94 protein-coding genes and 1 pseudogene (2 of these 95 only partly in view) are annotated in these 115,343 nt (G+C 62.0%); 59 read left to right on the top strand and 36 right to left on the bottom strand.

Features of this window, described 5'->3' with window-relative positions:
* The 5 genes from fusA to H8S62_RS05755 all read left to right on the top strand — a co-directional run.
* Positions 1-15: the 3' portion of an elongation factor G gene (gene fusA / locus H8S62_RS05775; RefSeq protein ID WP_155148218.1), read on the top strand. The gene continues 2,094 nt to the left of window position 1, outside the view; 15 of the gene's 2,109 nt are visible here — the last part of the coding sequence; the start codon falls outside the window, past its left edge; it ends in the stop codon at positions 13-15.
* Between the two features lie 229 nt (positions 16-244).
* Positions 245-1,447, top strand: coding sequence for an elongation factor Tu (tuf, locus tag H8S62_RS05770; protein ID WP_155148216.1), 1,203 nt, complete (start codon positions 245-247; stop codon positions 1,445-1,447).
* 203 nt (positions 1,448-1,650) lie between these two features.
* Positions 1,651-2,487, top strand: coding sequence for a mechanosensitive ion channel family protein (locus H8S62_RS05765; protein WP_243141783.1), 837 nt, complete (start codon positions 1,651-1,653; stop codon positions 2,485-2,487).
* Positions 2,488-2,557: 70 nt separating this feature from the next.
* Positions 2,558-3,121 (top strand): hypothetical protein, encoded by a 564-nt coding sequence (locus H8S62_RS05760; protein WP_155148212.1) that lies wholly within the window; start codon positions 2,558-2,560, stop codon positions 3,119-3,121.
* A 32-nt stretch (positions 3,122-3,153) separates the two neighbouring features.
* Positions 3,154-3,741 carry a hypothetical protein gene (locus H8S62_RS05755; protein WP_186918752.1) on the top strand — a complete coding sequence of 196 codons (588 nt, stop codon included), beginning with the start codon at positions 3,154-3,156 and terminating at the stop codon, positions 3,739-3,741.
* Between the two features lie 318 nt (positions 3,742-4,059).
* Here the strand turns inward: H8S62_RS05755 and H8S62_RS05750 are convergent, their stop codons facing one another.
* Positions 4,060-4,536, bottom strand: coding sequence for a DUF4830 domain-containing protein (locus H8S62_RS05750; RefSeq protein WP_341481021.1), 477 nt, complete (start codon positions 4,534-4,536; stop codon positions 4,060-4,062).
* 198 nt (positions 4,537-4,734) lie between these two features.
* Between H8S62_RS05750 and H8S62_RS05745 the strand changes: the two genes are divergently transcribed.
* From H8S62_RS05745 to H8S62_RS05720, 6 genes are all read left to right on the top strand, one after another.
* The gene (locus tag H8S62_RS05745) at positions 4,735-5,469 is read left to right on the top strand and encodes a pseudouridine synthase (protein ID WP_186918751.1); all 735 of its coding nucleotides are present in this window, start codon (positions 4,735-4,737) and stop codon (positions 5,467-5,469) included.
* A gap of 194 nt (positions 5,470-5,663) precedes the next feature.
* Positions 5,664-6,755, top strand: a complete 1,092-nt coding sequence (locus tag H8S62_RS05740) for a PucR family transcriptional regulator (protein ID WP_186918750.1) — start codon at positions 5,664-5,666, stop codon at positions 6,753-6,755.
* Positions 6,756-6,920: 165 nt separating this feature from the next.
* Positions 6,921-7,613 (top strand): cell division ATP-binding protein FtsE, encoded by a 693-nt coding sequence (gene ftsE, locus H8S62_RS05735; RefSeq protein WP_155148206.1) that lies wholly within the window; start codon positions 6,921-6,923, stop codon positions 7,611-7,613.
* Positions 7,597-8,496 (top strand): permease-like cell division protein FtsX, encoded by a 900-nt coding sequence (ftsX, locus tag H8S62_RS05730; RefSeq protein ID WP_155148204.1) that lies wholly within the window; start codon positions 7,597-7,599, stop codon positions 8,494-8,496. The genes ftsE and ftsX overlap by 17 nt, the downstream gene beginning before the upstream one ends.
* A gap of 16 nt (positions 8,497-8,512) precedes the next feature.
* Complete coding sequence (locus H8S62_RS05725; RefSeq protein WP_155148202.1) at positions 8,513-9,790, top strand: murein hydrolase activator EnvC family protein; 1,278 nt, start codon at positions 8,513-8,515, stop codon at positions 9,788-9,790.
* Between the two features lie 111 nt (positions 9,791-9,901).
* On the top strand, positions 9,902-11,083 hold the full coding sequence (locus H8S62_RS05720) for a S41 family peptidase (protein WP_186918749.1): 1,182 nt from the start codon (positions 9,902-9,904) through the stop codon (positions 11,081-11,083).
* Between the two features lie 410 nt (positions 11,084-11,493).
* Here the strand turns inward: H8S62_RS05720 and H8S62_RS05715 are convergent, their stop codons facing one another.
* Complete coding sequence (locus tag H8S62_RS05715) at positions 11,494-12,651, bottom strand: YibE/F family protein (protein ID WP_155148197.1); 1,158 nt, start codon at positions 12,649-12,651, stop codon at positions 11,494-11,496.
* Between the two features lie 151 nt (positions 12,652-12,802).
* Entirely contained in the window at positions 12,803-14,356 is a 1,554-nt protein-coding gene (locus H8S62_RS05710; protein ID WP_186918748.1) for an alkaline phosphatase, read from the bottom strand.
* A gap of 284 nt (positions 14,357-14,640) precedes the next feature.
* Between H8S62_RS05710 and H8S62_RS05705 the strand changes: the two genes are divergently transcribed.
* The 20 genes from H8S62_RS05705 (at position 14,641) to rsfS (ending at position 39,059) form a co-directional block, all read left to right on the top strand.
* On the top strand, positions 14,641-15,351 hold the full coding sequence (locus H8S62_RS05705; RefSeq protein WP_155148193.1) for a hypothetical protein: 711 nt from the start codon (positions 14,641-14,643) through the stop codon (positions 15,349-15,351).
* A gap of 312 nt (positions 15,352-15,663) precedes the next feature.
* A complete protein-coding gene (greA, locus tag H8S62_RS05700; protein WP_155148192.1) occupies positions 15,664-16,137 on the top strand; it encodes a transcription elongation factor GreA in 474 nt (157 codons plus the stop codon).
* Between the two features lie 118 nt (positions 16,138-16,255).
* Positions 16,256-17,758 (top strand): lysine--tRNA ligase, encoded by a 1,503-nt coding sequence (gene lysS / locus H8S62_RS05695; RefSeq protein ID WP_155148190.1) that lies wholly within the window; start codon positions 16,256-16,258, stop codon positions 17,756-17,758.
* 237 nt (positions 17,759-17,995) lie between these two features.
* Positions 17,996-19,378, top strand: a complete 1,383-nt coding sequence (locus H8S62_RS05690) for a potassium transporter TrkG (protein ID WP_173023809.1) — start codon at positions 17,996-17,998, stop codon at positions 19,376-19,378.
* Positions 19,379-19,441: 63 nt separating this feature from the next.
* Positions 19,442-20,095, top strand: coding sequence for a potassium channel family protein (locus tag H8S62_RS05685; RefSeq protein WP_155148188.1), 654 nt, complete (start codon positions 19,442-19,444; stop codon positions 20,093-20,095).
* A gap of 117 nt (positions 20,096-20,212) precedes the next feature.
* Complete coding sequence (locus H8S62_RS05680) at positions 20,213-20,974, top strand: TrmH family RNA methyltransferase (RefSeq protein WP_155148186.1); 762 nt, start codon at positions 20,213-20,215, stop codon at positions 20,972-20,974.
* 98 nt (positions 20,975-21,072) lie between these two features.
* A complete protein-coding gene (gene dprA, locus H8S62_RS05675) occupies positions 21,073-22,305 on the top strand; it encodes a DNA-processing protein DprA (RefSeq protein WP_155148184.1) in 1,233 nt (410 codons plus the stop codon).
* A gap of 93 nt (positions 22,306-22,398) precedes the next feature.
* On the top strand, positions 22,399-24,753 hold the full coding sequence (gene topA / locus H8S62_RS05670) for a type I DNA topoisomerase (protein ID WP_186918747.1): 2,355 nt from the start codon (positions 22,399-22,401) through the stop codon (positions 24,751-24,753).
* A 51-nt stretch (positions 24,754-24,804) separates the two neighbouring features.
* Positions 24,805-26,109 (top strand): methylenetetrahydrofolate--tRNA-(uracil(54)-C(5))-methyltransferase (FADH(2)-oxidizing) TrmFO, encoded by a 1,305-nt coding sequence (gene trmFO / locus H8S62_RS05665; RefSeq protein WP_155148179.1) that lies wholly within the window; start codon positions 24,805-24,807, stop codon positions 26,107-26,109.
* 149 nt (positions 26,110-26,258) lie between these two features.
* Positions 26,259-27,302 (top strand): phosphate acyltransferase PlsX, encoded by a 1,044-nt coding sequence (gene plsX / locus H8S62_RS05660; RefSeq protein WP_155148177.1) that lies wholly within the window; start codon positions 26,259-26,261, stop codon positions 27,300-27,302.
* 149 nt (positions 27,303-27,451) lie between these two features.
* On the top strand, positions 27,452-27,688 hold the full coding sequence (gene acpP, locus H8S62_RS05655) for an acyl carrier protein (RefSeq protein ID WP_155148175.1): 237 nt from the start codon (positions 27,452-27,454) through the stop codon (positions 27,686-27,688).
* 174 nt (positions 27,689-27,862) lie between these two features.
* Entirely contained in the window at positions 27,863-28,534 is a 672-nt protein-coding gene (gene rnc / locus H8S62_RS05650) for a ribonuclease III (protein ID WP_155148173.1), read from the top strand.
* Between the two features lie 463 nt (positions 28,535-28,997).
* Entirely contained in the window at positions 28,998-32,567 is a 3,570-nt protein-coding gene (gene smc / locus H8S62_RS05645) for a chromosome segregation protein SMC (RefSeq protein WP_207723465.1), read from the top strand.
* A gap of 393 nt (positions 32,568-32,960) precedes the next feature.
* Positions 32,961-33,860: a signal recognition particle-docking protein FtsY gene (gene ftsY / locus H8S62_RS05640; RefSeq protein WP_155148169.1), complete on the top strand. Its 900-nt coding sequence runs from the start codon at positions 32,961-32,963 to the stop codon at positions 33,858-33,860.
* A gap of 77 nt (positions 33,861-33,937) precedes the next feature.
* Entirely contained in the window at positions 33,938-34,654 is a 717-nt protein-coding gene (gene rph / locus H8S62_RS05635) for a ribonuclease PH (RefSeq protein ID WP_341481024.1), read from the top strand.
* A gap of 4 nt (positions 34,655-34,658) precedes the next feature.
* Complete coding sequence (gene rdgB, locus H8S62_RS05630; protein WP_173023806.1) at positions 34,659-35,252, top strand: RdgB/HAM1 family non-canonical purine NTP pyrophosphatase; 594 nt, start codon at positions 34,659-34,661, stop codon at positions 35,250-35,252.
* A 54-nt stretch (positions 35,253-35,306) separates the two neighbouring features.
* Complete coding sequence (yhbY, locus tag H8S62_RS05625; RefSeq protein WP_155148165.1) at positions 35,307-35,615, top strand: ribosome assembly RNA-binding protein YhbY; 309 nt, start codon at positions 35,307-35,309, stop codon at positions 35,613-35,615.
* Positions 35,616-35,723: 108 nt separating this feature from the next.
* Positions 35,724-36,932: a nicotinate (nicotinamide) nucleotide adenylyltransferase gene (gene nadD / locus H8S62_RS05620; protein ID WP_155148163.1), complete on the top strand. Its 1,209-nt coding sequence runs from the start codon at positions 35,724-35,726 to the stop codon at positions 36,930-36,932.
* 84 nt (positions 36,933-37,016) lie between these two features.
* Positions 37,017-38,663, top strand: coding sequence for an LCP family glycopolymer transferase (locus H8S62_RS05615; RefSeq protein WP_186918745.1), 1,647 nt, complete (start codon positions 37,017-37,019; stop codon positions 38,661-38,663).
* Between the two features lie 36 nt (positions 38,664-38,699).
* Entirely contained in the window at positions 38,700-39,059 is a 360-nt protein-coding gene (gene rsfS / locus H8S62_RS05610) for a ribosome silencing factor (RefSeq protein ID WP_155148159.1), read from the top strand.
* A gap of 137 nt (positions 39,060-39,196) precedes the next feature.
* Here the strand turns inward: rsfS and H8S62_RS05605 are convergent, their stop codons facing one another.
* The gene (locus tag H8S62_RS05605) at positions 39,197-39,808 is read right to left on the bottom strand and encodes a TetR/AcrR family transcriptional regulator (RefSeq protein ID WP_186918744.1); all 612 of its coding nucleotides are present in this window, start codon (positions 39,806-39,808) and stop codon (positions 39,197-39,199) included.
* A 96-nt stretch (positions 39,809-39,904) separates the two neighbouring features.
* Between H8S62_RS05605 and H8S62_RS05600 the strand changes: the two genes are divergently transcribed.
* From H8S62_RS05600 to rpsU, 6 genes are all read left to right on the top strand, one after another.
* Positions 39,905-40,396: a GNAT family N-acetyltransferase gene (locus H8S62_RS05600; protein ID WP_155148154.1), complete on the top strand. Its 492-nt coding sequence runs from the start codon at positions 39,905-39,907 to the stop codon at positions 40,394-40,396.
* Between the two features lie 128 nt (positions 40,397-40,524).
* A complete protein-coding gene (locus H8S62_RS05595; protein ID WP_155148152.1) occupies positions 40,525-41,007 on the top strand; it encodes an RNA polymerase sigma factor in 483 nt (160 codons plus the stop codon).
* Positions 41,000-42,421 (top strand): DUF4179 domain-containing protein, encoded by a 1,422-nt coding sequence (locus H8S62_RS05590; RefSeq protein WP_186918743.1) that lies wholly within the window; start codon positions 41,000-41,002, stop codon positions 42,419-42,421. The genes H8S62_RS05595 and H8S62_RS05590 overlap by 8 nt, the downstream gene beginning before the upstream one ends.
* A 252-nt stretch (positions 42,422-42,673) precedes the next feature.
* The gene (gene leuS, locus H8S62_RS05585; RefSeq protein WP_186918742.1) at positions 42,674-45,106 is read left to right on the top strand and encodes a leucine--tRNA ligase; all 2,433 of its coding nucleotides are present in this window, start codon (positions 42,674-42,676) and stop codon (positions 45,104-45,106) included.
* A gap of 4 nt (positions 45,107-45,110) precedes the next feature.
* Entirely contained in the window at positions 45,111-45,491 is a 381-nt protein-coding gene (locus H8S62_RS05580) for a VOC family protein (protein ID WP_186918741.1), read from the top strand.
* Between the two features lie 154 nt (positions 45,492-45,645).
* Positions 45,646-45,828 carry a 30S ribosomal protein S21 gene (gene rpsU / locus H8S62_RS05575; protein ID WP_155148144.1) on the top strand — a complete coding sequence of 61 codons (183 nt, stop codon included), beginning with the start codon at positions 45,646-45,648 and terminating at the stop codon, positions 45,826-45,828.
* A gap of 100 nt (positions 45,829-45,928) precedes the next feature.
* Here rpsU and H8S62_RS05570 read toward each other — a convergent pair whose 3' ends face one another.
* Entirely contained in the window at positions 45,929-46,705 is a 777-nt protein-coding gene (locus H8S62_RS05570; protein ID WP_243141709.1) for a glycoside hydrolase family 18 protein, read from the bottom strand.
* 105 nt (positions 46,706-46,810) lie between these two features.
* Between H8S62_RS05570 and H8S62_RS05565 the strand changes: the two genes are divergently transcribed.
* The 8 genes from H8S62_RS05565 (at position 46,811) to H8S62_RS05530 (ending at position 54,219) form a co-directional block, all read left to right on the top strand.
* Positions 46,811-47,323, top strand: coding sequence for a YqeG family HAD IIIA-type phosphatase (locus H8S62_RS05565; protein ID WP_186918740.1), 513 nt, complete (start codon positions 46,811-46,813; stop codon positions 47,321-47,323).
* Positions 47,320-48,168 (top strand): TIM barrel protein, encoded by an 849-nt coding sequence (locus H8S62_RS05560; protein WP_155148137.1) that lies wholly within the window; start codon positions 47,320-47,322, stop codon positions 48,166-48,168. The genes H8S62_RS05565 and H8S62_RS05560 overlap by 4 nt, the downstream gene beginning before the upstream one ends.
* Entirely contained in the window at positions 48,165-49,007 is an 843-nt protein-coding gene (locus tag H8S62_RS05555; RefSeq protein WP_186918739.1) for an RsiV family protein, read from the top strand. Before H8S62_RS05560 ends, H8S62_RS05555 begins: the two co-directional genes overlap by 4 nt.
* A gap of 27 nt (positions 49,008-49,034) precedes the next feature.
* Positions 49,035-50,099, top strand: a complete 1,065-nt coding sequence (locus tag H8S62_RS05550; RefSeq protein WP_186918738.1) for a M24 family metallopeptidase — start codon at positions 49,035-49,037, stop codon at positions 50,097-50,099.
* A 102-nt stretch (positions 50,100-50,201) separates the two neighbouring features.
* Positions 50,202-50,771, top strand: a complete 570-nt coding sequence (efp, locus tag H8S62_RS05545; RefSeq protein ID WP_155148131.1) for an elongation factor P — start codon at positions 50,202-50,204, stop codon at positions 50,769-50,771.
* Positions 50,772-50,863: 92 nt separating this feature from the next.
* Positions 50,864-51,328: a CD1247 N-terminal domain-containing protein gene (locus H8S62_RS05540; protein ID WP_155148129.1), complete on the top strand. Its 465-nt coding sequence runs from the start codon at positions 50,864-50,866 to the stop codon at positions 51,326-51,328.
* Between the two features lie 222 nt (positions 51,329-51,550).
* A complete protein-coding gene (feoB, locus tag H8S62_RS05535) occupies positions 51,551-54,004 on the top strand; it encodes a ferrous iron transport protein B (protein WP_186918737.1) in 2,454 nt (817 codons plus the stop codon).
* A 41-nt stretch (positions 54,005-54,045) separates the two neighbouring features.
* Complete coding sequence (locus tag H8S62_RS05530; protein ID WP_155148126.1) at positions 54,046-54,219, top strand: FeoB-associated Cys-rich membrane protein; 174 nt, start codon at positions 54,046-54,048, stop codon at positions 54,217-54,219.
* Between the two features lie 46 nt (positions 54,220-54,265).
* On the opposite strand, the gene H8S62_RS05525 is transcribed toward H8S62_RS05530, so the two are convergent.
* Complete coding sequence (locus tag H8S62_RS05525; protein ID WP_155148124.1) at positions 54,266-55,066, bottom strand: TetR/AcrR family transcriptional regulator; 801 nt, start codon at positions 55,064-55,066, stop codon at positions 54,266-54,268.
* Between the two features lie 163 nt (positions 55,067-55,229).
* On the opposite strand from H8S62_RS05525, the gene H8S62_RS05520 reads away from it, so the two are divergent.
* From H8S62_RS05520 to H8S62_RS05495, 6 genes are all read left to right on the top strand, one after another.
* Positions 55,230-55,964 (top strand): NAD-dependent protein deacylase, encoded by a 735-nt coding sequence (locus H8S62_RS05520; RefSeq protein ID WP_186918736.1) that lies wholly within the window; start codon positions 55,230-55,232, stop codon positions 55,962-55,964.
* A gap of 174 nt (positions 55,965-56,138) precedes the next feature.
* The gene (locus tag H8S62_RS05515) at positions 56,139-56,690 is read left to right on the top strand and encodes a DUF2975 domain-containing protein (RefSeq protein WP_186918735.1); all 552 of its coding nucleotides are present in this window, start codon (positions 56,139-56,141) and stop codon (positions 56,688-56,690) included.
* 12 nt (positions 56,691-56,702) lie between these two features.
* Positions 56,703-56,936 (top strand): helix-turn-helix domain-containing protein, encoded by a 234-nt coding sequence (locus tag H8S62_RS05510; RefSeq protein ID WP_186918734.1) that lies wholly within the window; start codon positions 56,703-56,705, stop codon positions 56,934-56,936.
* Between the two features lie 98 nt (positions 56,937-57,034).
* Positions 57,035-58,588: a DUF4153 domain-containing protein gene (locus H8S62_RS05505; RefSeq protein WP_186918733.1), complete on the top strand. Its 1,554-nt coding sequence runs from the start codon at positions 57,035-57,037 to the stop codon at positions 58,586-58,588.
* A gap of 8 nt (positions 58,589-58,596) precedes the next feature.
* On the top strand, positions 58,597-59,130 hold the full coding sequence (locus H8S62_RS05500) for a hypothetical protein (protein ID WP_186918732.1): 534 nt from the start codon (positions 58,597-58,599) through the stop codon (positions 59,128-59,130).
* Positions 59,131-59,145: 15 nt separating this feature from the next.
* Positions 59,146-59,514 carry a hypothetical protein gene (locus H8S62_RS05495; RefSeq protein ID WP_155148112.1) on the top strand — a complete coding sequence of 123 codons (369 nt, stop codon included), beginning with the start codon at positions 59,146-59,148 and terminating at the stop codon, positions 59,512-59,514.
* A gap of 52 nt (positions 59,515-59,566) precedes the next feature.
* Here the strand turns inward: H8S62_RS05495 and H8S62_RS05490 are convergent, their stop codons facing one another.
* Positions 59,567-60,142, bottom strand: a complete 576-nt coding sequence (locus tag H8S62_RS05490) for a xanthine phosphoribosyltransferase (RefSeq protein ID WP_155148110.1) — start codon at positions 60,140-60,142, stop codon at positions 59,567-59,569.
* Positions 60,143-60,390: 248 nt separating this feature from the next.
* Between H8S62_RS05490 and H8S62_RS05485 the strand changes: the two genes are divergently transcribed.
* Positions 60,391-62,082: a bifunctional diguanylate cyclase/phosphodiesterase gene (locus H8S62_RS05485; protein ID WP_186918731.1), complete on the top strand. Its 1,692-nt coding sequence runs from the start codon at positions 60,391-60,393 to the stop codon at positions 62,080-62,082.
* A gap of 300 nt (positions 62,083-62,382) precedes the next feature.
* On the top strand, positions 62,383-64,257 hold the full coding sequence (locus H8S62_RS05480) for a DUF4914 family protein (RefSeq protein WP_155148106.1): 1,875 nt from the start codon (positions 62,383-62,385) through the stop codon (positions 64,255-64,257).
* Positions 64,258-64,390: 133 nt separating this feature from the next.
* On the opposite strand, the gene H8S62_RS05475 is transcribed toward H8S62_RS05480, so the two are convergent.
* Together H8S62_RS05475 and H8S62_RS05470 are read right to left on the bottom strand one after the other, a co-directional pair.
* The gene (locus tag H8S62_RS05475; protein ID WP_155148105.1) at positions 64,391-66,037 is read right to left on the bottom strand and encodes a Na/Pi cotransporter family protein; all 1,647 of its coding nucleotides are present in this window, start codon (positions 66,035-66,037) and stop codon (positions 64,391-64,393) included.
* Between the two features lie 558 nt (positions 66,038-66,595).
* Complete coding sequence (locus tag H8S62_RS05470) at positions 66,596-66,787, bottom strand: ferredoxin (RefSeq protein WP_155148103.1); 192 nt, start codon at positions 66,785-66,787, stop codon at positions 66,596-66,598.
* Positions 66,788-66,919: 132 nt separating this feature from the next.
* Here H8S62_RS05470 and H8S62_RS05465 point away from each other — a divergent pair, with 132 nt between their 5' ends.
* Positions 66,920-68,728, top strand: a complete 1,809-nt coding sequence (locus tag H8S62_RS05465) for an FtsW/RodA/SpoVE family cell cycle protein (protein ID WP_341481020.1) — start codon at positions 66,920-66,922, stop codon at positions 68,726-68,728.
* Entirely contained in the window at positions 68,715-70,088 is a 1,374-nt protein-coding gene (locus H8S62_RS05460) for a penicillin-binding transpeptidase domain-containing protein (protein ID WP_155148102.1), read from the top strand. Before H8S62_RS05465 ends, H8S62_RS05460 begins: the two co-directional genes overlap by 14 nt.
* Before the next feature lie 105 nt (positions 70,089-70,193).
* Here the strand turns inward: H8S62_RS05460 and H8S62_RS05455 are convergent, their stop codons facing one another.
* The 15 genes from H8S62_RS05455 to pepD all read right to left on the bottom strand — a co-directional run bounded on the left by H8S62_RS05455 (position 70,194) and on the right by pepD (position 87,907).
* Positions 70,194-71,192 (bottom strand): ornithine cyclodeaminase family protein, encoded by a 999-nt coding sequence (locus tag H8S62_RS05455; RefSeq protein ID WP_155148100.1) that lies wholly within the window; start codon positions 71,190-71,192, stop codon positions 70,194-70,196.
* 111 nt (positions 71,193-71,303) lie between these two features.
* Positions 71,304-71,807 (bottom strand): 4Fe-4S dicluster domain-containing protein, encoded by a 504-nt coding sequence (locus H8S62_RS05450; protein ID WP_155148098.1) that lies wholly within the window; start codon positions 71,805-71,807, stop codon positions 71,304-71,306.
* Entirely contained in the window at positions 71,804-73,942 is a 2,139-nt protein-coding gene (locus H8S62_RS05445; protein WP_155148096.1) for a molybdopterin-containing oxidoreductase family protein, read from the bottom strand. Before H8S62_RS05445 ends, H8S62_RS05450 begins: the two co-directional genes overlap by 4 nt.
* Positions 73,939-75,210, bottom strand: coding sequence for an NAD(P)/FAD-dependent oxidoreductase (locus H8S62_RS05440; RefSeq protein WP_155148094.1), 1,272 nt, complete (start codon positions 75,208-75,210; stop codon positions 73,939-73,941). The genes H8S62_RS05445 and H8S62_RS05440 overlap by 4 nt, the downstream gene beginning before the upstream one ends.
* 55 nt (positions 75,211-75,265) lie before the next feature.
* Positions 75,266-76,612 carry a sigma 54-interacting transcriptional regulator gene (locus H8S62_RS05435; protein WP_186918730.1) on the bottom strand — a complete coding sequence of 449 codons (1,347 nt, stop codon included), beginning with the start codon at positions 76,610-76,612 and terminating at the stop codon, positions 75,266-75,268.
* A 50-nt stretch (positions 76,613-76,662) separates the two neighbouring features.
* Complete coding sequence (locus H8S62_RS05430; RefSeq protein WP_155148090.1) at positions 76,663-77,373, bottom strand: maleate cis-trans isomerase family protein; 711 nt, start codon at positions 77,371-77,373, stop codon at positions 76,663-76,665.
* 10 nt (positions 77,374-77,383) lie between these two features.
* Complete coding sequence (locus H8S62_RS05425) at positions 77,384-78,100, bottom strand: aspartate racemase/maleate isomerase family protein (RefSeq protein ID WP_155148088.1); 717 nt, start codon at positions 78,098-78,100, stop codon at positions 77,384-77,386.
* Positions 78,101-78,217: 117 nt separating this feature from the next.
* A complete protein-coding gene (locus tag H8S62_RS05420) occupies positions 78,218-79,492 on the bottom strand; it encodes a TRAP transporter large permease (protein ID WP_186918729.1) in 1,275 nt (424 codons plus the stop codon).
* Positions 79,492-80,016: a TRAP transporter small permease gene (locus tag H8S62_RS05415; RefSeq protein WP_155148084.1), complete on the bottom strand. Its 525-nt coding sequence runs from the start codon at positions 80,014-80,016 to the stop codon at positions 79,492-79,494. Before H8S62_RS05415 ends, H8S62_RS05420 begins: the two co-directional genes overlap by 1 nt.
* Before the next feature lie 57 nt (positions 80,017-80,073).
* On the bottom strand, positions 80,074-81,138 hold the full coding sequence (locus tag H8S62_RS05410) for a TRAP transporter substrate-binding protein (protein WP_186918728.1): 1,065 nt from the start codon (positions 81,136-81,138) through the stop codon (positions 80,074-80,076).
* Positions 81,139-81,188: 50 nt separating this feature from the next.
* The gene (locus H8S62_RS05405) at positions 81,189-82,268 is read right to left on the bottom strand and encodes an NAD/NADP octopine/nopaline dehydrogenase family protein (RefSeq protein WP_186918727.1); all 1,080 of its coding nucleotides are present in this window, start codon (positions 82,266-82,268) and stop codon (positions 81,189-81,191) included.
* 175 nt (positions 82,269-82,443) lie between these two features.
* A complete protein-coding gene (locus H8S62_RS05400; protein ID WP_186918726.1) occupies positions 82,444-83,823 on the bottom strand; it encodes an MmgE/PrpD family protein in 1,380 nt (459 codons plus the stop codon).
* A 154-nt stretch (positions 83,824-83,977) separates the two neighbouring features.
* On the bottom strand, positions 83,978-85,051 hold the full coding sequence (locus H8S62_RS05395) for a M24 family metallopeptidase (RefSeq protein ID WP_186918725.1): 1,074 nt from the start codon (positions 85,049-85,051) through the stop codon (positions 83,978-83,980).
* 105 nt (positions 85,052-85,156) lie between these two features.
* Positions 85,157-86,311, bottom strand: coding sequence for a DUF819 family protein (locus H8S62_RS05390; protein ID WP_173023555.1), 1,155 nt, complete (start codon positions 86,309-86,311; stop codon positions 85,157-85,159).
* 156 nt (positions 86,312-86,467) lie between these two features.
* Entirely contained in the window at positions 86,468-87,907 is a 1,440-nt protein-coding gene (pepD, locus tag H8S62_RS05385) for a beta-Ala-His dipeptidase (RefSeq protein ID WP_186918724.1), read from the bottom strand.
* 466 nt (positions 87,908-88,373) lie between these two features.
* Here pepD and H8S62_RS05380 point away from each other — a divergent pair, with 466 nt between their 5' ends.
* The 4 genes and pseudogenes from H8S62_RS05380 (at position 88,374) to H8S62_RS05370 (ending at position 99,859) form a co-directional block, all read left to right on the top strand.
* A complete protein-coding gene (locus tag H8S62_RS05380; protein ID WP_186918723.1) occupies positions 88,374-89,840 on the top strand; it encodes an SLC13 family permease in 1,467 nt (488 codons plus the stop codon).
* 102 nt (positions 89,841-89,942) lie between these two features.
* Positions 89,943-92,024, top strand: a complete 2,082-nt coding sequence (locus H8S62_RS05375; protein WP_186918722.1) for an NAD(P)/FAD-dependent oxidoreductase — start codon at positions 89,943-89,945, stop codon at positions 92,022-92,024.
* 317 nt (positions 92,025-92,341) lie between these two features.
* Positions 92,342-93,175: pseudogene (locus H8S62_RS18660) on the top strand (hypothetical protein); the annotation flags it as partial.
* Between the two features lie 66 nt (positions 93,176-93,241).
* Entirely contained in the window at positions 93,242-99,859 is a 6,618-nt protein-coding gene (locus H8S62_RS05370; RefSeq protein ID WP_341481019.1) for an endo-alpha-N-acetylgalactosaminidase family protein, read from the top strand.
* Between the two features lie 80 nt (positions 99,860-99,939).
* Here H8S62_RS05370 and H8S62_RS05365 read toward each other — a convergent pair whose 3' ends face one another.
* The 12 genes from H8S62_RS05365 to H8S62_RS05310 all read right to left on the bottom strand — a co-directional run.
* A complete protein-coding gene (locus tag H8S62_RS05365; protein WP_186918720.1) occupies positions 99,940-100,851 on the bottom strand; it encodes a LysR family transcriptional regulator in 912 nt (303 codons plus the stop codon).
* A gap of 140 nt (positions 100,852-100,991) precedes the next feature.
* Positions 100,992-102,182, bottom strand: a complete 1,191-nt coding sequence (locus tag H8S62_RS05360; RefSeq protein WP_186918719.1) for a GGDEF domain-containing protein — start codon at positions 102,180-102,182, stop codon at positions 100,992-100,994.
* A 169-nt stretch (positions 102,183-102,351) separates the two neighbouring features.
* The gene (locus tag H8S62_RS05355) at positions 102,352-103,500 is read right to left on the bottom strand and encodes an iron-containing alcohol dehydrogenase (protein ID WP_173023554.1); all 1,149 of its coding nucleotides are present in this window, start codon (positions 103,498-103,500) and stop codon (positions 102,352-102,354) included.
* 321 nt (positions 103,501-103,821) lie between these two features.
* Positions 103,822-104,964 carry an iron-containing alcohol dehydrogenase gene (locus H8S62_RS05350; protein WP_155148060.1) on the bottom strand — a complete coding sequence of 381 codons (1,143 nt, stop codon included), beginning with the start codon at positions 104,962-104,964 and terminating at the stop codon, positions 103,822-103,824.
* Between the two features lie 76 nt (positions 104,965-105,040).
* Entirely contained in the window at positions 105,041-106,264 is a 1,224-nt protein-coding gene (locus H8S62_RS05345) for an MFS transporter (protein WP_155148058.1), read from the bottom strand.
* Positions 106,265-106,418: 154 nt separating this feature from the next.
* Positions 106,419-107,369, bottom strand: coding sequence for an amidohydrolase family protein (locus H8S62_RS05340; RefSeq protein WP_173023553.1), 951 nt, complete (start codon positions 107,367-107,369; stop codon positions 106,419-106,421).
* Positions 107,370-107,469: 100 nt separating this feature from the next.
* Entirely contained in the window at positions 107,470-108,456 is a 987-nt protein-coding gene (locus tag H8S62_RS05335) for an amidohydrolase family protein (protein WP_155148053.1), read from the bottom strand.
* A 44-nt stretch (positions 108,457-108,500) separates the two neighbouring features.
* Positions 108,501-109,721, bottom strand: coding sequence for an MFS transporter (locus H8S62_RS05330; RefSeq protein WP_155148051.1), 1,221 nt, complete (start codon positions 109,719-109,721; stop codon positions 108,501-108,503).
* Entirely contained in the window at positions 109,721-110,800 is a 1,080-nt protein-coding gene (buk, locus tag H8S62_RS05325) for a butyrate kinase (protein WP_186918718.1), read from the bottom strand. Before buk ends, H8S62_RS05330 begins: the two co-directional genes overlap by 1 nt.
* Before the next feature lie 16 nt (positions 110,801-110,816).
* On the bottom strand, positions 110,817-111,725 hold the full coding sequence (locus tag H8S62_RS05320) for a bifunctional enoyl-CoA hydratase/phosphate acetyltransferase (protein WP_186918717.1): 909 nt from the start codon (positions 111,723-111,725) through the stop codon (positions 110,817-110,819).
* A gap of 159 nt (positions 111,726-111,884) precedes the next feature.
* Positions 111,885-113,567, bottom strand: a complete 1,683-nt coding sequence (locus H8S62_RS05315) for an amidohydrolase (RefSeq protein WP_155148045.1) — start codon at positions 113,565-113,567, stop codon at positions 111,885-111,887.
* A 100-nt stretch (positions 113,568-113,667) separates the two neighbouring features.
* A protein-coding gene (locus tag H8S62_RS05310) for an amidohydrolase (protein WP_173023552.1) crosses the window boundary here: on the bottom strand, positions 113,668-115,343 show its 3' portion. The gene runs 13 nt beyond the window's last position; 1,676 of the gene's 1,689 nt are visible here — the last part of the coding sequence; the start codon falls outside the window, past its right edge; its stop codon occupies positions 113,668-113,670.

Raw genomic sequence — 115,343 nt, 5'->3', positions numbered from 1 at the left:
AACACCGCGGATTAATATTCGGCGGGTATCCGATACCGACGGGTGCCTGCCCGTACCGGCGGCGCGCCCCGCGGTCATTTCCGGGGAATGAAATTCCACGGAGGACGGCTTTGATTCCACAGGCTGCGACCGATGGAATCAATCGGGTATTGCAATTTCCACCGCAATGCGATAAAATATTTTCGCATTTCCCAATATGACAGATTAAACATTGTTAAAATGTATTTAAGGAGGATATCCAAACATGGCTAAGCAGAAGTTTGAGCGTACGAAGCCCCACGTGAACATCGGCACCATCGGCCACGTCGACCACGGCAAGACCACCCTGACCGCCGCCATCACCAAGTATCTGGCCCTGCAGGGCAAGGCTCAGTACGAGGACTACTCCAGCATCGATAAGGCTCCCGAGGAGCGCGAGCGCGGCATCACCATCAACACCGCCCACGTCGAGTACGAGACCGACGCCCGTCACTATGCCCACGTTGACTGCCCGGGCCACGCCGACTATATCAAGAACATGATCACCGGCGCTGCTCAGATGGACGGCGCTATCCTGGTTATCGCCGCCACCGACGGCCCCATGGCCCAGACCAAGGAGCACATCCTGCTGGCCCGTCAGGTGGGCGTGCCCGCCATCGTGGTCTTCCTGAACAAGTGCGATCAGGTCGACGACGAGGAACTGCTGGAGCTGGTCGAGATGGAGGTCCGCGAGACCCTCAGCAAGTACGAGTTCCCCGGCGACGACATCCCCGTCATCAAGGGCTCCGCGCTGAACGCTCTGACCTGCGAGGGCGGCGTGGACGATCCCGACTACGCCTGCATCAAGGAGCTGATGGACGCTGTCGACAGCTATATCCCCACTCCTGAGCGTAAGGCTGACCTGCCCTTCCTGATGCCCGTCGAGGACGTGTTCACCATCACCGGCCGCGGCACCGTTGCCACCGGCCGTGTGGAGCGTGGCCAGGTCAACATGGGCGACAAGGTCCAGATCGTCGGTCTGATGGACGACCCCCGCGAGACCACCATCACCGGCATTGAGATGTTCCGCAAGCTGCTGGATTACGCTGAGGCCGGCGACAACATCGGCGCTCTGCTCCGCGGCATCGACAAGAAGGACGTGGAGCGCGGCCAGGTTCTCTGCAAGCCCAACTCCATCCATCCCCACACCAAGTTCAAGGGCCAGGTCTACGTCCTGTCCAAGGACGAGGGCGGCCGTCATACCCCCTTCTTCAACAACTATCGTCCTCAGTTCTACTTCCGTACCACCGACGTGACCGGCGTCATCACTCTGCCCGAGGGCACCGAGATGTGCATGCCTGGCGATAACGTCGACATGAACGTTGAGCTGATCACCCCCATCGCCATTGAGAAGGGCCTCCGCTTCGCTATCCGCGAGGGCGGCCGTACTGTTGGCTCCGGCGTCGTTATCGAGGTCGAGGAGAAGTAATTTTGCTTCTGATTAAAAGGACTCCCGCCAATTGGCGGGAGTCCTTTTAGCTTGTCAACGAAGCCCCCAGGGGTTTCGTTGACAGCCTGTTGGCAATCAACGAAAGTACGGATAATCGAAGCTTTGGCTCTGCTTGCGCCGCGGTACAGTTTATGATACAATTCTTTCTGGTAATTCATTTTACAGCCCTGAGAGGTATTATGATGACTGACGTAATCTCTACAGCCGCTCCGGAGTTTATCGACTCACTGGCGTCGGCAGCAAAGGTTCCTATTACATGGCGTAAACTGCTGTACACGATTTTAATTATCATCGCCTGTGCGGTTGTGATTAAGATAATAATGTCCCTGGTGGAGCGGGCAATCAAACGGATTGGCGTAGAGCGGAGTCTGCACACCTTTATCAAGTCGGTTGCACGGATTTTGCTCTGGTTTATCGCTATCGCAACCGTACTGGGTTTTCTCGGCGTAAACGTAACCAGCCTGATAGCCATATTCTCCGTTGCGGGGCTGGCCATCTCGCTGGCCATTCAGGGGACGCTCTCCAATCTGGCGGGCGGAATCATGATTCTGGTCTCCAAGCCCTTCAAGGTGGGCGACTATATCGAGGCGGGCGGCATGGGCGGCACGGTGGCCGATATCGGGCTGGTCTATACCCGCATGAAGACCTTTGACAACAAGCTGACCTTCGTGCCCAACGGCGAAATCGCCAAGGAGAAGATCACCAACTACACCAGCCAGGAGACCCGGCGTGTGGATCTCAAGTTCAACACCTCCTACGACGCGCCTGTGGAGCTGGTAAAAAGGAGTATCCAAGGGGTCGTCGGCGCCCATCCCAAGGCCCTTTTCACCCCGGAGCCCTTCGTCCGGGTCAGCGCCTACAAGGACAGCTCCATCGAGTATACCGTCCGGGTCTGGTGCGCTACGGAGGACTACTGGGACCTCTACAGCGACCTGCTGGAGCAGGTGAAGGAGGCGTTCGACCGAAGCGGCATCGAGATGACGTACAACCACCTGAACGTGCATATGATGGATAAGTGAGGCGGCACCCGGCCGCCTGAGGACGGCCGCCATTGATTTGGGCACAAATAAAATGTGGGAGGAATTTGGTATGAATTACAGCGATTACGAGCTTGCAGGCGGCGGACTGAAGCTGATGTTCTGGGGGGAGATAGTGACCATCGCCGCCGTACCGGCTGCGGTTCTCAGCGCAATTCTCGGCGTAATCTGCGTGCTGGCCGGCGGCATTATGTGTCTGGTGGGCCTTGCCAAGGCGGGCGCCGCGCACCAAAATTTCCGCAGCGCCATGGTGATGACCGTTGCGGGCATGGTCCTGAGCGTGCTGGGGAATATGTTCAGCAGGGGTTTTCTGGGCGGAATCGTAACCATCGCCGCCAGCGTCGTGTCCTTCCTGGTGACCTACTATGTCTGCACTGCCAGCGGCATGCTGCTGGAGTCCAAGGGCGATCTGGCCCAGGCGGACCGCGCCGCCCTGATCTGGAAGCTCTTCGGCGGATGTACGGCGGTGAGCGTCCTGTGCATTCTGGTGGGCTGGATCCCGCTGCTGAATCTTCTGGCGGCTGTTCCCGCAGTTATTGCGGGCGTTGTCTCTCTGGTGGCGTCCGTCCTCTATCTGATCTTCCTGTACCGGGCCTACCAGTCCCTGCTGGCCTGAGCGGGAGAAAGACAGAAGAGGGGAGAACGCGCATGGAACGTCCATCCATTGCCGCGGCACAGGGGCTGCATAAGGTGCTCCTGGGTGAAATCCTGCTGATGGCGGCGCTGCTGCTCTACGGAGTGGCCCAACTCCTGCTGCTCCTCCCCATGATGTACCTGGGGAGCCTGGTGAATCTGGCGGGCTTTGTGATGATTCTAATTGGTCTCGCCGGCGCCGCCCCGGCCCATGTGTGCTACCGCAGCGCCCTCTGGTGCGCGGCGGCCAATGTGATTGTGAGCGGCGCTTACGGCGTGGTTACGGCGGAGCTGTTCCAGACCGTCCTGGCCGTATGCAGCGTGGGTCTTGAGCTGGTGACGGTCTTTTTCATCTGCCGGGCCACCGCCGGGCTTTTCGTGGAGGCCGGCGAACTTGAGACGGCCTACTCCAGCGCCTGGATTTGGCGGGTTTATGCCGGCCTCACAGTGCTGTCGCTGCTGAGCAACCTGGCGATTGTTTTTTTCTATGGCTCGATGACCTCCGCCGTCCTGTACATCTCCTATTTATTTCTGCGGCTGGCGGGGGAGACGGTCTATCTCATCTACCTCGTCCGCAGCCGCCGCATACTGCTCGGCATTTAAAGCAGCGAGCGTACGTGAAGCCCCGGCGGCCCATTTGGGCCGCCGGGGCTTCACGCTGTCAAAAAACCCTCCGCAGAGCAAGCCTGGCAAAGTTCTGTCGTCCGCAGACGACGCAGTCAAATAAATATCCGTCGGGGACATGATTCTCAGTAAGGACGCTTCTCATGGCGCCGGGGCGACTTTTTCCCCAAAAAAATCGAGCCCCAGCCGTCAGGCAGCCTTCTGTCAATGAAGCCCCGGAAGCCCCGCGGGGCTTCCGGGGCCCGATGTGCGCTTCGGCCCGGCGGCACGGCACGAGACGAGCGCGGCGTTTGCCTTTCACGAGGGCAGCTCCAGGCCGTGGATAAAGCCGTCCATCTGGCTGGAGAGGACCTCCCCGCCGATGACGGTATTCTTGTAGACCAGCAGGCCCGCCTGGACGCCGGTCTCGCCGCTGGGGTAGTTGGTGATGGTATAGGCAAAGCGCTTGACCCGCTTGCCGGCGTACTTGGTCAGGTCGAAGCCCTGGGCGGACTGGAGGGCCAGGTACTGGGTATAGGTATCGTCGAATTCCTCGGGAATGACCAGCTCCTCCACAGAGACTGCCTCCGGGTCCACGGTCCAGCCGTAGCTCTCCAGGTAGGCCACCCGGTCGTCGTTGGATTTGACTCCCTTGGGGCTGGCCGACGTGGATACGACGGCACCGCTGGCCCGCAGGCCGGCCACAGCGGCCACCGCCACACCGCAGAGGACCAGCACCGCCGCGGCCCCCATCACCAGCTTTCTGCGGTTCAGTTTGGCGGTAAAAATAAACACAGCGCAACGCTCCCTTCTCTTACCTTGTCGTGCTAATTCATATGTCTTTCCCGGCGCGGATATGATAAAATAGAACGAAATAGGACAAGGAGGAAGCGCCGAATTTCCAGGCAGCGGAGCTAAGCAGGGAGCGGATGCGTCGCAGCCGCAGGGCTGAACGGCCCGGATGGGGGGAAACGCAGGCGCGACAGAGCGTATATGGAGAGACTGGACAAAATACTTGCCTCCACCGGCCGCTGGTCCCGCCGGGAGGTTAAGGAGCTGGTGCGGGCGGGACGGGTGCGGGCATGCGGCGCCCTGGTGAAGAGCCCGGAGGAGAAATATGAGCGGGAGGGACTGGACCTGCGGGTGGACGGGGAGTCCGTCCTGGCGGAAAAATTCACGTATCTTATGCTCCACAAGCCCGCAGGACTGGTCTCCGCCACCGAGGACCCCCGGCAGAAGACCGTCCTGGAGCTGCTGCCGGAGCACTTGCGGAAAATCGGCCTCTTCCCGGCGGGTCGGCTGGACCGGGACACGGAGGGGCTGCTCCTGCTCACCAACGACGGCGCCCTGGCCCACGAGCTGCTATCCCCCAAAAACCATGTGGACAAGCGCTACTTTGTCCGGGTGGACGGACGGCTGGACGGGGAGGACGTGAGGGCCTTTGAGGAGGGCATGACGCTCCCGGACGGCCTGCGCTGCCTCCCGGCAGGGCTGGAGCTGCTGGAGTGCCCGGCGGGCGACGAGGCGCTCGTCACCCTGCGGGAGGGGAAGTACCACCAAATCAAGCGGATGCTCTCCGCCAGAGGGAAAAACGTGACCTATTTGAAGCGGCTTGCCATGGGACCTCTCGCCCTGGACCCCGGGCTGGGAAAGGGGGAGTGGCGGCCCCTGACGGCGGATGAAACCGAGGGCCTGCGCGGGCGGGATGGCCGTGCTGGAAGGGACTAGCAAAAACCGAGGAAGAAACTGGGGATGCGAGGGCGCCTTTCCCGCGCCGTGTCGAGGCTCACAAGATTTCGTACAGTTTTTCGGCAATATCCACAAAAAAATTTGCATTCCCTATTGTAATGCACAAAAAAATCCGTTATACTGTAAAGGAAAATGTGCGTTCCCATGAGAATGCTATGAGGGAGGCTATCACAATGTCCAGCCGGATTTTCCAGAGCGTTGTGTTGCAGATGAAGGACAGTAGCGATCGCGCCATCGGCGTGATCGATTCCGAGGGTACGGTGGTGGCCTGCAATGAGCTGACCAGCATCGGCGAGCGCTGGCCCGGCGCGGTGGAGGCCGTCAACGGCGGCGAGAACAGCCTGGTCACCTTTGAGGGGAAGACCTTCAAGCCCCTGACCGGCTGGAGCTCCCAGTTTGACTACGCGGTCTTTGTCCGGGGCGAGGATGAGAGCGCCCGGATGCTCTGCTCCATGGCGGCGGTGGCCCTGAACGGGGCCAAGAGCTACTATGAGGAGAAGCACGACAAGGCCACGTTCGTCAAGAACATCATCTCCGACAACATCCTCCTGGGCGATATCTACGTCCGGGCCAAGGAGCTTCATTTTATCTCCGAGGTGCCCCGCGCCGTCTTCCTGATCCGTCAGGTGGGCAGCTCGGATGTGGCCGCCATCGATGTGGTCCAGTCCCTCTTCCCCGACAAGCAGGTGGACTTCGTCCTCTCCATCAGCGAGACCGACGTGGCTCTCATCAAGCAGCTGGGCGAGGGGACCGAGAGCAAGGAGCTCTTTAAGGTCGCCAAGCAGATCGAGGACGCCCTGGCCGAGGAGCTGAACGTGAAGGCCGTCATCGGCATCGGCACCATCGTGGGCCACATCCGGGATCTGGCCCGCGCCTACAAGGAGGCCCAGGTGGCCATCGACGTGGGCAAGGTTTTCGACACCGAGAAGTCCATCATCAACTACGAGAACCTGGGCATCGGGCGGCTTATCTATCAGCTTCCCACCACCCTCTGCGAGATGTTCCTTCAGGAGGTCTTTAAGAAGAATCCCATCGACGCCCTGGACCAGGAGACGCTCTTCACCATCAATAAGTTCTTTGAGAACAACCTGAACGTCTCCGAGACCGCCCGGAAGCTCTTTGTCCACCGGAACACCCTGGTGTACCGCCTGGAGAAGATTAAGAAACTCACGGGGCTGGATCTGCGGGAGTTTGACGACGCCATCACCTTCAAGGTGGCGCTGATGGTTAAGAAGTATCTGATCTCCAGGGGCATTGAATCCTGAACATACAAATGAATTGACAATTGAGTACCGACAGCGACAAGAGCGGCGGGCCGCCAACGGCGGTCCCTACAGGGTGCGCCATGTAGGGGCGGCCATTGGCGGCCCGTCTTTTCGCCCTTGCCGGCGGGTCAATTGTCAATTTCTCATGCTGATTGAGGTAACCGAATGATTCGTCTGATCGACATCTACAAGTCGTATGATAACGGCACCAAGGCCCTCAAGGGGGTCAATCTGCGGATTGACGATGGGGAGTTTGTGTTCCTGGTGGGGCCGTCCGGCTCGGGCAAGTCCACCATCATCAAGCTCCTCACCGCCGAGATCGCCCCCAGCGACGGGCGGCTTATGGTCAACGGCTACAATCTGAACAATATCACACCCCGCCAGGTGCCCTATCTGCGCCGCACGCTGGGGGTTATTTTCCAGGACTTCCGGCTCATCAACAAAAAGACGGTGGCGGAGAACCTCACCTTCGGCATGCGGGTGGTGGGGGCCACGCCCCGGGAGATCCGCAAGCGCGTCCCCTATGTGCTGGAGCTGGTGGGGTTGAGCAAAAAGAAGGATATGCGGCCCGACCAGCTCTCCGGCGGCGAGCAGCAGCGCGTCGCCATCGCCCGGGCCCTGGTCAACAACCCCAGCATGATCATTGCCGACGAGCCCACCGGCAACCTGGACCCACAGCGCTCCCTGGAGATTATGATGCTTCTGGAGCGTATCAACGAGCTGGGCACCACGGTCCTCGTGGTCACCCACGAGAAGGAACTGGTCAACCGCTTTTCCAAGCGGGTGGTGGCCATTGAGAGCGGCAGGATCATCAGCGACGGGACAGGCGGGTATTATAATAATGAGACAACGATTTAACTTTACATATTTTCTCTCCGAGGGCTTTCACAGCATCTTCACCCACGGGCTGATGTCCTTCGCCGCAGTCTGCATGATTGTGGCGTGTCTGCTGATCATGGGCTCCTTCTCCCTGGTGGCGGTCAACGTGGGCGGCATGCTGGGCGACCTGGAGCAGCAGAACGAGTTCTTCGCCTTTGTGGACGAGACCTACAGCCAGCAGCAGGTGATGGACCTGAAAACCAGGCTGGAGCAGGTGCCCAACGTGAAGGAGGTCACCTTCACCAGCAAGAGCCAGGCCAAGGAAGATTTTGCGGAGAAGTACGAGGGCACTGAAAACGCCGCCATGTTTCAGGACCTGCCCGACGAGGTCTACCGGGACCGCTTCGGCATCAAGGTTGTGAGTATCGAGCAGTTCGGCGCCACTGTGAAAGCGGTGGAGGAGGTCGAGGGCGTCGTCAACACCCGGGCGGAGAGCGAGGTCGCCAACGGCTTTGTGGTCGTGCGCAACGTGGCCTCCGGCGTTGCGGTGATTCTGGTGGTGATGCTGGTGGTCATGTCCCTCTTCATCATCGCCAACACCATCAAGCTGGGCACCTTCACCCGGCGGGACGAGATCGCCATTATGAAGATGTGCGGCGCCACCAACGGCTTTGTCCGCTGGCCCTTCGTCTTTGAGGGTATGCTTTTGGGACTTGCGGGCGCGGTGCTGGCCTTCTTCCTCCAGTGGGGGGTATACGGCCTTATCGGCCAGGCCATCACCTCGTCCGACACCATCCGCCTCATCACGGTCATCCCCTTCAAGAACATGGCCCTGGAGGTGCTGGGCGTCTTCGCCGGCACAGGCCTTGTGGTGGGCGTGGGCGGCAGTATGGTGGCCATCCGCAAGTTCTTACAGGTTTAACGGCAAGGAGGACCCCATGGCACAGAAAAACCAGAAACAGCAAAAGAAGAAGGGCTACTGGGACGGACGGCGTATCGTCGTGGCGGTGCTGGCGCTGGTGATGGCGCTGCTGCTCCTGCTGCCGATGTTCACCATGATCCTGGGCGGGGCCCACGCGGCCACCGAGGCGGAGCTCAGGGACCAGATCTCCAGCCTCAAGGGCGACGCCGCCGATATGAAGGACAAGAAGGCCGAGCTCCAGCAGCAGCTGTCCAATGTGAAGGGCGTGAAAGACCAGGCCCTCCAGGAGAAGCAGATCCGCGACCAGGAGCTGGCCTATATTGACCAGGAGATCTCCAATACAGAGCAGCAGATCGCCTACTATGACCAGCTCATCCTTCGGGAGGAGTCCAATCTGGTCCAGGCCCAGGCCAAGGAGCAGGCCCAGTATGAGCTGTTCTGCAAACGGGTCCGGGCGATGGAGGAGGCGGGAAACACCTCTTACTGGTCCATCCTCTTCTCCGCGGGCAGCTTCTCGGAGCTGCTCAGCCGGGCGGTGGATATCCAGGATGTGATGGACTACGATAACGCCGTGATTGAGCAGCTCCAGGCCGACCGGCAGGCTGTGGCCGACACCCTGGCCAGCCTGGAGGAGGCCCAGGCCGAGCAGCAGTCCCAGAAGGAGCTGCTGGACCAGCAGCGGGACGAGCAGGCCATTAAGGTGGCCGAGGCCATCCAGGTTCTCAAGGACGCGGAGGCCGACGTAGCCGCCACCCAGAAGCTGCTGGACGAGCAGGCCGCCGAGGAGGAGCGGGTCAACGCCGCCATCGCCAAGGCGCAGAAGGACCTGGAGGAGAAGATCCGCCAAAACCAGATTAAGTTCGCCGTCAGCGGCGACTGGATGTACCCCCTGCCCACCTCCTGTATGACCCTGACCTCCGCTTTCGGCTACCGTATTCACCCCATCACGGGGCGGCCTCACAGCCATACGGGCACCGATATCGCCGCACCTTACGGCACTGCCATCAAAGCGGTGAAGAGCGGCGTGGTCACCATCTCGGAGTACGGCAGCTCCTACGGCAATTATGTGGTCATCAGCCACGGCGACGGGACCTCCAGCCTGTACGCCCACATGAGCAAGCGGGGCGTCTCCGCCGGCCAGGTGGTGAATCAGGGCGATACCATCGGCTATGTGGGCTCCACCGGTAATTCCACCGGCAACCACCTCCACCTGGAGATCCGAGTCAACGGCACCCGTGTGAATCCGGAGAAGTACTGGCCGAACCTGCCGTTCTACCGCAAGTATAACGAGTGATTTTGCTGTGTGTGTTGGGAGCAGGCGAGGGGCGTATGTGCCCCTCGCCCGCTCCTGATTTTCTTTATAGCGGGAGCCGCCCGGCTCTCATCCTGAAAGGAAGCATTTCTTATGAGAAAAAAGCGTTTTTCCGCCCTTGCCGTCGTGCTGTCCGTCGTTTTGACCCTGGTGATCTCCCTGGGGGGCGTTGCCCTGGCGGCCTGGCTGACGATAGGCGCCCAGGGGCTGACCCTGCTGGAGGGGCTGGCCCTCATCAACACCCGCTTTGTGGGCGAGTATGAGAAGGAAGGCGTGACGGACGCCGCCATGAGCGGCATGGTGGCCGGGCTGAACGACCGCTGGTCCTACTACCTGAACCCTGAGAGCTACGCCGCCAACCAGGAGCGGCGGCAGAACCAGTACGTGGGCATCGGCGTCACCGTGTCCTACGAGGACGAACGGGGACTGCTGGTGACCATTGTCAATGAGGGCGGACCGGCTGAGAAGGCGGGGCTTCAGGCGGGGGATATCATTATCTCCGCGGAGGGAACCTCCTTGGCCGGTGAGGCCCGGTACGAGGGCGTGAACCTCATCCAGGGGGAGGCGGGCACGCCGGTCTCCCTGGGCATTATGGCCGCCGACGGGACCGAGCGCACCGTGGAGGTAGCGCGGGAGAAACTGGAGACCAACCCTGTGGAGTACGAGATGCTGGACGGGAACGTGGGCTACATCCAGATCAAAAACTTCTACAGGCGCAGCGCCGACGGCATGAAGGCGGCGGTGGACGACCTGGTTGGACAGGGGGCTGTATCCCTGGTCTTCGATATGCGCAACAACGGCGGGGGTTATCTGGATGAGCTGACCGAGATGCTGGACTACCTGCTGCCCGAGGGTCCCATCTTCCGCAGCCGGGACCGCGCCGGGAATGAGCAGGTGACCAACTCCGACGCCCACTGCATCGACCTCCCTATGGCCACCCTGGTCAACAAGAGCACCTACTCCGCCGCGGAATTTTTCGGCGCAGAGCTTCAGGAGTGGGGTGTGGGAGTCATCGTGGGGGAGGAGACCACGGGAAAGGGGTACTCCCAGCAGACCTATCCCCTCCCCGGCGGGGGCGGGCTGGGTATCTCCACCGGGGCCTATTTCACCGGCCAGGGGACCAGCCTCATCGGCACCGGCGTGACTCTGGACCAGGAGTGCGTGCTCACCGACGAGGAGAACGCCCTCCTGAAAGCCGGAAAGCTTCCCCGTGGGGACGACGCGCCCCTCCAGGCCGCCATCAAGCTGCTGGAAGAGAAAAAACAGCCTGAATGAGGCAAAAGGCTTGACTGTAAACCCGCCTCATAGCTGCGCATGCACGGAATGATTCCTTCGGAAATCATACGGTGGAGAAGGCGGGCGTCTCCCTGTGCCGGGCGGTGGAGTATCGCGGGTACTCCGCGGAAGACGCATTCCTGTTTTCCGAAGAGGGGGGAGAACGGACATGACCTCCGGCTGCACCAGCCCGGACAGGGTATGCTGCACGTATCCCAGAACGGGCAGACAGCGGTTGAAGGATCGGATTAACGTCATTTTGGGCAAGGAAGCATTGGGACTCTGAGAAAAACGGAGGGCCGCCCCGGCCGGGGCGGCCCTCCGTTTCAGTCTGTCAAGGAAGCCCCTCGGGGCTTCTTTGACAGAAGGCTGTATGACGGATAGGATCGAGCTTTCTCCGCGGAGGTTTTTTAACAGCCTGAAGCGGATACGGCCTTTTGACTTCGTGTCAGGAGCCAGCCGCTGGTGAGGGCGGTGAAGGGGGCTACCGTCACCAACCCAAAAGAACCCACCACCGTGTGGATGATTTCGGCGGAGACGTACTTGTAATTGAGAATGTGGACCACAGGCGTGCCCTGAGCCATGAAGACCATGAGAAGAGCCACGTAGCCCCCGGAGTAGGCCAGCAGGAGGGTGGTGGTCATGGTGCCCATGGCGGCACGGCCCACATTCATGCCGGAGCGCACCGCCTCACGCCAGCCGATGTCGGGGCGCTTCTCCACCACCTCGTTTACCGCCGAGCAGATGTCCACCGCCAGATCCATCACCGCGCCGGAGGAGCCGATAAAGATGGAGGCCATAAAGATGCGGGTCAGGTTCAGGTCCTGATAGCCGCTGTAGAGCAGGCTCTCCGAATTGGCCATCACCGCGCCGTGGATTTGAAAGAGGTCGGTGAAGAGCATCCCCAGCACGCAGGTGACCAGAATGCCCAGAAACGCCCCCGAGACGGCGGCCAGGGACCGGCGGTCGAAGCCGTAGACCAGGGAGATGATCAGCACCGTCAGCCCCAGGGTGATGGCCAGACCGGTGAGGATGGGGTTATGCCCCTTGAGATAGACCGGCACCAGCACCTTCCAAAGCATCAGCACCGTCAGGACGAAGGAGGCGATGGCCCGGACGCCGGTCTTCCCGGCGAAGAGGACGAGAAAGACCGCGAAGAGCAGGGCCAGGAGCCCCTCCGCGCCCATGCGGTCGTGGTCGATCATAGTGACGTTATTCACCGCATCCCCCCGGAAGCTGACCACCACCAGGGCTTTGTCGCCCGGGGAGAAGAGCTTGTCCAGCTCCAGGGAGCCGTTCAGGAGGTTTACGCCCTGGACCGTCCTGCCCTGGAAGCGGCCGCCCAGCAGCTCCAGCGTACAAAATTGCTCGCCGGAGCGGACCAGGCCGGTATCGATGATGGCGGAGTTATCGGTGGAGATTACCCGGGCGGAGACCCGGTCCGCCCCCTGGTAGATCGCCGTGTCCTCAAACCCGGTGGGGAGGAGGAGCAGCACGGCGATGAGCAGCAGGCAGACCGCCGCGGGGGCGTGGTAGCGGAGCCTGGCGGAATCATGGAGAAGCTTCATGGGCTTGTGGCCCCTTCCGGTAAAAGTGTAGTGGGGAGCGCTGGGCAAGGGCGGGGCATAAAGTGGGTGAGCACCCCCAATCCAGCGCAGAGGATGCGGCCCTTCGGCCGCATCCTCTGCGCTGGATTGCTGTGGGAGGGGAGAGAAACACCTATTCGGCGACACCCAGGAGAGAGGCCATCTTGGCGTAAATCTGGGTGTTGTCGTAGAAGCCCTCAAAGAGCTCCTCGCCGGCGCCTTGTGCGAAGACGGCCACGGGCAGGCCAGTGTGGGCGTAGGAGGCGAAGCTGATGCCTGACTTGTTGTTGAGCAGGTGGGTAATGGTGACGGAGAGCGGCTCATAGGTGCCGTAGAGGACATATTCCGCCTGGGTGTACTCCTTGGAGCCGGCTTCGGACATGGTTTTTTCGTAGGCGGACTTCAGCAGGCCCAGCTCGTACTCGGTGAGGACCAGGGTATCGCCCTCACCGCCGGTGGTCTTGAGGCCGAAGAGGGCCTCCACATCTTTAAGCACATCCTCAAAGGAGGTCTTGTTCTCCCTGTATTTGGCCACATAGTCGCTGTCAAACTTGGCGTAGGAGATTTTCTGGTTGGAGAGGTTGGCGAGATAGGTGTCGTAGTCGGTGCCGGCATAGCCGATGGTCAGGCCGCCGGTCTCGTGGTCGCCGGTGACGACGATGAGGGTCTCATCGGCATGGCTTTTGGCGAACTCGATGGCAACGTCTACCGCTTCGGAGAGGGCGATGGTGTCGGCGATGGTGGAGCCGGCGTCGTTGGCGTGGCAGGCCCAGTCGATTTTGCCGCCCTCCACCATCATGAAGAAACCGGTGTCATTGTCCAAGACCTCGATGCCCTTGGCCACATAGTCGCTGAGGGCCCAGTCACCCTCGGGCCGGTCATTCTCATAGGCGAAGGCGTCGGAGTCGGCGAGATGCTCGTCGATGATGAGAACCTTGCCGTCCGCAGCGGTGACCTTCTCGGCCCCGGCCTGGGTCTGAACGACCTTGTAGCCCGCCTGGGCGGCCAGGTCGTAGAGACTGGTCTTGTCGCTGTCGGAGCCGGTGGGCTTGAGCAGGCCGCCGCCGGCAAAGTACTCGAAGCCGGACTGCACCAGTTCCTCGCCAATCTCGTAGTAGCTGCCGCGGCTGGCCTGGTGGGCGTAGAACGCTGCTGGGGTGGCGTGGTTCAGGTTGACGGAGGAGATGACGCCGATTTTGAAATTCTTCTGTGCCTTGAGCTGCTCGGCGATGGTCTCATAGGCCACGGTGGCGGTCTCATCCATGTTGATGGTGCCGGAATAGGTCTTGTGGCCGGTGGAGATGGCGGTGGCGGTGGAGGCCGAGTCGGGGCAGAAGGAGGTGGAGTCGTAGGTCACGGCGCTGCCGGCCACGGGGAAGTTCATGAAGGAGAGGGGGACGTTTCCGCCGAGAATGCCGTCGTCGTCGTCAGCCATTGCGCCCAGATAGTCGGAGGCGGCCTGGAACTGGGGATAGCTCATGCCGTCGCCGATGAAGAGGAAGACGTACTTGGGACTTCTGGCGGCCTGAGGCGCGGCGGCGGAGAGGGACTGGACCGCCGGGGCGGATGCGGGAAGACCGGTGTCCGGGGACTGGGGCTCTCCCGCGGCGGTGCCGCCGCAGCCGGCCAGCGTTCCGGCCAGCGTCACGGCGGCCAGGGAGAGGGCAAGGGTGCGCTTGAGCTTCATATCAAATTTCCTCCGTTCATTTTCGCTTAATTGATCTTTCGCAGAACACGTCCTAATGATACGGCGGGAGGAAAAATGCCGCTACCGGGCAATGGTAAAGAAGTGCAAAATCCGTGTAAGAAAAAGACTGGCATTGTAAAGGCGGCGGCGGCATATGCTCTCACAAAATGAAAAATGGAAAGGAGAAAACACGGTGCATTCCGCTGTGGAAGGAGGCGATTCAAAAAGGTGAGGCCTCAGGAACTTGCGCCGCATTTTCATGCCGCCATCAAAGGAGGGCGCCTATGCTGGGCCATATCATTATCATAGAGGAGAAGGGGCGCGCCCCGGTGCTGGAGCGGGAAACCGTACTGGGCCTGCCGCTGCTGCGCGCGTCGGTGCCCGCGCCGGAGGGAGCCCGGCCCAGGGCGGTGGAGCGGCGGGTGGGCAAGGCTGCAAGAGCGCTGGCGGCGGAGGGGGTTCGCCGGGTGCTGACGGAGGCGGACTTCCCCTGGCGGCCCGTCCTGGGACAGTGGGGGCTGCGGGACGTGGACCCGGAGGCGCTCTGCCAGGCGATGGCCGCGCCCCTGGCGCTGGCGGCACTGGAGAAGCGCGGCGTCGACCCTGCCCGGGCCACGGTGGCGCTCCGGGGCAACCGGGTATCCCGGCCCTTTTTTCAGGCTGCGGTGCAGCTGTGCGCCCGCGTACGCGGACTGGTGGTGGAGGCGCCGTCCGGCGGCGGGGCGCTGGCGGACCACCTGCGGCGGGAGTACGGCGTGCCCGTCCTGGAGGAGGGGCGGGGGGAGCTGACGGTCGGCTTTTCGCAGTCCGGCGGAGACGGGGAGACGCAGCTGCGGCTTTACGGGCCTGAGCCGGACCTCCTGGGCATGGCCCTCGGTCTCACGGAAAAAAGGCTTCCGCCGGAATTCGACACGCTTCCCCTGCTGGCTGCACTGTGGGAGGAAGGAAGAATTTCTCAGGACGAACTAACAGTGTTTGCCAATAAATTGACTTGACAGAACCATCCAAACTACATATAATACGTAGCGTCACTATTGCACGCAGATAGTGTTTTTCTTGTTATACAAAATTGCGCGGCAATTATGCCGTGCGGTCTCTTCCGGGCCGCGGCTGAGCGGATAGCGCGCGGGCCGGACGGGCCGTATGTGCAATTACTTCATGCGCTTGACAGTTTTGCATTCTCTGGAGTGCGCAACTATGGCGCATGAAGTTTTATATCCAAAATCACCGAGCCGGTTTTTCCGGCTCCTTATTCTTAAATGTCGGCAGAAGACTGGCAGTCTGAAAAGAAAGGTGTGCGCAGCAACATGGCGAAAGAATTCAAACTCAGCCCGGAACGTTTTGAAGAGCTCAAGAAAGAGCTCCTCTACCTGAAAACCGTTCGTGAGAAGGAAGTGGCCGAGCAGATCAAGGAGGCCCGCTCCTTTGGCGACCTCAGCGAGAACAGCGAGTACGACGAGGCCAAGAACGAGCAGGGCAAGCTCTACTCCCGCATTGCGGAAGTGGAGAATATCCTGGAGAACTGCCTGGTCATCGAGGAGGAGCCCCACGACGGCAAGACCGTCCGCCTGGGCAGCAAGATTAAAGTAATGGACGTGGAGTTTGAGGAGGAGGAGACCTACGAGGTCGTGGGCTCACAGGAGGCCGACCCCATGAACGGCCGCATCTCCGAGGATTCCCCCTTCGGCCGGGCCCTGCTGGGCAAGGCTGTGGGCGAGGATGTGATCGTGGAGGCCCCCGCCGGGACTCTGCACTATCGTGTAATTGAGATAGGAAAATAACGCCCCGGTGACAGGGGCCGCCGCGCATGGCGCGGGCCGGGTAATTGCCGGGAGAGGCGAATTCTTCCGGTGACGAATTATAAATGATTCGCTTCGCGAATGATAAGGAGCAAGGACTATGACAGAAGACAGAAACGCCCCCCAGCAGGAGGAGCAGTCCCTCTCGGAGCTGCTGCAGATCCGCCGGGACAAGCTTAAGGAGCTGCAGGACGCCGGGCAGGACCCGTTTCGGCAGACCAGATACAGCGTCTCCGCCCACTCCCAGGAGATTAAGGACAATTTTGAGACCATGGAGGGGAAGACCGTCTCCGTGGCAGGCCGCCTCATGTCCAAGCGGGGCATGGGCAAGGCCATGTTCTGCGACCTCCAGGACGGCCAGGGCCGTATCCAGCTCTATGTCCGCATCGACGAGCTGGGTGAGGAGGCCTTTGCCCGCTTCAAGAAGGTGGACATCGGCGACATCGTCGGCGTGGAGGGCGAGGCCTTCCGCACCAAGAGGGGCGAGATCTCCGTCAAGGCCGCCGCCGTGACCCTGCTGTCCAAGTCCCTGCTGCCTCTGCCGGAGAAGTACCACGGCCTCACCGACAAGGAGACCCGCTACCGCCAGCGGTATGTGGACCTCATCGTCAATCCCGAGGTGCGCGAGGCGTTTGTCATCCGCTCCAAGTTCATCAGGCACGTCCGGGCCTTCCTGGACGGCAGGGGCTATATGGAGGTGGAGACCCCCGTTCTCAACACCATCTCCGGCGGCGCCACAGCCCGGCCCTTCATCACCCACCACAATACTCTGGATATCGACATGTACATGCGCATCGCCACCGAGCTGCCCCTCAAGCGGCTCATTGTGGGCGGTATGGAGCGGGTATACGAGATTGGCCGCATTTTCCGCAACGAGGGTATGGACCCTAAGCATAACCCGGAGTTCACCACGGTGGAGGCCTATGAGTCCTACGCCGATTTCAACGATATGATGGACCTCTTTGAGGGCCTGCTCTCCTCTGCCGCCAGGGATATCCTGGGTACCTACGAGATCGAGTGGCAGGGAGAGAAGATTGACTTGACCCCCGGCTGGCGCCGCCTGACCATGCATGAGGCGGTCAAGGAGTACTGCGGCATCGACTTCATGGCCATCGACTCCGACGCGGAGGCCGTGGCCGCCGCAAAATCCATCGGCGTGGAGATTCCCGAGACCAAGGAGCAGACCTGGGGCAACGCCCTCTACGAGTGCTTCGATCAGCGGGTGGAGGAAAAGCTCATCCAGCCCACTTTCATCTCCATGCACCCTGTGGACGTGTCTCCCCTGGCCAAGCGCTCCCCCAAGGATCCCCGGCTCACCGAGCGGTTTGAGTGCTTTGTCTGCCACAGCGAGATGTGCAACGCCTTCTCCGAGCTCAACGACCCCATTGATCAGCGCGGCCGCTTCCAGAAGGAAGTGGAGGCCCGGGCCAAGGGCGATGACGAGGCCGGCATGATGGACGAGGACTTCCTCACCGCCCTGGAGTACGGTATGCCTCCCACGGGCGGCATCGGCATCGGCATCGACCGCTGCGTCATGATGCTGACCAATTCTGACTCAATCCGGGACGTTTTGCTCTTCCCCACGATGCGCCCATTGGACTAAAGAGAAACGGCATACCGGCAGTTTTTCGCTGCCGGTATGCTTTTCTGCGTAAAAAGAGAATATTGCATGGTATAAATTTACAAATTGACGATTGACATTTGATCGGGAAAAGAGTACTCTCAGTGATCAAGGGGTAACACGCGGCGCAGGAGCGGCGCGGAGGATACCCCGTCCCGCCGCTGCGGTAATCGTCAATTGTCGATACGCCATTGCCAATTGATTTTGGAGGTCTCCTCTGTGATAAAACGCATCAGTCTCTGGCTGAGAGATGTCCTGATCAAAAAGAAGAGCATGAACGCCACCCGGATTGTGGCCGGGGGGTTCGCGGCCATCATCCTGCTGGGTACGCTTTTGCTCATGCTGCCCTTTGCCTCGAAGAGCGGGGAGAGCGCGGGCTTTTTGAACAGCCTCTTCACCGCCACCTCCGCCACCTGCGTCACCGGCCTGATTCCGGTGGATACGGGCATGAGCTGGACCTTCTTCGGACAGCTGGTCATCATTGCGCTGATTCAGCTGGGCGGGCTGGGCTTCATGACCGTCATCACCATGGTCTCGTTCCTGCTGCGCCGGCGCATCGGCCTGTCGGAGCGGCTGATTATGGTCTCCACCCTGAATCTGAACGATATGGACGGCGTGGTACGGGTGGTGCGCCACGCGCTGATTGGCACCTTCACTCTGGAAGGGGCGGCGGCGGTCCTGCTCTCCTTTCGGTTCGTGCCCCAATTCGGGCTTCTGGGCGGCATTTGGCGGGGAATCTTCCACGCCATCTCCGCGTTCTGCAATGCGGGCTTCGATCTGGTGGGCGGCAAGTTCGGCGCATTCACCAGCCTGGAGGGGTACAACGACGACCCCTATGTGCTGTGCATCATCATGGCGCTCATCGTCATCGGCGGCCTGGGCTTCTTCGTCTGGGAGGACATTGTCCGGGCCAGAAGCTGGAAGGGCCTGTCCCTCTACAGCAAGATGGTCCTGTCCATCACCGCCGCCCTTCTGCTGGGCGGGGCGCTCTTCTTCTTCTGCGCGGAGTACAGCAATCCTGAGACCTTCGGCAATATGCCTGTCTGGCAGAAAGCGCTCAACGCCATGTTTCAGTCGGTGACGCTGCGCACCGCCGGGTTCGCCTCCTTCAACCAGGGCGGGCTGAAGGACAGCTCCATCGCCCTCTCATGTGTGCTGATGCTCATCGGCGGCTCCTCCGGCTCCACCGCCGGCGGCCTGAAGACGGTCACCGCCGCCGTGCTGCTGCTGGGCCTGCGCTCCAACCTGGCTGGGCGGGAGCAGGTCACCATCCGGGGCCGGGCCATCTCCTACCGCAAGGTGATGGACGCCATGACCCTGGCGCTGATTCTCCTGGTGCTCTTCCTCACCGGGTCTATCGTCATCTCCCTGGCCGACTCCGTGCCCTACCTCCATGCCGCGTTCGAGACCGCCTCCGCCCTGGGGACCGTGGGCGTCACGGTGGGCATTACCCCCGGCCTCTCGCCCCTGTCTCACGTGATGCTGATCTGCATGATGTATCTGGGCCGGATCGGCGTGTTCTCCTTCTCCATTGCCTTCCTCACCCGCAGCCGCTATCCCGCCAAGATCAAATATCCCGACCTGAACGTGATGATCGGATAGCGCCCTTAAGTGGACAACGGATGCTCAACGCTTGAGGGTTTAAACTGAAAGGACCGTTTTATAATGAAAACATTCGTAGTCATTGGTCTTGGCCGCTTTGGTACGGCCGTCGCGACGGAACTGTGTGAGCTGGGCCACGAGGTACTCGCCATTGACGGCGCGGAGGAGCATGTGCAGCAGGTGGCCGAGCGGGTCACCCACGCCGTCACCGGCGACGCCCGGGACCCGTCCGTCCTCCGGGCGCTGGGTGTGCGCAATTACGACTGCGCCATTGTGGCCGTGGGCGACGACGTGGGCAACAGCGCCCTCATCACCCTCAACCTCAAGGAACTGGGGGTCAAAAAGGTTATCTGCAAGGCCCAGAGCCACGTCCACCGCAAGGTGCTGGAGAAGATCGGCGCCGACCGCGTGGTCTTCCCTGAGCACGAGATGGGCGTCAAGCTGGCCCAGGGCCTCTCATCCTCCAATGTCCTCAATTTCATAGAGCTGTCCGACGATTTCGGCATCGTGGAGCTGGAGGCGCCCAAGAGTTGGCAGGGGCACTCCATCAAGGCGCTGGACGTGCGGGCCAAGTACCATGTGAACATCATCGCCGTGCGCAAGGGCGCCCAGGGCAACCTGGACGTGGCGCCCGGAGGCGACTATGTGCTGGAGGCCAGGGACGTCGTGGTTACGCTGGGCCGCAACGACGACATCAACCGCCTGCACGACATCTAGACCCAACCGGAAAAAGGAACCCGGACACGGCAGGTCGTGTCCCCGCACGGACTTGGTAATGGGTGTGGGGCCATGACTTGCCATGGCCGTTTCGTGCGCAGAGGAGGTGGACAAGCTATGGAACGAATCACCAGCCGCCAGAACCCGCTGGTCCAGCAGATTCGAAAGCTGAATAACTCCAGGAGCCACCGCCGGACGGAGGGCCTTTTCGTGGGCGAGGGCCCCAAGCTGCTTGCCGAGGCCCTGGGGGCGGGGATGGATATCGGTGTGGTCGTGGCGGCCGAAGGGGTAAGACCTGATTGTCCGCCAGCCATCCGGCAGGTGGAGGTGCCGGAGGACCTGCTGAAGAGCCTTTCCACCACCGAAACCCCCCAGGGGGTGCTGTTCCTGTGCCGTATGCCCGACCTCACGCCGCCGGACAAGCTGACCGGCGGGCGGTACCTGGTGCTGGACGGCCTCCAGGACCCGGGCAATCTGGGCACCATCTGGCGCACTGCCGACGCCTTCGGAGCGGATGGACTGCTTCTTGTCAACAGCTGCGCCGACCCCTTTTCCCCCAAAACCGTCCGTGCCACCATGGGCGCGGCCTTCCGCCTCCCCGCCTGGGAATGCGGACTGGGCGAGGCGAAGGCCCTGCTGGATGCCGCGGGAATCCCCCTGTACGCCACAGCCCTCCGGGATGACACCCTGGACGTGCGGGAAGCGGAGCTGAGCCGGGCCGCCGTGGTCATCGGCAGCGAGGGGCGGGGCATCTCCCGGGAGGCTCTGGCGCTTTGCGCCGGGACCGTCAAAATTCCCATGCGGGAGCGGTGCGAATCCCTCAACGCGGCGGTTGCGGCCGGCGTGGTGCTGTGGGAAATGAAGAGAAGCGAAATGTGAAAAGGCGATGGAGTTCAGGGCGCGGCTGAGCAGGCGTGATTGGGATCGCGCTTGTTCGTTTGCACAATCCAGGATGCAAAAAAATGGGAGGTGTCCCCATGGCAACCCTTAAATACTGGCTGTGGCTCGCCACACGCAGGCCGCTGCGGCCCACGGACGCCTTCCGTCTGCTGGAGCAGTTCGGCACGCCCGAGGCCCTCTACTTCGCCGACCGCGGGGAGTACGAGCTATCAGGCGTCAGCGCCCAGTGCCGCGCCTCCCTGGAGGATAAGAACCTGGACTGCGCGGAGCGCATCCTGGCCGACTGTGAGCGGCTGGGCGTGCGGGTGCTCACCCTCCAGGACGCCGGATACCCCGAGCGGCTCAGGCAGATTTACGACCCGCCCTGCGTCCTCTATGTGAAGGGCCGGCTTTTCGCGTTTGACGAGGAGGTGGCCGTGGGCGTGGTGGGCAGCCGGAACCCCTCGGAATACGGTAAGCACATGGCAGGCAGGCTGGGGCTGGATTTGGCCCGGTCCGGCGCACTGGTGGTCTCGGGCATTGCCCAGGGACTGGACGCCGCGGCCCTCAGGGGCGCGCTGTCCGGCGGCGGGAGCGTGGTCTCTGTCCTGGGCGGCGGCGTGGATGTCATCTACCCGCCCCAGCACAGGTGGCTCTATGAGGATGTGGCCGCCGCCGGGGCGCTCATTTCGGAGTATCCTCCCGGCACGGGCATCGAGGGCTGGCATTTCCCCGTCCGCAACCGCATTATCAGCGGCCTCTCCGTGGGGGTTGCGGTGGTGGAGGCGGCGGAGCGGAGCGGGGCCCTTATCACGGCCCGGGCGGCCCTGGACCAGGATCGGGAGGTCTTCGCCTTCCCCGGCCCGGCCGACGCGCCCATGAGCCGGGGCACCAACCGCCTCATCCAGCGTGGAGAGGCCAAGCTCATTCTCTCGGCATGGGATATTCTCTCAGAGTTTGAGACCCGCTTTCCGGGGCGGCTGGGCCGTCCCGAGCCGCTGAGCAAGGAGGCTGAGGCCCAGCGGCTGGAGGCCGGTATGGAGGAAAAAGAGCCTCCCGCCGTTCCATCTGGCGTTGGAAAAACGGTTGACAAGGAAAAAGAGAGGGCATATATTACCCTAAAGGACCAACCCGAGCTCTTTACCGACGACGAGCGGGACATCCTGCTTGCCCTGGGTGAGTCGTCCATGCGGACGGACGACCTGGTGGAGGCCGTCCAGATTCCCGCCCGGCGGGTCTCCTCCGCACTCACCATGCTCCAGCTGCGGGGCTATGTGGAGGAACTGTCCGGGAGACGGTTTGAGAGCACGGTCCTGCTGAAAACAGACTAATTTGGGAAAGAATAAGTAATAAGGAATAGGGAATAGGCATTGAGCTTATTCCTTATTCCCTATTACCTATTCTCCGCCCTTTGGAGGTACGAAGTGGCAAAAACAAACTTAGTAATTGTGGAGTCTCCGGCCAAGGCCAAGACCATTACCAAATACCTGGGGCCCGGCTATCAGGTCAAGGCGTCCATGGGCCATGTGCGCGACCTGCCCAAGAGCAAGCTGGGCGTTGACGTGGAGCACGACTTCCAGGTGGATTACCAGCCCATCAAGGGCAAGGAAGAGGTCATTGACGACCTGATGAAGGCCGCCAAGAAGAGCGACAAAGTCTTCCTCGCCACCGACCCGGACCGGGAGGGCGAGGCCATCTCCTGGCACCTGAAGGAGCTTCTGGGCATCCCGGACGACAAGACCTACCGGGTTACCTTTAATGAGATCACCAAAAAGGTGGTCAACGACTCCATTGCCAATCCCAGGGCCATCGACCAGGACCTGGTGGACGCCCAGCAGGCCCGGCGGGTGCTGGACCGGGTGGTGGGGTACCAGATTTCCCCCCTGCTGTGGAAAAAAATCCGCCGCGGCCTCTCCGCCGGACGGGTGCAGTCCGTGGCCACCCGCCTGGTGGCCGAGCGGGAGGACGAGATCCGGGCGTTCAAGCCCGAGGAGTACTGGTCCCTGGATGTGGACCTGGAGCGGGTCGCCCCCAACACGGGCAAGTTTAAGGCCGCCTTCCACGGCCGGGACAAGAAGATGGAGCTGCACAGCGAGGACGAGGTGAACGCCGTCGCCGCCGCCGTTAGAAACGCCCCCTTCTCCGTCCGGGGCGTGAAGCGGCAGGACAAGCTGCGCAATCCCGCCCCTCCCTTCACCACCTCCACCCTCCAGCAGGAGGCGTCCCGCAAGCTGAACATGACGCCGCGGCGCACCATGTCCATTGCCCAGCAGCTCTATGAGGGCGTGGACATCGCCGGAGAGGGGACCGTGGGCCTCATCACCTATATGAGAACCGACTCCCTCCGCCTCTCCGACGAGGCCACCGCCGCCGCCAAGGACTTCATCATGGGCCGGTACGGCAAGGATTACTACCCCGGAAAGCCCAGAGTTTACAAGGCCAAGGCCGGGGCCCAGGACGGACACGAGGCCATCCGCCCCTCCGACGTGACCCTCGCGCCCGACGACATCAAGAAGGACCTGACCGCCGAGCAGTACCGGCTCTACAAGCTCATCTGGAGCCGCTTTCTGGCCTGCCAGATGTCCTCCGCCGTCTTCGACAGCGTAACCATCGATGTGGAGTCCGCCGGCTACATCTTCCGCGCCAACCACTCCGCCGTCAAATTTTCCGGCTATATGGCGGTCTATGTGGAGGGAAGGGACGAGGATGACGAGGCCCCCCAGTCCCCCCTGCCCGACCTGAAGGAGGGGGAGCCCCTGGAACTGCGGGATCTCCGGCAGGAGCAGCATTTCACCCAGCCTCCCGCCCGCTATACCGAGGCCACCCTCATCAAGGCGCTGGAGGAGAAGGGCATCGGCCGGCCCTCCACCTACGCCCCCACCGTCTCCACTATCCTGGACCGGGAGTACGTGGTGAAGGAGGGCAAGTATCTGCGTACCACCCCCCTGGGCGAGGTGGTCACCGGCCTTATGAAGGACAAATTCCCCGATATTGTAGATACCGCCTTTACCGCCCACATGGAGGAGCAGCTGGACGATGTGGAGCACGGCAAGGTGGCGTGGAAGCAGCTTTTGGGCAGCTTCTACGGCGGATTTGAGCAGGAGCTTCAGCAGGCGGAGAAGGACCTGGACGGCGAGCGCATCAAGGTGCCCGACGAGGTGTCCGACGTGATCTGCCCCCTCTGCGGGCGGAACTTAGTCTTCAAGTCCGGCCGCTTCGGCCGCTTCCTGGCCTGCCCGGGCTGGCCCGACTGCCCCCATACCCAGCCCATTGTGGTGGAGATGCCGGGAAAATGCCCCAAGTGCGGGGGGAAAATCCTCAAGAAGACCTCCAAAAAGGGCTACGCCTACTATGGCTGTGAGCACAATGCCGACAAGGACGAGAGCAGGAAGTGCGACTTTATGACCTGGGACGTGCCTGTGAAGGACAACTGCCCCGAGTGCGGGCAGACCCTGTTCAAAAAGTCGGGCCGGGGCTTCAAAAAACCCTTCTGCGTCAACCCCGAGTGCCCCAACTTCCTCCCCGAGGACCAGCGGGGCTATCAGAAAAAGACGGCCGCCCAGGGCGCAGAGTCCAAGGAGACGGACGAGAAGAAGCCCGCAGCCAAACAGGCGGCGGAAAAAACGCCGGCCAAAAAGGCCCCGGCGAAGAAGACCCCGGCGGCAAAGAAGCCCGCGGCGGCGAAGAAGACCCCGGCGGCAAAGAAGACCCCGGCGGTAAAAAAGACGGCGGCGACAAAGAAGCCCGCGGCGAAAAAAGCTGCGCCAAAGGCAGACTGAAAGAACAGGAAACGGGCTGCCGCGCCGCCCGACGCGCAGAAAGGCTGATGTATGGAACCAGTAACAATTATCGGGGCGGGACTGGCGGGCAGCGAGGCCGCCTGGCAGCTCGCCCGGCGGGGCATCCCCGTGGCGCTCCACGAGATGAAGCCCCGGAAGATGACTCCCGCCCACCACAGCGAGTACTTCGGCGAGCTGGTCTGCTCCAACTCCCTGCGCTCCGACCAGCTTGAGAACGCCGTAGGACTTCTCAAGGAGGAGCTGCGGCGGATGGGATCTCTGATTCTCGCCTGTGCCGACGGGCACGCCGTGGAGGCCGGAGGCGCGCTGGCGGTGGACCGCCACGCCTTTGCCCGGGCCGTCACCGGGAAAATCAGAAGCCACCCCCTCATCACCGTGGCGGAGGGGGAGGTCACGCAGCTCCCGGAGTCGGGGGAGGTCATCGTGGCCTCCGGTCCCCTGACCTCCGACGCCCTTGCAGGGGCGATCAAGGAATTTTTCCCCGAGAGCCGGTATCTGAACTTCTTCGACGCGGCTGCCCCTCTCGTCACCTTCGAGAGCGTGGACATGGAAAACGCCTTTTTCGCCTCCCGCTACGACAGGGGCACCCCGGACTATATCAACTGCCCCATGACGCGGGAGGAGTACGACGCCTTTTGGACCGCGCTCTGCTCCGCACAGGAGGCAGAGGTCCACGGCTTTGAGGACAAGCACGTGTTCGAGGGCTGTATGCCCGTGGAGGTCATGGCCCGGCGGGGGCACGACACACTGTGCTACGGCCCGCTCAAGCCCCGGGGCCTTCGGGACCCCAGAACGGGGAAGGAGCCCTATACCGTCGTCCAGCTGCGCAAGGACAACGCAGAGGGCTCCATCTATAATCTGGTGGGGTTCCAGACCCACCTGAAATGGCCTGAGCAGAAGCGGGTCTTCTCTATGATCCCCGCCCTTAAAAACGCGGAATTTGTGCGCTACGGCGTTATGCACCGCAATACCTATCTGGACGCCCCACGCCTCCTGGACCGCTACTACCGGGTCCGGAAGGCTCCGCGCATCTCCTTTGCCGGGCAGATCACCGGTGTGGAGGGGTATGTGGAGTCCACCGCCAGCGGCTTTCTGTGCGCCGTGGAGCTGGCGCACAGGCTTCAGGGAAAGCCGCCCGTGGATTTCCCCCAGGAGACGGCCGTGGGGGCGCTGGCGCTCTACATCAGCAACGAGAGCGTGGCGGATTTCCAGCCTATGAACATAAACTTCGGCATCATTCCGCCCCTGGACCACCGGGTGAAGGGCAAGCGGAACAAAAATGCCGAGCTGTCCCAGCGGGCTTTGCAGGCGCTGGAAGGGCTGGGCGAGATATAAGGGCCGTCCCGCCTGCCCTGCCGGCGGCAGTGAGCCGCGACGCAGACTCCTGCACCATACAGGGCGGTTCTCACAGAATATACGCAGACTGCGACTGCTTTCAAACTTGCCTTTTCAGAGGGAGAAACAGAAATTTGGGAGGAGTACATATGAAAATCATCGTCGACGCCATGGGCGGGGACAACGCCCCCGCCTCCAACGTCCGGGGCGCGCTTCAGGCCGTGCGGGAGTTGGGTGCCGAGGTCATTCTCGTGGGCCGGGGGGAGGACATCCTCAAGGTTCTGGAGGAGGACGGCATCAGGGATCTGCCCCACGGCATTGAGATCGCCCACGCCTCCGAGGTGGTGGAGATCTGCGACAACCCCGCCAGCGCCTTTAAGGAGAAGAAGGATTCCTCCCTCACTGTGGGTCTGAACCTCCTGAAGGAGGGGAAGGGGGACGCATTCGTCTCCGCGGGCAGCACCGGCGCCCTCCTCTCCGCCGCCACGCTGCTGGTAAAGCGGGTGAAGGGCATCCGCCGGGCCGCCATGTGCCCCGTAATCCCCACCGCAAAGGGCGGCGCGCTCCTCATCGACTGCGGCGCCACCGCCGACTGCAACAGCGAGTATCTGCTCCAGTTCGCCTTTATGGGCTCCTACTACGCCGAGCGGGTCATGGGCCGTCCGGAGCCCCGTGTAGGACTTTTGAACATCGGCGCGGAGGAGTCCAAGGGCACCGACCTCCAGCGGGAGACGTGGAAGCTCCTCAAGCAGGCCGACCAGGAGGGGCGGCTCCACTTCGCGGGCAATGTGGAGGCCAAAGAGGCTGTTTTGGGCGCGGTGGACGTTATCGTCGCCGACGGCTACTCGGGCAACATCTTCCTCAAAACCATGGAGGGGGCGGGCAGCTTTCTCTCGGGCGAGATGAAGAAGATGTTTAAAAAGAACCTTCTCACCAAGATTGCCGCCCTCCTGGTGAAGGACGGCATCAAAGACTTCAAGCGCATGATGGACTCCCGCGAAGTGGGCGGCACCGCCCTGGTGGGCATCTCCAAGCCGGTCATCAAGGCCCACGGCTCCTCCGACGACTATGCTATCCGCAATGCCGTCCGCCAGGCCATGCAGTTCGCCTCCTCCGGCATCATCGAGGATATTGTGGAGAATGTGGAGTATATGCGCCTGCCCGTGGGCGGCAGGAAGGCGGAGGACGAGTAGTAATGACCCGCCGTGTGCAGGGGATTTTTTGTTCTTTTCCACATCCTGCATAAAAAATTGATAAACCCTATTGACAGGCTGGCGTATTATGCCTATTATTTTAGTGCGAGTAGACGCCGCATGGCGATCATCGATAGGAGTAGATAATCATGATTTTCGAGAAACTGACCGAACTGCTCTCCGAGCAGTTCTCCGTGGAGCCCGACAGCATCACCAAGGAGACCTCCTTTGTGGACGATTTGGGCGCCGATTCCCTGGACCTGGTGGAACTCTCCATGGCCCTGGAAGAGGAGTTCGGCGTGGAGGAGATGGCGGAGGAGGATATCGCCGGCATCACCACCGTGGGCGATCTGGTCCGTTACCTCCAGAACAAGGTCGAGGAGTAAGTCAAAACGTGAGCAAAGCCCCGCCGGGTGCGGGGCTTTGCTTTTTGCCGGGGCGGAGCGCTCGGGAGACGCGGAGCGTATAAATGCGCTCCCTGCGGATGGGGTGTCATCGTAGGGAGCGGATTTATCCGCTCCGTCTCCGGCGTCCGCCATGATTTAAGAGAGGTGGATACAATGGAAAAGCTGGAAGAGAAGCTGGGCTATACCTTCCGGGACCGCTCCCTGCTGGAGAACGCCCTGACCCACAGCTCCTACGCCAACGAGAACAAGTCCCTGGGTCTCCAGAGCAATGAGCGGCTGGAATTTTTGGGGGACTCGGTGCTGGGCATGGTCACGGCCGACTACCTCTTCCGCACCCACCCGGATCTGCCCGAGGGGGACCTGACCCGCACCCGGGCCGCGCTGGTCTGCGAGGGCAGCCTGGTGGAGGTGGCCCACCAGCTGGAGCTGGGGTCCTACCTGAAGCTGGGCAAGGGAGAGGACGCGGGGGGCGGCCGGGAGCGGCCCTCCATCGTGGCCGACGCGGTGGAGGCGGTGCTGGCCGCCGTGTATCTGGACGGGGGCATCGGCTCCGCCCGGAAGATCATTCAGAAGTTCATCCTGGACCGGGAAGAGGAAAAGGGCGGCAGCCGGGACTACAAAACCGCCCTCCAGGAGTTGGTCCAGCGGGAGAGCGGACAGGTGCTGACCTACCGGCTCATCGGCTCCAACGGCCCCGACCACGCGAAGGTCTTCCAGGTAGAGGTGGACCTGAACGGGGCCCCTGTGGGCGGAGGGGAAGGGCACAGCAAGAAAGAGGCGGAGCAGAACGCGGCAAAGGCGGCCATTGAGAAGCTGAGTCATTAGCCCGCTGCCTGCACAGCCTCTTTTCGAGCGGAGTGAGCCGCCGCATCCGTAAGGCGGCTATTGCCAGGCTGACGGATTAGGGTGTATCTGATAAGTAGGTGGTGTGGATTTCGAGCGGGAAAGGCGTCATGCAAGCCATTTTTTGCAGGAATTCTGGATGGATTGCAGGGGAAAACGGCGCAGCAGGGCGCTTTTCCCGCCGAAAGACGCAATGTACAGACTTTTCAAATACACCTTAAAAGGAAATAGGGAACGGCGGGGCGGCGCAGAGGCCGCCCCCTATGGGGAGGCGACGGCTTCTCCGCAGGGGGCGGGGTCTGTCCCGCCCCGTTTCGCGCGCCCGCTGCCGGGCAGCAATTCGGGGGACGCGGCAGCCGGAAAACCATTTGCAAACACGTGCCATAATTGATATAATACAGTATTCACAGCTTTCTGCCCAATCCAACATTGAGAGGTGCGCGCCTTGTATCTGAAAGCGCTCGAAATCCAGGGTTTCAAATCCTTCCCGGATAAGACGGTCCTCACCTTCGGCGAGGACATCACCGCAATTGTGGGCCCCAACGGGTCGGGAAAATCAAATATCTCCGACGCCATCCGCTGGGTGATGGGCGAGCAGTCCACCAAGGCGCTCCGGGGGGGCAAGATGGAGGACGTCATCTTCGGCGGCACCGCCAAGCGCAAGCAGCTGGGCTTCGCCGAGGTCTCGCTGGTACTGGACAACGCCGAGCATATCTTCCCCATGGAGGAGAGCGAGGTCATGGTGACCCGGCGGTACTACCGCTCCGGCGAGAGCGAGTACTACATCAACCGCCGCTCCGTCCGCCTCAAGGACGTGAATGAGCTCTTTATGGACACGGGCCTGGGCCGGGAGGGATACTCCATCATCGGCCAGGGTAAAATTGACGAGATCCTGTCCGTCAAATCCGCCGACCGCCGTGAGGTCTTTGAGGAGGCCGCAGGCATCTCCCGCTTCCGCCACCGGAAGGAGGAGGCCGAGCGCAAGCTGGAGCGCACGGAGGAGAATCTGGTGCGCATCAACGATAAGATTGACGAGCTGGAGCTCCAGGTGGAGCCGCTGCGGATCCAGTCGGAGAAGGCACGGAAATTTCTCATCCTCCGGGACGAGCTGCGGGGACTGGAGATCTCCGTATGGCTGGAGCAGCTGGAGAAAATCCGCGCCAGCTCCATCAAGGTACTGAGCGATTTTGAAAACGCCGTCCGCCAGAAGGCGGAGGCCCGGGCCCAGGTGGAGGCCCTCTATGCCGCCGCCGAGGGCTATGCCGCCAAGATGCGGGAAAAGGACATGGAGGCCGAGGGCATCCGTTTCGAGATGATGCAGCGGGACGCCGACGCCAACGGTCTTGAGAACGCCGTGGCCGTTCTCAAGACCAATATCCAGAATAACCTGGAAAACGGCGACCGCCTCCAGCGGGAGCTGGAGGCCCAGGAGGGCCGCGCCGGGAGCATTACCGGGCAGATTGAGGACCGTAGAAAACGGCTGGAGGGTATTGTCCGGGAGGCGGAGGCCCTCCGGGCCCAGCTCCGGGAGCGGCAGCGCTCCGCCGAGGACGCCAGCCGGAACGCCGGCGCCCTGGCCGCCGAGATGGAGGTTCTGCGGCAGAAGGAGGCGGTGGAGACCGCCTCCGCCGCCGAGGCCAGGGCCCTGCTCTCCGCCCTGGCCGCCGCGGCCCAGGAGCTGATGGACCGGGACGAGGCCGTGCGGCAGGAACTGGCCGCCGGTGAAGGCCGCCTCGCTGAGACTGAAAAGGAGGGGAAGACCGCCTCCGAGGAGCTGAATCAGGCCAGGGAGGACCGGGATTCCCTCAAAAACATCATAAACGGCTATACCCTTCGCCTGGAATCCCGCCGGAAGAAGGCCAGGGAGGCCGAGGAGAAGCACGTCAAGCTCCAGATGGAGGAAAGCGCGCTGGCAAGCCGCATCCACATGCTCACCGAGATGGAGAAGCTCTACGAGGGCTACTCCAAGGCGGTGAAGCTGGTGATGGGGGAGGCGGAGCGCGGCCAGCTGCGGGGAGTCCACGGCCCCGTGGCGGGCCTCATCCATGTGCCGGAACAGTACGCCGTCGCCATCGAGATCGCGCTCGGCTCCGCCATGCAGAACGTGGTGGTGGAGCGGGAGGAGGACGGCAAGAACGCCATTCAGTACCTCAAGCGCCGGGACGCCGGCCGGGCCACCTTCCTGCCCCTCACCTCCATCCGCCCCAGCGAGTTTCGGGACAGGGGCGTGGCAAACGAGGCAGGCTTTGTGGGCATGGGCGACCAGCTCATTGAATTTGACGGGAAGTACGGGAGGGTCTTTTCCAGCCTCCTGGGCCGGACGGTTATCGCGGAGGATATGGACAAGGCCATTGCCATCGCCCGCAAGTATGGAAGCCGGTTCAAGATCGTCACGCTGGACGGCCAGGTGCTCAACCCCGGCGGCTCTATGACGGGCGGCTCCGTGTCCCGCAGTGCGGGCATCCTCAGCCGTGCCAATGAGCTGGAGCGGCTGAACGTTCAGATTGTCGGCGTCCGGGAGAGCCTGCACCAGGCCCGCCGCGCGCTGGAGGAGACAACCCGGGAGGTCGCCGCCGCCCAGTACGAGATGGAGACCGCCCAGGCCCAGCAGCGCGCCCACGAGGACGCAATTCTCACCCTGGAGGAGCGCTGCAGCCACTACGGCGTGCTCCTGGCCGACCTGCGCCGCCAGCGGGACGATCAAAAGACCGAACTGGAGCAGCTCCAGAAGCGCGCCGCCCAGACCGAGCAGGACACCGGGAACGCCCGCAGGCGCATCGAGGCGCTGGAGGGGGCGGCCGCCGCCCTCCGGGCCGAGGCCGAGGGCAAGGCGCAGGGCCAGAGCCGATTCCAGGAGAAGGCGGGGGAGATCGGAGCCGAAATCGCCGAGTTCAATATGAGGCTGGCCAGCCTGGACGCCGAGCGCATGGCCTCTGAGAAGGCGCTGGACGAGCTGGAGGGACTGCGCCGGGATATGGCCGGTGATCGGGAAGAGCGCTACCAGCTCATCGAGGACCTGAAAAAGAGGAACGGGGAGCTGTCCGCTCAAATTTTGGAGAAGGAGACCGCCCTCCAGACCATCCGGGAGGAGAACCGGGAGCGCAATGAGGCCATCCGCCGCATCAACCAGGAAAAGCTGGATCTGGAGGCTGAGCGGAACCGGGCCGACAAGGACAGCCGGGACAAGAACGCCGAGCTCCTCTCCATGGAGCGGGAGGTCTCGGTACTGGAGCAGAAAAAGGTCACCGCCGCACTGGAGGAGAAGCAGATTCTGGACAAGCTGTGGGAGACCTATGAGCTCTCCCACGAGGCGGCCAGGGCCCAGCGGGTGGAGCTGGAGAGCGTCCCCAAGGCCCAGAGGCGGATTGGGGAGCTCAAACGCTCCATCACGGGCCTGGGCAACATCAATCTGGACGCCATCGACGAGTTCCAGCGGGTCAACGAGCGGTATACCTACCTCAGGGACCAGCGGGACGACGTGCAGAAGTCCAAGCGGGAGCTGGAGAACATCATTGCGGACATCACCACCGAAATGAAAACCATTTTTTCCGAGCAGTTCGCCGTCATCAACCAGGCCTTCGGCGAGACCTTCGCGGAGCTCTTCGGCGGCGGCAAGGCCACCCTGGAGCTGGAGGATCCGGAGGATATCCTCAACTGCGGTATAGAGATCAAGGTCCAGCCTCCGGGCAAGGCGCTGAAGATCATCACCCTGCTCTCCGGCGGCGAAAAGGCGTTTGTGGCCATAGCGCTCTACTTCGCCATCCTGAAGGTGCGGCCCACCCCGTTCTGTGTCATGGACGAGATCGAGGCCGCTCTGGACGACGTCAACGTGGCCCGCTACGCCCACTATCTGCGCTCAATGAGCGGCAGGACCCAGTTTATCGTCATCACCCACCGGCGCGGCACCATGGAGGAGGCCGATGTGCTGTACGGCGTTACGATGCAGGAGCAGGGCGTCACGCGGATACTGACGATCAACCTGAACGACGTGGAAAAGGAGCTGAACATCAAATGACGCCGCAGCACGGGGCCGACGACCCCGGCGCAAAAGCGCCGTCCAAGCGTTTTGGCCCTTCCCGCCGGGCCAAAACCTTGATGCCGGGCGGATTCATTTCGCCCGGGCAGATAAAATGAAAGGGGTCCCCGCGCGGCCTTGGCCGGGTGGGGCGGGGCCGACGTGCTGTACGGCGTCACGATGCAGGAGCAGGGCGTCACGCGGATACTGACGATCAACCTGAACGACGTGGAAAAGGAGCTGAACATCAAATGACGCCGCAGCACGGGGCCGACAGAGGCGCACTGTCCGGGATGAGAACGACCTTCTGAACCGCCGGGCGCACATCGGCGGGAACCCCGGCGGTGGGCGGAGAATGAATACGATATCTGACCACGGAAAGGAATCAGATCCATGGGCTTTTTTGATAAAATCAAGGCGGGGCTGACCCGCACCAAGGAGAACATCGGCCACTCCTTCGACAGTCTCTTCGCCGGAGAGCTGGACGACGACTTCTATGACGAGTTGGAGGAAACTCTGATTCTGGGCGACATGGGGGTGGAGACCTCCATGAAGGTGGTGGAGACGCTCCGCCGGCGGGTGAAGGAGGAGAAGGTCAAGGAGACCGAGGGCGCCCGGGAGTGCCTGCGCAGCGTCCTGCGTGAGATGCTGGACGTGGGGAGTCCGGAGCTGGACCTCTCCGCCGTGCCCTCTGTGATTCTGGTCATCGGCGTGAACGGGGTGGGCAAGACCACCACCATCGGCAAGCTGGGCGCGAGGCTGAAGGCCGACGGCAAGCGGGTCCTCTTCGCCGCCGCCGATACCTTCCGCGCCGCCGCCGCCGATCAGCTTGAGATCTGGTCCGAGCGTTCCGGAGCGGATCTGGTCCGCCAGCACGAGGGGGCGGACCCCGCCGCCGTGGTCTTCGACGCCATGCAGGCGTCCAAGGCCCGCAAAGCCGACGTGGTTCTGGTGGACACCGCCGGGCGGCTGCACAATAAGCAGAACCTGATGAACGAGCTGAACAAAATCGGCCGCGTGATCGACCGGGAGCTGCCCGACAGCCGCACCGAGACCCTTCTGGTGCTGGACGCCACCACCGGGCAGAACGGGCTGATCCAGGCCAAGCAGTTTATGGAGGCGGCGGGCATCACCGGCATCGTCCTCACCAAGCTGGACGGGTCCGCCAAGGGCGGCATTGTCTTTGCCATCGCCCAGGAGCTGGGCGTGCCCGTCAAATTCGTGGGCGTGGGCGAGGGGCTCGACGACCTGATGCCCTTCGAGCCGGACGCCTTCGTCCGGGCGCTGATTTAAGAGAAAAGGGCGGACGCCGGCTTCGCTGAGAAATATTCACATTTCTGTTACACTTTCTGCTTTAGGAGTATGGTATGATAACAAGAATAGACGGACGGGCCCTGGACGAGCTGCGTCCCATTGAGATTATCCCCAATATCAACAAATTCGCCGAGGGCTCCTGCCTTATCCGCTGCGGCAATACCCACGTGCTCTGTACCGCCTCCGTGGAGGAGCGCACCCCGCCCCACGTGGGCGAGGGGGAGGGCTGGGTGACCGCAGAGTACTCCATGCTGCCCCGGGCCAACCGGGAGCGGAGCAAGCGGGACATCGCAAAGCTGAAGCTCTCCCCCCGCAGCGCGGAGATTCAGCGCCTCATCGGGCGGGCCCTCCGGGCGGCGGTGGATATGAAGGCGCTGGGCGAGCGGACCATCACCGTGGACTGCGATGTTCTCCAGGGCGACGGCGGCACACGCACCGCCAGCGTCACAGGCGGCTTTGTAGCCATGAGCTACGCCCTGCACAAGCTGGTGGAGGACGGCGTACTGGCCTCCATGCCCCTCAAGACCTGCGTGGCGGCCATCTCGGCGGGCATTGTGGACAATGAGCTGATGCTGGACCTCTGCTATGAGGAGGACTCCGCCGCTATGGTGGACCTGAACTGCGTCATGACCGGCGAGGGGGAGCTGATAGAACTCCAGGGCACCGGCGAGGGCCGGGGCTTTACCATCGACGAGCAGCGGCGGCTGGTGGACCTGTGCGCCAAGGGCATCAAGGAGGTCCAGGAGATTCAAAGGGCCGCTCTGGGAGGTTAACGCCGTGAAAATGGTATTGGCGAGCAAGAATGCCCATAAGCTGGTAGAAATGCGGGATATCCTCTCCGCCCAGGGGGTGGAGGTGGTCCTGGAATCCGACGTGGGCGTGGATGTGGATGTGGAGGAGACCGGGACGACCTTTGAGGAAAACGCCCTTTTAAAGGCCAGGGCGGTGATGGAGGCCACGGGCCTCCCCTCCATTGCGGACGACTCCGGCCTCATGGTGGACGCCCTGAACGGCGCGCCGGGTGTCTACTCCGCCCGTTACGGCGGTCCGGCGCTGGACGATGCGGGCCGTTACCGGCTTCTTCTGGACAATATGCGCGGCCAGCTGGACCGGCGGTGCAGGTTTGTATCGGCCATCTGCTGTTGCTTCCCCAACGGGGACATTGTCACCGCCCGGGGAGAGTGCCCGGGTACCCTGGCCTACGCCCCCAAGGGGGAGGACGGCTTTGGATACGACCCCGTCTTCTTCGTCCCATCCCTCAAGAAGACCTTCGCGGAGCTGACCGGCGGGGAGAAGAACGCCGTCTCTCACCGGGGCGCGGCCCTGGCGGCCTTTTCCGGGAACCTGACAAAATATTTGGCGAGCCTGTAGAGCCATGACTTGTCATGGCCCGGCATGAAAATAACGGACAATTTAGGAGAATTTATGGACTTAACAAGTAAGCAGCGCGCCCAGCTCCGGGGCCTTGCCAACAGCATCGACACCATTGTGCACGTGGGCAAGGACGGGCTGGGCGAGAACCTCATCAAGCAGGCGGACGACGCCCTGGAGGCCCGGGAGATTATCAAGTGCAAGGTGCTGGAGAACTCCGAGTACTCCCCCCGGGAGGCGGCGGAGGCCCTTGCCAGGGTGTGCCGGGCCGAGGTGGTGCAGGTCATCGGAACAAAATTCGTTCTGTATCGTCAAAGCCATAATAAAGAGAAGAAGGACAAAATTGTACTGGTGAAAAAATAAAAAAGAAGAGAGAAAAAACACGGAGTTTCAATGGCGGAAAACTGCCGGAACATATGAGCTTTTTTCTTTTACCTTTTCTTTTTCATTCTAACAAGGGGGCCTTCTGTCATGAAAATCGGCATCTATGGCGGCACCTTCAATCCGCCCCACCTGGGGCATATGTCCTCGGCCCAGGCGGCGGTGGAATTGCTGGAACTGGACAGGCTCTTCTTCATCCCCGCTGCCCAGCCTCCCCATAAGGAGCTGCCCGCCCACGGGGCTGAGGGTCCCGACAGGCTGGCCATGGCGGCGCTCATGGCGGACGGCCTGGGGGAGCGCCTGCGCCGGCGCGACTGCGTGGCGGCCCTGGACCTGGAGCTGCGCCGGGCGGGTCGGAGCTACACCTGCGACACTCTGGCGGAACTCCATGACCAGTACCCCGGGGATGAGCTCTGGCTCCTGATGGGATCGGATATGTTTTTCACCCTCCAGCACTGGTACGAGCCGGAGAAAATCATGGCCCTGGCGGGGATTGCCGCCTTCGCGCGGAGTGAGGACGACAGCGCGGGAGCGCTGGCCGCCCACGCCGCGCACCTGAACAGTACCTTCGGGGCCAGGACCCGGGTGATTGAGCTTCCACAGATTACGGATATCTCCTCCACTCGCCTGCGCTCGCTGCTGGCGGAGGGGCGGGGGAGCGGGTATCTCTGGCCCACGGTCTACGGGTATATCCTGCGCAAGGGACTCTACGGCGCGGACCGGGACCTCACGACCCTCAGCGACGAGGAACTGCGCGCCGCGTCCTACAGCATGATCCGCGCCAAGCGCATTCCCCACATCCGCGGCACCGAGGAGACGGCCGTAAGGCTGGCGGAGCGGTGGGGGGCCGACGTGGAGCGGGCGCGGAGGGCGGCCATCCTCCACGACTGCACCAAGTATCTGGACATGGAGGAGCAGAAGGCCCTCTGCGCGCAGTACGGCGTGGAGCTGGATGAGCTGGAGCAAAAGGCCGTCAAGCTCCTTCACTCCAAGACCGGGGCCTGCATTGCAAGGCAGGTCTTCGGCGCGGGGGACGACATATATTGGGCCATTTTTTGGCACACTACCGGAAAGGCGGATATGTCCACCCTGGAAAAAGTGATCTACCTGGCGGACTACATGGAGCCCACCCGGGACTTCCCCGGCGTGGAGGTGCTGCGCGGCCTGGCCGAGACCGATTTGGACGCCGCGGTGCTGCTGGGCCTGGAGATGAGCATTGAGGACCTGGAGGACCGGGGGATGACGCCCCACCACAACACGCTGGAGGCCAGAGACTGGCTGCTGGCGCACAGGGCATAAGACGCCTGCGCTGTGCGCGGCGGGGCGTGCCCCGCCGCAGTCCCATAGAGACAGATTGCGCTGCGAGAGAAAGGAACTGACCGGATGAACCCAGATCAGAATAAAAAGAAGGGCGGCGCCCGGCTGGCGAAGGACGCCACGCCGCCCGCGGCGGAGACGGAGCCCCGCGCGGCGGGCGGCGCCAAGCCCCCGAAGACCAAAAAGCCGAAAAAGAAGCGCACGCCCAAGCAGCAGGCCCTCTTTGTGGGCTACATCATCGTCATGGTCCTTGCGGGCCTCATCGTGGCCGTGGGGATATTCCTGGCGGTCTTTATCCAGAAGCCGGAGCAGGTGCAGCAGACCGGGCGGCCCACCAAGGAGCCGGTCAGCCCCACCGCCAGCGTGGACCCCACGGGAGAACCGGTGGACGAGCCCTCGGGCGACCGGAAGGAGGACTTCTATACCTTCCTCCTGGTGGGACGCGACACCTACGGCGGCGGCAACACCGACACCATGATGCTCTGCTCCTACGACATCCCCAACCAGAAGGTCTCCGTTATGAGCATCCCCCGGGACACCATGGTCAACGTCTCCTGGGATATCAAGCGCATCAACTCTGTCTATAACATGTACGGCGGCGGCGAGGACGGCATGGACGCCCTCAAGGCCGAGATCGCGGAGCTGGTGGGCTTCCAGCCCGACTACACCTTTGTGGTGGAGTGGGAGGCCGTGGGAGAGATTGTGGACGCCGTGGGGGGCGTGAGCTTCGACGTGCCCCGCCGGATGTACTATAACGACCTCACCCAGCACTTCAAAATCGACCTGCAGAAGGGCTACCAGAAGCTCAACGGCAGCCAGGCCATGCAGCTTCTGCGCTACCGCCACGACAGCGACGACAACGGCAATATCCTCAACTCCGGTTACCCCGACGGCGACCTGGGCCGCATCAAGGTCCAGCAGTCCTTCCTGAAGGCCATGCTGGAGCAGTGCCTGTCCAGCCTCACCGCCGAGGGGCCCATCAAGGGCCTGGAGACCATCAAGAATCTGGCGCAGGTCTTTTTCGACAACGTGACGACCGAGCTCACCGTGGGCAATATGGCATACTTCGCCCAGCAGGCCGTCTTCGGCAGCGGCGGCGCCCTCAGCATGGAGAACGTCACCTTCGTCACTATGCCCAACGAGGGAAAGTATGTGCCCACCAAAAAGTACGGAAGGCAGTCCTACGTGGTGCCCGTCGTGGATGAGCTGGTGGAGGTGGTCAACACCCACTTCAATCCCTATAAGGAGGACCTGCGCAAGAGCGAGCTGGACATCATGTTCGTCAACAAGGACGGCACCCTGGGGTGTACCGGCGGCGTCCTTCAGGACACCGGCTATAATAAATGGATCTTGGGCGGCGGCGGCTCCTCCAAGCCCTCGTCCAGCCCGGAGCCCAGCCAGAGTACGGAGCCTTCCGCTTCTCCCGCGCCGTCCGATTCGCCCTCCGCGCCGCCCAGCGCCTCTCCGTCGGACCAGCCCAGCGCCTCTCCGAGCGCGCAGCCCAGTCCCTCCGCCTCCCCGTCCGACAACCCCGCCCCCAGCCCCAGCGAGAGTTTGCCGCCGGAGCCCACTCCCAGCGAGAGCCTGCCGCCGGAGGAGAGCCCTTCCCCCACACCCGGCGAATCCCAGCCCCCGGCGGAGAGCCCGTCCCCCGCGCCCGAACCGGACCCCGGCATACCGGAGGGAATACCCGTCTTTACGCCGGGCCTGTAACTCAAAAATTGACCCATGAAAGGGGTTTTCGCTTCTATGACGCCGAAAGAAACCGCTCTGACCATCGCCAAGACGCTGGACAGCAAAAAAGGCATTGATATCAAGGTCCTGGAGACCGCCGACCTGACCACTCTGGCCGACTATTTCGTCATCTGCACTGCCACCTCCACCACCCAGGTGAAGGCCCTCTCCGAGTACTGCGAGAAGGCCATGAAGGACCTGGACGAGCCGCCCCACCACATCGAGGGGCACCGCGGCGGCACCTGGGTGCTGCTGGACTTCTCATCCGTGGTGGTCCATATCTTCATGGATGAGGCCCGCAAGTTCTACGACCTGGAGCGCCTCTGGGGGGACGCCAAGCCGGTGGACCTCAGCGGTGTGCTGACGGAGAACTAAGCTTTGCGGATATCCGCGCCAGGTGGCGCGTCACAAGCGTTTTGCTGAGGCAAAATCCAGTTGATTTTAACACAAAGGCCGGGCGCTCATCACGAAGCGCCCGGCCTTTGCTGTACCCGACCGGCCTGGGACAAAGTTCAGCCTTGTTCCAGTAACAGATAACCCTTGATAATGCGGTAAGCTTCTGCTTTCAGTGTCTCATAATCAACCGTATTGTGGTTATGAAATAATTTTTCCTGCGCCAATGTCTCTATTAAAATATAAACAAGATAGTATTTTTCAGGCAGATTATCTGTTTTAATGCTATGCGCCGCCAATGCGTCCACAACTGCCGCCATAAAAATATCTTCAAAGCGGCTGAACTTATCCATAATTTTCTGATCCTCTAATTGCATATTTGCCAATTCCGTCAGGGCAGCATAGGAGTTCAGGTATATTTCGGTTAAAACATGGACGCATTCATCTAAAAATGAATCAATGCTGAACTGTTCGCTAAAATCGCTGAGGGCGGCAAGAAGCCTATTAAAATACTCCCCCTCAAGAAAATCCGTAAAAGCCGCAATAAAGATGTCCTTTTTATCCTTGAAATAGCTGTACAAAGCGCCGGTTGAAATACCGGCCCTTCGGCAAATCTGCGTCGTGGTGGTTCTATAATAGCCCTGTTCGCAGAACAATTCAAAGCCTGCCTTGATGATCCTGTCCTTCTTTTCAATTGAACGGGTCTGCTGAGGTGTTCTGATATCCGGCATGAAAAAGCCACCGCCTTTCAATAGCAGTATACTACGCGAAGAGGGTAGCCGCAATACAAACAAGAACTATAATTCGTGTTAGGAGGCGTATTGGATGTGATTGTTCTCAGACAGATGAAAACCGATGATCTGCCCCTATTCAAAAGCTGGCTGCACACACCTCACGTTGCAAAGTGGTATCATGATCCGCAGGATTGGATAGAGGAGGCTGAAAAGCAGGACAGTGATTTCCGCTGGCTTCATCATTTCATGGTGGAGCATGAGGGACGGCCCGTCGGTTTTTGCCAATACTACGCCTGCGAGGACAGCGACGAGCTTTGGGAAGGCTATACGGCGCTGGGCGGTTCCTATAGCATTGACTATATGATCGGGGAGACAGACTGCCTGCGCAGGGGCTTCGGAAAAGAAATTGTAATGGCCCTGACAGAAAAGATTATGAATCACGACGACGCCAAGCGAATCGTCGTACAGCCGGAACCGGAAAATAAAGCCTCTTGCGGCCTTTTGCTCTCATGCGGTTTTATCTTTGATACAGAAACTGGCGTTTATATAAAGCAGGTGTCCCACGACCTCGTGACCCAACCGTAGAGGGCGGCCTCTGTGCCGCCCCGCGCCTCCGTCATTCGGCAATCCATATCAATTTCCCTTTGTCTCTTTATTTTGAAACCAATCCCTCCTCGAAAGCGTGTATGATATAGAAGAGAGGAGGCGGGGCATTGGAACGGGAAGCGCTCAAAAGGATCGTGGAGACCCACGCCCCATCGGTATTCCGCCTGGCCTATGCCCGCACCGGGAACCGGGACGACGCCGAGGACGTGATGCAGGAGGTCTTCCTCCGCCTGGTGCGGTCGGCGCCGGAGTTCCGGGACGACGGGCACTGCCGGGCCTGGCTGCTGCGGGTGACGGCGAACTGCGCGGCCAGCCTGCACCGCTCCCCTTGGCGGCGGCGGACGCAGCCCCTGGACGAAAATCTGCCCGGCGAGGCGTGGGACGGCCCGGAAGAATACGGGGTCCTGGAGGCGGTGCTGGCCCTCCCGCCCCAGTACCGGGTGCCGGTGCACCTCTACTACTATGAGGAACTGAGCGTGAAGGAGACGGCGCGGGTCATGGGTAAGAGTGAGCAGACGGTAAAGTCCCGCCTGTACCGCGCCCGCGCCATGCTGAAGGAGCGGCTGAAAGGGGCGTATGAGGATGATTAAGCAGAACTACCGGAGAGAGATGGCACATGCTGGCCCCACCCGGGCACAGTTGGACCGGCTCTGGCGAACCATGGACGACCCGGCCCGGCCCCGGCCCCCCCGGGGGCGAACCGTCCTGGCCGCCGTTCTGGCCGCCGCGCTGCTGACGACGGTTGCACTGGCATACTCCTTGGGCGTGTTCGACTTCCTCCGGGGCAGGGAGGAGTACCGGCTCCTGGGCCAGGCGGAGGTCTACGAGCAGTACGCGCGGGAGGTGAATCTCACTGCCACGGCGGAGAACGGCGACGTGCTCACCATCGACCGGGTGGCCATGGACGGCAAGTTCTGCACCGTCTTCTACTCCGTCAACTCCGCCGCGCCGATGGAGGCATGGTCCGAGCGGGACGGCTCCATCTCGGCGAAGGCCCCCGACCTGTGGCAGGCCAGGCGGCTCTCGCCCGTGTTCTCCCTGTACGCCGGGAAGGAGCGCCTCGCCGCCGGGCGCTACGACAGCGGCCAGCAGTACCTGACCGACGCCCAAACTCTGTACGGCGAGGCCCGGCTCCTGCTGGACCGCCCGCCCGTGGAGGGAGAGGCGCTGGAGCTGCGGGCGGCCCCCTCCTGGACGGAGGGCGAGGAAAGCGGCGGACCCGCCGCCGAGGGGACGGAGATGCCCGTCAAGTGGAGTGTCCCCCTCACCGCCCATCTGGTAAAGAGCGAGCGGCTGGCCCAGGGACAAAAATTCTTCCTGTGGGGCCAGAGCCGGAACTTTGAGCGGCTGGAGGTTCTCTCCCTGGACCGCTCCCCCCTGGGGACGCTGCTGACCATCCGCGAGACCCTGCCCGAGGGCTACTGGGAGGACGACAGCCTTCAGACCACCCCCCAGTTCGCCCTGCGGGACGGCGACACGGGGGCCTACATCCCCTATGGGAAGCTGAACAACGGCCGCGAGGGGGCGGGGCCTTACCGCACCGATGTCTACGAGCTGTACGGAGACGTGAGCGGCCTGAAGAACCTGGAGATTGTACCCGTCCGCCGCAATTTTGCGGGGGGCGCGCCGAGAGTCGTCGTGGACGCGGATGATCTGCCCGTTGGCCAGGGGAACCCGGACGGCGGCTATGTCCTGACGGACTGCGCCGTGGGGGACGGGCGAATCGTCCTCACCTGGCGGCCCGAGGGCGCGGTCATCAACGTGTCCCAGTGCGTCCCCCCCGTAGAACTGCTGGACGGGGAGGGGAACCGCCTCTTCACTGGCGCCGGCGCGCCGGAAGCCTACCGGGACAGCTTCATCAACCGCGCCGACGGCAGCGTGACCGTAATCGAGACCGGCGTTGACCTCCCGGAGGGATACCTGGAGCGGCTCGCCCAACTGGCCTTCTGGCCCGAGCGCTACGAGCTCCTGCCCGAAAAGGCTGTCACCATTGCGCTGAAATAAGAGAGATAGAGGCAGCCGCGCCATCCGCCTGGACGGCGCGGCTGTCCGGTTTCCATGCCCTCAGCCGCCCGCCCCGCCGTCTTAAATCCCCCGTGGTGCCCGGCGCCCTCGCCGGGCAGTCCCACGTCCCCGCCCTTTTCCTCCCAAAGGCTTGCAATCTCTACGGACTTCCATTATAATAGCAGGGATTAAACGCCGTGTAGGGCGGGGGCTTGCCCCCGCCGTACATCGTCATATAAGGAAGTGCGAGAGATGAAGTACGATTTTGCCGCCATTGAGCCCAAGTGGCAGAAGAAGTGGCTGGAGGAGAAGACCTACCACTGTGAAAACCACAGCGACAAGCCCAAGTTCTACGGGCTGGTAGAGTTCCCCTATCCCTCCGGCCAGGGCCTGCATGTGGGCCATGCCAGGCCCTATACCGCCATGGACGTGGTGGCCCGCAAGAAGCGGATGGACGGCTATAACGTCCTTTTTCCCATGGGTTACGACGCGTTCGGCCTGCCCACCGAGAACTACGCCATTAAAAACCACATCCACCCCGCCAAGGTGACCCACGACAACATTGAGAACTTTACAAAACAGCTGCAGATGCTGGGTTACTCCTTCGACTGGGACCGGGTTATCAACACCACCGATCCCGAGTACTACAAATGGACCCAGTGGATTTTCCTCCAGCTCTTCAAGAAGGGGCTGGCCTATAAGACCACCATGCCCGTGAACTGGTGTACCTCCTGCAAGTGCGTCCTCGCCAACGAGGAGGTCGTGGACGGCGTGTGCGAGCGCTGCGGCGCCCCCGTGGTCCGCAAGGAGAAGAGCCAGTGGATGCTGAAAATCACCGAGTACGCCCAGCGCCTCATCGACGACCTGGACGACCTGGATTTCATCGAGCGGGTCAAAACCCAGCAGAAGAACTGGATTGGCCGCTCCACCGGGGCGGAGGTGGACTTTGGCACCACCGAGGGGGACAAGCTCCGCGTGTTCACCACCCGGCCCGACACCCTCTTCGGCGCGACCTATATGGTCATCGCCCCCGAGCACCCCTTTGTTGCGAAGTGGGCGGAAAAGCTGTCCAATCTGGACGAGGTCAACGCCTACGTGCAGGAGGCCGCCCGCAAGAGCGATTTTGAACGCAGCGAGCTCACCGCCGACAAGGAGAAGACCGGCGTGGAGCTGAAGGGCGTGCGGGGCGTCAACCCCGTCACCGGCAGGGAGATCCCCATCTTCATCTCGGACTACGTCCTGGTGACCTACGGCACCGGCGCCATCATGGCGGTCCCCGCCCACGACACCCGCGACTGGGCCTTCGCCAAGAAGTTCGGCCTGCCCATCATCGAGGTGGTCAAGGGCGGCGACGTGGAGCGGGAGGCCTTCACCCTCAAGGACGATACCGGGGTTATGGTAAACTCCGGCTTCCTGGACGGCCTGACCGTGAAGGAGGCCATCCCCGTCATCACCAAGTGGCTCACCGAGCAGGGCATCGGCGAGGAAAAGGTGAACTACAAGCTGCGGGATTGGGTCTTCTCCCGTCAGCGCTACTGGGGCGAGCCCATCCCCATGATCTACTGTGAGAAGTGCGGCTGGGTGCCCATGGACGAGCACGACCTGCCTCTCCTCCTGCCCGACGTGGAGAGCTACGAGCCCACCGACACCGGCGAGAGCCCTCTCTCCAAGATGACCGACTGGGTCAGCACCACCTGCCCCCGCTGCGGCGCAAGCGCCAAGCGGGAGACCGACACAATGCCCCAGTGGGCCGGCTCCTCCTGGTATTTCCTGCGCTATATGGACCCCCACAACCGAGAGTCCCTCGCCTCCAGGGAGGCCATGGACTACTGGGCGCCGGTGGACTGGTACAACGGCGGTATGGAGCACACCACCCTGCATCTGCTCTACTCCCGCTTCTGGTACAAATTCCTCTACGACCTGGGCGTGGTCCCCACCAAGGAGCCCTACCGCAAGCGCACCAGCCACGGCATGATTCTGGGCGAGGGCGGCGAGAAGATGTCCAAGTCACGGGGCAACGTGGTGAACCCCAACGACGTCATCGCCGAGTACGGCGCGGACACCATGCGGCTCTATATCATGTTCATCGGCGATTTTGAGAAGGCCGCCGCATGGAGCGCCAATGCCGTCAAGGGCTGCAAGCGCTTCCTGGACCGGGTCTGGAACCTCTCCGACATGGCGGAAGACTCCATGGAGTACTCCGCCGCCAACGAGAGCGCCCTCCACAAGGCCATCAAGAAGGTCTCCAACGATATTGAGGCCATGAAGTTCAACACCGCCATCGCCGCCCTGATGGCACTGGTCAACGATTTTTACCAGAACGGCCTCACCAGGGGCGACCTGGGGGCGCTTTTGATGATGCTCTCCCCCTTCGCGCCCCATATGGTGGAGGAGCTTTGGGAGAACCTGGGCTATGCCGGCAAGTTTGGCGGCATGGCCTGTCAGCAGCCCTGGCCCGCCTATGACGAGAGCAAAACCGTGGCCGCCGAGGTGAATATGGCGGTCCAGGTGGGAGGCAAGCTCCGCTCCACCGTCACCGTCCCCATGGACAGCGAGCAGGATGCGGTGGTCGCCGCCGCCCTGGCCGACGCCAAGGTGGCGAAGTTTACCGACGGAATGGACATCGTAAAGGTCATCCTCGTCAAAAACAAGCTGGTCAACCTGATTGTAAAACCCAGGGTATAAGCGGATGAAGGGCATTCATCATATCTCCCTCAAGGCTCGGGGCGAGGAGAATTTTGAAGAGGTGCTGGATTTTTACGGCCGTGTCCTGGGTTGCGGCGTGGTCCGCACCTGGGGCACCGGGGCGGAGCGCGGTGCCATGCTGAATCTGGGCAACGTTCTGCTGGAGGTCACGGCCAACGGCGCGGCGGATTTGAAAAAGGGCCATTTCGCCCATATCGCCTTTGCGGTGGACGATGTGGACGCGGCCGCTGAACGGGTCCGCCGGGCCGGCTGCGAAATTTTTATTGAGCCAGTGGACAAGCGCCTGGGCGGCGAGTACCCGATACGAATCGCTTTCTGTACCGGTCCCGCGGGGGAGGAGCTGGAATTTTTCCTGGAGCGGTAGACAAGTATGTTTCGCCCGGAAAAAAATATATCCTTGACAAGATTCTGAATTTTGCATATAATACTACTGTTAAAGCCATATCTAGGCGTAACCGCCTATGCCTGTGGCCCTTTCGCGGCAGAGGCTTCTGTCGCGTCGGAGGGAGGGGAAATCAATGTCGGAAGTCCGTTTAAAGGATGGCGAATCGCTGGAGAATGCCCTGAAGCGGTTCAAGCGCACTTGCGCGAAGTCGGGCGTCCTGGCCGAGGTGCGCAAGCGTGAGCACTACGAGAGCCCGAGCGTCAAGCGCCGCAAGAAGTCTGAGGCTGCGCGCAAGAACAAAAAGAAGTTCTATTAAGGTTAAAACCCCGCAACCGTAAGGTTGCGGGGTTTTTGTCGTCCCTGCCGGAGCGTCCCGCGGGTGCCGTGCGCACGGTTTGCAGCTCTTTTGCGGGTGGCTATTCCAGAATCTCGGTCAGCAGATCGGAGACCTGGGGATAGGCCAGCACCGCGTCGGAGATGTCCAGGCTCCGGGCGATGTGAAGTTTCTTGCGGATGCTCCCCGCGTCGTCGAAAAGGATGAAGTGGGCCCCGCTCTGGGGGGACATATAGGTAAAGTAATGGGCGCAAAGCTCGCTTGAAAAGAAAACCGAGGGGGCCAGCTCCTCCATCCGGCGCCGCAGCTCCTCCGGCGTGAGGTCCACGCCCTGGCCGGTTGGGGAGGGGAGAAAGAAATCCTGGCAGACCCGTTCCACCTCCAGAGCCACCCGACCCGCGCCGTAACGCTCCGCGGCCTCCATCAGGCGCAGCTGGAGGGAGCCGCCCGAGAGGGCGGAGGAGATCAGCACCTTGGCCTTGTCGGAGAAGCGGGCGTAGGGCTCGGTGACATAGAGGGGCCAGCCCCGCTTGTGCATCAGCTCGCCCAGCTCGGTCACGATGGTACTCAAAACCGTGAGGGGCCGGGCCGCGAATTTGCAGATGACGCCGTCGAACCCCCGGGCGGCGCACTCCCGCATGACCTCGTGGCAGAAGGGGGTGGACTCCCCCATTCCGTCAAAGCCGCTGTCGTCAATGACCATGAGACCGCCCCGGACCGCCACCGGCATATTGGCCCGGAACAGATGGGGCCCGCCGCCCACCCGGTAGGCCGTGTGGGCCAGCGGCAGGCCCAGGGCGCTTGCCGTCCGGCTGTCCGCCGGAGGAACAGTGAGGATGAGATGGGATTTGGAAAGCATAATGGAAGGTACCCCCTTGTCCATAATCAGCTGAAATGATATAATCCACTCTATGCAGACGCTCACATAATCAGAAGTGAAATTCAGAAACTAAGAGGTGACCCAATGCCCTTTTCCCTCGTGCCCGACCGGGTGTACGGCAGTATTTTTGAAATTGAGCCCCGGGCCCTGCGCCGCCGGGGGATTACTCTGCTTTTGGCCGACCTGGACAACACCCTGGCGAAGTATGGACAACCCGAGCCGGACCAGGCTGTTCTGAACTGGAAGTCCGCTCTGGCGGCGGAGGGCGTGACCCTCTTCCTCCTCTCCAACAGCCGCAAGCCCGCCCGGGTGAAGCACTACGCGGAGACCCTGGGCATCCCCTGCCAGGGCCGCTCCCGCAAGCCCGGGACCGGGGGCTTCTTCCGCGCAATGGAGGCCATGGGCCGCACCCCGGAGGAGACCGCTATGGTGGGGGACCAGATTTTTACCGATATCCTGGGCGCCAGGCGCTCCGGCGTGTTGGCCTTTATGGTGGAGCCCATCGAGCTCAGGGGCAATCCCGGGCGCTACCTCCGGTACGCCGCGGAGACGCCCTTCCGCGCCCTGGGAAGACGAAACAACAGGAGAGACACATGAGCGTATTATTTGGCCCGGCAGGCAATTCCAATTCCTTCCCCTATAAATCCTCTGTAGACGCCCCGCGCTGGCTTCGCGAGATAGGCCTGGACGCCTACGAATACCAGTGCGGCAAGGGCGTGAACGTGGGCGAGGAGACCGCCCGTACTCTGGGGGCCCGGGCGGCGGAGCAGGGGATCGTCCTGTCCCTCCACGCCCCCTACTTCGTCAACCCCGCCAACCCCGACCCCGAGAGCCTGGAGAAGACGGCTGGCTATATCGTCGCCGCCTGCCGGGCCGCCGACTGGATGGGGGCCCGGCGGGTCACCGTCCACTCCGGCGCGCTGATGAAGCGTACCCGGCGGGAGGCCGCCGGCATCGCCGTGCGCAATCTGGGCGAGATTGTGAAGCGGGTGGACGGCGCGGGGTACGGCCACATTGCCCTGTGCATGGAGACCATGGGAAAAATCAACCAGTTTGGCGACCTGGACGAGGTGCTGGAGCTGTGCCAGGTGGACGAGCGCCTTCTGCCCTGTGTGGACTTCGGCCACCTCTACGCCCGCACCCTTGGCGAGCTGGACGGCAGCGCCGGGGCGGTGGCCCACATCCTGGACCGGATGCGCGCCGAGCTGGGGGAGGAGCGGGCATCCCGCTTCCACAGCCACTTCTCCTGCATCCAGTTCACCCCCGGCGGCGGCGAGAAAGTGCACCTCACCTTCGCCCAGGAGGAGTACGGCCCCGCCCACGAGCCGCTGATGCGCGCCCTGGCCGAGCGGGGCTGGAGCCCGACCATCATCTGCGAATCGGCCGGCACCCAGGCGGAGGACGCGCTGACGATGAAGCGGGCCTATGAGGGGTTTTTGTGAAAAAGAGGGATTGGATCCTGTGCCTTTGCATGGTGCTGCTGCTGACAGGCTGTGGAGCGGAGCAGAGCCCCGCGCCGCCGCCGGAGCGGACCGCGGACGCGCCGCCGCCTCCGGCTCCCGTTTCCACACAGGCTCAGCCGCCTGAACCGGCCCCTGCCCTGTCCCCCGCTCCGACCGGGGAGACGGACCCGCCTGAACTGCTCTACCGGAGAACGTCGGTTCTCGACGAGGAGACGGGAATCCGCCGCACAACGCTGGACCCACAGGGGCTGAATCTCAGTGCTTTCTTTGAAATTCCCGTATTTCCGGAGGATACGGAGGGCTACGGCAGGATAAACGCCTGCTTTGAAGCGCTGGAGGAGTCGTTCTTTTCTCCGGAAAACGACAATCTTCTCTGGGCTTGGGAATCTGCGTTAGAGAAAGCGGCGGGGAGTGATAGCTATCTCTATGAGAATTACGCAAGGGTTCTTACCCATACGGAAGAATTGCTGTGCGTCTCCATCACCTATGAATGGTTCATGGGCGGCGTATATGATTACGGGGGCGACAGCTATACCTTCCGCACCGATACCGGTGAGCTTCTGAAGCTGACCGACCTGGTGGAGGGGACGGAGGACGGGCTCAGGGAGCTGATTCTGGAGGCCGTCCGGGAGAGCGAGCGGGAAGAGGGAGCTATTTACTTTGAAAAGCTGGAGGAGTACCCTCTGGACCAATTTGAGTTTTATCTCGCCGGGGACCGGGTCATTATCAGCTTTGACAAATATGAGGCGTCCTATGGCGCATACGGCGGCTTTGCTGTGGAGCTGCCTGTGGAGCTGAAGGCCCAGTGGCAGGATTAAATATTTATTTCATGAGGAGTGTTTATGATGAATCATCTCAAGCAGATCGCGGCCAGACTGGACGAGTATGGTATCGACGCCATGCTGGTCTCCAGCGAACCCGGCGAGCGTTACGCCGTAGGCTTCAAGGGAGAGGGCTATGTGGTGGTGGCGAAGAACGAGTGCCGCTACTTCACCGATTCCCGGTACATCGAGGCCGCCGAAAAGCAGGTCACCGGGATCTCCGTCACCATGACCGACCGTGCCAAGAACTACCGCATCCTCATCCAGAAGGCCATTGACGATCTGGGCATTGAGAAGCTGGGCTTTGAGGACGGCTATATGACCGTGGCCCAATACCGCCAGCTCGCCGACGCCTTTACCTGCGAGCTGGTCCCCGCCCAGGGGCTGCTGGGCGCCCTCCGCGCCGCCAAGGATGAGGAGGAGATCGCCCTTATGACCAAGGCCCAGCGCATCAGCGAGCAGGCCCTGGAGGAGATTTTGAAATTTCTGCGACCCGGCGTCACGGAGAAAGAGGTCGCCGCGAAGCTGACCTATGATATGCTCCGCTTCGGCGCGGAGAAGATGTCCTTCGACCCCATTGTGGCCTCCGGCCCCAACGGCAGCCTGCCCCACGCGGTCCCCAGCGACCGGGCAATCCAGTCCGGCGAGTTCGTCACCATGGACTTCGGCTGCGTCTACGGCGGCTACTGCTCCGACATGACCCGCACCGTGGCGGTGGGGGAGCCCACCGAGGAGATGAAGAAGGTCTATGCCGTGGTGCTGGAGGCCCAGCTGGCCGGCATCGCCGCCGAGAAGGCGGGCGTGACCGGCAAGAGTGTGGACGCCGCCGCCCGCAGAGTGATTGAGGACGCGGGATACGGGGAATACTTCGGCCACAGCTTCGGCCACAGCGTGGGCCTGGAAATCCACGAGGCCCCCAACGCCGGGTCCACCTGCGAGGACGTTATTCCCCTGGGCGCCGCCGTCTCCGCCGAACCGGGAATCTACCTGCCCGGAAAATTCGGCGTGCGCATAGAGGATGTGACCATTTTTACCGCCGACGGCTGTGTGAACCTGACAAAAGCCCCCAAGGACTTGATTATTCTCTAAAAGAGGGGAAAAACCCTTGCAAAACGGGGCAAAATAAGGTAAAATAACTTGATAATTTCTGAGCAGCACCCGTAGATACACTTTTTTGGAGGATGAATACCAATGCCTACAATTACTGCCAGTGACTTCCGCAACGGCGTGACCTTTGAGATGGACGGTCAGGTCATGCAGGTGGTCGAATTCCAGCATGTGAAGCCCGGCAAGGGCGCCGCCTTTGTCCGCACCAAGATGAAGAACGTCATCACCGGCGGCGTGACTGAGACCTCCTTCAACCCCACCGCCAAGTTTGAGCAGGCTTATGTGGAGCGCAAGGACATGGAGTACAGCTATAACGACGGCGACCTCTACTACTTCATGGACCCCGAGACCTTCGACCTGGTGCCCATCGGCGCCGACACCCTGGGCGACAGCTTCCGCTTCGTCAAGGAGAACATGGTCTGTAAGATCAACTCCTACAAGGGCAAGATCTTCATGGTCGAGCCCCCCACCTTCGTGGAGCTGGAGGTCACTGAGACCGATCCCGGCTTCAAAGGCGACACCGCCACCAACGTGACCAAGCCCGCCACCCTGGAGACCGGCACGGAGATCAAGGTGCCCCTGTTCATCAACCCGGGCGACAAGATCAAGATCGACACCCGCACCGGCGACTACCTGGAGCGCTGCAAGGCCTGAGCGCCGGGAGCGGACGGATAAGACCAGCGGCAGGGCGGGGCTGGGCCCCGCCGAAATACGGCCATTGCGGCCTCAATTAAAAGGAGAACATTATGACTATTTCTGAGAAGGTCGCATATCTGAAGGGCCTGGCCGACGGGCTGGACATCGACGCCGAGAATTCCAAGGAGGGCAAGCTTCTCACCCACATCATCGGTATCCTGGAGGAAGTCGGCATGTCCATCGAGGACCTGGAGGACAGCATCGAGGCCATGGGCGAGGAGATCGACGCCATTTCCGACGACCTCAGCGATGTGGAGGAGGTCATCTTCGAGGAAGACGACGAGGATGAGGATGACGACGATTGCTGCTGCGGCGACGAGGATGAGGACGAGGACTTTTTCGAGGTAGAGTGCCCCAACTGCGGCGCGGACCTGACCATCGACGAGAGCGTGCTGGCGGCCGGCTGCATCACCTGCCCCGCCTGCGACTCCAAGTTCGCCATCGACGTGAACGGCTGTGAGGACGACGACTGCGGCTGCGGCTGTGGCTGCGACCATGATCACGATCACGAGTAAGAACCGCTGAGAAAGCCCGGCATCCAGTTCGGATGCCGGGCTTTTTGAACCCTTATGCGGGGCAGAAGGGCGCTGCGGCAGCGCCCTGAAAGGATAGAGATTCAGCACCAGGCGATATGAAATATGAAAAGAACTGTGGGAACCCCTTGCCCCATTGCGCAGATGGAGGTATAATAGCTCTGGCAGTTAGCTGAGACAAACATTGAGATGGATGGGATAAGGATGAAGGAAGCCACGGAGCAGCAGAAAAGCACCCTGGAGAGCCTGGCGCCGGGCGAAAAGGGCATCATCCTCCGGGTGGGCAATGAGAAGGGACCCGTGAAGCGCCGCCTGGTGGACATGGGCCTGACCCCCGGCACGGAGATTATGGTCCGCAAGATCGCCCCCTTCGGGGACCCGATTGAGGTAAACCTCAGGGGATACGAGCTCTCGCTGCGCAAAGAGGACGCCGCGCAGATACTGATGGCCACAGGGGCCGAGGCCCAGGCCTGTCAGGACACCCGGAAGCGCCGCTCCGGCATGGTCCAGCGGATCCCCGACGAGGAGACCCTCCGCCGCATGAACGCGGCCCACGCCCACGAGGAGGCGGAGCACGGCGGCACGGCCCGGGACTGGGCCAGCCACGACACCCGGGAGATGAAGCTGGCTCTGGTGGGCAACCCCAACTGCGGCAAGACGACCCTCTTCAACGCCCTCACCGGCTCCAACCAGTACGTGGGCAACTGGCCCGGCGTGACGGTGGAGAAGAAGGAGGGCAAGGCCAGCGTGGACGGTAAGAGCGTCACGGTGGTGGACCTGCCGGGTATCTACTCCCTGTCCCCCTACTCCATGGAGGAGATTGTGGCCCGCGACTTCATCGTGGGCGAGCACCCCGACGCCATTATCGACATCGTGGACGCCACCAATATCGAGCGCAACCTCTACTTGACGGCCCAGCTGCTGGAGCTGGAGCGGCCTATGGTGATCGCCCTGAACTTTATGGACGAGGCCCGGAAGCACGGCGACAAGCTGGACTGCGGACGCCTTTCAAAGCTCCTGGGCGTACCCGTGGTGCCCATTGCGGCCCGCACCGGGGAGAATATTCAGGAGCTGCTGCGTATCGCCCATGAGCAGATGCATGTGGGCGTGACCATTGAGCCCGACGATCTCTACGACGACTATACCCACCTCATCCACCACGAGGTGGGCGAGCTGATTCACGACCGGGCCTATGCCGCCGGGATTCCCGCCCACTGGGCGTCCGTGAAGCTCATCGAGGGGGATGCCCTGGTGGAGAAGTCCCTGAACCTGGACGAGGCCACCAGGGCCGCTCTGGAGGCAGTCTGCGAGGAGTATGAGAACGCCTATGTCCTGGGCGACCGGGAGACCCTGATCGCCGACGCCCGCTACCAGTTTATCCAGCGGGTGGCCAGCGTGTCTGTCCAGAAGGGCCGCAAGGCGGGGGAGCTGACCCTCTCCGATAAAATCGACTCCATCGTCACCCACAAGTGGTTCGCCGTCCCTGTGTTCCTGCTGATGATGCTGGCCATGTTCTCCCTCACGTTCGGCCCCGGGCAGTTCCTGTCCGACGGGGTGGAGGCTCTTGTGGGGATGCTGGGAGGGGCCGTCTCCGGGGCGCTGGCTGCGGCCGAGGTGGCCCCCTGGGTCACCAGCCTGCTGGTGGACGGGGTGATCGCCGGCGTGGGCGGGGTGCTCACCTTCCTGCCCCAGATCGCCCTGCTGTTCCTCTTCCTCTCCATTCTGGAGGACTCGGGCTATATGGCCCGTGCGGCCTTTATTATGGACCGGCTGCTGCGGCGCTTCGGCCTCAGCGGCAAGGCGTTCATCCCCATGCTGATGGGCTTCGGCTGCACGGTGCCCGCCGTCATGGGCGCGCGCACCATGGAGAATGAGAAGGACCGCCGCATGACCATCATGCTGGTGCCCTTTATGTCCTGCTCCGCCCGGCTCCCGGTCTACGGCCTCATCTCCGCCGCGTTTTTCCCGCAATACGCGGGACTGGTGGTCTTCTCGCTGTATGTCATCGGGCTGCTCTTCGCCATTGCCTCGGGCATTATTCTGAAAAAGACCATGTTCCGGGGTGAGCCCGCCGCCTTTGTGCTGGAGCTGCCGCCCTACCGGATGCCAACGCTGAAAAACTGTCTGCTCCACGTCTGGGAGAAGGTCCGGGGCTTCCTGGTGAAGGCGGGCACCCTGATTCTCGCTATGAGCGTGGTCCTCTGGTTCCTCCAGTCCTTCGGCTGGAGCGGCGGCATCGCCATGGTGGAGGATGCGTCCGACTCCTTCCTGGGCGCGGTGGGCGGCTTTATCGCACCCGTGCTGGTGCCCCTGGGCTTCGGTACGTGGCAGGCCGCCGTGGCCCTGCTCACCGGCCTGGTGGCCAAGGAGGCGGTAGTCTCCTCCATGAGCCTCTTCTACGGGTTCTCCGTGGGCGCGGCTGGCAGCGTGGTGGCCGGGGCATTGTCCGGCACCTTCGCCACTCCCGTGGCCGCCTACGCCTTCCTGGTCTTTGTCCTGCTCTACGTCCCCTGCGTGGCGGCGGTGTCCACCATCCACAAGGAGATGAACTCCACCAAGTGGACCCTGCGCTCCATCGTATGGCAATTGGGCGCGGCGTACCTCGGATCGTTCCTGGTCTACCAAATCGGCAGCCTGATTTTCCGCCTCTTTGTGTGACGGCGGACCGTGCAGCCGGCAGAATTCCATAAGGGAGAACTATGAAGTACTTGATTTATATCGCGGTGGCGGCCCTGATTCTCTGGGCGGTCGTCTATCTGGTCCGGCATATCCGCCGCCAGATGAAGGGGGACTGCGGCGGCTGCGGGGGCGCCTGCGGCGGCGACTGCTCCAGCTGCGGCTCCGCCTGTGACCACCGCAAGAGCCGCAAATAGGAAAAACGGTCTCCTCCAAGTGGGGGAGACCGTTTTTTAATCATGCTCAGGCCTTCAGCGCCCGGACGAAGATGTCCACCGTCTGGTTGATATAGGTATCCTCGTCCACGTCGCACTCCACGCCGCCGATGATGTGGTACATGACCACATAGGACATAAGGGACCCCATAAACACATCCATACAGTCCCGGAGGTTGGCGCCGGGGCGGATGAGGCCCCGCTCCTGCTGGATGGTGAGAAAACGGACGATGTTCTTCCGGGCGGCCTGATAGCTGTACTGGTAGTAGGCCGCGCCGAATGCCGGAAACTTGTTGGAATCCCGAATGACCGTACCCAGAAAGGCGTTCCGATCCGGCTTCCTGGCCCCGGAGAGGCAGCCCTTGGCCACAACCCGCAGATAGGCGCGCCAGTCGTCGTCGTCCGAGCGGGACCCGTCCGGGACACGTATTCCGCCCGCCACGTAATACCGGAGCACCTGAAGGAAGAGGTCCTCCTTGCTGTCACAGTACTGGTAGAGCGCCGCCTTGGACAGCCCCACCTGCACGGCGATGGCGTCCATGGTGGTGCGCTCAAAGCCCTCCTGCCCGAAAATATGCAGGGCGGTGCGGCAGATCTCCTCCCGCTTGCGCTCGAACTCCGGGCGGATGTCCGCCGCCTGCTGGATATTCAGAGAGGAAAAGAGGTCCTTCTTGCCGGAGAAGTAGAGATAGATGGTGGAGGGGGAGATGTCCGCCGCCTTGGCAATGTCGTTGATCTTGGTCTCGGCGTAGCCCTTCTCCAGGAAGACGGTCTTTGCCGCCGCCTGTATCCGCTCCCTGAGCTCCAACTTCCGCATGGCGTTGGTCATGGCGCAGCACCCCTCTTTCGTTTCGCTGGTTCCAGTATAGCGGAAAAAGGCAGGATTTGTCAAGATAGGAAGAAAAGACTTCCTGCCGCCGCCGCCCGGGCAAGAAAAGCCTGGACTTCGTTGGGGATCGTGCTATGATATGGGGAGAGAGGAGCTGTTTGCGATGGGACATGAGATGGATACGCTGCAAAACTGGTTTGACAAGAGCAGCCGCATCGTCTTTTTCGGCGGGGCGGGGGTGTCCACAGAGAGCGGAATTCCCGATTTCCGCAGCACCGACGGGCTCTACCACCAGCAGTACGACTACCCGCCGGAGACCATATTGAGCCATACATTTTACCAGGCGCGCCCCGAGGAATTTTACCGCTTTTACCGCAATAAAATGCTCTTTCCAAATGCTGAGCCCAACGCAGCCCACAGAAAGCTGGCCGAGCTGGAGCGTGCGGGGAAGCTGACCGCGGTGGTGACCCAGAATATCGACGGGCTCCACCAGGCGGCAGGCAGCCGGGAGGTTCTGGAGCTCCACGGCTCCGTCCACCGCAATTACTGTGAAAAATGCCGCCGGTTCTACTCTCTGGAGGATATTATTTCCTCCTCCGGGGTGCCGAAATGCACCTGTGGGGGCCGGATTAAGCCCGATGTGGTGCTCTATGAGGAGGCTCTGGACGGCCGCACCCTGGAACGGGCGCTGGACCATATCCGGGGCGCGGATATGCTGATTATCGGCGGTACCTCTCTGGCGGTCTACCCGGCGGCAAGCCTGGTCAACTACTACGGCGGGAAAAAGCTGGTGCTTATCAACAAGAGCCCCACTCCATACGACAGCAGCGCCGATCTGCTCATCGCCGCACCGATTGGCGGGGTGCTGGGGGCGATCAGGGTGAATGGGTCCCTTTGATAGGCGAGGAAAATCAGGAACGCCTCACATATCGCCCCATACTGCCGTCTCCGTTGGAGGGCCGCCCTACGGCGGCCCTTTTTAGCCAAACAATTTATCGAAAAACAATAAAAAATAATTGACATGCGATAAACTCGGTGCTATGATGTCACCATGGACAAGGAGGGGTTTCCCATGGAAAAGACAGGCGTGGTCAGGCTGGCAAAGGTGCTCAGGCTGCTGGTGACCATCACCTTTCTCTGCAATCTGGTTGCATTGATTCTGGTGCCCGGACTGGTGGGGATGTATAGTCCTCACGGCGTGCTGGAGCTGTACCGCTATGAGACGGGGCGCATCTTTTGGGAATTCCTGACCTACTGGATTTGGGTGTGGCAGGCGGAAAATACCGCCGCCCTGACCCTGTTTCTTCTCTTCTGCGGGAGCTGCACCGCCGTTCTTCTCTGGCAGGGCCGCCGCCTGCTCGGGTCCATTATTGAGGAGAGCCCCTTTTCCCGGGCGAATGCCCGGAATATGAGGCGGGCCGCCGTCTGCTGCTTTTTGATTGCACTGGCCGCTCTGCTGCGGATGGTATGGGGCTTTTTCTATTACGGCGCAATTTTCCCGCTCTTTACCTACAACGCTCTCTTTATCCCCATCTTCACTATGGCGGGGCTGCTGTGCATGGTCATGTCCGCCCTCTTCCGGCAGGCCGCAGAGCTGAAGGAAGAGAATGACCTGACCATTTAAGGGGGTGGCTGGATGCCCATTGTCGTCAATCTGGATGTGATGATGGCCCGCCGCAAGATGAGCCTGAACGAGCTGGCCTCCAGGGTGGACCTGACACTGGCCAATCTCTCCATCCTTAAGAACAACCATGCGAAGGCGGTCCGCTTCACCACGCTGGAGGCCATCTGCAGAGCGCTGGACTGTCAGCCGGGAGACATTTTGGAGTATGTTCCGGGCGATTTGGACGAGGCGGGGGCCCCGGAGTAGCAACTGGACAGCGGCCTTTATCGGCCCGGCGGGGAGAGGGCGCCCCCGGCGGGCGGGGTTTTTGCGCCGAAAATGGAAAAGAAAAGGGATGAATTCACATGAGTATGGAAGAACTGCACAGAGCGGCCGTGACGCCCGGAGCGGATACGTCCCCTGCCTGCCAGCCCAAGGCTGCCGCCCCGGCGCCGCGGGTGTATGAGACGGACGGAAAGGAGCGGGGTCTGCTCCCCCTGGCCCTGCTGCTGTCGCTGCTCCTGGTGGAGATGGTCATCTCGGTCTTCAGCTGTGGGCCCGGGCTGGTGGTTCCGGCGCTGGTGGCGGCGTGGTACGCCGTCCTCCTCTGGTACCGGGGGGCGGAGGGCCTCTTGAAGCGGGAGAGCCTGCTCCTTTTCTGCGCGGTCTGCCTGCTGGCGCTGACCTTCGCCCTTTTTTCCAACGACTGGTTCCGGGGTGTGAACCTGCTGGCCCTGCCGGTGCTGTTGATGGTGCAGACACACCAGTGGTCGGGAGCGGCCCGGCGGCCCTGGTATCTCCCCACCATGCTCTGGGAGCGCTTCCTGCTGACGGTGGACGGCCTTTTCTGCCGCCTGGGCGCGTCCTGGAAAGCCGCCTCCACAGTAAAGGGGGAGGGGAAGAAGCGGGGCATTTACCTGCTGCTGGGGCTGGGTGCGGCGGTGCTGCTCCTGCTGGTGACGGTACCCATGCTCCTCTCGGCGGACGCCCTCTTCGCGCATCTGGCGGGGGGCGCCGTGGACTTCTTCAGCCGGCATATGGGCGCCTGGGTGGGCCGGCTGCTGGCCGCGCTCTGCCTCGCGCCGTTCCTCTTCGGCCTGCTCTACTCCGTCCGGCGGCCTGAGCCGCTGGCGGAAAAGAAGGAGCGGGGGAAGCTCTTCGCCTTTGACGCCATCGCCCCCGTCACCGTCCTGGTGGTGATGGACGCGCTGTATCTCTTCTTTATCGCCGTCCAGTTCGCCGCCCTCTTCGGCGGAGAGCGGTATCTGGCGGTCACGGGGATAAGCCATGCCGAGTACGCCCGCAGCGGCTTCTTCCAGCTGGTGGGAGTGGCGGGGCTGAACCTGACGCTGGTCATGGCCTGCCTCCAGATCTGCCGCCGGGAGGGCAAGGGCTTCACGGCGGTGCGGGCGCTTTCGACGGTGCTGGTGGCCTCCAGCTTCGTCATGCTCGGCTCCGCCGCCTGCCGCATGACGCTCTATGTGACGGAGTACGGCCTCTCCTTCAAGCGGGCGCTGACCTACTGGGGAATGCTGATGCTGGCAGTCTTCTTCACGGCGGCCCTGCTGAAGATCTGGAAAAAGTCCTTCTCTTTCTTCAAAGTGCTCTTCGCCGCCGGGCTTGCCGGCTGGCTGGCGCTCAACTTTATCAATGTGGACCGTATCGTGACGCGGTACAACGTGAGTCTTTACCAACAGAATCAGGACGCGGTGATGGATCTGCCCTATCTGGCCTTTCAGTCCTACGATACGCTGGATATTCTGGAGGAGCTGCCCGGCGATATGCGGGTATACCACTACTGGGAGGGCACGCTGGAGGAGCTAATCGCCCAGCGCCGCGACCGTGCCGCCGCGGACGCCGCCGACTGGCGGAGCTGGTCGGTCTCGGCCCAGCTGGCCGCCATAGGCGGACGAAAGTGAGGCAGGCCATGAAAAAAACGGTTCCCGGCGGGCTGCTGCCGCAGGGAAAGACGGTCCTGCGGCGCCTGATGGCCCTGCTCAGCACCGTCCTGACCCTGAGCCTGCCGGCCGCATGCAGCGGAGAGCTGTCCCAGGCCTCCCGCGAGCTGGGCCTGAACCTCTCCGCCGGGCAGGTGGTGGAGCATCTGGACACCCACGGCGGTTTCCACGGGGACGGGCGCGCCTATCTGGAGCTGCGCTTCGAGGGCGAAGCGGCGGAGGCGCTGGCGGGCGCGATCACGGGCCGGGAGGGCTGGGAGCCCCTGCCCCTCACAGCGAATCTGAGCGGGGCCGTGGACGGCTGCCTGACTGAGGACGAAGCGGGCAAAATACCGAAAATTTCCGCCATTCGGAACGGTTTTTACTGCTTCCTGGACCGCCACAGAGAAAGTACGGACGAAAAGGACGATTCTGAGCTGTTTTCACGCCATTCTTTCAATTTTTCCCTCGCGATTTACGACTTGGACGAAAATACGCTGTATTACTTCACCCTGGACACGTAGGGGAGGGGAGCCGATATGAAAATTCGTACCTCATCGGCCAGGCGGATATTTGTCTTCGTCTACCTTACGCTCTGCGTATCAGGCGCCGGCTTCTATATTCTGTCTGACTTTGGAAAGGCGCTGACCAAGTTGGCGGGAATTGTCTGGCTCATGGCTGCGATTGCATCATGGCTGAGCTATATCAGCGGGAAAAAGGCAGCCGTTCAGATTTCGGTAATCATCATGACTTTTCTCCAGATACCAATTATATGGAATTGGTTTTATTGGAGCGGCGGTGGGTTTTATTTTCTTTCCCTGCCGCTGAAAATCGGCGCATGGGGCGCCCTTCCGCATACGCTGCTTCTGATGCAGGGGATATTGGTCGCAGGATACGTTAAGGGATAGCACAAACGGGATGCCCGGCGGGCATCCCGTTTGTGCTGGAAATTTAAAATGTTTAGTCGTCGGCCAGGATAATCCTGCCGTCCTCAATCCGCTCCACAGTGGCGAGGGCCTCCACCCGCAGGCCCATACGGCGCAGGACCTTGCCGCCCTCCTGCATGGCCTTTTCAATTGCCACGGCCACGCCCGACACCTCGGCCCCGGCCTTGGAGACGATCTCGGCAAGGCCCAGAATGGCCTGGCCGTTGGCCAGAATGTCGTCCACCAGGAGGACTCTGTCGTCCTCCTCCAGGTAGCGGCGGGAGACCCGCAGGGTATAGGACTTCTCCAGGGAGAAGGAATGGGTTTCGGTGGAGTAGACCTCGGGATCGATATACCCGGTCTGGAACTTTTTCGCGTAGATGACGGGCACATCCAGGGCCCGGCCCACGAAGCAGGCCACGGCGATGCCGGAGCTCTCTGCGGTGAGGACCTTGGTGATCTTCTCGCCCTTGAAGCGCTTGGCCAGGGCGGAGCCCGCCTTCTCAACCAGATCCATGTCCATGCAGTGGTTGAGGAACATATCCACCCGGATGATATCGCCCTCGCCCACTTCGGCGTCGCTCAGGATACGTCGTTTCAGCTCGTCCATGTTACAATCCTTTCAAAAATACCGTTCAAGCTCCGTTTCAGAGATGAGGGCGCGTCAGACGCCGTTCCCGGCGGAGGCGGCCCCAGCTTATCAATTGTGTATTATACCCCACCGGAGCAAAAACTGCAAGAGAGCGGCGGCGCGGGGCATTTGAAAGTAAAAAGAAATATTTGCAGGAAGAGAGGGGATATGGTAGTATATCACCAACAGGCATTATATGCACATTTTGTGAGAAGAGGCTGGGATATATGGAAAAAATAGAAGAGATTATAGCATCCTTCCATATAGACCCGTCCCTGCTCTACGATGCGATTGTCTCCAGCACCGACGACTACATTTATATTGTGGATATGAAGAAGGACCTGGCGCTGGTCTCGGAGAACATGGCCCGGGACTTTGAGCTGCCCGGGCGGCTGGTGCCCGGTCTTGTCCCCCTTTGGGGGGCGTCGGTGCACGAGCGGGACCGGGGCCGCTATTTCCAGTCTATTCAGGAGATGATGGACGGCGAGACCGACGAGCACAACGTGGAATACCAAATCCGCAACCGGAAGGGCGAGTATATATGGGTGGTCTGCCGGGGCCGCCTCAAGCGGGACGGCGTGGGCGAGCCCATCATGTTTGCGGGGGTGGTGACCAGTCTGGGCGATAAGGGCAAGGTGGACCACACCACCGGCCTCTTTACCCAGCGGGAGTGTGAAAAGCGGGTCACGCGGCTGGCGGAGCAGCACGGCGGCCGCGCTCCAGGCGGGCTTCTGCTGCTGGGGCTGGACGACTTCACCCGCGTCAACGACCTCAACGACCACATTTTTGGGGACACGGTCCTCCGCCAGTTTGCCCAGTCGGTACAGGGGCACCTGCCCGACGGGGCTGAGGTCTTCCGCTTTGACGGCGACGAGTTTGCCATCCTGTGGGACCGCGCGGAAGAGCGGGACCTGCTGGAACTGTACCGCAAGCTCCACTTCTACAGCAACCGCCGCCACGAGGTGGACGGCGTGTCCTATTACTGCACCGTGTCCGGCGGAATCGCCATGCTTGGCCGGGACGGGGACAACTATCTGGACCTCATCAAATACGCCGCCAGCGCGCTGGAGGCCTCCAAGCGCCGGGGCAAGAATATCTGCACCGTCTTCTCTCCAGGGCTGATAGAGGCCCGGCTGCGCTCGATGGAGATCGCAAACCAATTGCAGATGAGCGTGGCCGGGGGCATGGAGCGCTTCCGCATGGTCTACCAGCCCCTCTCCCAGGCGGGGGATCTGTCCGTCCATGGGGCGGAGGCGCTGCTGCGGTGGTCCTGCCCCCTGGGGGAGATCTCGCCGGGCGAGTTCATCCCCGTGCTGGAGTCCACGAGCCTGATACAGAGCGTGGGCCGATGGGTGCTGGAGCAGGCGGTGCGCACCTGCCGGGCGTGGACGGCCTTCTGCCCGGATTTTGTGATGAACATCAACATCTCTTACCTCCAGATGCTGGAGAAGGACTTCGTGCCCCAGGTGCGGGAGCTGCTCCGGCGTTACGCTCTGGAGCCGCGCCATATTGTTCTGGAGCTGACGGAGAGCTATTTCGTCACCGACATGGAGATGCTGAAGGATACGTTCCGCGCCCTGCGGGAGATGGGCGTGCGCCTCGCTATGGACGATTTCGGCACCGGGTACTCCTCACTGGGACTGCTGGCGGCGTCGCCCGCGGACGAGGTGAAGATCGACCGGGCGTTTATCTCCGCCATCCACGACAACTCCTTCAACCGCTCCTTCATCGGCGCTGTGGTACAGCTGTGCCACAGCGTGGGCATCAGCGTCTGCGTGGAGGGCGTGGAGCGGTACGAGGAGCTGAAGACTGTCCGTACCCTCCAGGCAGACAGCATCCAGGGCTTTTACCTGGCGCGGCCCATGCCGGAGGAGGCGTTCCGCGCCCGGTACTGGGAGGGCGCCGGGGAGAAAAATTGAAATATCCGATAGGCTGACGTGCAGAACGCCGCCTGCATAGGATAGCACAGGGCCGGGACTCCCCAAGGGAGGGTCACGGCCCTGTTTTTGTCTGGTACGGCGGGACGCGGGGTTGCGCCCGTGGAGCGGGGCGGGGCGGTCGGCGGGTGGGCAAGCCGTACACTATGACATAATAATTGCAAGTTTGTCATTAAAAAATCGCAAGTTAAGATATTGACAAACGCTTTATTTCCCTGTAAAGTTATTCTCGAACGTGTCGTCCGCGCCCAGCCCCGCGCGGAAGAAAGTGAGGACCTGCCAATGAACGTATTATTTGAAAAATTCTCTCTGCCGGAGGAGCTGCAGGCTGTGGTCTACAACAGTCCCAGCGTGATCATCCCGGAGAGCAAGGAAGTCCTGTTCGAGCTGATATTCGGCAATGAGCACACGGACAAAATCGAGGTCATCTACGATGTGGATGGCAAGAGTGTGAAAGAGGCGGAGGTGGTACGCTGCAAAAACGGCGCCGCCGTCAACTTTGTGGAGGACTATATGCGCCGCCGGGACCCGGACTGTATGCGCATTGCCGACAACCTGCCAACCGACAAGCCCCGCTTTGAGGATGTGTATGGCTACGACTTCTCCGTTCTTCGGGAGGAGACCCTCCGCTGGCTCACCCGGCAGGAGCTGATTCTGGTGCCCTTCAAGGCGGGCGGCTACCAGTACGGCTACGACTCGGTGCTGGTTTGCCCCCGGAACGCGGCCTTCTTTGCCTTTGCCCTCAGCCAGCTCCAGGCCTTCGTGGAGGTCAAGAACGTGGAGCACTTCACCCCCCGGGCGGTGATCTACGTGGCGCCCCCCTTCCGCAACACCCGCTTTGACGGAAAGCAGGTGGTTGTACATAGCCGCCACGAGGACCTCCACGAGATCTTCTCCTACAACCTCTATCCCGGCCCCTCCGCCAAGAAGGGCATCTACAGCGTCCTGCTGGACATCGGGGAGCAGGAGGGCTGGGTGACCGCCCACGCCTCCGCCGCCCGGATTATCACCCCCTACGAGAATGAGATGGTCATGATGCACGAGGGCGCCTCCGGCGGCGGCAAGAGCGAGCTGCTGCAGGACGTGCCCCGCGCCCAGGACGGCCGCGTGCTCCTGGGGCACAACATCCAGACCGACGAGGAGCGCTTTATCTCCATGAGCGACACCTGTACCATCGAGCCGGTCACCGACGACATGGCCATCTGCCACCCGTCCTTCCAGAAGAACAGCGGCAAGCTGGCCCTGGCCGACGGCGAGGACGGCTGGTTTGTGCGGGTGGACGGCATCACCGAGTACGGCTGCGACCCCATGTACGAGAAGATCGCCATCCACTCCAAGGAGCCGCTGGTGTTCTTCAACATCGCGGGGGTGCCCCGGGCCACCTGCCTCCCGTGGGAGCACACAATAGATACCACCGGCAAGCCCTGTCCCAACCCACGGGTCATCATCCCGCGCCGGATGATTCACAACATTGTCTGGTCCCCGGTGGAGGTGGACGTGCGCTCCTTCGGCGTGCGGATGCCCCCCAACACGGCCAAAACCCCCAGCTATGGCATTATGGGCCTGATGCACATCATCCCGCCCGCCCTGGCCTGGCTGTGGCGGCTGGTGGCCCCCCGGGGCTTCAACAACCCCAGCATCAACGGCGGCTCCGCCCTGGCCAGCGAGGGTGTGGGCTCCTACTGGCCCTTCGCCACCGGCAAGCGGGTGGCCCAGGCCAACCTGCTGCTGGAGCAGATTATCAATTGCTCCGGCACCCGGTACGTGCTCATTCCCAACCAGCACATCGGCGTGTGGAAGGTGGGCTTCGCGGCGGAGTGGATCTCCCGCGAGTATCTGGCCCGCCGCGGCGGCGTGAATATGAAGATGGACCGGCTGGTCCCCGCCCGCTGTCCCCTCCTGGGCTACGCCCTCAAGGAGATGAAGGTGGACGGCCAGCAGATCTCCAGCAAGTTCCTCCGCCCCGAGACCCAGGAGACCCTGGGCGAGGCGGGGTATGACAAGGGCGCGAAAATCCTCAATGACTTCTTCGCCAGGGAGCTGGCGGTCTACGACGTGGAGGAGCTGCACCCCGTGGGCAAGCAGATCCTGGAGTGCTTTAAGAGGGGCGGCTCCATTCAGGATTACTGCGACATTATTCCGCTGGGCCTTCAGTGAGAGTATAAGAGGAGAGCGGCGGCATCCCAAAAGGGATGCCGCCGCTCTCCTCTTTGCTGAGAAAGGGGAAGGAAAAACGCGGGAGCTCACGGGGGGAGGGGCCGTGTGATGCGTCCTGCCCGCGTTGCGTGCGCTAGGCCCCTATGGCCACCGCGTCCCGCTCCTGGGCGATATTGAGGGCGTGGTCGCCGATACGCTCAAAGTCGGTGAGGAGCTCGGAGAAGAGGATGCAGGCCTCGTCGGAGCAGGAGCCGGACTTCATCCGCTCCAGCTGGGCCCTGCGGAACTCGCGGGTCATGTCGTCGATGCGCTGCTCAAGCGCGGCCACGTCCCGCAGCCAGGTGACCGGAGTGATATCCTGGGCGGACAGGGCGTCCAGCGCCTCCAGGCAGACGGCGCGCATCTCCTCAATCTCGGTCCGGGCCGCGCCGGAGAAGCGGATATCCTTCTCCTGCATCATGGTGGTGTACTCGCAGATATTCATGGCGTGGTCGCCGATGCGCTCGATGTTGCCGGTAATTTTAAAGTAGGCGGAGACGGCTGCGGAGTCGCTCTCATTGGTCTCGTGGGAGATGACCTTGGAGATATACTGGGAGATCTCTTTATTGAGATAGTCCAGATAGTCCTCCGTCGCGGCGGCCTGGGGCAGGAGGGCGGGGTCGCAGTCCAGCACGGCGCGGAAGGACAGGTCGATGTTGCCCCGGGCCATGCCCAGCATCCGGCCCAGCTCCTCGCGGATCTGGGTGAGATAAATGGCGGAGTTGCCGATGGCGATGGTGCGGTCCTGGTTGACGGTGAGGGGCTTGAGGAAGGCGAGGTGCATCCCCTCCACGACGTCCTCCTTGCGGTCGGGCAGGATACGCATGGCCAGCTTCACCAGCTGCCCGCCCACAGGGAGGAGCAGAAGCGTGGTGACAATGTTGAAGAGGGTATGCATATTGGCGATTTGAGCCACCGGGTCCGCGGGGGTAATGGCGGCGACCCAGTCGGTCAGGGGCAGCAGAATACAAATTGTGGTGAAGACGACGGTGCCGATGACGTTGAAGAGCAGATGGATGATGGTGGTCCGCTTGGCGTTGCGGCTGGTGCCCACCGAGGCCAGGACGGCGGTGATGCAGGTGCCGATGTTCTGGCCGAAGAGCACATAGACCGCCGTGGGCAGGCCAATGACGCCGCTCATGGCCAGCGCCTGGAGAATACCCACCGAGGCGGAGGAGGACTGGATAATGGCGGTGAAGACCGCGCCCACCAGAATGCCCACCAGGGGATTGGAGAAGGTGGAGACGATTTCGATGAAGGCGGCGGACTCCCGCAGGGGGACCATCGCCCCGCTCATCATATCCATGCCGATGAAGAGAATGCCGAAGCCCGCCAGAATGCTGCCGATGTGGTGGGCCTGGGGCTTTTTCAGGAAGACCATCAGGACAATGCCGATGAAGGCCATCAGCGGCGCCAGGGCGCCCACGTCCAGCGTGATGAGCTGGGCGGTGATGGTGGTGCCGATATTGGCGCCCATGATAATCCATACCGCCTGGCGCAGGGTCATCATGCCGGAGTTGACGAAGCCCACCACCATGACGGTGGTGGCCGACGAGGACTGGATGACCGCGGTGATGACCGCGCCCACGGCCACGCCCAAAATGCGGTTGGAGGTCAGCTTCTCCAAAATGCCTTTCATGCGGTTGCCGGCGGCGGCCTCCAGGCCGGAGCTCATCAGCTGCATCCCGTGCAGGAAGAGCGCCAGGCCGCCGAGCAGGGCGAGGATATCTGTCAACTTCATATTCTCTCTCCTTTGAATGGCTTGTCTCTATTTTTGCCGCTTCACAAAGAAAAAGACATCGCCCGCCGTTCCGACTGGAAAGGCAGGTGATGTCAGTATTTTAAGGAGTACGGCGGTGGAAGCCCCACCGTCGGCGGTTGTCGGAATACGCCGCGGCCTGCGTCATGGCAAAGACCCTTCCTCAGCAGCAAATTTGTAAACTCACACGCCATTTAGTATACAAAAAGTAAATTTGAGCGTCAAGAGACTTTACAAAAGCTTTACATTGGAGCGGGGGGCGCGAAAACAGGACGGCGGGCCGGGAGCGCAGCGTCGAGGGGAGCGGCGCGGGGACTTGATACCGTGGGTGACACAGCGGCTGCTGGGGCGTGATGGGGCGGGTGTCCGTCTGGATACAGTCGATGTGGGTGTCGGTAAGGACGGCGGGCGGCCTCCGCCTCTCTCCGGCCTGGCTGTCCGCCGCACGGAAATTGAGCGGGGGTGAAGGCGTAAAAAGGCGTGAGGTCCGTATGAGAGGACCTCGCGCCTTTTTACGCATATTTCGTCCGCGGCGGCTTTTTACTCCTCCACGTAGATAATGCTCACCGGGCAGCCCCCGGCCGCCGCCCTGGCGGAGCGCTCCTGCGCCTCGCCCTCGGGCTGGTGATAGACCTCGGCCAATCCGTCGTCGGCGAAGCGGTAGACCTCCGGGCAGGCGCCGACGCAGAGGCCGCAGGAGATACAGTCGGTGCGTTCAATGCTGATTTCCATGCAGACAACTCCTTTCAGGGATAGTATACCCAGGCCGCGGCACAGACAATCCGTGCTTGTTTCCTCATATTTTTATGCTATAATACCTAGATACCTTTCCATGTTCTGTTTCCCGAAAGGAGGGAGACCCCTTTGGACGCTGTTTTATCCGTCCCTCAGAACCTGATGGACGGCATTGCGAATGCTCTGGCCGCGAACCCGGAAATCATCGCGTGGTATACCACCGTGGTCCGGTTCCTGTTTCCCATCCTGGCCCTGCTCATCCTCATCCGCACCATCCGCTCCCTGCTGACCGTGCCCCACGTGCCAGAGGTGTGGGCCTATCTGACCATGCCCAACGGCGCCAGCGAGCCCCTGACCCACTGGGAGAATATCCTGGGCCGGGGCGGCGCGTCCGACGTGGTGCTGGGCTATCCCACCGTCTCCCGCCAGCACGCCGCCCTTATCCGCGCCGAGGACGACACCTGGACGGTCTACGACCTGGACTCCAAGGGGGGCGTGGAGGTCAACGGGGAGACGGTGGAGGGAAATACCGCCCTGCGGTACGGCGACGTGCTGAGCCTGGGCGGCGTGGAGACCGTGCTTTTGCCCGTCCCGCCGGAGGAGAAGGAGCGGCGGCGGAAGGCCCGGCGGGCCGCCCGGCCCGTGTCCCCCTGGATCGGGCTGATTTTCCTCACCATCTTCCAGGCCCTCACCGCCGTGCAGCTGGTCATCGGCCTGGGCGAACGGGCCACCGCCGCCGTGCCCACCACCTTCCTGTGCCTGATGGGCGTCATGTGGGCCTACTTCATGTTTCTGCGCTCTGTCCGGCGGGTGGGCTTTGAGATGGAGACCATCGCCTTTTTCCTCTCCACCCTCTCCCTGGCGGTGACGGCCTCCTCAGCGCCCGGGTCCCTCTTCAAGCAGTTCGCCGCCATGCTGATGGGGCTGGGCGTCTTCGTGGTGCTGGGCATTGTCCTGCGGGATCTGGAGCGGGTGAAGAAGCTGCGCTGGCTGGCAGCCGGAGCGGCCATCGGACTGCTGGTAATCACGCTGGTGCTGGGGACCCGGCAGTTCGGGGCCAAGAACTGGCTGCGCCTGGGACCGCTGTCCCTCCAGCCCTCGGAAATTGCGAAAATCTGCTATATCTTCGCCGGGGCCGCCACCCTGGACCGGCTGTTCCGCAAGCGAAACCTGTGGCTCTTTATCGTCCTCACCGGAGCGTGCCTGGGGTGCCTGGCCCTTATGAGCGACTTCGGCACCGCGGCGATCTTCTTCGTCACCTTCCTGGTCATCGCCTACCTGCGCTCCGGCGACTGGGCCACTCTGGCCCTCATCACCGGCGGCGCGGTTTTCGGCGCGGGAATGATTATGACGCTCAAGCCCTATATCCTCCAGCGCTTTGCCACCTGGGGCCACGCCTGGGAGAACGCCTCGGTGGGCAGCGGCTACCAGCAGACCCGGGCCATGTCGGCGGCGGCCTCCGGCGGTCTCATCGGCGTGGGGCCGGGGGAGGGCTGGCTTCACCGCGTGGGGGCCGGGGACACCGATCTGGTTTTCGGGATGCTCTGCGAGGAGTGGGGACTCATCATCGCGGTGCTGGCGGTGCTCTGCATCATTACCCTGGCGGTCTTCGCCGTCCGGGCCTGCCGGGCGGGGAGGTCCAGCTTCTATACCATCGCCGCCTGCGGCGCGGGCGGACTGCTGGTCTTCCAGACCTGCCTGAACGTCTTCGGCGCGGTGGACATTCTGCCGCTCACCGGCGTGACCTTCCCCTTCGTCTCCAACGGCGGGTCGGCCATGCTGGCGTGCTGGGGGCTGCTGGCGTTCCTCAAGGCCACCGACACCCGGCAGAACGCCAGCTTTGCCATCCGCCTGCCGTCGCGGAGAGAGGAGCGTCGGGCAAACGAAGCGGCATTCTGCCAGATGGAAGCGCAGGAGGCGGACGATGAGGAAGATTGAGAAACGTGCGGCCATGTGTCTGCTGCTGGCGGCCGCGCTCCTGCTGGGGCTGGCATTCTTCTGCTTCCGCTTCGTGGCCTACGGCGGCAAGTGGGTCTCCTTCGCGGCAAACCGCCACCTCTATAACAGCAGGGGGCAGCTCTCGGTGGGCCGGGTGCTGGACCGGGACGGGGATGTGCTCTCCTGGGTGGACGACGACGGAAACCGCAGGTACTACGAGAGCGAGACCGTGCGCAGGGCCACCCTCCACGCCGTGGGCGACCCCTCGGGGAACATCGGCACCGGGGCGCTGGTGGCCTTTGCCGACAGGCTCTCGGGGTACAACCTCTTTACGGGCGCCTACACGCCCCTGGGGACGGGGAACGACCTCTACCTGACCCTGGACGCCCGGTACAATTACATCGCCTACAACGCCCTGGGGGGCAGGAAGGGGGCGGTGGGAGTCTACAACTACAGGACCGGCGAGATCCTGTGCATGGTGTCCGCACCCACCTTCGACCCGGCCAATCCGCCGGTCATTGAGGACGGGGACGAGCGGTACGACGGCGTGTACCTCAACCGCTTCCTGTCGGGGACCTTCGTGCCCGGGTCGGTCTTCAAGACCGTGACCCTGGAGGCGGCCATTGAGAACATCCCCGACCTCTTCGACCGGACCTGGACCTGCACCGGCTCCACTCTGGTGGGGGGCGAGGCGGTGACCTGCCCCAGCGCCCACGGCGAAATGGACATCAAGGGGGCGCTGGCAAACTCCTGCAACGGAGTCTTCGCCCAGCTCGCGGTGGAGCTGGGGGCGGCCAGGCTCCAGAGCTGCGCCGATCAGGCCGGGCTGACGGGGCGCTATACCGTCAGCGGCATCAGCACCGCCGCCGGGCGGGTGGACCTCAAGGGGGCCACGGAAAACCAGCTGGGCTGGGCCGGCGTGGGGCAGTACAGCGACGCGGTGAATCCCTGCGCGCTGATGGTATACATGGGGGCCATCGGAGGCGGCGGCAGGGCCGCCGTGCCCCAGCTGGTGCTCAAGACCGAGACCGGCATGGGGCTGAATGTCTCGCCCTACTTTCAGCATATGACGGGGAACCTGGTGGACGGCGCCACCGCCGCCGCCATGGCGGAGATGATGGCGGGGAACGTGGAAAACTCCTACGGGTCGTGGAGATTCCCCAATATGGACATCTGCGCCAAGTCGGGCACCGCCGAGGTGGGGGGTGGCAAGGCCCCCAACGCCTGGTTCGCCGGGTTTCTCCGCAATGAAGACGCACCCTACGCCTTTGTAGTCCTGGTGGAGGAGGGGGGCAGCGGCGCGGACACGGCGGGCAGCGTGGCCGCCAAGGTGCTGGACGCGGTGGTAAACGGGTATTGACAGAATTGAAAAGGAGCGCGGACGCATAGCGTCCGCGCTCCTTTTTACATTTTGTGGACGGGGGCGCAGCCTGCCGCCCGTAGAATTTACGTCATGTGGACGACTTCAGGCAAAGCGGAACAGTTGACCGCGGTCGGTCTCCACGGCCCGGCGGAAGACCACGTCGGCCAAAGCCACATCCAGCGCGCCCATGCCCATATGGGTATAGAGAATCCGCTCGTCCGCTCTGGTGCGGCCGGGGAGCCTGCCGGTGAGCACATCGCTCAGGTCCCCGTATTCCTCACCGGGCTTCAAATCCGCGCCCTTGGCCAGCACATCCTTGTTGTGCAGGATGCTGCCGTAGTCGGCCTCACGCAGGCCCAGCACCCACTTGTCGCAGGCCCTGGCGTAGCGCCAGTCCAGGTCGTTGAAGTGGAAGAGGGCGGCGGTAAAGGAGCCGGGGGCGAGCCAGCCGCCTTCCACCAGAGTCTCTTTGGAGGTGGTGGCGGTTAGGACGATGTCCGCCCCCGCGACAGCGGCCCTGGGGGCCTCGCAGACGGTGAAACGAACACCGGGGCACCGGGCTGAGGCCCCGGCCGCCAGGGCCTCAGCGGCGGCGGGAAAGCGGTCGTAGAGCCGCACCTCCTCCAGCGGGTAGCGGGGGAGAAAGGCGTTCAGCCCCTGCCGCCCCTGGGAGCCGCAGCCCACGACGGCCATGACCCGCGCGTCTGGCCGGGCCAGGACCTTGGCGGCCGCCACGGCGTGTCCCCCCGCGGTGCGGCGGTTCGTAATGGCGGTGCCCTCCACAATGGCGTAGGGTCCGCCGTTCTCCGGGGAGTTGAGGACGATGAGATGGCCGAACATGGCGGGGTAGCCCGGCTGCTGCCTGCCGAACATATTGACCCATTTGAGGCCCGCCACGCCCCGCTCCTGCAGAAGGGCGGGCATGGGCATAAACATATTCTCCCGCCCCTCGTCCGCGAAAAGCATCTCGGGGTGGGTCTGGGTGACGCGCCCGGCGGCGCAGCCGCGGAAAACAGCCTCCACGGTGGAGATCACGTCCTCCTCCGTGAGGAGGGCGTCCACATCCTCCTTGCTCAGGAGGCGCACTTGGCATTCCGGCATGGGATGACTTCCTTTCCTTACTGGTACGGCTGTCCGATACGGACCGGACAGCCCCGGGGCCGCTGAGTCAAGAACCGGGGCGGCGGCATATGCCGCCGCCCCGGTATTGGCTTAACCGATCAGGTCTGTAATCTTCTTGAGGGAGGTCTCCAGGTGCTTTTTCTTGTACTCCTCCTCGGTGACCAGAGTCAGGGCGTGCTGGCCGCAGACGCGCACGCAGGCGGGCTCCAGGCCGTTTTCCACCCGGACGGCGCAGCCGCCGCACTTGACCATCTTCCCCTCACGGTTGAAGGAGGGGGCGCCGAAGGGGCAGGCCATGGCGCAGGAGTGGCAGCCGATGCAGTTGGTGTTGTCACAGAGGGTAAAGCCGGTCTCCGGGTCCTTGGTGATGCAGCCGGAGGGGCAGGCCAGGACGCAGGGGGCGTCGGCGCAGTGCATACAGGCCATGGAGAGGTAGGTCCGCTTGTCGCCCTCGCCGGTGCAGGTCTCCACGCAGAAGGCGGAGCGGAAGGGGGCGGTCTCACGGGGGTCGATATCGTTTTGGTCCATGCAGGCGATGGCGCACGCGCCGCAGGCGGAGCAGCGGTGGGTGTCCAGGTCGAGAATCAGTTTCATGCCTTCTCCTCCTCGCAGCGTCTCATGTGGCAGCCGGCCGACTTGAAGCCGGGGAAGCCGGTGCAGGGGTCCAGGTGGGCCGCGCCGATGAGGTCGTTGGCGTTGGCCTCCCGGTAGCCGTGATAGATGTGGATATTGCCGGGGCGGACGCGGGTGGTCAGGTTGGCCTTCATGCGGATGGAGCCGTGGGCGTTGTAGAGCTCTACCATATCGCCCTGGCTGACGCCCGCGGCGGCGGCGTCGTCGGGGTGGATGTCCGCCAGGGGGTCGGGCCGCAGGGAGCGGAGGGTGGGCACGTCGTGGGCGCGGGAGTGGATGGCGTTGGGCAGCCGCGCGCCGCTGGTGAGGGTGAAGGGATAGGGTTCCTCATCCTCCAGGGGGTCGGTCCAGGTGGGAATGGCGCTGACGCCCCACTCCTTGGGGAATTTCTCAATGACAGAGCACTTGAACTCGAACTTGCCCGTGGGGGTGGGGAAGCCGTGCTCCCGGTAGGCCCCGAACATGGGGGGCCGGGCCTCGGGGGTCATGACGGGGAAGTCGGACTGCTCCAAGCTCTCCACAGTGACGGAGAGGTCCCGGATGATGTCGTTGACGCAGGCCTTGTAGCCTGCCTCCAGCAGGGGGTCGCCCAGATTCATGTGCCGGGCCAGCTCACAGAGCATGTCCACGTCGCTCTTGCTCTCGTAGAGGGGCGTGATGACCGGCTTGGTGAACAGGGAGAAGCCGCCGGGGTAGACCTTGTACTCGCCCCGCTCGAAGGAGGAGCAGGAGGGGAGCACAATGTCGGCGTACTTGCAGGTGTCGGTGAGGAAGAGATCGGCGGCCACGAAGAAGTCCAGGCTGCCGAGGGCCTTCAGGAAGCGGCCGGTCTCGGGGAACATCCGGGCGTTGATGCCCAGGCCGAAGAGGGCCTTCACCGGGTAGGGGGTGCCCTCCTCCAGGGTGCGGGTGAGATCCATGGCCTGGAACTCGTCCATGAAGGCGTCCCACACGGGGAAGCGGCCCGCGCCGATGAGGGGTGTGCCGTGGGTGGGCTTCACCTCGTCGGCGAACTCGTGCTCGCGGGTGGGGAAGCCGGCGCACTGGATGGTATAGGTGGGCGGCATGGGGAACACGCCGCCGGGGCAGTCGTAGTTGCCGGTGAGGGCGCACAGGGAGATGAGGGCCCGGTAGTTCTGGAAGCCGTTGTGGTGGTGGGTCACGGGGGAGGCGGACTGGTGGACCGCCGCGGGGTGGGCGGTGGCGAAGAGCTTGGTGGCCTCATAGATGTCGTCGGGGCTCAGGCCGGTAATCCCGGCCACCCGGTCCAGGTCGAACTGCTTGACATACTCGGCGTACTCCTCGTAGCCGTAGGTATGCTTGTCGATGAACTCCTGGTCCTGCCAGCCGTTTTCGATGATGAGCTTGGCCATGCCCAGGGCCAGTGCGCCGTCTGTGCCGGGCCTCAGCTGGAGGTGGATATCGGCGTACTTGTCCACGGCGGGTGTCTTACGGGGGTCGACAATGATGACCTTGCCGCCGTGCTCTTTATACTGGAGGACGTTGAAGGCGGTGAGGTGATCGGAGTAGTGGGGGTTCAGCGCCCAGCCCAGGAAGACCTTGGTGTGCTCGACATCGGGCACGGAGAACATGCCGGCGGTGGCCTTCCAGGCGATGACGGTGGACTCGAAGCAGACGCTGGACTCGGTGGCGTAGTTGGTGGAGCCGAAGGAGTAGGCGAAGCGCTTGAAGATGGGGCGGTACCACTTGGAGAAGCCGGAGAAGAAGGCCACGGAGTTGGGCCCGTAGGTCTCCTTGGCGGCGTTGAGGCGAGCGCCGATCTCGGTATACGCCTCATCCCAGGAGATGGGCTCAAACCTGCCCTCGCCCCGCGCGCCAACCCGGCGCAGGGGGGTCTTGATGCGGTCCTCGCGGTAGATGTAATCCCGGTTGGCCGCGCCCTTGGTGCAGAGCACGCCCTGGTTGAGGGGGTGCTCCCTGGTGCCCTCCACCTTGATGATTTTCCCGTCCTTCACATAGGCGTCCACGCCGCAGTGACAGGTGGGGGAGCAGATGTCGCAGATGGTATGCTTGACCTCTATCCCGGTCTCGGGACAGGGGATTTTGGCCTTTAACAGGCGGTCGATGTCTTTCATAGACCGGACCCTCCCAGTAATGTAATAAAGCCCTCGGGCACGTCCTCACGGCGCAGCAGGCCAATCTCTTCGGGAGAGAGGCCCCTGGCGCCGCCCCGGGCGGTCTTCCACAGCCTGCTGCGGATTACCCCGGAGATGCGGTGGCCCCCCAGCAGGTTGACACAGCGGATCTGTCCGGCCTCCACGACGGCCTCTATGTAGAGTCTGCCGCCCTGGCCGGTGAAGGAGACACTCTCGCCGCTCAGGCGCTTGTCGCCCACGCTGATGAAGTCCATATCGAAAAAATGGGTGATGTTCTGGACCATACCGCCGTCGCAGACGGCGTTTTCCCCCGCCAAATTGGCTCCGGCGGTGCGTCCCTGGGTCCCGGCGCGCTCCCACAGGCCGATGACCTGGGTCTGTCCGGACTGGAGGTTGTTGCCCTCGCAGCAGTCGCCCGCGGCGTAAACGCCGGGGACGCTGGCGCGCATATGGTCGTCCACCACGATTCCCCGGTTTACATTGATTTGGCCGGGGATGAGGAAGGGCAGATTGGTCCGGGTGCCCACGCAGAGGACGATGAGGTCGGCGTCCATGGCCGAGCCGTCGGTAAAGGCGGCGGTATAGCCGCCGTCAGGCCGCTTGCCGATGGCGGCTGCGCCGGCGTTGAAGCGCAGCTCCACGCCCTTTTCCCTGAGATACGTCTCCACCCGTGCGGCCGTGCCGTCCAGGGCGGCCAGGGGGAAGATGTGGGGGGCGATATCCGCCAGCGTGCAGGAGATACCCGCATTGACGAAGAGCTCCACCGCCTTGATGCCGATCATGGACGCGCCCACCACCAGGGCGGTTTTCACGCCGCCCTGGGCGAGACGGTCCTTGAGCCGCTGGGCGTCGGCCATGGTGCGCATGGGGAAGCACTCGTCCCCGCCGTCCCCCTCCATGGGCGGGGCCCAGGGGTTGGCGCCGGAGGCGATGAGTGCGCCGTCCCAGGCGAAGACGCCGCCCGACCGGGTGGTCAGGGTTTTGGCCTCGGCGTCAAAGCGTGTTACCGGGTCGTTCAGGTGGAGGGTCAGACCGTATTTCTCCTGCAGCTCCGCCACGGTGCCGAAGGGATAGCGGCCCTCGGGGGAGATGCGGCCGGAGGCATAGTAGGTGGTGAGCATGGGGTTCTCCGGCGGGGTGTCCACCGGAGCGAAAACATGGATTTCGCCTGTATAGCCGCCCTCACGCATCCCCTGGATGCCGTGGACGGCGGCGCAGCCGAATCCGATGACTGCGATTTTGTTCATGTTGTGGCCTCATTTCTTTCGATTGAGGTTGTGGGCTCCCCCGGAGGGAGCCTGTTTACTGAATCCCGCACTCCTCCAGCAAGGCGGTGAAGTCGCCCTGGGACTGGTCCACCAGGACGTACTCGTGGCTGTAGAAGGGATAGCGTGAGAAGATGCGGTCGGCGTTGACGCCGGTTTTAAAGAGGCCCTCCTCCACCCGCTTTGGCAGGTGGGAGAGCTCCAGGGTGATGCCCTCCTCGTCCCGGTCCTGGATGCCCATGGCGCGGGAGAGGTAGGCGGAGGCGCAGAGGAGCTTCACGTCGCACTGGAGCTGGCCGATGTTGCTGGGGCACTTGTACATGGACAGCGCCCGGATGACCTCCCGGTGGACCCGCAGGGGACAGCCCACATTGCCCGACTCCTGCCAGAGAAAATTCATGATGAAGCTCACGCGCTCGTTCACGCCCCGCTCCTCCAGACTGGGGAGCTGAATCAGCACCGGGATGCGGCGCAGGAAGGTGTGCAGCAGGATGGACTTGGGGTCCTCGGTGGTGGCGGCGATGATGCGCAGCCGGGCGTGGTGGTACTCCTTGGTCTCGCCCAGGCGCTGGTAGATGCCCTTGTCGATGAGGAGAAACATTTTCTCCTGTCCCTCGGGGGAGAGACGGTGGGCCTCGTCCAGGAAGAGAATGCCGCCGTCGGCCTGATCCACCACGCCGGGGGTGTCCCGGTCTGCCCCGGTGAAGGCGCCCTTCTTATACCCGAAGAGCTGGGAGAGAAGGAGCTGGGGGTTCTCAAAGTAGTTGGCGCAGTTGTAGATGACGAAGGCCGCGTCCCTGGCGATGACGCCCTGCTCCACGGCGAAGTCGTACATGGCCTCGGCAAAATGGCTCTTGCCCACGCCGGTCTGGCCGGTTATAAGACAGTGGAGGCCGCTGGGCGGATAGAGGATTGCGGCCCGGGCCTGGTCGATGTTGGGCCGCAGGCTCTCACGGGAGCCGACCAGCCGGCTGAAGCTGCCGGTGGGGTCGATGGACACCGGCGGGAGCTTCGGGCTGGTGCGGCCGTCGGAGACGCTTCTTAAAAGCCGGTCCACGGTGTCCCGAAACTCCCCATAGTTCTTGAAGATGCACTGGGAAAACCGGATGCCCAGGCTCTGCTCCAGCTCCTCGCGGGCGAAGAAGTACACCGGGCGGCCCAGAATCTTGACCACCCGTTCCTCCTTCAGCAGCGCGCCCAGCTCCATACAGGTGTTGTTGGGGGTGATGCCCAGAGCGCCGCCGATGACGCCCGCCTCAAAGCCGGAGCCGAGGACGGAGCGGATGTCGTCCAGAGTGACCTTGCACGTCAGCTCGGAGAGCTGGTGAAAGACCCGCTCCTTCCGCGTCAGCCGTTTTTCTTTTCCGGTCTCCTGTGTCTCCAAGGTGACGACCTCCTCTGTCAATGGCGGTGGGTTCGGGGGGAGCCGGCGGGTCAGATCTCGAAAAGCCGCCCCAGCCCGGGGACCTTTGCGGCATTGCCGATTTTGCGCAGGCAGCCCCAGATGGTGGCCTGGTTGCTTGTGAGGACCGGAATGCCCAGTTCCCGCTCCAGCGGCTCAATGCAGCCCAGGGCGCAGATGCCGGTGCAGGAGATGAAGAGGGCGTCCGCCCCCCGCACGTCCTGCCGCCGGGCCAGGGCGTAAATCTCCTCGGGCCGGACAAAGGGAATGACCCGTGTATCCGTATGGCCCAGGCCCTCGATGGTGGTGGTATGGTAGCCGTTGGCGGCCAGGAAGGCCGCCTCCATTTCGTTGAGGGGGCCGCTGTAGGGGGTGGCGATGGCCACGCTTTGGACCTTCATGGCCTGGAAGGCCTGCATGAGTGCGGTGCTGGTGGTGAGGGCGGGAATGCCGCAGGCGGCCTCGATGTCGGCGACGAGCCGCCTGTCGTAGTCGCTGCCGCCCACCATGCTGCCGGTGGTGCAGCAGAAACAGACCAGGTCCATGGGAAAGCCCTTGAACGCGGCGGCGGCCCGGACCACCTGGTCGCTCATCTCCTGAAGGCCCTCCATGGTGACCTCCCGGTAGGGGACCCGGGTGGTGGAGAGGGCCAGTCCCTCGGGCAGATGCTGGTGAAAATCCATCTCAATGGATGGGGTCACGCCCGGGCAGATGAGCCCGATGCGTCCTGTATCTCCATACATAGCGCTTGCCTCAGTATTCAAAGATTTTGCCCAGGTGGGGAAGCTTGGCGTCCACGCCGATGGTGCGCAGGGCGTGCCATAGGGTATACTGGTCGGCGAAGAGGACGGGCAGACCCAGCTCCGCCTCCAGCTCGGGGATGCGGTCCATGCCCTGGAGGCCGGAGCTGTCGAAGAGGACGGCGTCGAAGCCGGTGAGATCCATGCTCTTGGCCGCCCGGTAGATGCTCTCGTAGGGGATACTCTCAATCTCCTTGATGGAGAGATAGGGGGTCTGGCCGTCCTTGTAGAGGGTCTTGACCTCGCAGCGCTCCACACCGTATTTCTGCAAATTTGTCTTGAGCAGCAGTCCCAGCTCGTTGCTGAGGGCGGACACCACCGCCAGATTGCGGTACCCGAAGCGGTCCAGGACCTTCACCAGGGAGCGGAAGGTGGTGATGCAGGGGATGCCGGTGTGCTGCTCGATGATGTTGCGGATGGCCGCGCCGCTGATGCAGCTTGCCATCATGCTGCCGAAGACAATGACGTCCGGGTCGGTCGCGCAGATGTTCTCGGCGGTGAATTTCACCACGTCGATCATCTCGGTCAGGTCCTGATAGGAGATCTGATTGAACTTCACTCTGGCCGTGGCGACGGCGATTTCCTTCGGGACATAGGTGTGGTAGGCGATTTCGCTAGCGGTACCAGCAGAGGGAACGATGATACCAATCGTTTTTTCATAGATGCCCATAGTCTTCGTTCCTTCCTTCAATGGCGGAAAATAGGTGGGAGCGTCGCTTTTGTTACTCTCATCATACGGGAATTTGCCGCGCGGGTCAAGCGGTGGGAGAAAGCAGGCGGAGCGATTTTAAACCGGCTTCATCAGATTGGGCAGGAACATGGAGATGGGCTCGCAGAAGGTGATGAGCAGGGTGACGCCCACCAGGATAATGAGATAGGGCAGCGTGTACTTCGCCACATCCACCAGACCCTTTTTGGTCAGGTTCATGGAGACATAGAGGTTCAGGCCGAAGGGCGGCGTGATGAAGGAAATCTGGGCCGCCATGATGCAGATGACGCCGAAGTGGATGGGGTTGACTCCGTAGCTGGCCAGCAGGGGCGACATGATGGGGCCCAGGATGAGAAGCAGGGCCACCAGATCCATGAAGCACCCCGCGACGAAGAACATGAGGAGCACCAGGAGCAGGAAGGGGATTTTGCTGGAGACCGCTCCGGTAATCCAGCCGGTGACGATGACGGGAATCTGCTGGGTGGTGACGAACCAGGTGAGCACCTGGGCGGCGGAGACGATGAGGGTCATGGTGGCGGCGGAGACCAGACTGCCCTTGAGACCTGCGATGAGGTCCTTGGGCTTGGTGGTGCGGTAGACGAAGAGCTCGATGAGGATAACGTATACCACGCTGATGGCAGCCGCCTCGGTGGGGGTGGTGAGGCCGCTGTAGATGCCGCCCAGAACGATGATGGGGTAGAGCAGGGCGGGGATGGCCTTGAAGAGGATGGACAGGGACTCCCTGGCGGTGTACTTCTCGGCGGAGCCGTAGTTGTGCTTGCGGGAGACGATGTACACGTACAGGCACCAGGCCAGGGCAAGCAGGAGACCGGGGATGATGCCGGAGACGAACTGCTGCCCCACGGAGGTGCCCATGGCCACGCAGAGGACAATCATGGGGGCGCTGGGGGGAATCAGCACGCCGATGGAGCCGCCGGCGGTGATGGAGCCGATGGCCATGCTCTCGGGATAGGCCTCCTTAATCAGGGCGGGCATCATCAGGGAGCCGACCGCCACGATGGTGGCGATGGAGGAGCCGGAGATGGCGGCGAAGAAGGTGCAGGCCGCGATGGCGGCGATGACGCTGCCGCCCTTGATCCGGCCGAAGATCATCCGCATCACCTGGGTCAGATACTTGGAGGTATTGCCCCGGGAGGCGATGGTGCCGGACATGATGAAGAAGGGGATGGCCAGCAGCACGTAGTTGTTAAGGCCCGAGAAGAGAAACTGGGTGACAATTTGCAACGAGGTTCCGGAGTAGGCGGCGATGCCCATGGTGGAGGCGATGAGGACCACCAGGGCGATGGGAATACCCAGCAGCAGCAGGGCGAAGAACGCGATTACCAGTACCATCAGCCCTCTCCTCCTTCCGTGGCCAGCTCATCCTTCTTCTTGGGGGGGTGGACAAGCAGCCTGATGTCTTTCACGGTTTCGATTACATAGCGGACAGCCATGGTGCACAGGGCGATGGGGATGATGACGTAGGGCACCCACAGGGGGACGGGGAGGGTGGAGGTCATGGTGCCGATGCGCATCATGCTGGCAATCTGGAGCCAGGAGTAGTAGTCCACCACGGCCAGGCCCACGATGCAGATGAGGTCGCCCACAATCTTCAGAATCTGTCGGACCGTATGGGGGACGGCCACCAGGAGGGCGGTCATACGGGGGTGGTCGTCGGTGCGGATGGCCATGCTGGCGCCCAGGAAGGTGCCGAAAACCAGCACATAGCGGCCGAACTCCTCCAGCCAGGAGAGGCCCGACTGGAAGAAGGTGCGCATAGCGATGTCCACCACGATGAGCACACAGAGCAGTACGAAGGGAATTGCCAGGAGGTAGCCCTCTATCACGTCCAGGACGTGTAATACCTTATCCTTCATATATTTCTCCTCATTTTAACACGGGGGCCGGAGCAGCGCTCCGGCCCCCTTTGCGTGTTACTTGCGGGCCGCGTCAACCAGGCCGAGCACGTAGTTGTAGAACTCGTCGCCAATGATGGACTGATACTTCTCGTACACGCCGGAGCAGGCGTCCCGGAAGGCGCCGTACTCCTCGTCGGTGAGCTCCATGACCAGGTTGACCTTGGCCTCCTCGGCGTTGGTAACGGCCTTCTCAAGCTCGGTGGCCAGGGTGACGGCATAGGCGTCCTGCTGGGTCTTGATGGCGTCCTTAATCGCCTGCTGCTGATCGGCGGAGAGCTTGTCCCACACGCCGGAGTTGACGATGAAGGGGTTGGTCTGGATGGCATGGCCCAGGTTGGTGTGGTACTTCTCCACCTCGGAGAACTTCTGCTTGGTCATGAAGTCCAGGCCGTTGTCCTCGCCGTCGATGACGCCCTGCTGGAGGGCGGTGTACACCTCGCCGAAGGGCATGGTGGAGGTGGTGGCGCCCAGGGCGGCGAAGGTATCGGTATAGATGGAGCCGTTCATAACGCGGATCTTCAGGCCCGCCATGTCGGCGGGGGTGCGGACCTCGTGCTTCACGTTGGAGAGGCCCCGCTGCTCGCCGTTGGGGTAGCCCAGGAGGACGGCGCCCTTCTGGCTGGTGATGGCGTTGGTCTTCTCAATAAACTCGTCGGTCTGGACGATGGAGAAGAACTCATCGGTGTCGCGGAACAGGAAGGGCAGGCACAGGGCGTTGAACTCGGGGAACACGGTGGACATGACGGGGGTGCCGATCATGGCCATATCCAGGGTGCCGCTGAGGGTGGAGTCCAGCATGACGGTCTCGTCTCCCAACTGGCCCTGGGGGTAGACGATGATCTCAACGGAGCCGTTGGTGGCCTCCTTGACCTGCTCTGCAATGCCCTGGGCTACAATGTCCATGGTGGAGCCCGGAGGGCCCACGTGGCCCAGCTTCAGGGAGACGGTCTGTCCGGAGGAGCCGCTGCCGGAGGGGGCGGGGTCCTTGGAGCCGGAGGGGGTGTTCTTGTCGCCGCAGCCGGCGAGGCAACCAATCAGGAGAGCGGAGGCCAGCAGGAGAGAGAATACTTTCTTCTTCATAATGAGGTCCATCCTTTCTATTTTGCGGTTGCTGATTAAAACTGACGGATTCAGTTTGCGCTCGGTCCCTCGTAAAGGAATTTGTTGATGCCCTCGGCGTCCAGACCGGCCATGCCCAGGCGCTCCATGGTGATGCCGGTGGAGGCGTAGTCCGCGCCGTTAATGGCGGAGGCGATGGCGACGAAGGCGCGGGCCAGGGGGGTGTCCACGCCCACGGCCTGACCGACGGCGTTCAGGAAGGTGGAGCCGGACTGGGCGTCCTCAAAGATATAGCGGTCGCTCATGGAGAGGGGACCCTCCAGGCCGCGGAAGGAGTCGAACTGGGGGAAGCCCTCCTTGTCGGCCAGCTGCTTCATGAAGCCCACGCTGGAGCGGACGGGGTAGCCCAGCTTGCCGTTGATGGCATCGCGCTCGGCGGCGGTGGCCTCAATGACCTTCAGGACGCTGGGGGTCAGGCCCTGATTGTAGAAGCAGAAGTTCTCGGTCTGCTCCACCAGGCTGGTGTTCAGCAGGGAGCCGCCCAGGTGGACCACGATATTGGAGGCGTTGAGGCTGGTCTCAAACACATTGGTGGCCGCATGGGTCTCCCAGAGCTGGCAGAGGGCCGCGACGAGCCTATCATTGTCCTTGGCGGGAAAAGCGGCGGCGGTGCGGGGCTTGAAGGGCATACCGATGAAGCCCTCGGCGTTGTCGTACAGGCGGCAGGGGAACATGTTGCCCTCCAGCTCGCCGGTGACCACGTCTTTGGTGCAGCCGGCCTTGACCATCTCCTGGCGGAAGATGATGGAGCCCATATTGCCCGCGGAGAAGAGGACGGTCTGTCCGTCCTCCAGGTGGGGGACGACGGCCTGGGCGATCTCCGCATGGCGGGTGGAGAGGGCGCAGATGATGATGATCTCGGCGCCGGGGATGGCCTGGGCGAAGTCGGTGGTGATGCTTTCGATGACGGCAAAGCCGTTCTGCCCCTTACCGGTCAGGTTCACGCCGCCCCGGGCGCGGACCATCTCGATGCGGTCGTCGCTGCGGCCGGCCACGTCGCAAAGGGTGACGTGATGACCGGACAGGGTGAGGTCGGCGGCGGTGCAGATGCCGGTGCCGCCGGCGCCTACGACTGTGACTTTTTTGCTCATGGAGAAGACTTCCTTTCAAATTAACAATTATATAGCGTTGCAGAATTTCCGCTAGGCGGGAACAAAGTGGGAACCGGGGGAGGTAAAATCTGAGTCTGATAAAAATACTGCGCCGGCGGGCGTGAAACAGGGTAAATCAAACCGCGCCGTATCCGGGGGATTGGGCCCTCTGGAATTAGTGCAGAATCTCGCCGATCTTCTCCAGGGACTGGAGCTGGTCGATGTGCAGCAGGGTGTCCAGGGCCTCTTCCACCTTCTCAGGGGAGAGGGTGTGGGCCGCCTCGATGCGGAAGCGGTCGCAGACCTCCTCCATGGTGAGCATGTTCTTCGGATGGCCCTTGGGGTAGTCGATGCTGCCGGAGACGGTACGGCCGTCCTTCAGCTTCACGGTGATGGTCTTGGAGGCAAACTCACCCTTGCGGAAGTTGGAGAAGGAGTCCATGAGAAGCTGGGGCTCGGCGTCGGAGCCGTGGACCTTGGCTGCCACCTCCAGCACCTTGGGGTCGCGCATGTTCTTCTCGGTGTACCACTGGGGGCCGGGGGTGGGGTCGCACAGGAGCGCGGCGATGCAGAAGGGGATGGAGTACTGGGCCTCGATGATCTTCTCAAAGCCCTCGGGGTGGAACATCATGCGGGACTGGGTGGGGGGATCGACGATGATCTCCTCCACGTCGTCCGGTCCGAACCTGTGCTCTTTCACCAGAGCGTTCATAATGTCCAGGGAGGTCTGCACCCACATATTGGTGGGCCAGTGCTTCAGCAGGGTCTCCATGATGAGGTAGCGGCTGCCCAGCTCCTTGTTGTACCATTCGGTCTTGTGCTCGATGGTCAGGTTGGTGCCGTAGCTGAAGGGGCCGTCGAAGGCCTCCTGCATGCCGTCCACGCCGTGCTCCACCAGGAGCGCGCCCATCAGGCCGTCGTGAGAGCAGAAGCCGTGCTGGTAGTGGTAGACGTTGGACATGGTGCCGTGGACGATGTTGCTGGGCACGGCGGTGAGGACGGCGGCCATGCCGTAGACCTGCTCGGTCTTCTTAGCGTCCAGCTTGAAGAGCTTGGCGGCGGGGGCGGCGGCGGCGTAGATCTGCCAGCTGGTGAGGCCCCAGCCCTTGCGATTGTCATGGCCCTCGGGAGGCTGGATGGCCCGGGCAACGCGCTGATAGACCTCGAACCCGGCGATGACGCCCTCGATGTACTCCTTGCCGGAGAGGCCCCGGGCCTCACAGATGGCCAGGGACACGGGAATAAGGCTGGCGGAGGGGTGGCCGGTGCAGGAGCAGTCCTCCCAGTCGATATTGTCCGCCACGGTGGAGTTCACAAAGGCCGCGCCCAGCAGGGAGGTCTTGGAGCCGTCCAGCATGAGGGTGGCCTCATTGCCGGGGCCGTAGGCCTTCTTGCCGAAGTCGATGACGCTCTGGGTGAACTCCATCGGCTTGGAGGCCAGAGCGGCGCCCACGGTCTGGATGGTCATTTTCTTGGCCATGTCCACCACTTCGGCGGGCAGGTCGCTGTACTTCAGGTCTGCGGAGTATTGTGCGAGGGTCTTGGTAATCGTCATTTCATTTCCTCCTCGTTTGGTTTTGAGGTTTGCTTTCGCCAATATAAGAAGCAAGCAGCGTGCCAATATGGATCTCAAATTCGACAAAAAACTCCGGAAACGCTGCGTTGCAGCGTTTCCGGAGTTTTTTAAGATCTGTGGGGAGGAGCGGACGCTATGTCAGCACCACCAAGTCCGTGGCGGTCTCGTTCAGACTCTCCACGCCGTCGGGCCCCACATAAATCAGATCCTCAATCCGCAGTCCCAGCCTGCCGGGGAGGTAGACCCCGGGCTCCACGGACATGACCAGCCCCTCCTCCACGCAGGCATTGCTGTCGGCGCGGAAGCGGGGGTCCTCGTGGCCCTCCAGTCCGATACTGTGGCCGAGGCCGTGGCAGAACTCATCCGCGTATCCGCCCTCGGCGATGACGCGGCGGGCGACGGCGTCCACCTCGGCGCAGGCGATGCCGGGGGCCACGGCGAGGGTGGCGGTATCCTTGGCCCGGCGGACCAGTTCATAGAGCCCGCGCATCTCGTCGGTGGGCTCGCCCACAGCAACGGTACGGGTCATGTCGGCACTGTAGCCGTCAATCACCGCGCCGAAGTCCATGGTGACGAACTCGCCGGGCCGGACAGCCCGGTCGCCGGCCATGCCGTGGGGCTTGGAGCCGTTGGGGCCGGAGAGCAGCAGGTCGGTGTGCGCGGCTTCCACGCCGTCCTCCATGCGGCACAGACGGTAGAGCTCCAGCGCCATCTCCTTCTCCGTCCTGCCGGGGCGGATGAAGTTCAGCAGATTCAAATACGCCCGCTCCGAGGCGTGCTGGGCGGCGCGGAGGAGCGCGACTTCCCCGGGGGACTTGCGGCGGCGCTGGGCGAGAATCAGCTCATTCAGGGCGCTGTCGGCGGCAATCACACAGCCGGGCAGGCGGGCGCGGAGGCTCTCAAGGGCCGCCAGAGTGAGATAGCCGCTCTCCACGCCGGCGGTGCGGACGCCCAGACGGGCCATGAGGGCGGGCAATTCGGTGGTAATGTCCTCTGAGGGGAGCAGGGTGATGTCGCCGTCCAGCGCGCCGGCGGCCTCGCGGTAACGGCCGTCGATGAAGAAAAAGACCGCCGAACGGGTGACCACCAGCGTCCCGGCTGAGGAGCTCAGGCCCAGATAGTACCGGCGGTTGACACGGGAGGTGATGATGGCGGCGTCCAGATGGGCGGGGAGGGAGGACATAAGGACGGTGAGACGTTGGTTCATGGGTAGGGCCTCCTTAAATATAAAATGGAAGATGCACTACATGCGCACGGGAGAGCCTTAAAAATCCGGCGGGACGCCCCATTGGGCCGTCCCGCCGGAGGCAGTTTAAAAGACGTGAAGAATCTGCGCCACGCCAAGGCCCACGAAGGTGCCGATAACGCAGCCGAGGGTGCCCATGAGGACCGAGATGGACACGTAGGACTTGCCGTAGGTGGCGGCTACAATGGGGGCGGAGGAGGGACCGCCGATGTTGGCGATGGAGGCCACGCCGCAGGAGTGGAGATCCAGGTGGAAGAGCTTGGCCAGGGGGAGCATCAGCAGGGTGTGGACAATGAGGACCACGGCGCCGGCGATGATAAAGAGCCACGCGTCGGCAATCTGCAGGATGTTGATCTCCGTGGCCAGCAGGGTCATGACCAGCATGAGCATCACGTTGGAGACCTCCTCGGAGCCGGGCAGATCGCTCATCTTGGTCAGCCCCAGGGCCAGGCCGGCGATGGAGATAAAGATGTACTCCCAGACGCTGGCGTTGATGAAGCCGATGTCGGGCATGGCGCCGGCCAGCAGGCGGCAGACGTACACGGCGACCAGGCTCACGCCCAGGACCACCAGGATGTTCAGATGATCAAAGGGCTTCTTCTCGGCGGCGGGGCCGTCCAGGGTCTTGGCGATGGACTCGATGCCGGAGACATCCGCCTTGGCCCACTTGTTGAAGCGTCCGGCGAAATTGCCGATGGCAACCAGAATCATAATCCAGAAGGAGTAGTTGATGTTGATCATCAAAATGATGTTGGACATAATGCCGTCGTCAACGGCGAGAGAATTCTTGACGGCGAGGAAGTTCTGAATGCCGCCCACCCAGGAGGCGCACACCGCGCCGAAAGCGTCCGCGGGATGCCCCAGGGCGCCGCCGAAGATGGCGAAGGACGCCACGAAGCCGATGCAGATGGTGATGGTGGCGGCGCAGAAGGTGAGGAGCAGTTTGGGTCCCAGCTTGAGAATTTTCTTGACGTTGCAGGAGAGACACATGAGGAAGACCATGGCGGGGACCATATTGTCCACCAGCGCGGTCTTGACCGCCTTGACCTCGTCCGTGATGGTCCACATGCCGAAGGTGAAGAACAGCATGGTGCCCACGTAGATAATCAGGATGGGCGGGAAGAACTTGTAGAGCTTGAGGGGAAAGCGCTTTGCCAGATACAGGACCAGTGCGGTGAACGCGACGATGAATGCCAGGAAGCCGATACCGGTGGTAATCATAGGGGTAACACCTCTCAATTCCGATTCCGCATGTCCGGTCCCTCTCACTGTTCCGGAAATGCGGTTGCAGCTATTTATAGAAGCAAAAACGCTGCCAATATTGATCTCATAACCCGACAAAATTCGCCTTGCCCTAGTGCTGCAATGGTTACAAAATTAACGAAGTCGTTTCAGCAGGGCGGTGAGGACCCTGTAGTTGACCTCAACCGAGGGGATGCGGACATTCTCGTTGGGGCTGTGGGGACTGTTGATCTCGGGGGCGAAGGAGATCGCGTCCATCTCGCCCAGAGCCTCCATGAGAAGTCCGCACTCCAGCCCGCCGTGGAGCGTCATATAGGTGGGCTCCTTAACGCCGTGTTCACGGTAGCACTCCAGCGCCAAATCCCGGACGCGGGACGCGGACCGGAAGGTCCAGCCGGGGTAGAAATCGTGCTGCTCCCAGGCCGCGCCGCACAGCCCGGCCAGAGCCTCGTACCGGGGGAGAAGCAGATGCTCCAGGTGGGAGGGGAGGCTGCTGCGCACGCTGCTGGTGAAGAGAATTTCCGCCTCGCCGGAGGAAACGGCCCCCAGGTTGGCCGAGGTGGCCACGCTGCCCAGCTCCTGGTCCATGGACTGCACGCCGCAGGGGAGGAGGGTGAGAAGGCTCAGCAGGCGCCGGGCTGTCACGCCGTCATAGACGCGCCGACCGGTCCCGGCGGGTACGGCGCTGACGGCAACGCCCGGGTCGCTCACCCGGAACTCCCTGCGCAGTATCTCCTGCCAGGCCGCGCAGCGCTCCGCCAGCGCCGCGCCGTCCGCACAGGCCACCAGCGCCCGTGCTTCCCGGGGGATGACATTCTCCTTGGTACCGCCGGAGACGGAGCAGGGCCGCGCAACACCCTCCAGATCCCGGAGGATGCGGCCGAGCACCTGATTGGCGTTGGCCCGGCCCAGGTGGATCTCCGCGCCCGAGTGTCCGCCCCTGAGGCCGCCCACAGTGATGCTCCAGAGGGGCGCCGGGGGAATCTGCTCCCAGTCTACCGGCAGCCGTACCGCCACGCGGCCGCCGCCGGCACAGCCCACCACGAAGCAGCCCTCCATTATGCCGGTGTCCAGGTTGATGAGGGTCCTGCTCCGAAACGCGAAACGGTCCTTGTCCAGGGCCTTGGCGCCCAGCATTCCCACCTCCTCCGAGGTGGTGATCAGGCACTCCAGGGCGGGGTGCTCCAGGGCTTCGTCGGTGAGGACGGCCAGCATCATCGCCATGCCGATGCCGTTGTCGGCCCCCAGAGTGGTGCCGTCGGCCCGGAGGTACTCGCCGTCCTCGATCAGACGGATGGGATCCCGGGTGAAGTCGTGTTCCACACCGGCGTTCTTTTCGCAGACCATGTCCATATGGCCCTGGAGCATGACGGCGGGGGCGTTCTCAAAGCCGGGAGTGGCGTCCTTGCGGAGCACCACGTTGAGGGCGTCGTCCCGGTCGGCGTCCAGGCCGTGAGCTGCGGCGAACTCCATCAGCCAGTCGGAGACGCCGCGCTCGTTTCCGGAACCGCGGGGGACCTGGGAGAGGGCCTGGAAGTATTGAAGGACCGGATGGTCGAAATGCAGCTGACTCATGTTGAGACTCCTTTTTCAGCGGATTTTGACGAAAAAATAAGAATATCCTGGTTTAATTTTGCAAGCGGTATGCCAAGAAGAATATCAAAACGGCCGGTAAATCAGTGTTCTCAAGGGAATGAGGAGAACAATGCCTTCTTTTAATATACCACATAGAAAAAAACAGTTATGCGAAACATCAAAATTGTGATTCAATTAACACACAGACACGAGTGCACTCTGCTGAGATCGGAGTCCATTCCGGCGACTGCGGCCGCATTTGCCGGATAAGAGGAGTTTTGGAATCTCCCTGACAAGAGCGTTCCTGGAAGGTATCAAAGCGCCCGAAGGCCTGCTTTTTTCGCCGGGATGCGGCCGGTTTTTTGCAATCCGCCCGGAATTGCCTGAAAAACCGGCTTGCCTGAGGAAAAGCCCTTCGTTCCTGTATATTCCATGAACGCTTGTAAAGAGAAAGGTGGAATCCCGTATGTCAACAGAGCTGGCTGCAAAGGGGAGCCTGGCCACTCGGAACAAGCCGTCCTATTACGTCAATAGCCTCATCTGCGTGGGTATTATGCTGCTCTTCCGCTTTATCCCCCCTGTGGAGCCCATCACCGCCCTGGGCATGAACATCCTGGGCATCTTTATCGGAATGATCTACGGCTGGCTGACCGTCGGCATGGCCTGGCCCAGCCTCTTCGGCATCATCCTGTTGGGACTGTCCGGCATGATGTCGGTGGCCGACGCGTTCAAGTCCGGATTCGGCAACAACACCATCCTGCTGATCCTCTTCAGCTTCATTCTCACCGGCGTGCTGGGCACCTCCGGCGTGGCGAAGTGGATCGCCAACAAGCTGGTCTCATTCAAGATCGCGAGGGGCCGTCCCTGGGTGCTCTCCTTCCTGATCCTGTTCTCCATGTTCGTCCTCTCCTCGGTCATCTCCATCACCGCCGCCATTATGGTGGTGTGGTCCATGTTTTACGGCATCTGCGAGGTCTATCAGTTCAAGAAGGGCGAGAAGTGGCCCATGCTCATGCTGGTGGGCATCGCCTTCTCCGGCAGCCTGGCCTATCAGCTCTTCCCCTTCAAGTCTCTGCCCGCCGTGGTCATCGGCAACTACGCCGACCTCTCCGGCGGCGGCGACATCAACTTCTTCCGCTATTTTATCTGGATGCTGATTACCGACTGGATCATCATCGGCATCTATCTGCTGGCCATGAAGTTCGTCTTCAAGCCCGACGTATCCAAAATCAAGAACTCGGACGCCTCCATTGTGGGCGAGGAGAAGCTGAACCCCTATCAGCGCTTCATCCTCATCTACTTCATCTGCTACATTGTGGCGGTGCTGCTGCCCAGCATCCTGCCCGCGGACTTCGCGCTGACCATCCTGCTCAATAAAATCAATACCACCGGCATCACCGCCCTCTTCGTGCTGGGCCTGGTCTTTATCAACTTCAAAGAGGGCGGCACGCTGGGCGACATGTTCCGCCCCATCAACTGGGATCTGATCTTCCTGCTGGTGGGCGCCCTGACCATCTCCTCCGCCATCTCCAACGCGGACACCGGCATTACCGCCTGGATTAGCCAGGTGATGGGCCCCGTCCTCCAGGGCAAGAGCTTCCTGATCTTCGCTTTCCTGCTGATTCTGGCGGCCACCGTGGTCACCAACTTCTGCAACAACATGGCCACCGTGGCCATCTTCACGCCCATCGCCTATAACCTCTGCATCGCCAGCGGCGCGGGCGTGAATGTAAAGGCTATCATGGTGGTGCTCATCACCGTCTGCTCCACCGCCCTCATCACCCCCGCTGGCTCCACCCCCGCCGCCCTGATCTACGGCAACAAGGAGTGGGTGCCGGGCAAGTATCCCTTCACCCTGGGACTTTTCGCCGTGGCGGCCACCTTCGTCGTGATGTTCTGCATCGGCCTGCCGCTGGCCAACGTACTTTTCTGAGGCTGATACCTTTCCTTCGCGGACCGGGCCGGTCCACTCTCTCAGCCGGCCCGGTCCGCCTCCTCTCACATATGAGGCAAAACCATCTAAGGAGGCCATGCCATGAGCCAGTATCTCCAGCCCTATCAGGAGCGCTATCCCCACCTCTTCGCGCCCATCACCATCGGAAGCCAGGTCTTTAAAAACCGTATCATCTCCGCCCCCCAGAGCATGAACAATCTGGTCACGCCCGAGGGGTACTTTACCCTGGACGCCGCCATTCACTACGGCTGCAAGGCCAAGGGCGGCGCGGCCATGATTACCACCGGCGAAGCCCGCATCTCCCTGCTCAACGGCAGCGGGCACAGCAACCAGATCAACCTCTGCGACGAGACCACGCTGAGAAGCCTCAACCAGTTCTCCGACTTTCTCCATATCTACGGCGCGAAGGTCTGCATCGAGCTGAGCCACTCCGGCCAGTGGGCCCTGCCCCAGTACAACGGCGGGCGCAGCCCCATGGGCCCCTCGGCCAAGACCATGCCCAACGGCAACATCTGCGAGGAGATGACCGAGGAGGACATGGACTATGTGGCCGGCTGCTTCGCCCAGACCGCCGTCATGGCCAAGCGGGGCGGCGCGGATATGGTGAATATCCACGGCGGCCACTCCTGGCTTCTGAGCCAGTTTGTCTCCCCCCTGGAGAACCAGCGGAAGGACAAATACGGCGGAAGCCTGGAAAACCGGGCGCGCTTCCCCATCATGGTGCTGGACCGTGTCCGCCAGGCCGTGGGAAGGGACTTCCTCATCGAGTACCGCATCTCCACCTCTGAGCTCATTGAAGGGGGCATGGAGGTGGATGAGTCGGTGGAGTTCGTAAAGATGATTGAGGACAAGATTGATATCATCCAGTGCTCCGTGGGTTCGCGGCGCAACTCGGTCTCCCGGGGCGTCATGCACCCCGTCCACTTCATGCCCCAGGGCTGCAACGTCTACGCCGCCGAGGCCATGAAGAAGGCCGGGATTAAAATCCCTGTGGCTACTGTGGGCGGCATCAACGACCCGGAGCTGGCCGAGCGTATTCTGGCCGAGGGAAAGGCCGACCTTATCGCCATGGCCCGCTCCTTTGTGGCCGACCCCAACTGGGGAGAGAAGGCCCGGGCAGGCAAGGCGGAGGACATCCGTCCCTGTATCCGCTGCATGCGCTGCGCCGACATCGGCGGCGGCCGCGTGAACACCGGCACCAAGGTGATTCTGCAGGACTTTAAAACCGCCACCCGGCACATCGAGTGCTCCGTGAATCCCAACCACGGCCGCTCCTGGATGGAACCCCACCTCCAGACCACCGGCATCCACAAGAAGATTGTCGTGGTGGGCGGCGGCCCCGCCGGCATCCAGGCCGCTGTAACCGCGTCCAAAATGGGCCACGAGGTGGTGCTCTACGAGCGGAGCGGCCGCCTGGGCGGCCAGCTTGTCCATGCGGACGACGTGGACTTTAAGCACGATATGGTCCGGTACCGGGAGTACCTGGTGCGCCAGGCGGGCAAGTCCGGAGTGACCATCCACCTGAACACTGAGGCCACGCCCGAGCGGGTGCGGCTGGATAACCCCGACGCCATCATCGTGGCGGTGGGGGCCGAGTCCGCCGTGCCCCCCATCCCCGGCGTGAATGGGAAGAATGTGATGACCGCCCTGGACTACCGCGCCCACATCGGCGAGGTGGGGCAGACCGTAGCCATCGTGGGCGGCGGCATGGTGGGCTGTGAGACCGCCCTCCAGCTGGCCCGTGAGGGCCGCGAGGTGGAGCTTATTGAAATGACCGATATGCTGGCTGCCGACAGCACCTTTACCGAGCGCCTGCTCACACTGCACTATCTGGAGCACGACTACGACCCGTCGACCGCCATGCACCTCCATGAGACCGACGGCATCAAGGCCCGGGTCCGCCAGCACATGAATACCCGCTGCCTGGAGATCACCCCGGAGGGCGTGAAGGTGGCGGGGCCGGACGGGGAGAAGACCCTGAGGGCCGATACCGTCATCCTGGCCGCGGGTATGCGCTCCAGGGCCCAGATACGTGATTCCTTCTATGGCGCGGCCTACGACGTGATTCCCGTGGGCGACTGTGTCCGCCCCGGCAACCTCTACAAGGCCAACCGGTCCGGCTATGACGCGGCCCTCAATCTCTCTACCCGCGAAGTATTTTAAAACATTCAGCGCCGGCGTAAGGCCGCATCCCGCGGGGAGGACCAACGGTCCTCCCCGCGGGATGCGGCCTTTTTTAAACAAAGAATTGGAAAAGAGCGGGCGGAATTGTGTCATTAGCGCGAAAAAACGGTTTTTTGCTCGAATTCTTATTACAATTTTGCGATTATTTAAGTAAATAGCAATATATTACAATAATCAAGCAAGAAGTGTGGTGAAAACTACTGAAATTAATGGTATATATTCTCTTAGAAGTGTCTGATTGCACAAAGAATCAGACATGGACAGGAAGACCAAATTCTTAGAAGGAGGAACGGACGATGAAAAAGGAACGAAGATTACTCGCGTTGATCCTGTGCCTGTGCATGCTCTTCTCCATGGTCCCGGCCGGTGCGGCGGAATTACCCGCCGCGGAACAGCCGCCCCAGGAGAGCCAGAACATGCCCGAGACGCCCAAGGAATCACCGGAGCAGGCAGAGGGTGAGGAAAAGGAACCCGACGCTCCGGCAGTACTGCCGGAGGATTCCGAAGGTGCACCTTCGGAATCCAATGACCTCCTGGAAGAGGAGATTACACCGTTTTCTACCACCGTGCCTGCACAAGACAAGTGGGAACAGGACGGACAGACAATCATGGGTACAGGTTCTATTTGCGAGATGGATAACGGAGTGCTCCATATAAAGGCTGGGTCTGGGAACGGTAACGGTAAAACTGAAAAAGATTGGCCGGCAGCGTTTATCAATAAAACAGCTTCGGATCAACTGAAAGAGGTAGACGTACAGGAATCTCGTTTTATCCAAATGGATATTACCCCGATTTCTAGTAAAGCTAATAGCCGCTTTGGACTTTTTATTAACTATGCAACGCCAGGGAAAGCGTTTATGGTTGGGTATGACACAAACGGATGGTTCTGGGAGGAATACAAAAACGACTCCGGGGTTAGCTGGTATCAGGGAAATCGTGTAGCCGCACCAGAGGCAGGAGCGACAGTGACGCTACGTGTGGAATGGACAGGCACCAGCTTAACTAAGGCGACAGTAGATGGTGTCGATCTCTTTACTGGTATGCCATACAATTTTAGTGCAGCCGACCACGAGACGGCCCCAGATGTTATTGCAGTCAAGGCGGCAACTTATAGTAATGCAGCCACAGAAATAAAAATCTCCAATATGCTCTATTCAAACCAGGAAATGGTTTCAGCATACGATGTCTCTGGAACCGTGACTAAAGCCGGTAGCGAGGAAGTCGTTATTGGCGCTACAGTCACCATTGGCGGCAAAAGCGCCACCACCGACGAGAACGGCGCTTATACCGTGTCCGGTCTGCTTCCAGGTGAGCATACCGGCACAGTGATTAAGGAGGGCTATAAGTCCGGTAGGATTGATAGCTTTACAATTGATGACGGAGACATTACCGGCAAGAATGTATCCCTGACCGTGCTGCCGGTAATCTCCGGCAGGGTGACTGATAACGGCGAGACGCCGAAGCCGATCCGGTATGCGGTGGTTGCACTGGGGGATACCGGCAGGACCGCAGTGACGGACGCCGACGGCAACTATACCATCAGGGGCGTTGAGCCCGGCAGCTATACCCTGAAGGTTACGGCGGAAAACTATGAGCCCGCGACCCTTGAGGGTGTCACAGTGGAGGATGAAAACGTCACCGGAAAGGACATTCGGCTGGTACCTATTCCGGTACGTACTGCCGTTCTCTCCACGGACGACATGGACGTGCTGGTGGACCTGGATTTCCCGCGGGCCATCCAGTATGACATGAAGGGCGGCCTGGAAGGCAAGACCTTCTACGGCCAGACCACCATTCTGGACACTGTGACCATCAACGGCGTGGATGTGGCGCCCGCTGTGGAGTCCGCAGTGGCGGAGTCCGGCGACAGAATTACATACACCATGACCGCCCAGGGCACAAATATTGACTGCGTCATCCACGCCGAGCTGGCGGCGGAGGGCAAGGTCCTCTCCTTCAACATCAACCGCATTGACAACAATCTGGACGAGATTGAGTACCCGGTGGAGCGCATCAGCATCCCCAACCACAGCCTGATCTCGGTGCGGTCCAATCAAGAGGGCGCCAATTTCATCGGCAACCGGCTGGCGGCCAACACCATCACCAGCGGCGACTTCCGCTACGCCGCCGACCAGTTTGCAAGCGCCAACAATCAGCGGTTTATCTACGGCTTTGTCTCCAATGATGAGCTGAGCGCCGGCATCGCCAGCAACTCCGAGTGGGGTACCGGCGGCGCGGGCAGCAACAATAACCGCGTGCTGGCCAACACGGAGGACCGCGGCGCATATACCTCTCTGGGGCTCTCCAGCAGCGAGTGGTATTATGACCGCAAGGTGTCCAGCAGCGACCCCAACCCCATCAACAACGCCGTGATTCCCGACTCCCAGAAGGTGGTCGGGCCTACCGAGCTGCCCCTGTACGCCAAGGTGGTGGTCACCGGGGACGAGAATGGCAACGGTGAAATCAGCTGGCAGGACGCCGCCATTGTGGCCAGGGACACGATTGTCCATAAGCCCTTTAAGAGCGAAGAAATTCCCGAGCTGGTGACCACCCGCATCGCCCTGAACTTCGGCTCCCAGGCTCAGAACCCCTTCCTCACCTCCCTGGACAATGTGAAGCGGGTCTATCTCAACACCGACGGTCTGGGCCAGAGCATCCTTCTCAAGGGCTATGGCAACGAGGGCCACGACTCCGGCCACGGCGACTATGCCGACGTGGGCACCCGTATGGGCGGCGTGCCAGATATGCTGACCATGATGGAGGAAGGGGCCGAACTGGGCGCCCGCTTCGGCATCCATGTGAATGCAAGCGAGTTCTATCCCGAGTCCAAATCCTTCAGCGACAAGACGGTCCGCCGCACAAACTCCGGCGGCCTGCGGTATGGCTGGAACTGGCTGGATCAGGGCGTGGGCATCAACGGCCTGTACGATCTGGCCTCCGGTAACCGGGCAAACCGCTTTAAGGCCCTTGCCGATGAGATGAACGGCCTGCTCGACTTCATCTACGTGGACGTGTGGGGCAACCTTACCTCCGGCAACAGCGAGGACGCATGGCAGACCCGTAAGCTCTCTCAGGAGCTGGTGGACAACGGCTGGCGGGTGACCACCGAATGGGCCTACGGCATGGAATGGGAATCCACCTTCCAGCACTGGGTCGCCGACTATACCTACGGCGAATATGATAATAAGGGCAAATATAACAGTGAGGTGGAGCGCTTCCTCCTCAACAGCTATAAGGACACCTTTGTAGCCGACTACCCCCGCTACGGCGGCAACGCCAACGCGCCCCTGCTGGGCGGCGCGGCCATGCAGGGCTTTGAGGGCTGGCAGAAGGACGGCGAGTATGACGAGCATATCGAGTCCATCTTTGAGCACCAGATTCCCGCCAAATTCCTGCAGCACTATGACATTATGGAGTGGGTGGATGCCGCAGCGCCGGTGGCGATACCTTGGGCTGCCAAGAGTGACACCGATGGGAAGGGCGCCGGTACCGTCAATTGGACGCCCGAGGCAAAGATTACCCTCCAGAGCGCGGACCGGGAGAGCACCGTGGTGGTGACCCGCGGCACCGACCCCGACACCGCGACCACAAAGGCCTTTGCCTACGACACAGATGATGATAAGCAGGAGTACCGTGCCCGCACCATCACACTGGACGGCAAGGAAATACTCAGAGGTACGCCGGTACCGGCTACCAACGAATCCGGCCAGTGGGGCGGAGACACCGAGACCGAGAATCTGCGTACGCTGGCCAACCAGCAGTATCTCATTCCCTGGTTCTGGGACAAGGACGGCAACGAGCTTGCCGCCGCCGATCAGAAGCTCTACCACCGCAACGATGTGGGCGGCAGCAGCACCTGGGAACTGCCCGACGGCTGGGAGAGCCTCACAAATGTCAAGATGTATGAGCTTACCGACAATGGCCGCGTGAATGAGACCATCGTCCCCGTGAAAAACGGCTCCGTTACCCTCAAGGCCGAGGCAAAGACGCCTTATGTAATCGTCAAGGGCGATGCGGCTGCCCAGGCCCCCGCCGTGGAGTGGAGCACCGGCCTGTACCTGCGGGACGTGGGCTTTAACTCTGCCGCTATTGAGGATAACTGGACGGTGACAGGCGCGGGCACCGCCGTGCGCTATTTGAACCAGGACGCCCAGTCCGTCCTGAAGATGACCGGCGCGGTATCCGTGAGCCAGGAGTACAACAGCCTGGAGCCGGGAAAGAAATACGTGACCTATGTGTCGGTGGATAACCGCAGCGACGCCAAGGCCGCCATGACCGTAACGGATGAGAGCGGCCGGATCCTGGCCTCCAACTACACGGAGAAATCGATTGCCATTAACTACATCAGCGGCTACAGCATCAACACGACCCACCCCATTGAGGCGGGCAGCAGCAAGTTCCAGAATATGTTTGTTTTCTTTACCGCGCCTGAAAGCGGCAGGGTTACCCTGACCCTGAGCCGTGAGGCCGGGGAGGGCAACACCTATTTTGACGACGTACGGACCCTGGAGACCGAGGCGGACAACTATACCTATGACGATGAGGGAAACATCGTCAAGTTTACCCAGGACTTCGAGCATGTGGCCCAGGGCGAGTTCCCCTTCGTGGTGGGCCCCGGCAGCGGCGGCATCGAAGATAATTACCAGCATCTGTCCGAGCGGCACGACCCCTATACCTCGGCGGGCTGGAACATTCGCGAGACCGACGACGTGCTGGACGGAAACTGGTCCCTCAAGCTGGGCGACAGAAACGGGAAAAATAATCTGACGTTCCAGACCATTCCCCAAAACTTCCGTTTCGAGCCGGGCGTCACCTATACCGTGGCATTTGACTACCAGATGGGCACTGCGGGAGACTACGAGGTAATCAGCGGAGTCGGTGAGTACAGCGGCAGCAACTACACGGTTGTCTCGTCGCTCAAGCAGGCGCGGGGCACAACGGCTACCTGTAAATTTACCCTGGTCGGCGACCCCACCGGCCAGACCTGGATTGGCCTGCGCCGCACCAATGCGCTGCCGATCACTCCCGGCGCCGGCACAAACGCCGATATTTTCGCAGGCCACTATGATTTCGTCCTTGACAATCTGGTCATTGAGGTCAGTGGCGCCCAGAAGGGTGAGCTGGCTAAAATCATTGCCCAGGCCGACGCCATGCTCCAGGCGGACTATAACGGCGATTGGGGTGCTTTTACCAGCGCCCTCGCAGCCGCGAAAACCGTTATGAACAACCAGAAGGCCACTCAGGCCCAGGTGGACGGAGCGATTCAAACTCTGGACGAGGCCATTAAGGCTCTGACCAGAAAGAACATTATTGTGACCGGGACGATAACCGTGGACAGTCTGCCTGCGGCAAATGTAAGTGTTGCGGCCATGGATGACAACAAGCAATATTTGGGGGCTACTGTAACTACTGGATCGGATGGAACGTACACCTTGGAGGGTGTAAGCTCCAAGGCTACCCAACTCAGAATTTCCACGCCGGGCAGTACGCTTCAGTTTGTGAAGATATCTGACCTTGTTGAAGGAGAGAATGAGAAGAACATTGCTCTGGTGAAGCACTCTCCCGCCGCCTATGAGCTCTCCTTTGAGGATTGGGACACTTCGATGCTCGTCCCCACCAGCAACGACAGCACTGTAAAGGTAACCCCCACAGTGTATAACGGCAAGAGTGCGCTGCTTGTAACCTTTACCAGTGACGACCCCGTGCGCAACGCACTGGCAATTAAGGACTTTAAACTGAGTAATTGCACTATTTCCGCAGATATTACCCCGCTGGGCAAGAGCGGGGACCTGAGCCTGATGGTTCGTGGCTCGGAGGACGGCGAAAGCTTTGTTACCATGCAGCAGACTGGCACAACTGGCACTTGGGGTTATACCAGCTACAAAAATGGAGCACTGAGCAATTCTTACTCTGCGTCAAAGGGGCAGTCCATGACTACCGGGGAAACGAGACGATTGGAGTGCTCTTGGATTTACTTTAGTGGAGATTCTTCGGGGGACGCCGTCAACTACTATGTGGATGGGCAGCAACAACTATACGTCTTTACGGGCTTTTCGACTACGCCCGGGTATGTCGGCATCACCGGCAATTCTGCCGGCAGCTTTATCATCAGCGATTTCCGCGTCACTCCCGGCAGCGGTGAAGCACTGCTGGAAGGTACTCTTCAGACGCTCAGCGGCAAGGTGCTCTCGAGCGGGCAGCCTGTCGTAGGCGCGCAAATCGTGGTGAAGGACAGCGCCGGTAAGGCAGTGTCCCGGGTTATCACCGGCACGGACGGCGTCTACACCACAAATGTTCCCGCCGACACCTACACCATTACCGCGGGCTCTCTGGGGTTCACACAGGGCAAGCTGGAGAATGTCGCGGTCAGCAACGGCGCATTGGTTGCACAGGACATCGTGCTGACTGCGGATGACACACAGCTGAAACTCAGCTTGGAGACTCTATACAACAGTTTGAAGGATAAAACCGATGAGGGCTATACCACTGAGAGCTGGGCGGCTTTCCAGACTTCCCTTACCGAGGCCAAGACGATTCTGGACAAAGACAGTGCTACACAGAGTGAGATTACCAAGGCGTATGTTGACCTGAACAACGCGCTGAATAACCTGAAGCTCACGCCTCCCGCACCCACGGATAAGAGTGCACTGCGAACGGCGTATAATACCTATAACGACTATTTAATTACCGACTATACCTCTGAATCCTGGGGCCCGTTCCGCAGTGCGCTGCAGACCGCTGCCGCCGTGTTGAAGGATGCTGCTGCCATGCAGAGCGATATTGACGCAGCCAGGGACGCTCTGATGGCCGCAGCGAATGCGTTGGTGAGAGTTGGCGGCGGGTCTACTGGCGGCGGGTCCAGCAATACCACGACCGAGACTACCAAGAATCCTGATGGATCTACCACCACTACGGTGACCAACAAGACTACCGGTACAACGACTGAGACCACCATCGGCACCGATGGTACCAAGGTGGTTATAGAAACCAAGAAAGACGGCACAAGTACCACAGTGGTTACCCTTCCGAAAAAGCCTGAGGGTTCCGTAACCCTGCCTGGTAAACCCGTCTCCGCCGGGGATACCATTACAATCAAGACCGATGAGGGCGCCGATGTGGTGATCCCTGTGAAAAACGTGAAGCCCGGCATTGTGCCTGTCATTGTCAAGGCGGATGGTACTGAGGAAATTGTAAAGAAGTCTATTACCACTGACGACGGCGTGGCATTCTTCCTGAACAGTTCTTCGGTTATCAAACTCAAGGACAACTCAAAAATTTTCATTGACACGGATGCCAACCATTGGGCCTTCAACGCCGTGGCCTTTGCCACCAGCCGTGAGCTGTTCCAGGGCGTCGGCGCGGACCGCTTTGCGCCCGCCGATCCCATGACCCGCTCCATGCTCGTCACCGTGCTCTACCGCCTGGAGAACGAGCCTGAGGCCGGTGAAGCCACCTTCGCCGACGTACCCGCCGGCACCTGGTATACCGACGCGGTGGCCTGGGCCAGCGCCAACGGCATTGTCACCGGCACCGGCGCCGGCTTTGATCCCGACGGCAAGATTACCCGCGAGTCCCTGGCCGTGATGCTCTACCGCTATGCGGAGAAGCTGGGCATGGACACTGGGGCCGACGGCATGGCTGCCGTGGAATTCTCCGACAGCGCCGGCATCAGCGCCTGGGCTGAAGAGGCCATGAGCTGGTCGGTGAAAAACGGTATCCTGACCGGCAAGATCGGCGGCGTCCTCGACCCCGGCGGCACCGCAAGCCGTGCGGAGGTCGCCACGATGCTGATGCGCTTTGTGGCCCTCCTGTAAGCGAAATACCTGTCAAACCAGAGATAAAACGCGGGACGCCCGGTGCAGATGCACCGGGCGTCCCGCGTTCTATGGAGAACTCAGGCCAGGAAGTCCATTTCGCGGATCATGTCCACAATGGCCTCCTCCGTTCGGGAGAGGCCGGCCCTGGCGGGGGAGAGGAGGTAGAAGCGGATGGGAAGGGTGAAGTCCCGCAGGAGCATGGGCCGCACCAGGCTCTCCTTGAGAAAATAGCTGTTTTGCATGGACAGGGCGGGGAATACTGCGGCGGCCTTGTTCTCCGCCACCAGCTGCATGATGCTGTTCCGGTCGCTGAGGTAGCAGGGGTATTCCCTGGGAAAAAAGGGCTTGAAATAGGCCTGGGACACCGTCTCATAGGGCTTGGGCAGCATGGCCAGGGGCAGGTCCTCCAGATCGGCCTTGTCCAGCATATCCTTCCGGGAGAGCGGGTTTTGCGTGCTGACCATGATATGGAAGGCGTCCTCACACAGGAAATCCAGCGTCCAGCCGAATTTTGCCGCGTCCCGGCGGTAGGTCTCCTCCCGGGCGGGGATGATTCCGCTGATCCCCAGCTGGCACTTTCCCTCCTCCAGCTCCTGAAAAATAGACCGCGCCATAAACTCGTAAAAAAAGAGGTGCAGATCGGGGTAGAGATGGGTGGTGCCCTCAATGATGCGGTTGAGAAAGCCGCTGGTGGCGGCGGTGTATGCAATGGTAAGGGTCCCGGCCAGCGGCTCCTGACTGCAGGAAAAGCGCTCCCAGCCGCGTACGGTGGATAGAATTTCCTTGGCCTCCCGGTAGACCTCCTCCCCGGCGGGCGTCAGTGAGACCCCCTTTTGGGACCGGCGGAAGATAGCAAAGCCCAGCTCCTTCTCCAGATTGTTCATGGAGCCGCTGAGGGTGGGCTGGGTAATAAACAGATTGGCGGCGGCGCGGGTGATGGACCTGCTGTCGGCGACGGCGATGAGAAACTCCAGCTGTTCCAGGCGCACGGCTATCTCCTCCTCTTGGCATACCGGGGAAAGCGCTGATTGTTATAATTGTATCATAATCACGGGGCCTTAAAAAGAGGCGGCGGCGAAATAAGAAGAAAAAAGCGGGAAGACGGCGCCGCCGTCCTCCCGCTCCGGTCTCAGTCACCGGACTGCCGCCTGTCGTGGCCCGCTGCCCGGTGGTAGGCCCGTTTCTGCTCATACATCCGCTCGTCGGCCTGCTGATAGGCGCACTGAAAGTCCAGGCCGCCTTCGGGGTTGCACACGGCCCATCCCGTCGAGAGGGAGGTGTCCACCGTCCAGTCGGGCTTGAGGGCCGCAAAGAGGGCTTGAAGACGCGCACTGACAGCCTCCATCCGCTGAGGCGTGGCGTCCGGGACGAGGAGGACAAATTCGTCGCCGCCGGTGCGGTAGGGAGTTTCCCCGTGCTGGGCGGTTTGGGAGAGGGCGGAGGCCGCGGTCTGGAGATAGAGATCGCCGTGGTCGTGGCCCAGAGTGTCGTTGACCTCCTTCAAATTATTCAGGTCCAGCAGCAGCAGGCCCAGATTCAGCAGCTTGCGCCGGGCCGTGAGGTTTTTCAAATCCACCTGGAAGGCGTTGCGGTTTTTCAGCTGGGTGAGCTGGTCCGTGTTGGAGAGATCCCGGAAGGTGGGATTGGAGATGCGCCGGAAGAAGAAGACCGCGAAGATCACCGACACAAGACAGGCCAGCAGGATGATGCAGGGGGTGATGATGCGCAGCGTGCGGTAGGTATTGTACTGGGCCTCGGCCTCGAACTCCACACCGACCACGCCCACCACATTCCCGCTGCGGGAGGAGTGAATGGGGAGATAGGCGATAAAGATTTTACCCCATTCGGTGTCCTTGATGGCGTCGGGCAGGATCTCCTCGCCCGCCATGGCGCGCTCCAGCTCGGGGATAATATCCGGCTCGATGAGATCGCCGGGACGTCGGAAGTCCTCCGCGTCCAGCGGAAGCCCGTCCACCAGATAGATGAAGTCTCCGTCCTCGTTCCGGGTGGCGGTATAGAGATAGCGCACGCCGGTTGCCTGCTTGACATTGGCGAAGGTCTGGCGGCTGCTCTGATAATACCCGGACTCCATGTCCTCCGCTGAGCGCAGATGGAAGAAGCTGCGCTTGTCCAGAGAGTCCTCCAGGTAATCGTAGATAGAGTAGACCCGGCCGGTCAGGGCGCCGATCATATTGTTGTAAGTCAAGGCGTAGTGAAAGGCAAATACGCACAGGCAGGAGGCCACGACGATGACGGCGGTGAGGATGGACACCTGTACATCCACCCGGCGGATGGGTCTGCGGGTAGGGCGTGCCGCCATAGCGTCCCCTCACTTTCCAGCAAAAATACCGACGCCCGGAGCGGTCGAAGATTGTCTTAAACATACCATATTTTCTGTGAAAAGAAAAGGCATAAAAGTGAATCATACATTGAAAAAGCAGAAAATGGGATGCCCGCCAAACAGCGGGCATCCCATTTGTCCTTCAATATCAGGAGAAAATCTTCTCCAGAATCTCCAGTGCGTCGGCCTCGGTCATTTTTCGGGGATTGAAGACCTGGAAGAGCTCCTCGGAGATCTCCTTGGCCATCTGGGGGAACTGGCTGCGGTCGATGGTCCAGTCCTTGGCGCTCTTCAGGTGCAGATCCACGTCGCGGAAGGAGATCAGGGCGCGGCGGGCCTTGGCGCCCAGCTCCTCAGGGCTCTCATTGCCGGTGATGAGGGCGCCGAACTGCTTGGCGACTCTTCTCGTCTTGTCGGGAATGGCGGGGGCGTTGAACTCCAGCACCCAGGGCAGGGCATAGGCGCAGGCGAAGCCGTGGGGAATATGGAAGTGGGCGCCCAGAATGTGAGCCACGGAGTGGCCGGCGTGGGTATGGCCGTACCGGAGCATCCAGCCGCCCATCAGGCAGGCGGCGGCCATGTTGCTGCGGGCCTCAATATTGCTGCCGTCGGTCACGGCCACGGGCAGCCAGCGGGTGACCATCTCCATCACGCGCTTGGTAATCTGGTCGCTGAGCAGGTCGGCGGCGGTGGAGGTATAGGCCTCGATGCCGTGAGCCAGCGTGTCGAAGCCGGTGGAGGCGGTGATGTGGGGGGGCATACCGGTCATGAGCTCGGGATCCACCACTGCGTACTCGGAGGAAGCCAGCGTGGCCAGGATGGGGTGCTTCTCGCCGTCATCGCCGGAGATAACCAGACCGTCGGACAGCTCGCTGCCGGTGCCGGAGGTTGTGGGGACCACGATAAGGCCGGGGGCGGGCTTCATCTCGTCGCCGTGGGCGAAGCGGAGGATGGGACCCTCGTTAAAGCGCAGGATGTTGACGGCCTTGCCGGTGTCCATGGCGGAACCGCCGCCCAGACCGATGACCAGATCGCAGCCCTCCTTGGTGTAGAGGTCCCAGGCGGCCTCCACCACCCGGCGGGAGGGGTCGGGCTCCACGCCGTCGAAGAGCACGCCCTCCACGCCGCAGTTCTTCAGGGCGGCGTTGGTCTTGTCGGCAATGCCGGCGGCCACGATACCCTTGTCGGTGATGACCAGGGGACGCTTACCGCCCACGGAGACGACCAGCTCGCCCAACTGGGCGAGAGAGCCTGCCCCAAAGACGATTTTGACATTTTGCACAAGTCTAAAGTCCATAATGGGTCTTCCTTTCAGCATTGTTATTTATTTAACAAGTGTTTTTCAACAACTATTATCTTACACCGGCCGCAGGCTTCTTGATTGTATAAAAAGGAACTGGGGAGAGGAAAAAGAAGCCGGCAGTCAGACATGAGCTGAAATGGGCGGCAGGCTGTCAAAACCCCCCTTCGCAGCGCAAGACTCGCAGAGCTCCGCCGTCCGCAGACGGCGAAATGAAATGGCAATCCGTCCGTCTCTCAGAGAAGCCCAGAGGAATTTCTCTGGCAAGCTGACGCCGCCCCCGGCTTCCATGGCGGAAGCCGGGGGCGGCGGATACCATCAGGCGAAGAGCTTCTCCAAAATGTCCATGGCGTCCTGGACGCTCATGGGACGGGGCTGGAACATCTGGAACATCTCGTCCACAATGCCCTGGGCCACAGTGGGGAAGATGCTCTTGTCAGGATTGTAGCGGCTGGCGGGGGGCAGCTGGAGCACCTCGTCCCGGAAGCGGATGAAGGCGTCGCGGGTGATGGCGCCGATCTCCTCGGGAGTCTCTCTGCCGGTGAACTTGCCGCCTACCAGCTCGCCCACCCAGCGGACCTTCTCAGGCAGGGCGGGGGCGTTGAACTCCAGCAGCCAGGGGGTGGCGTAGGCGCAGGCCTCGCCGTGGGGGATGCCGTAGTAGGAGCCGATGAGGTGGGCCACAGAGTGCCCCGCGTTGGTGTGGGCCTGAACCAGCATCCAGCCGCCCAGGGTGGAGGCGATGGCCATGTGGGCGCGCGCCTCCACGTTGGAGCCGTCCCTCACCGCCACTGGCAGCCACTCCACCACCGTGCGCATTACGGCCTCCTCAATATGGTCGGTGGCGACGGAGGCAATATTGGTGGTGTAGCCCTCGCAGGCGTGGGAGAAAGCGTCCAGACCGGTGGCGGCGGTGAGTTCGGGGGGCATGGTGACCATGAGCTCCGGGTCCACGATGGCGTATTCCGCCATGGCGTTGACCGCCAGACAGCCGTGCTTCATGTGGTCGTCGCTGCTCATGACCAGCCCGTCGGAGACCTCGCTGCCCGTGCCGGAGGTGGTGGGGATCAGGATCACGCCGGGGGAGAGGTTCATGGGCACGTTGGGACCGGCGAAGCGGAGGATGGGGCCCTCGTTGTAGCGCAGGAGGTTGATGGACTTGGCGCAGTCCATGCTGCTGCCGCCGCCCACGCCGACTGCTACGTCGCAGCCGTTCTCCTGGAAGACGACGATGCCCTGGTCGGGCACATTGTGGGAGGGTTCGGGATTGACCTTGTCGTACACGATGTACTCCACGCCTGCGTCGGCGAGGACCTTACACACCTTGTCGGTGATGCCGGCGGCCACGATGCCGCTGTCGCACACGACCATGGCCTTCCTGTAGCCCTTCTCGCGGACGATGCCGCCCAGCTCGCTGAGCTTGCCGGGGCCAAAGATGAGGTTTACCTTTTGTTCCAGCATAGTATCCAGTTCCTTTCACTCAGGGTAGGGGAAAAGAGGGGCGCTCGCCCCTCTTTTCCGAAAAACGATGGTACGATTAAGCAGCGGCCTCGGCCTTCTGCTTCTTGGCCATGCCCATGCCCACGACGGAGCAGATGAGGACGATAACGCACAGAGCGACCATCAGCAGGGAGGGAGCGGTCCAGTTGGCGGGGCTGGAGTTGTCGCCGGCCAGGGCGGTGATGACGGGGGTGGAGGCGAACACGCCGATGTAGTACAGGGTGTTCAGCAGGCCCATGCTCAGGCCGATGAGGGCGGGGCGCTTGGCCAGCTGGGGGGTGAAGATGAACATGGAGGTCATGATCATGCCGCCGGGGACAATGCCGGTGGCCAGGGCGTAGATGATGTAGGCCACGGAGGAGTCGCCCAGGTGAGGCATGAAGAAGCAGATGACGGCGCAGATGGCGGCGCCGAGAATGGCGACGATGAAAGGCTTGCCGGACTTGCCGATCACGATGCCGGAGATGATGCAGGTGGGGATGCCGATAAGGCCGTTCAGGCTGGCGTAGAAAGCGGAGGACTGCTGATCAATGCCGTAGGCCTGGAAGAGGGAGGCATTGCAGGTGATGAAGCCGAAGAGCACGAACGCCAGGCAGAACATTGAAAGGCAGGTGACCAGCAGAGCGGGGTTCTTGACGGCCTCGCCCACGGTGGCGCCCTTCTCGGGCACGCCGCCGGCGGCCTCGGCCTTGGGCGTCTGGACGACCAGAAGGACCAGCACGAAGCAGACGGCGGCCAGGATGGCGATGGCCCACCAGAGGGTCTTCAGGTTGCCGGTGCCCTTGTAGAGAGCCACGCTGGCGTTCATGCCGATGAAGTTGGCCGCCGCGGCAAAGGTGTTGAAAATGCCGGTGGCCGTACCCACGGTGGCGCCGGTGAACCAGGTGTTGATCATGTCGATGCCGACGGTGATGATCAGCGCGTAGGAGAGACCCTCAATGATGCGGGAGATCATGACCACGGCGAAGCTGTTGGTGACGGCGCCCAGGACGTTGCCCAGCACCAGGGTGCCCATGAGGATCAGGAGCATATTCTTGGAGCCGGTCTTGGCGAGCACGGCGGCGCCGGGGATGGACAGGAAGATACCGGCCACGGTGAACAGGCTCATCAGCAGCGAGGCCTGGTTCGCGTCCACGCTCAGCATGGCGGCCACATCGCCCATGACGGGGGAGATCTTCAGCTGGGACAGGGAGACGGTGATGGCGGAGATCAGCAGGATAAAGAACATGAGCCACTTGTTGGGCATACTTTTCTGGTTCATATGTTACCTCCTAAAAACATTTCGGAGCGCCCGGCGGCCGCATGACGCCGGCGGCCGGGAGAACCTACATGGTTTGGATTCCCCTCTCAGGATTCAGGTGAGAGCGCCTGCTGCGGAGGGCCCCCGCAGCAGGCGGGGAACTTGGAACAAACAGCTATACAGGCATACCGAGCAGCTGTGCGGAGTTGCGGTAGAAGACCCTATCCAGCAGGTCCGGATTGTCCCCCAAGGCCTCGATGTGGCACTTCACGTTGCAGGTGCAGGTATCGAAGGGCCAATCGGTGGCGTAGAGGACCCGGTCCTCGCCGAAGAACTCCACGGCCTTGAGAATGTACTCCACACCCCGGTGGCTGGTGTCGGTGTATACGTTTTTCCAGCCGTGGGCCCTGACCGCCTCGGCCATAATCTCCATCTCGCCGCCGCAGCAGCCGCCGCCGTGGGCGGGAACCAGGATATAGTCCGGGAACCGCTCCAGCCAGCGCAGGATGTGGTCGATGTGGCCGTAATTCAGGTTGGTCTTCTTCAGGTGGGGGGAGTCGGGCTTGTAGTAGTCGTTTACACCGCAGTGGGTCGTGATGGGGAGACGGCGCTCGCCGAACAGCCTGCACGCCTCAATGGTACGCTCGTCGTCCAGCGGCACGTTCTGAATGATGGGATGGAGCTTCAGGCCCTTGGCGCCAAGCGCGATGTCCCGCTCCAGCTTGGAGAGCATCTCATCGATGGGCAGGCCGTAATCGCAGCAGGTGAAGGGGATGATGCGCGGCTCCAGCTTGGAGGCGGCCAGCGCCTCATCGAAGGAGGTGTTGGGCAGGATGGGCAGGGAGACCATAAAGTAGTTCCCGCCGCATGCGTCCATTATCTCCTGATGGGCGAATAAACTGCCCCGGTCCCAGGTGCGGTGCTGGCCGGCGTCGATGAGGATGTTCTGGGCCGCCTGATCGGGTACAATCAGGGGACGGGTAAAGCCGGACTCCTCCAGGTCCTTGAACGGATCGAAGCAGTCGGGGTGCTTCACACTGCCGGGTTTTTTAAAGACAATGTTCTGGTTTTCGTGGAAAATGTCGCCCAAGTGCGTGTGGAAGTCAATAATCCTGTGTTTGGACATGTCATCTTCTCCTCGTTTCATCGTTTCCTGTCCGTCATGGAAGGGCGTCGCGGGAAGAGGGTGGCAGGGGATTGGCTTCGCTGCGCGTGGGTGAAAAAGCTTACAGGGTCATGCCCAGAATGCGGGCGGCGTTGCGGTAGAAGAACTTGTCGGCGACCACGGGATCGTCCTTGAAGGCCTCGGCGGCGTACTTGACGCTCCAGGTGCAGGTGTCGAAGGGCCAGTCGGTGGCGAACATGATGCGGTCCTCGCCGAAGAGCTCCAGCATCTGGTGCATGCCGTCCACGCCGCGGTGGCTGGACTCGATGTAGACGTTCTTGCAGCCCTTCTTGGCCACCAGCTCGGCCAGAGCCTCCAGCTCGCCGCCGCAGGAGCCGCCGCCGTGGGCGGGCACCCAGACGTAGTCGGGATACTTATCCAGCAGGTCGAGGGTATAGTGCAGGGCGCCGTACTCCAGATTGGTCTTGGCATGGTGCGGGGAATCGGCCTTGTAGTAGTCGTTTACGCCGCAGTGGTAGGTGATGGACATGCCCAGGTCGCCGAACAGCTCGATGGGCTTCTCGCAGCGCTTGTCGGTGATGGACACGTTCTGGATGATGGGATGGATTTTCAGGCCCTTTGCGCCGTTCTTGATGTCCTGCTTCAGCTTGGCCATCATCTCGTCCTCGGGGAGGTCGAAGTCGGGGCAGGTGAAGGGGATAAAGCGGGGGTCCAGCTTGGAAGCGGCCAGAGCCTCCTCGAAAGAGGTGTTGGGCAGGATGGGCAGGGAGCCCATGTAGTCGATGCCGGCGGCGTCCATGATGGCCTGGGTGGTAAAGATATTGGCGCGCTGCCAGATGCGGACCTGGCCGGCGTCGATGAGCTTGTTCTGGGCCTCCACATCGTCCACGATCAGGGGACGGGTATAGCCGGACTCCTCAAGGTCCTTAAAGGGGTCGAAGCCGGTGAACCCGGGGGGATCGGCGACAAAGCCGGGGCGCTTGAAAGAGATGTTTTGATTCTCGTGGAAAATGTCGCCGAGGTGGGTGTGGTAATCGATGATCCGTTTGGGCTTGAATGGCATTTCGGGGGTTTTGAACACTTCCATGACTGATTCCTCCTTAAAGATGGATGAACTGTGCCAAGGGTTGTTTATTTGGGCCGCCGGATGCAGTTCATGACGACGAAAGCCACCACGCTGCAAACGGCGAGAACCACCAGGGTACTGACATAGCTCTGACTGGCGTCATAGAGTGCGCCGGCGATGGTGCCGGCAAAGGACGCCACCAGCAGGTTCATGTTGTTGATGGAGAAATTGACGGGATAGTTTTTCTGACCGAAGAAATCGCTGATGACCGCGGAGCCCATGGTGGGCGCGCCGCCGTATCCCAGGCCGGTGACGATGAAGCCCACCACCACCAGGGGGAACGCCTTGGTGAAGAGGGCGGCGATGAGGATAATCACGCCCACCAGACTCACCGCGTTGACAATGGTCATGGTGCGCTTCCAGCCCAGCTTGTCGAAGAGCCCGCCGAAGACGACGCGGCCCAGCCCGTTGCAGATGGAGATGAAGCCCACCACGAAGGTGATGACGCCGGCGTCCACCGCCACGCCGATGGCGGAGGCGAAGGGCTTCGCCTGGGAGATGACCGCCAGGCCGATTCCGCTGATGAGAATGGCCCAGAGGAAGAAAAGCCAGAAGCTGGAGGTGCGGAGCATCTGGGTGGGCGTCAGGTCGCGGCCGGACCCGTCGGCCTGCTTTGCCTTGGCAGCCGGGGCGGCGCTGGGGGGCGGCATCTTGAAGAAGAAAGCACCGATGAAGATGACCGCCGCCATGATGATGCCCATGATGAGGAAGGTCTGCCGCCAGGCCCCCGTCTCGGCGGGGGTCATGGCATCGAACAGGCTGCCCAGGACCATGCTGCTGGAGCCGAAGCCCATGAGCAGCACACCGGAGATGGTGCCCTGGCTGTTGGGGAACCACTTGGTCATGGTGCTCATGACCGAGTTGTACGCAAAGCCGGAGGCGGTGCCGCAGAGGACGCCGTAGCTCACGTAGAGCATGGGCAGGGAGTCGGCCCTGGACACCAGGAAGAAGCCCACCAGGAAGAGTGCGGCGGAGAAGATGACGTTCACCCGGACCGGGATTTTCTTGGACAGATTGCCCGCGGCGAAGCCGCCCAGGCAGAAGAACGCCATACAGATGGTGAAGGTGAGGGAGAGCTGCGCCTTGCTCCACGCAGGGAAGTCCGCGCCGATGGGGGCTGCGAAGATGCTCCAGCCGTACACAAACCCGGCGAAGAGGAGCACCACAAGGCCCACTGCGGCGTAGAGAAAGCGCACGCCGTTCTGTCTTGAATTCGTCTGCTCCATTACGGGCGCTCCACCCTTGTAAAGGGATTGACCGTTTCCTGACCCCGCAGGACGCGGAGCGTGCCGTTGACCAGGGACTCCATCTCGTTCTCGCCGGGGATGATTTTCACGGGCGCGATGAAGGAGACCCGCTCCTCGATCCAGGCGGTGAACATTTTGGAGTGGGCGATGCCGCCGGTGATGATGATGGCATCCACCTTGCCCCTGGCCACGGTGGCCAGGCCGCCGATGAACTTGGAGATGTTGTGGGCCATGGCCTCGTAGATGAGGGCGGCGTGCCGGTCGCCCTCGGCAATCATTTTTTCCACGGCGCGGGCGTCGTTGGTACCCAGATGCCCCATCAGGCCGCCCTTGGTTTTCACATATTTGTAGAGGGTCTTGAAGTCCCGGCCGTCAGTGGCCATCTCCAGCACCTGGAACAGGGGCAGCCCGCCGGTGCGCTCGGGGGAGAAGGGCCCCTCCTCATCGGACACCATGTCGATCATCCGGCCCTGCTGGTGGTAGGAGATGGTGATGCCGCCGCCCAGATGGGCGATGATAAGGTTCATCTTCTCATAGGGTACGCCGCATTCAGCGGCATACTTGTGGGCGGCGGCCCGCATGTTCAGGGGGTGGCCCAGGCTCTTCCGGCGCATCTCGGGCAGGCCGGACACCTTGGCGATGTCGTCCATCTCGTCCACGGTGACGGGGTCGTAGATGTAAGCCTTCAGGCCCAGCTCGTCGGCGATGGCCTTGCCGATGGGCGCGCCCAGATTGGAGGCGTGCTCGTTCTGGGGGTTGTAGTGGAGCTGCCAGACGATATCGTCGTTCACCTCAAATGCGCCGGCGGGCACGGGGGGCAGCAGGCCGCCCCGGGAGACCACGGCGGTGAGGGTGCTGCGGCTGACGCCGTTTTCCTCCATCGTCTTGAGAACCAGCTCCTTGCGGTATTCGTACTGGTCAAAAATCTCTTTGAAGGGCGCCAGCTCCTCCTTGCTGTGGTCGATTACTTTGACAAAGAGGGGGGTCTCGTCGTCATAGACGGCGATCTTGGTGGAGGTGGAGCCGGGATTAATGGCGAGAATACGCTCTTTACGCATGCGTTCGGCTCCTTTCTCAGTCGTTTGTCATGGCGGCAGCCAGACAGAGGGCGTTGTACTTCTCCTCGGAGGAGGAGCCCCGGCTGGTGACGACGATGGGGCACTTGGCGCCCATGACGAGACCGGCCATTTTCGCGCCCGCCATCTCAACCAGGGACTTGCCCAGAATATTGCCGGCGGTGATGTTGGGGACCACCAGTACGTCGCAGTCGCCGGCACAGGGACTCTCATAGCCCTTGGTCACGGCGCGCTCCTTGACCATGGCGAGGTCGAAGGAGATGGGGCCCTCCACGGTGCAGCCGGAAAGCTCCCCGTTTTGCCACATCTCCTTGAGGGCGGCGGCGTCGGTAGAGTCCACGCTCTTGGGATTCACCTTCTCGGCGGCGGCCAGGACGCCCACCTTGGGGTCCTCGTAGCCCAGGGCCCGGAGGGCTTCCACGGCGTTTGTGATAATGTCCTTCTTCTGCTCCAGCGTGGGGGCCAGGAGCATACCGCCGTCGGTGGTGATGAGCAGCTTGTGATAGGCGGGGATCTCATTGATGGCGATGTGGCTCATGGTGCGGCCCTGGCCGAGCCCGGTCTCCTTGTTGACCACGGCCCGGAGGATATCGGAGGTGTCCAGCTTGCCCTTCATGATAAAGTGGGCCCTGCCCTCCCGGACGAGCTGCACCGCCAGCGCGGCGGAGTCCTTGAACTCGGGGGCGTCGTAGAGGTCCTCAGCGGGGACGCTCACGCCCATTTTGGCGAGAAGCGCTTCAATCTTGGTCTTGTCGCCCACCAGAACGGGTTCCACGATGCCCTCGGCGCGGACCTTCATGACGGCCTCCAGGGTGTGCTCATCCTGGGCGGCGGCCACGACGACCCGGCGGGATTTAACGTGGGCCTTGGCGTGAGCGGTCAGCTCTTCAAAACTCTTAAAAATCATTTCATTGGTCTCCTAGCTTACGATTGACATATTCGTTCTACCCCCCATGGGAAACGGGAAGGGCGGAGCGAAGGAGAGATGGCGGGCGGCCGGTGGGATGATCCGGCCGCCCGCCGGAGGGGAAGCAGAGAAGTGTGCGGAGCAGAGAACTTTGCCATGCTAGGCCTCGTAGACGACCCTGCCGCCGCAGATGGTCATGACAACCTTGGCGGAGCCGATCTCGTCTGCGGGGCAGGTCATAATGTCCTTGTCGAGAATCTGGAAGTCGGCGACCTTGTTGATCTCAATGGAGCCGCGGACGTGTTCCATATGCTCCTGATACGCGCCGTTGATGGTGTACATACGCACAGCGTCCTCCCGGTTCATGACGAGATCGGGGCGGGCGCAGTAGCCGGCGGAGGTGGTCCGGGTGACGCAGAACTGCACGCCCTTACGCCAGTTCATGGGGTAGGGGCAGGGCGCGTCGGAGCCGCCGGTGAGGTTTACGCCCATATCGGTGTAGGCCTGGAAGCTGAAAACCTCCTCCTTCGCGGTGAGGACGGGGGTGTTCCACGCGAAGATGATGTCGGCTGCAACGGGTTGGAGCGCCTGGCCGATTCCATTCTTGGCCATCTTGGCGGCGCCCTCCAGGGTGGTGTCGTCGCAGTGGATGAGGAAGTGGCGCAGGTCCTTGCCGGGATAGAGCTGGTTTGCCAGGGCGATGCCGTCGGTGCAGGCGTCCATGGCGCCGCCGCCGCAGGTGTGGATGCCGATCTGCCAGCCCATGCGCTGGAGCTCGCAGATGGTCCGGGCGATCTCGCTGCGGACCTCGTCCTCGCTGCCGGCCCACGCGATGCGGGGCTCGTTCAGGCGGGTCTCCTTACGCTGCCAGGTGGGGCCGCCCAGGTCGACGAAGAATTTGATGGTGTCGCCCTTGACCCAGTTTCTGTCCTTGAACTCAGGGATGCTGTCCTTGATGCGCTCGGTGCCGCGGATAATGGAGTCATAGCTCTCCGCGCCGCCGATGGCGGAAAAGTAGTTGATGGAGACGCGGGCGGTCAACTCGCCGCGCTCGGCCATCTTCTCGTAGATGTGAATGGGACGGGTGCCCCAGGTGCCGCGGAAGACGTGCTCGCCGCCCTCACCCAGGATGTCCTCGTGGCTGGTGATGCCCTCCGCGTTCAGCGCGCGCTGAATCCGGCGGATGGAGTCCTCAATCTCTCCGTCGGAGAGGATGGGGCACTTTTCGCACAGCAGATTCTGCGCGCCCCACTCGTGGAAGCGGCCGAGGGGCTCGCCGCTCTCGTCGCGGTCGATATAGCCCACGCTGGCGGGAATCTCCGGGTAATTCCTGTCGATGCCGGCAATCTCCAGCGCCTTGGAGTTGCAAACCATGGAGTGGAGGGAGAACTCCGTCAGGGCCACAGGGACGTCTTTCGACACGCTGTCCAGGTCCCAGCGGTTCATGATGCGGTTCTCTGCGGCCAGCTCCTTGATGCTGCTGTCCACAAAGCCGCAGCCGAAAACCCATTGGCCGGGGGCGGCCTTGTCACAGGCCTCCTTCACCTTGGAGAGGATTGCGTCCATGGTGGTGTACTCGGGCCCGGAGAAGTCCAGGAACGTGGGAGAAAGCGTGTAGCCGGCGTGGGTGGCGTGGATATGGGAGTCGTTGGCGGCGGGCAGAACCAGTCTGCCCAGGGCGTCGATCACCTTGGTGTCCGGCCCGATATAGGCCTCTATCTCGGCATTGGCGCCCCGGTCGATGATATAGCCGTTCCGGCAGGCCACCGCCTCCACATAGCTGAAATTCCTGTCGACTGTCGCAATTTTACCGTTTTTGATCACCAGATCAGCCTTGACCATAATATGACCCTCCAGAAGTCTGAATCGCCTGCAAAACGCGCAGGGGTTCGCGGAGGAAGTTCGGCGTCGGTGTGCTGGTCTTCATTGACAGAACAGACGGTCAGGCCTCGTAGACGACCTTGCCGCCGCAGATGGTCATCACAACGTTGGCGGAGCCGATCTCGGTGACGGGGCAGGTCATAACGTCCTTGTCGAGGATTTGGAAGTCGGCGACCTTGTTGACCTCGATGGAGCCGCGGATATGCTCCATGTGCTCCTGATACGCGCCGTTGATCGTGTACATGCGGATGGCGTCCTCACGCTTCATGGCGAGGTCGGGCCGGGCACAGTATCCGTCGGCGGTGGTGCGGGTCATGCAGAACTGCATGCCCTGGCGCCAGTTCATGGAGAAGCAGGTGGAGTCGGAGCCGCCGGTCAGGCAGGCACCCAGGTCGGTATAGGCCTGATAGTCGAAAATCTCTTCCTTGTCGGTGAGGACGGGGGTGTTCCAGCCGAAGACGATGTTGGCGGCGGTGGGCTGAATGGCGGCCAGGACGCCGTTCTTGACCATCTTCGCGGCACACTCCTTGGTGGTATCGTCGCAGTGGATGAGGAAGTGGCGCAGGTCCTTGCCGGGATAGAGCTGGTTGGCCTGGGCGAAGCCCTCGATGCAGGCGTCCATGGAGCCGCCGCCGCAGGAGTGGATACAGACCTGCCAGCCCATGCGGTGCAGCTCAATGATGGTGCGTTGGACCTCGGTGATGAGTTTGTCCTCATCCAGACCCCAGGCGGTGACGAAGGAACCCTCGGGACGGACGCCCTTGCGCTGCCAGGTGGGGCCGCCCAGGTCGACAAAGAACTTGATGGCGTCGCCCTTGACCCAGTTTTTATCCTTGAACTCGGGGACATTGCCCTGGACGCGCTCGGTGCCGCGGATGATGGAGTCGTAGCTCTCCTCGCCCAGGATGGCGGAGAAGTAGTTGATGGAGACGCGGGCGGTCAGCTCGCCGCGCTCGGCCATCTTCTCGTAGATGTGGATGGGACGGGTGCCCCAGGTGCCGCGGAAGACGTGCTCGCCGCCCTCGCCCAGAATATCGGTATGGGAGGTGATGCCTTGCACGTTGAGAGCGTGCTGTACGCGGCGGATGGCGTCCTCGATCTCGCCGTCGGAGAGGATGGGGCACTTCTCGCACAGGAGGTTCTGCGCGCCCCACTCGTGGAAGCGGCCCACAGGCTCGCCGTTCTCATCGCGGTCGATCATGCCGATGCTGGCGGGAATCTCAGGATAGTTCTTGTCGATTCCGGCGACCTCCAGGGCCTTGGAGTTACACACCATGGAGTGGAGGGAGAAATCGGTCATGGCGACGGGAACGGTGGGGGAGACGGGGTCCAGATCCCAGCGGTTCATGATGCGGTTCTCTGCGGCCAGCTCCTTGATGTTGCCGTCCACGAAGCCGCAGCCGAAGACCCACTGGCCGGGGGCGGCCTTGTCGCAGGCCTCCTTCAGCTTGGAGAGGATCTTGTCCATGCTGTCATAGTAGGGGCCGGAGAAATCCAGGAAGGTGGGGGACAGGGTGTAGCCGGTGTGAACGGCGTGCATATGGGAGTCGTTGGCGCCGGGCAGGACCAGCTTGCCGCCGGCGTCGATGACCTTGGTGTCGGGCCCAATGTAAGCTTCCATCTCGGCGTTGGTGCCCCGGTCGATGATGAAGCCGCCCTTGGTGGCGACGGCCTCAACATAGTTGAAGTTCTTGTCTACCGTGGCGATTTTACCGTTCTTGATGACGAGATCTGCCT

It is taken from the genome of Lawsonibacter faecis, assembly GCF_014287675.1.
Lineage (GTDB): Bacteria > Bacillota > Clostridia > Oscillospirales > Oscillospiraceae > Pseudoflavonifractor > Pseudoflavonifractor faecis.
Note: the sequence above shows the minus strand (reverse complement) of the source record. Positions and strands in the feature narration are given on the sequence as shown.

Excerpts from the sequence above, each read along its gene's own strand:
- tuf (WP_155148216.1), top strand. The coding sequence starts at position 245 with ATGGCTAAGCAGAAGTTTGAGCGTACGAAGCCCCACGTGAACATCGGC.
- H8S62_RS05765 (WP_243141783.1), top strand. The coding sequence starts at position 1,651 with ATGACTGACGTAATCTCTACAGCCGCTCCGGAGTTTATCGACTCACTG.
- H8S62_RS05760 (WP_155148212.1), top strand. The coding sequence starts at position 2,558 with ATGAATTACAGCGATTACGAGCTTGCAGGCGGCGGACTGAAGCTGATG.
- H8S62_RS05755 (WP_186918752.1), top strand. The coding sequence starts at position 3,154 with ATGGAACGTCCATCCATTGCCGCGGCACAGGGGCTGCATAAGGTGCTC.
- H8S62_RS05745 (WP_186918751.1), top strand. The coding sequence starts at position 4,735 with ATGGAGAGACTGGACAAAATACTTGCCTCCACCGGCCGCTGGTCCCGC.
- H8S62_RS05740 (WP_186918750.1), top strand. The coding sequence starts at position 5,664 with ATGTCCAGCCGGATTTTCCAGAGCGTTGTGTTGCAGATGAAGGACAGT.
- ftsE (WP_155148206.1), top strand. The coding sequence starts at position 6,921 with ATGATTCGTCTGATCGACATCTACAAGTCGTATGATAACGGCACCAAG.
- ftsX (WP_155148204.1), top strand. The coding sequence starts at position 7,597 with ATGAGACAACGATTTAACTTTACATATTTTCTCTCCGAGGGCTTTCAC.
- H8S62_RS05725 (WP_155148202.1), top strand. The coding sequence starts at position 8,513 with ATGGCACAGAAAAACCAGAAACAGCAAAAGAAGAAGGGCTACTGGGAC.
- H8S62_RS05720 (WP_186918749.1), top strand. The coding sequence starts at position 9,902 with ATGAGAAAAAAGCGTTTTTCCGCCCTTGCCGTCGTGCTGTCCGTCGTT.
- H8S62_RS05715 (WP_155148197.1), bottom strand. The coding sequence starts at position 12,651 with ATGAAGCTTCTCCATGATTCCGCCAGGCTCCGCTACCACGCCCCCGCG.
- H8S62_RS05710 (WP_186918748.1), bottom strand. The coding sequence starts at position 14,356 with ATGAAGCTCAAGCGCACCCTTGCCCTCTCCCTGGCCGCCGTGACGCTG.
- H8S62_RS05705 (WP_155148193.1), top strand. The coding sequence starts at position 14,641 with ATGCTGGGCCATATCATTATCATAGAGGAGAAGGGGCGCGCCCCGGTG.
- greA (WP_155148192.1), top strand. The coding sequence starts at position 15,664 with ATGGCGAAAGAATTCAAACTCAGCCCGGAACGTTTTGAAGAGCTCAAG.
- lysS (WP_155148190.1), top strand. The coding sequence starts at position 16,256 with ATGACAGAAGACAGAAACGCCCCCCAGCAGGAGGAGCAGTCCCTCTCG.
- H8S62_RS05685 (WP_155148188.1), top strand. The coding sequence starts at position 19,442 with ATGAAAACATTCGTAGTCATTGGTCTTGGCCGCTTTGGTACGGCCGTC.
- H8S62_RS05680 (WP_155148186.1), top strand. The coding sequence starts at position 20,213 with ATGGAACGAATCACCAGCCGCCAGAACCCGCTGGTCCAGCAGATTCGA.
- dprA (WP_155148184.1), top strand. The coding sequence starts at position 21,073 with ATGGCAACCCTTAAATACTGGCTGTGGCTCGCCACACGCAGGCCGCTG.
- trmFO (WP_155148179.1), top strand. The coding sequence starts at position 24,805 with ATGGAACCAGTAACAATTATCGGGGCGGGACTGGCGGGCAGCGAGGCC.
- plsX (WP_155148177.1), top strand. The coding sequence starts at position 26,259 with ATGAAAATCATCGTCGACGCCATGGGCGGGGACAACGCCCCCGCCTCC.
- acpP (WP_155148175.1), top strand. The coding sequence starts at position 27,452 with ATGATTTTCGAGAAACTGACCGAACTGCTCTCCGAGCAGTTCTCCGTG.
- rnc (WP_155148173.1), top strand. The coding sequence starts at position 27,863 with ATGGAAAAGCTGGAAGAGAAGCTGGGCTATACCTTCCGGGACCGCTCC.
- ftsY (WP_155148169.1), top strand. The coding sequence starts at position 32,961 with ATGGGCTTTTTTGATAAAATCAAGGCGGGGCTGACCCGCACCAAGGAG.
- yhbY (WP_155148165.1), top strand. The coding sequence starts at position 35,307 with ATGGACTTAACAAGTAAGCAGCGCGCCCAGCTCCGGGGCCTTGCCAAC.
- nadD (WP_155148163.1), top strand. The coding sequence starts at position 35,724 with ATGAAAATCGGCATCTATGGCGGCACCTTCAATCCGCCCCACCTGGGG.
- H8S62_RS05615 (WP_186918745.1), top strand. The coding sequence starts at position 37,017 with ATGAACCCAGATCAGAATAAAAAGAAGGGCGGCGCCCGGCTGGCGAAG.
- rsfS (WP_155148159.1), top strand. The coding sequence starts at position 38,700 with ATGACGCCGAAAGAAACCGCTCTGACCATCGCCAAGACGCTGGACAGC.
- H8S62_RS05605 (WP_186918744.1), bottom strand. The coding sequence starts at position 39,808 with ATGCCGGATATCAGAACACCTCAGCAGACCCGTTCAATTGAAAAGAAG.
- H8S62_RS05590 (WP_186918743.1), top strand. The coding sequence starts at position 41,000 with ATGATTAAGCAGAACTACCGGAGAGAGATGGCACATGCTGGCCCCACC.
- leuS (WP_186918742.1), top strand. The coding sequence starts at position 42,674 with ATGAAGTACGATTTTGCCGCCATTGAGCCCAAGTGGCAGAAGAAGTGG.
- H8S62_RS05580 (WP_186918741.1), top strand. The coding sequence starts at position 45,111 with ATGAAGGGCATTCATCATATCTCCCTCAAGGCTCGGGGCGAGGAGAAT.
- rpsU (WP_155148144.1), top strand. The coding sequence starts at position 45,646 with ATGTCGGAAGTCCGTTTAAAGGATGGCGAATCGCTGGAGAATGCCCTG.
- H8S62_RS05570 (WP_243141709.1), bottom strand. The coding sequence starts at position 46,705 with ATGCTTTCCAAATCCCATCTCATCCTCACTGTTCCTCCGGCGGACAGC.
- H8S62_RS05565 (WP_186918740.1), top strand. The coding sequence starts at position 46,811 with ATGCCCTTTTCCCTCGTGCCCGACCGGGTGTACGGCAGTATTTTTGAA.
- H8S62_RS05560 (WP_155148137.1), top strand. The coding sequence starts at position 47,320 with ATGAGCGTATTATTTGGCCCGGCAGGCAATTCCAATTCCTTCCCCTAT.
- H8S62_RS05550 (WP_186918738.1), top strand. The coding sequence starts at position 49,035 with ATGAATCATCTCAAGCAGATCGCGGCCAGACTGGACGAGTATGGTATC.
- efp (WP_155148131.1), top strand. The coding sequence starts at position 50,202 with ATGCCTACAATTACTGCCAGTGACTTCCGCAACGGCGTGACCTTTGAG.
- H8S62_RS05540 (WP_155148129.1), top strand. The coding sequence starts at position 50,864 with ATGACTATTTCTGAGAAGGTCGCATATCTGAAGGGCCTGGCCGACGGG.
- feoB (WP_186918737.1), top strand. The coding sequence starts at position 51,551 with ATGAAGGAAGCCACGGAGCAGCAGAAAAGCACCCTGGAGAGCCTGGCG.
- H8S62_RS05530 (WP_155148126.1), top strand. The coding sequence starts at position 54,046 with ATGAAGTACTTGATTTATATCGCGGTGGCGGCCCTGATTCTCTGGGCG.
- H8S62_RS05525 (WP_155148124.1), bottom strand. The coding sequence starts at position 55,066 with ATGACCAACGCCATGCGGAAGTTGGAGCTCAGGGAGCGGATACAGGCG.
- H8S62_RS05520 (WP_186918736.1), top strand. The coding sequence starts at position 55,230 with ATGGGACATGAGATGGATACGCTGCAAAACTGGTTTGACAAGAGCAGC.
- H8S62_RS05515 (WP_186918735.1), top strand. The coding sequence starts at position 56,139 with ATGGAAAAGACAGGCGTGGTCAGGCTGGCAAAGGTGCTCAGGCTGCTG.
- H8S62_RS05510 (WP_186918734.1), top strand. The coding sequence starts at position 56,703 with ATGCCCATTGTCGTCAATCTGGATGTGATGATGGCCCGCCGCAAGATG.
- H8S62_RS05505 (WP_186918733.1), top strand. The coding sequence starts at position 57,035 with ATGAGTATGGAAGAACTGCACAGAGCGGCCGTGACGCCCGGAGCGGAT.
- H8S62_RS05500 (WP_186918732.1), top strand. The coding sequence starts at position 58,597 with ATGAAAAAAACGGTTCCCGGCGGGCTGCTGCCGCAGGGAAAGACGGTC.
- H8S62_RS05495 (WP_155148112.1), top strand. The coding sequence starts at position 59,146 with ATGAAAATTCGTACCTCATCGGCCAGGCGGATATTTGTCTTCGTCTAC.
- H8S62_RS05490 (WP_155148110.1), bottom strand. The coding sequence starts at position 60,142 with ATGGACGAGCTGAAACGACGTATCCTGAGCGACGCCGAAGTGGGCGAG.
- H8S62_RS05485 (WP_186918731.1), top strand. The coding sequence starts at position 60,391 with ATGGAAAAAATAGAAGAGATTATAGCATCCTTCCATATAGACCCGTCC.
- H8S62_RS05480 (WP_155148106.1), top strand. The coding sequence starts at position 62,383 with ATGAACGTATTATTTGAAAAATTCTCTCTGCCGGAGGAGCTGCAGGCT.
- H8S62_RS05475 (WP_155148105.1), bottom strand. The coding sequence starts at position 66,037 with ATGAAGTTGACAGATATCCTCGCCCTGCTCGGCGGCCTGGCGCTCTTC.
- H8S62_RS05470 (WP_155148103.1), bottom strand. The coding sequence starts at position 66,787 with ATGGAAATCAGCATTGAACGCACCGACTGTATCTCCTGCGGCCTCTGC.
- H8S62_RS05460 (WP_155148102.1), top strand. The coding sequence starts at position 68,715 with ATGAGGAAGATTGAGAAACGTGCGGCCATGTGTCTGCTGCTGGCGGCC.
- H8S62_RS05455 (WP_155148100.1), bottom strand. The coding sequence starts at position 71,192 with ATGCCGGAATGCCAAGTGCGCCTCCTGAGCAAGGAGGATGTGGACGCC.
- H8S62_RS05450 (WP_155148098.1), bottom strand. The coding sequence starts at position 71,807 with ATGAAACTGATTCTCGACCTGGACACCCACCGCTGCTCCGCCTGCGGC.
- H8S62_RS05445 (WP_155148096.1), bottom strand. The coding sequence starts at position 73,942 with ATGAAAGACATCGACCGCCTGTTAAAGGCCAAAATCCCCTGTCCCGAG.
- H8S62_RS05440 (WP_155148094.1), bottom strand. The coding sequence starts at position 75,210 with ATGAACAAAATCGCAGTCATCGGATTCGGCTGCGCCGCCGTCCACGGC.
- H8S62_RS05430 (WP_155148090.1), bottom strand. The coding sequence starts at position 77,373 with ATGTATGGAGATACAGGACGCATCGGGCTCATCTGCCCGGGCGTGACC.
- H8S62_RS05425 (WP_155148088.1), bottom strand. The coding sequence starts at position 78,100 with ATGGGCATCTATGAAAAAACGATTGGTATCATCGTTCCCTCTGCTGGT.
- H8S62_RS05420 (WP_186918729.1), bottom strand. The coding sequence starts at position 79,492 with ATGGTACTGGTAATCGCGTTCTTCGCCCTGCTGCTGCTGGGTATTCCC.
- H8S62_RS05415 (WP_155148084.1), bottom strand. The coding sequence starts at position 80,016 with ATGAAGGATAAGGTATTACACGTCCTGGACGTGATAGAGGGCTACCTC.
- H8S62_RS05410 (WP_186918728.1), bottom strand. The coding sequence starts at position 81,138 with ATGAAGAAGAAAGTATTCTCTCTCCTGCTGGCCTCCGCTCTCCTGATT.
- H8S62_RS05405 (WP_186918727.1), bottom strand. The coding sequence starts at position 82,268 with ATGAGCAAAAAAGTCACAGTCGTAGGCGCCGGCGGCACCGGCATCTGC.
- H8S62_RS05400 (WP_186918726.1), bottom strand. The coding sequence starts at position 83,823 with ATGACGATTACCAAGACCCTCGCACAATACTCCGCAGACCTGAAGTAC.
- H8S62_RS05395 (WP_186918725.1), bottom strand. The coding sequence starts at position 85,051 with ATGAACCAACGTCTCACCGTCCTTATGTCCTCCCTCCCCGCCCATCTG.
- H8S62_RS05390 (WP_173023555.1), bottom strand. The coding sequence starts at position 86,311 with ATGATTACCACCGGTATCGGCTTCCTGGCATTCATCGTCGCGTTCACC.
- pepD (WP_186918724.1), bottom strand. The coding sequence starts at position 87,907 with ATGAGTCAGCTGCATTTCGACCATCCGGTCCTTCAATACTTCCAGGCC.
- H8S62_RS05380 (WP_186918723.1), top strand. The coding sequence starts at position 88,374 with ATGTCAACAGAGCTGGCTGCAAAGGGGAGCCTGGCCACTCGGAACAAG.
- H8S62_RS05375 (WP_186918722.1), top strand. The coding sequence starts at position 89,943 with ATGAGCCAGTATCTCCAGCCCTATCAGGAGCGCTATCCCCACCTCTTC.
- H8S62_RS05360 (WP_186918719.1), bottom strand. The coding sequence starts at position 102,182 with ATGGCGGCACGCCCTACCCGCAGACCCATCCGCCGGGTGGATGTACAG.
- H8S62_RS05355 (WP_173023554.1), bottom strand. The coding sequence starts at position 103,500 with ATGGACTTTAGACTTGTGCAAAATGTCAAAATCGTCTTTGGGGCAGGC.
- H8S62_RS05350 (WP_155148060.1), bottom strand. The coding sequence starts at position 104,964 with ATGCTGGAACAAAAGGTAAACCTCATCTTTGGCCCCGGCAAGCTCAGC.
- H8S62_RS05345 (WP_155148058.1), bottom strand. The coding sequence starts at position 106,264 with ATGAACCAGAAAAGTATGCCCAACAAGTGGCTCATGTTCTTTATCCTG.
- H8S62_RS05340 (WP_173023553.1), bottom strand. The coding sequence starts at position 107,369 with ATGTCCAAACACAGGATTATTGACTTCCACACGCACTTGGGCGACATT.
- H8S62_RS05335 (WP_155148053.1), bottom strand. The coding sequence starts at position 108,456 with ATGGAAGTGTTCAAAACCCCCGAAATGCCATTCAAGCCCAAACGGATC.
- H8S62_RS05330 (WP_155148051.1), bottom strand. The coding sequence starts at position 109,721 with ATGGAGCAGACGAATTCAAGACAGAACGGCGTGCGCTTTCTCTACGCC.
- buk (WP_186918718.1), bottom strand. The coding sequence starts at position 110,800 with ATGCGTAAAGAGCGTATTCTCGCCATTAATCCCGGCTCCACCTCCACC.
- H8S62_RS05320 (WP_186918717.1), bottom strand. The coding sequence starts at position 111,725 with ATGATTTTTAAGAGTTTTGAAGAGCTGACCGCTCACGCCAAGGCCCAC.
- H8S62_RS05315 (WP_155148045.1), bottom strand. The coding sequence starts at position 113,567 with ATGGTCAAGGCTGATCTGGTGATCAAAAACGGTAAAATTGCGACAGTC.